This is a genomic window from Nostoc sp. (assembly GCF_036918245.1).
In the GTDB taxonomy this organism is placed as follows: domain Bacteria; phylum Cyanobacteriota; class Cyanobacteriia; order Cyanobacteriales; family Nostocaceae; genus Nostoc.
Genome location: NZ_JBALEF010000054.1, coordinates 115,343 through 200,312, shown reverse-complemented (window position 1 = coordinate 200,312; position 84,970 = coordinate 115,343). Strand labels below are relative to the sequence as shown.

At 43.1% G+C, this 84,970-nt stretch carries 69 protein-coding genes and 2 pseudogenes (1 of these 71 only partly in view); 33 read left to right on the top strand and 38 right to left on the bottom strand.

What is annotated here, in order from left to right; translation table 11 throughout:
• Positions 1 to 736 precede the first annotated feature (736 nt).
• On the bottom strand, positions 737 to 1,603 hold the full coding sequence (locus tag V7L12_RS14940; protein WP_335085204.1) for a calcium-binding protein: 867 nt from the start codon (positions 1,601 to 1,603) through the stop codon (positions 737 to 739).
• A gap of 182 nt (positions 1,604 to 1,785) precedes the next feature.
• Positions 1,786 to 3,045, bottom strand: a complete 1,260-nt coding sequence (locus V7L12_RS14935) for a glycosyltransferase family 4 protein (RefSeq protein WP_335085192.1) — start codon at positions 3,043 to 3,045, stop codon at positions 1,786 to 1,788.
• A 151-nt stretch (positions 3,046 to 3,196) separates the two neighbouring features.
• Here V7L12_RS14935 and V7L12_RS14930 point away from each other — a divergent pair.
• Together V7L12_RS14930 and V7L12_RS14925 are read left to right on the top strand one after the other, a co-directional pair.
• Positions 3,197 to 3,935, top strand: a pseudogene (locus tag V7L12_RS14930) (DUF429 domain-containing protein).
• Positions 3,936 to 4,044: 109 nt separating this feature from the next.
• The gene (locus tag V7L12_RS14925) at positions 4,045 to 4,512 is read left to right on the top strand and encodes a DUF29 domain-containing protein (RefSeq protein WP_335085190.1); all 468 of its coding nucleotides are present in this window, start codon (positions 4,045 to 4,047) and stop codon (positions 4,510 to 4,512) included.
• Positions 4,513 to 4,575: 63 nt separating this feature from the next.
• On the opposite strand, the gene glgP is transcribed toward V7L12_RS14925, so the two are convergent.
• Both glgP and V7L12_RS14915 read right to left on the bottom strand, forming a co-directional pair.
• On the bottom strand, positions 4,576 to 7,146 hold the full coding sequence (glgP, locus tag V7L12_RS14920) for an alpha-glucan family phosphorylase (RefSeq protein WP_335085188.1): 2,571 nt from the start codon (positions 7,144 to 7,146) through the stop codon (positions 4,576 to 4,578).
• A 656-nt stretch (positions 7,147 to 7,802) separates the two neighbouring features.
• On the bottom strand, positions 7,803 to 8,126 hold the full coding sequence (locus V7L12_RS14915; RefSeq protein WP_334825340.1) for a hypothetical protein: 324 nt from the start codon (positions 8,124 to 8,126) through the stop codon (positions 7,803 to 7,805).
• Positions 8,127 to 8,738: 612 nt separating this feature from the next.
• Between V7L12_RS14915 and V7L12_RS14910 the strand changes: the two genes are divergently transcribed.
• The 4 genes from V7L12_RS14910 (at position 8,739) to V7L12_RS14895 (ending at position 13,976) form a co-directional block, all read left to right on the top strand.
• Complete coding sequence (locus V7L12_RS14910) at positions 8,739 to 8,876, top strand: hypothetical protein (RefSeq protein ID WP_174707946.1); 138 nt, start codon at positions 8,739 to 8,741, stop codon at positions 8,874 to 8,876.
• A 663-nt stretch (positions 8,877 to 9,539) separates the two neighbouring features.
• Complete coding sequence (locus V7L12_RS14905; RefSeq protein WP_335085187.1) at positions 9,540 to 10,241, top strand: acyltransferase; 702 nt, start codon at positions 9,540 to 9,542, stop codon at positions 10,239 to 10,241.
• A 511-nt stretch (positions 10,242 to 10,752) separates the two neighbouring features.
• Positions 10,753 to 10,869 (top strand): photosystem II reaction center protein I, encoded by a 117-nt coding sequence (locus V7L12_RS14900; RefSeq protein WP_041566417.1) that lies wholly within the window; start codon positions 10,753 to 10,755, stop codon positions 10,867 to 10,869.
• A gap of 197 nt (positions 10,870 to 11,066) precedes the next feature.
• Positions 11,067 to 13,976, top strand: coding sequence for a DUF3769 domain-containing protein (locus tag V7L12_RS14895; RefSeq protein ID WP_335085185.1), 2,910 nt, complete (start codon positions 11,067 to 11,069; stop codon positions 13,974 to 13,976).
• Position 13,977: 1 nt separating this feature from the next.
• On the opposite strand, the gene V7L12_RS14890 is transcribed toward V7L12_RS14895, so the two are convergent.
• From V7L12_RS14890 to murJ, 3 genes are all read right to left on the bottom strand, one after another.
• Entirely contained in the window at positions 13,978 to 14,262 is a 285-nt protein-coding gene (locus V7L12_RS14890; protein ID WP_335085184.1) for a hypothetical protein, read from the bottom strand.
• Positions 14,263 to 14,472: 210 nt separating this feature from the next.
• Positions 14,473 to 14,985: an outer membrane beta-barrel protein gene (locus V7L12_RS14885; protein WP_334825330.1), complete on the bottom strand. Its 513-nt coding sequence runs from the start codon at positions 14,983 to 14,985 to the stop codon at positions 14,473 to 14,475.
• 153 nt (positions 14,986 to 15,138) lie between these two features.
• Positions 15,139 to 16,743, bottom strand: coding sequence for a murein biosynthesis integral membrane protein MurJ (murJ, locus tag V7L12_RS14880; RefSeq protein WP_335085183.1), 1,605 nt, complete (start codon positions 16,741 to 16,743; stop codon positions 15,139 to 15,141).
• A gap of 454 nt (positions 16,744 to 17,197) precedes the next feature.
• On the opposite strand from murJ, the gene V7L12_RS14875 reads away from it, so the two are divergent.
• Entirely contained in the window at positions 17,198 to 20,215 is a 3,018-nt protein-coding gene (locus V7L12_RS14875; RefSeq protein ID WP_335085181.1) for a GAF domain-containing sensor histidine kinase, read from the top strand.
• A gap of 233 nt (positions 20,216 to 20,448) precedes the next feature.
• Here V7L12_RS14875 and V7L12_RS14870 read toward each other — a convergent pair whose 3' ends face one another.
• The 4 genes from V7L12_RS14870 to V7L12_RS14855 all read right to left on the bottom strand — a co-directional run bounded on the left by V7L12_RS14870 (position 20,449) and on the right by V7L12_RS14855 (position 23,589).
• Positions 20,449 to 20,673 carry a hypothetical protein gene (locus V7L12_RS14870; RefSeq protein WP_335085179.1) on the bottom strand — a complete coding sequence of 75 codons (225 nt, stop codon included), beginning with the start codon at positions 20,671 to 20,673 and terminating at the stop codon, positions 20,449 to 20,451.
• Between the two features lie 344 nt (positions 20,674 to 21,017).
• Positions 21,018 to 21,389, bottom strand: a complete 372-nt coding sequence (locus V7L12_RS14865; protein WP_335085175.1) for a hypothetical protein — start codon at positions 21,387 to 21,389, stop codon at positions 21,018 to 21,020.
• Between the two features lie 46 nt (positions 21,390 to 21,435).
• Entirely contained in the window at positions 21,436 to 21,942 is a 507-nt protein-coding gene (locus tag V7L12_RS14860; protein ID WP_335085174.1) for a pentapeptide repeat-containing protein, read from the bottom strand.
• A gap of 126 nt (positions 21,943 to 22,068) precedes the next feature.
• A complete protein-coding gene (locus V7L12_RS14855; RefSeq protein WP_335085172.1) occupies positions 22,069 to 23,589 on the bottom strand; it encodes an LCP family protein in 1,521 nt (506 codons plus the stop codon).
• A gap of 115 nt (positions 23,590 to 23,704) precedes the next feature.
• Between V7L12_RS14855 and V7L12_RS14850 the strand changes: the two genes are divergently transcribed.
• The 3 genes from V7L12_RS14850 to V7L12_RS14840 all read left to right on the top strand — a co-directional run bounded on the left by V7L12_RS14850 (position 23,705) and on the right by V7L12_RS14840 (position 26,822).
• Positions 23,705 to 24,769 (top strand): mannose-1-phosphate guanylyltransferase, encoded by a 1,065-nt coding sequence (locus V7L12_RS14850; RefSeq protein WP_335085170.1) that lies wholly within the window; start codon positions 23,705 to 23,707, stop codon positions 24,767 to 24,769.
• 78 nt (positions 24,770 to 24,847) lie between these two features.
• On the top strand, positions 24,848 to 25,144 hold the full coding sequence (gene yidD / locus V7L12_RS14845; RefSeq protein WP_334825314.1) for a membrane protein insertion efficiency factor YidD: 297 nt from the start codon (positions 24,848 to 24,850) through the stop codon (positions 25,142 to 25,144).
• A gap of 31 nt (positions 25,145 to 25,175) precedes the next feature.
• Positions 25,176 to 26,822 carry an ABC1 kinase family protein gene (locus V7L12_RS14840; RefSeq protein ID WP_335085168.1) on the top strand — a complete coding sequence of 549 codons (1,647 nt, stop codon included), beginning with the start codon at positions 25,176 to 25,178 and terminating at the stop codon, positions 26,820 to 26,822.
• 146 nt (positions 26,823 to 26,968) lie between these two features.
• Here the strand turns inward: V7L12_RS14840 and V7L12_RS14835 are convergent, their stop codons facing one another.
• Together V7L12_RS14835 and V7L12_RS14830 are read right to left on the bottom strand one after the other, a co-directional pair.
• Complete coding sequence (locus V7L12_RS14835; protein WP_335085201.1) at positions 26,969 to 32,836, bottom strand: PAS domain S-box protein; 5,868 nt, start codon at positions 32,834 to 32,836, stop codon at positions 26,969 to 26,971.
• A gap of 602 nt (positions 32,837 to 33,438) precedes the next feature.
• Positions 33,439 to 33,798 carry a Rieske (2Fe-2S) protein gene (locus V7L12_RS14830; protein WP_335085166.1) on the bottom strand — a complete coding sequence of 120 codons (360 nt, stop codon included), beginning with the start codon at positions 33,796 to 33,798 and terminating at the stop codon, positions 33,439 to 33,441.
• Between the two features lie 259 nt (positions 33,799 to 34,057).
• Here V7L12_RS14830 and V7L12_RS14825 point away from each other — a divergent pair, with 259 nt between their 5' ends.
• The 4 genes from V7L12_RS14825 to V7L12_RS14810 all read left to right on the top strand — a co-directional run bounded on the left by V7L12_RS14825 (position 34,058) and on the right by V7L12_RS14810 (position 39,971).
• Positions 34,058 to 35,902 carry a vWA domain-containing protein gene (locus tag V7L12_RS14825; RefSeq protein ID WP_335085164.1) on the top strand — a complete coding sequence of 615 codons (1,845 nt, stop codon included), beginning with the start codon at positions 34,058 to 34,060 and terminating at the stop codon, positions 35,900 to 35,902.
• A 211-nt stretch (positions 35,903 to 36,113) separates the two neighbouring features.
• Positions 36,114 to 37,157, top strand: a complete 1,044-nt coding sequence (gap, locus tag V7L12_RS14820; RefSeq protein ID WP_335085162.1) for a type I glyceraldehyde-3-phosphate dehydrogenase — start codon at positions 36,114 to 36,116, stop codon at positions 37,155 to 37,157.
• Positions 37,158 to 37,385: 228 nt separating this feature from the next.
• A complete protein-coding gene (gene pyk / locus V7L12_RS14815; protein ID WP_335085199.1) occupies positions 37,386 to 38,816 on the top strand; it encodes a pyruvate kinase in 1,431 nt (476 codons plus the stop codon).
• A 150-nt stretch (positions 38,817 to 38,966) separates the two neighbouring features.
• Complete coding sequence (locus tag V7L12_RS14810; RefSeq protein ID WP_335085160.1) at positions 38,967 to 39,971, top strand: transaldolase; 1,005 nt, start codon at positions 38,967 to 38,969, stop codon at positions 39,969 to 39,971.
• Between the two features lie 204 nt (positions 39,972 to 40,175).
• Here the strand turns inward: V7L12_RS14810 and psbN are convergent, their stop codons facing one another.
• Positions 40,176 to 40,307 (bottom strand): photosystem II reaction center protein PsbN, encoded by a 132-nt coding sequence (gene psbN, locus V7L12_RS14805; RefSeq protein WP_292866665.1) that lies wholly within the window; start codon positions 40,305 to 40,307, stop codon positions 40,176 to 40,178.
• Positions 40,308 to 40,392: 85 nt separating this feature from the next.
• Between psbN and psbH the strand changes: the two genes are divergently transcribed.
• The 7 genes from psbH (at position 40,393) to pth (ending at position 44,201) form a co-directional block, all read left to right on the top strand.
• Complete coding sequence (gene psbH, locus V7L12_RS14800) at positions 40,393 to 40,596, top strand: photosystem II reaction center phosphoprotein PsbH (protein ID WP_094348882.1); 204 nt, start codon at positions 40,393 to 40,395, stop codon at positions 40,594 to 40,596.
• A 387-nt stretch (positions 40,597 to 40,983) separates the two neighbouring features.
• Positions 40,984 to 41,337: a hypothetical protein gene (locus V7L12_RS14795; protein ID WP_335085158.1), complete on the top strand. Its 354-nt coding sequence runs from the start codon at positions 40,984 to 40,986 to the stop codon at positions 41,335 to 41,337.
• Entirely contained in the window at positions 41,319 to 41,660 is a 342-nt protein-coding gene (locus tag V7L12_RS14790; RefSeq protein ID WP_335085156.1) for a hypothetical protein, read from the top strand. Before V7L12_RS14795 ends, V7L12_RS14790 begins: the two co-directional genes overlap by 19 nt.
• A 6-nt stretch (positions 41,661 to 41,666) precedes the next feature.
• The gene (locus tag V7L12_RS14785; RefSeq protein WP_335085155.1) at positions 41,667 to 42,116 is read left to right on the top strand and encodes a hypothetical protein; all 450 of its coding nucleotides are present in this window, start codon (positions 41,667 to 41,669) and stop codon (positions 42,114 to 42,116) included.
• 10 nt (positions 42,117 to 42,126) lie between these two features.
• Positions 42,127 to 42,852 (top strand): formylglycine-generating enzyme family protein, encoded by a 726-nt coding sequence (locus tag V7L12_RS14780; RefSeq protein ID WP_335085153.1) that lies wholly within the window; start codon positions 42,127 to 42,129, stop codon positions 42,850 to 42,852.
• A 404-nt stretch (positions 42,853 to 43,256) separates the two neighbouring features.
• Positions 43,257 to 43,529, top strand: coding sequence for a TatA/E family twin arginine-targeting protein translocase (locus V7L12_RS14775; RefSeq protein WP_335074705.1), 273 nt, complete (start codon positions 43,257 to 43,259; stop codon positions 43,527 to 43,529).
• 30 nt (positions 43,530 to 43,559) lie between these two features.
• Positions 43,560 to 44,201: an aminoacyl-tRNA hydrolase gene (pth, locus tag V7L12_RS14770; RefSeq protein WP_335085151.1), complete on the top strand. Its 642-nt coding sequence runs from the start codon at positions 43,560 to 43,562 to the stop codon at positions 44,199 to 44,201.
• 270 nt (positions 44,202 to 44,471) lie between these two features.
• Here the strand turns inward: pth and rpsU are convergent, their stop codons facing one another.
• Together rpsU and V7L12_RS14760 are read right to left on the bottom strand one after the other, a co-directional pair.
• Positions 44,472 to 44,651: a 30S ribosomal protein S21 gene (gene rpsU, locus V7L12_RS14765; protein ID WP_069073049.1), complete on the bottom strand. Its 180-nt coding sequence runs from the start codon at positions 44,649 to 44,651 to the stop codon at positions 44,472 to 44,474.
• Positions 44,652 to 44,943: 292 nt separating this feature from the next.
• Complete coding sequence (locus V7L12_RS14760) at positions 44,944 to 45,288, bottom strand: hypothetical protein (protein WP_335085149.1); 345 nt, start codon at positions 45,286 to 45,288, stop codon at positions 44,944 to 44,946.
• A 171-nt stretch (positions 45,289 to 45,459) separates the two neighbouring features.
• Between V7L12_RS14760 and V7L12_RS14755 the strand changes: the two genes are divergently transcribed.
• Positions 45,460 to 45,594: a hypothetical protein gene (locus V7L12_RS14755; RefSeq protein WP_335085148.1), complete on the top strand. Its 135-nt coding sequence runs from the start codon at positions 45,460 to 45,462 to the stop codon at positions 45,592 to 45,594.
• 71 nt (positions 45,595 to 45,665) lie between these two features.
• Positions 45,666 to 46,508, top strand: a complete 843-nt coding sequence (locus V7L12_RS14750) for an SPFH domain-containing protein (protein WP_335085146.1) — start codon at positions 45,666 to 45,668, stop codon at positions 46,506 to 46,508.
• Here the strand turns inward: V7L12_RS14750 and folP are convergent.
• The 3 genes from folP to V7L12_RS14735 form a co-directional block, all read right to left on the bottom strand.
• On the bottom strand, positions 46,505 to 47,365 hold the full coding sequence (gene folP / locus V7L12_RS14745) for a dihydropteroate synthase (protein ID WP_335085144.1): 861 nt from the start codon (positions 47,363 to 47,365) through the stop codon (positions 46,505 to 46,507). The genes V7L12_RS14750 and folP overlap by 4 nt on opposite strands.
• Positions 47,366 to 47,417: 52 nt before the next feature.
• Complete coding sequence (tpiA, locus tag V7L12_RS14740; protein WP_335085197.1) at positions 47,418 to 48,149, bottom strand: triose-phosphate isomerase; 732 nt, start codon at positions 48,147 to 48,149, stop codon at positions 47,418 to 47,420.
• A gap of 69 nt (positions 48,150 to 48,218) precedes the next feature.
• A complete protein-coding gene (locus V7L12_RS14735; RefSeq protein ID WP_335085142.1) occupies positions 48,219 to 48,566 on the bottom strand; it encodes a hypothetical protein in 348 nt (115 codons plus the stop codon).
• Positions 48,567 to 48,681: 115 nt separating this feature from the next.
• On the opposite strand from V7L12_RS14735, the gene V7L12_RS14730 reads away from it, so the two are divergent.
• Complete coding sequence (locus V7L12_RS14730; protein WP_335085140.1) at positions 48,682 to 50,163, top strand: GTP-binding protein; 1,482 nt, start codon at positions 48,682 to 48,684, stop codon at positions 50,161 to 50,163.
• A gap of 74 nt (positions 50,164 to 50,237) precedes the next feature.
• On the opposite strand, the pseudogene V7L12_RS14725 reads toward V7L12_RS14730, so the two are convergent.
• From V7L12_RS14725 to hisF, 3 genes and pseudogenes are all read right to left on the bottom strand, one after another.
• Positions 50,238 to 50,333, bottom strand: a pseudogene (locus V7L12_RS14725) (IS5/IS1182 family transposase); the annotation flags it as partial.
• A 151-nt stretch (positions 50,334 to 50,484) separates the two neighbouring features.
• Positions 50,485 to 50,676 carry a hypothetical protein gene (locus V7L12_RS14720; protein WP_334825280.1) on the bottom strand — a complete coding sequence of 64 codons (192 nt, stop codon included), beginning with the start codon at positions 50,674 to 50,676 and terminating at the stop codon, positions 50,485 to 50,487.
• Positions 50,677 to 50,775: 99 nt separating this feature from the next.
• Complete coding sequence (gene hisF / locus V7L12_RS14715; RefSeq protein ID WP_334825278.1) at positions 50,776 to 51,549, bottom strand: imidazole glycerol phosphate synthase subunit HisF; 774 nt, start codon at positions 51,547 to 51,549, stop codon at positions 50,776 to 50,778.
• Positions 51,550 to 51,953: 404 nt separating this feature from the next.
• Between hisF and ruvB the strand changes: the two genes are divergently transcribed.
• The 4 genes from ruvB (at position 51,954) to V7L12_RS14695 (ending at position 56,266) form a co-directional block, all read left to right on the top strand.
• Positions 51,954 to 53,054: a Holliday junction branch migration DNA helicase RuvB gene (gene ruvB / locus V7L12_RS14710; RefSeq protein WP_104905485.1), complete on the top strand. Its 1,101-nt coding sequence runs from the start codon at positions 51,954 to 51,956 to the stop codon at positions 53,052 to 53,054.
• 129 nt (positions 53,055 to 53,183) lie between these two features.
• Positions 53,184 to 53,987 carry a tetratricopeptide repeat protein gene (locus V7L12_RS14705; RefSeq protein WP_335085138.1) on the top strand — a complete coding sequence of 268 codons (804 nt, stop codon included), beginning with the start codon at positions 53,184 to 53,186 and terminating at the stop codon, positions 53,985 to 53,987.
• Between the two features lie 11 nt (positions 53,988 to 53,998).
• Entirely contained in the window at positions 53,999 to 55,285 is a 1,287-nt protein-coding gene (locus tag V7L12_RS14700; RefSeq protein WP_335085137.1) for a glycosyltransferase, read from the top strand.
• Positions 55,286 to 55,423: 138 nt separating this feature from the next.
• On the top strand, positions 55,424 to 56,266 hold the full coding sequence (locus tag V7L12_RS14695) for an FkbM family methyltransferase (protein ID WP_335085135.1): 843 nt from the start codon (positions 55,424 to 55,426) through the stop codon (positions 56,264 to 56,266).
• 6 nt (positions 56,267 to 56,272) lie between these two features.
• Here the strand turns inward: V7L12_RS14695 and V7L12_RS14690 are convergent, their stop codons facing one another.
• The 3 genes from V7L12_RS14690 to V7L12_RS14680 all read right to left on the bottom strand — a co-directional run bounded on the left by V7L12_RS14690 (position 56,273) and on the right by V7L12_RS14680 (position 59,039).
• Positions 56,273 to 57,667: a cytochrome P450 gene (locus tag V7L12_RS14690; RefSeq protein ID WP_335085132.1), complete on the bottom strand. Its 1,395-nt coding sequence runs from the start codon at positions 57,665 to 57,667 to the stop codon at positions 56,273 to 56,275.
• A gap of 74 nt (positions 57,668 to 57,741) precedes the next feature.
• Positions 57,742 to 58,557, bottom strand: coding sequence for a TIGR01548 family HAD-type hydrolase (locus tag V7L12_RS14685; protein ID WP_335085131.1), 816 nt, complete (start codon positions 58,555 to 58,557; stop codon positions 57,742 to 57,744).
• A 77-nt stretch (positions 58,558 to 58,634) separates the two neighbouring features.
• Positions 58,635 to 59,039, bottom strand: a complete 405-nt coding sequence (locus V7L12_RS14680; protein ID WP_335085129.1) for a hypothetical protein — start codon at positions 59,037 to 59,039, stop codon at positions 58,635 to 58,637.
• A gap of 159 nt (positions 59,040 to 59,198) precedes the next feature.
• Here V7L12_RS14680 and V7L12_RS14675 point away from each other — a divergent pair, with 159 nt between their 5' ends.
• Positions 59,199 to 59,498 (top strand): 30S ribosomal protein PSRP-3, encoded by a 300-nt coding sequence (locus V7L12_RS14675; RefSeq protein ID WP_094333099.1) that lies wholly within the window; start codon positions 59,199 to 59,201, stop codon positions 59,496 to 59,498.
• Between the two features lie 10 nt (positions 59,499 to 59,508).
• Here the strand turns inward: V7L12_RS14675 and V7L12_RS14670 are convergent, their stop codons facing one another.
• Positions 59,509 to 61,299, bottom strand: coding sequence for a serine/threonine-protein kinase (locus V7L12_RS14670; protein ID WP_335085126.1), 1,791 nt, complete (start codon positions 61,297 to 61,299; stop codon positions 59,509 to 59,511).
• A gap of 101 nt (positions 61,300 to 61,400) precedes the next feature.
• On the opposite strand from V7L12_RS14670, the gene V7L12_RS14665 reads away from it, so the two are divergent.
• Entirely contained in the window at positions 61,401 to 62,096 is a 696-nt protein-coding gene (locus V7L12_RS14665; protein ID WP_335085124.1) for a hypothetical protein, read from the top strand.
• Between the two features lie 253 nt (positions 62,097 to 62,349).
• Here V7L12_RS14665 and V7L12_RS14660 read toward each other — a convergent pair whose 3' ends face one another.
• From V7L12_RS14660 to V7L12_RS14640, 5 genes are all read right to left on the bottom strand, one after another.
• On the bottom strand, positions 62,350 to 64,455 hold the full coding sequence (locus V7L12_RS14660) for an SPFH domain-containing protein (protein WP_335085122.1): 2,106 nt from the start codon (positions 64,453 to 64,455) through the stop codon (positions 62,350 to 62,352).
• Positions 64,456 to 64,716: 261 nt separating this feature from the next.
• Complete coding sequence (gene atpC, locus V7L12_RS14655; RefSeq protein ID WP_335085120.1) at positions 64,717 to 65,130, bottom strand: ATP synthase F1 subunit epsilon; 414 nt, start codon at positions 65,128 to 65,130, stop codon at positions 64,717 to 64,719.
• A gap of 150 nt (positions 65,131 to 65,280) precedes the next feature.
• The gene (gene atpD, locus V7L12_RS14650) at positions 65,281 to 66,729 is read right to left on the bottom strand and encodes a F0F1 ATP synthase subunit beta (protein WP_334825254.1); all 1,449 of its coding nucleotides are present in this window, start codon (positions 66,727 to 66,729) and stop codon (positions 65,281 to 65,283) included.
• A gap of 407 nt (positions 66,730 to 67,136) precedes the next feature.
• The gene (locus V7L12_RS14645; protein ID WP_335085118.1) at positions 67,137 to 67,403 is read right to left on the bottom strand and encodes a PEP-CTERM sorting domain-containing protein; all 267 of its coding nucleotides are present in this window, start codon (positions 67,401 to 67,403) and stop codon (positions 67,137 to 67,139) included.
• 115 nt (positions 67,404 to 67,518) lie between these two features.
• Positions 67,519 to 67,818 carry a hypothetical protein gene (locus tag V7L12_RS14640; protein ID WP_335085116.1) on the bottom strand — a complete coding sequence of 100 codons (300 nt, stop codon included), beginning with the start codon at positions 67,816 to 67,818 and terminating at the stop codon, positions 67,519 to 67,521.
• Between the two features lie 388 nt (positions 67,819 to 68,206).
• Here V7L12_RS14640 and V7L12_RS14635 point away from each other — a divergent pair, with 388 nt between their 5' ends.
• On the top strand, positions 68,207 to 69,031 hold the full coding sequence (locus tag V7L12_RS14635) for a SirB1 family protein (RefSeq protein ID WP_335085114.1): 825 nt from the start codon (positions 68,207 to 68,209) through the stop codon (positions 69,029 to 69,031).
• A gap of 48 nt (positions 69,032 to 69,079) precedes the next feature.
• On the opposite strand, the gene V7L12_RS14630 is transcribed toward V7L12_RS14635, so the two are convergent.
• Positions 69,080 to 69,526, bottom strand: coding sequence for an SRPBCC family protein (locus V7L12_RS14630; RefSeq protein WP_335085112.1), 447 nt, complete (start codon positions 69,524 to 69,526; stop codon positions 69,080 to 69,082).
• Between the two features lie 306 nt (positions 69,527 to 69,832).
• On the opposite strand from V7L12_RS14630, the gene V7L12_RS14625 reads away from it, so the two are divergent.
• Together V7L12_RS14625 and V7L12_RS14620 are read left to right on the top strand one after the other, a co-directional pair.
• A complete protein-coding gene (locus V7L12_RS14625) occupies positions 69,833 to 71,509 on the top strand; it encodes a mechanosensitive ion channel (protein ID WP_335085110.1) in 1,677 nt (558 codons plus the stop codon).
• Positions 71,510 to 72,255: 746 nt separating this feature from the next.
• Positions 72,256 to 73,287 carry an HNH endonuclease gene (locus tag V7L12_RS14620; protein ID WP_335085108.1) on the top strand — a complete coding sequence of 344 codons (1,032 nt, stop codon included), beginning with the start codon at positions 72,256 to 72,258 and terminating at the stop codon, positions 73,285 to 73,287.
• A 269-nt stretch (positions 73,288 to 73,556) separates the two neighbouring features.
• On the opposite strand, the gene V7L12_RS14615 is transcribed toward V7L12_RS14620, so the two are convergent.
• The 6 genes from V7L12_RS14615 to V7L12_RS14590 all read right to left on the bottom strand — a co-directional run.
• A complete protein-coding gene (locus V7L12_RS14615) occupies positions 73,557 to 74,858 on the bottom strand; it encodes a hybrid sensor histidine kinase/response regulator (protein ID WP_335085107.1) in 1,302 nt (433 codons plus the stop codon).
• Positions 74,855 to 77,617 (bottom strand): CHASE2 domain-containing protein, encoded by a 2,763-nt coding sequence (locus tag V7L12_RS14610; RefSeq protein WP_335085105.1) that lies wholly within the window; start codon positions 77,615 to 77,617, stop codon positions 74,855 to 74,857. The genes V7L12_RS14615 and V7L12_RS14610 overlap by 4 nt, the downstream gene beginning before the upstream one ends.
• Before the next feature lie 146 nt (positions 77,618 to 77,763).
• Positions 77,764 to 78,750, bottom strand: a complete 987-nt coding sequence (locus V7L12_RS14605; RefSeq protein ID WP_335085103.1) for a DUF928 domain-containing protein — start codon at positions 78,748 to 78,750, stop codon at positions 77,764 to 77,766.
• A gap of 192 nt (positions 78,751 to 78,942) precedes the next feature.
• Positions 78,943 to 81,501: a CHAT domain-containing protein gene (locus V7L12_RS14600; protein ID WP_335085101.1), complete on the bottom strand. Its 2,559-nt coding sequence runs from the start codon at positions 81,499 to 81,501 to the stop codon at positions 78,943 to 78,945.
• Positions 81,502 to 81,578: 77 nt separating this feature from the next.
• Positions 81,579 to 84,023 (bottom strand): two-partner secretion domain-containing protein, encoded by a 2,445-nt coding sequence (locus V7L12_RS14595; RefSeq protein WP_442947888.1) that lies wholly within the window; start codon positions 84,021 to 84,023, stop codon positions 81,579 to 81,581.
• An 86-nt stretch (positions 84,024 to 84,109) separates the two neighbouring features.
• Positions 84,110 to 84,970: the end of an S-layer family protein gene (locus V7L12_RS14590; RefSeq protein WP_335085099.1), read on the bottom strand. It continues 1,611 nt past the right edge of the window; only the last 861 of its 2,472 coding nucleotides appear in the window; its start codon lies beyond the right edge, outside the window; its stop codon occupies positions 84,110 to 84,112.

Genomic DNA, 84,970 nt, shown 5'->3' with positions numbered 1-84,970 from the left:
TGGTTAGTGCCACTGCCAAACTCAATCTCTGCTTCATCAGGCTAATGATTAAGAGGCTTGCAGCACCTTCTTAGATGTCAAATGGGTTCTATATGCAGTCCACCAAGCATATCTTTACTAGTTTAGTTTTTTCGCACCGACTTACTTAACCCTCTTTCATCACTCTCTCCAGAGAGATTCTGAAAACCTTGTGGGGAATGTCATCTATCTAAATATATATTTGAATAAGTTTAACTGATAGAATATATTTTTTAGATAGTAATTTACTATAAATAGGCTATTGCTAAAGCTATTTGTTCTTGATATTGTAATCAATAGTAAATCAAAATTAGTTGCAATAATCTAAATATTTCTTTTATTTATCCAAATATAAGTCACTATTTTTTTCTTGTCATAGTGATAGCGAGAGCATCTGTGTATCAGGGTTGCATCTAAACTGATCACAAATAAATGCTGAACTAATTAAAAGTCAACAAAAAAATCAATGCTTTGGAAATATTACCTGTTACTCTTAATCATGTTTTAGCCTTGGAAAGTTTACTCCTTATCATAAACATCCATTTGAGCGCTTATTGATTGCTCAGAGTAATATTGAATATGCTATTTTAGTCACTTACGATCTTAATGATTACCAAGTATCAAGTTAAGCTAGCTTGGTAATTGGTTTGACAAAAAATACTCTAGCCGTTTGCAATTGATTTAACGATAATCATTCAGCCAAACTCTTAAATTCGATTTACCTATCTGCCAAACCCACCTGTCCTCCAATTAGCCCCAAAAATCCAGTTCCAAAGTGTTGAATCTCCAAAAAGCTTGCTTGCTCCGGCGAGGTTTTGTAAATTTTTAATGTCTTCATAATTCCTAATGTGGCAGCACTTTCTAGAGGCCCAACAAAACTAATATCTCGGTCAAAAAAATAGGTTTGATTAGCCCATTTAGCCATCTGATTTGCATTTAAAAAGTAGCAGCCTGCGTGAGGATTGAGGGCACGACAAAAGGTAATTGGTGTATTCATAATTGTACCCTTAAGTTCCTGTTGTTCCTGCACATTTTGAAAAGGAGCAGTTACTCGTAAAGCCAAATCCCCATCAATATAAGCTTTGTGAACCAAAGCTTTGGGAGAGACTTCATAACGATTTGGCTGAAGCAAATTTAAATCACCCGCTTGTTGGGTAAACCAGTTTAATTTTATAAAAAACCAAGGGTCATGAATAATTAAGTCATCTTCAAGAAAGCAGTAATAATCATACTGACCGAGACAACTTTGCAAAACAGCTTGACACTCAAACCCCAAAAGCAGAGGCTCTGCATTGCTAGAATGATGCCTATATAAATGGGATGGTAAGGGAAGCTGATTCAGGAGATGATTATCTTTAGTTGTACAAATAACAATATCTAGTTCGTGAGACTGCGGCTGATTAGCAGGAAAAGCTAGTCGTTGAGCAATGTTGATAATACTTTGAGATTTGCCAAATAATTGGTGTAAAGCGGTAATACTTTTAGTTAACGCCTCCAAGCGGGGTTGCGGGTCTTTGCGTTGGGAAGCATGACGACCCTCATTGCTAGCTTTGAAAAAATGAGCAATGGTAAAAATAATTCGCATTTTCAATATCGCTTCTGTATTTATTTGTAATTTGTCATTTGTCATTGATCAATAACTAATGATTAATATACTTCTTGTAAAAGTCTTTATTTTCAGGCTTTTATTTGCACATTTGCTTAAGGCAAAAAATATTTATGCAAGTGACTAATAACCAATGACCAATGACTAATGACTAATGTTATCTAATTTCTGCCAAATCCTTTAGAACTTGGACGCTTTTTCAAACTATCAGAATTTTTCCCAGCGAACATCCACTGCAAATGCTGTGGTAACAGTTTCGCCAAATCATAACGCTTCAGAATTGTCTCTCGCGCATTCGCACGAATTGCTTTCATCTCTTGAGGATGATTCAGCGCCTCTTCAACCCGATTAGCAATATTCTGAGGAGAAAAGAAATCTACTAGCAGTCCATTCACCCCATCCTGTACAACCTCCAAGACAGGCGAAGTCTTAGAAGCTATTAGTAAACATCCTGCTGCCATTACTTCTAACATTGACCAGGATAATACAAAAGGACGGGTTAAATAAACATGGGCAGAAGAAGCTTGCAAAACCTGAAGGTACTCATTGTAAGGAAGCCTATCTGTAAAATGCAGCCTCGATAAATCCAAAGATAATTTTTCTAACATTAATTGTTTATAAGTCTGACCATCGGGGAGATTTTTACCATAAGCAACTCGATTTTCTCCCACAACTACCACATGGCACTTAGGTCGTCGCTGCTGAATTAGCGCTACAGTTTCCATAAACTGCGGAAAACCTCTATAAGGTTCCATTCCTCGTCCTACATAAGTTACCAACTCTTCCACATGAGAAAGATCCAGATTTATTCTTGGTAAAACTAACTTTGCGCCTAGTTTGGGAACAAAATAATTGGTATCAACACCATCATGAATTACAGTGAGCTTGCTATGATATTCTTTGGGAAACTGCTGACGCTGCCAATTAGTTGGAGAAAGACCGCGATCGCAGCTATATAAATCAGTTAAAATCGGTGCATTTTTCACGCGGATGCGGCATTCATCATCAGCGTTCAGTGGATCGTTGGGATCGAAATCTGCATCGGAACCGTGAGCATGGTAAAACCACTCGAAATAACACAATAATTCTGCTTTGGGGAAAACATCTTTCATAAATAAAGTTGGCCCCCAACCAGAATGACCATAAACTATATCTGGAAAGAAACCCTCAGCTTTTAATTTTTCTGCCACGCGATAGACAGCCTGTGCTGTGAGAACAGCATTTTCCAGGTTACGAACGTAGTGGTGAGTTTGAGGTGCCGCTTCACGAGAAGGAGTATAAATAGCTTTAAAAACGCCAGGTATTTCCCCTTCCCGACGATTTGTCCCAAAGACGACTTGGCAATTAGGATCTTTACCTAAAACTGTCGCTAGGTTGCGAAATTGTGAGGGAAAATTGGGATGTAAAAATAAAATTCTCATTGGAATAATCTTGATTAACTTATTGCCAGATAAAATAAATTAAGACAAGCTGCTTAAGATTATAAGATTATTTATCACAACTTTTAGCAAGTAAATTTAGATAAATGGTTGCCCGAAAATGCGAAAATAATCGCAAATTCGTGTTATAACGATGAAATTTATTGGCATTGATTTAGGCTGGCGATCGCAACCAAGTGGGTTGTGCTGTTTAGAATGGATAGATGGACAACTACAATTACTCGATCTAGACCGCAAAGATGCCATTGCAGACATCCTCATTTGGATCGCTCAAAGCGTATAAGCAGACGAACCAGCCATTATTGCCGTAGATGCACCTACCCTTATACCCTAACGCTAACGGGAGTCGTCTCCCCGACAAACTCAGCCACAAATACTTTGGTAAATATCATGCGGGATGCTACCCAGCTAATCAAAACCTACCCTTCGCAGAGCGCACCATCAATTTTGGTTTAGAATTGGAATCACGCGGTTTTGCACACGCCCCCACCATTGAACCCCAAAAACTCAGCAGATATCAAATAGAAGTCTTTCCCCACCCAGCAATTGTTAACCTATTTAACTTAGAACGCATCCTCAAATACAAAAAAGGACGCCTCAATCAGCGCCGCCTAGAACTAATTAAACTCCAAAATTATCTTCTCGATATCCTCCCCTGTTTCTCTCCTCCTCTGCGCCTCTCTTGCCTCTGCGGTTTGTTTACTTCCGAAATCCCCACCACAGGCGCAGCCCTCAAAGTAACCGAAGATAAACTAGATAGCTTAATTTGCGCTTATGTTGCTGCTTATTGGTGGTATTGGGGAGAAGAACGTAATTTGGTATTAGGCGATGGCACCACTGGCTACATTGTCATCCCTCAAAGAATGTTATAAGGAAAAGAAATAGGTTTTAGCGTTAGGACTGCTACAGTTGACGAGTCATTTAGCTAAAATCAGGTTTCATCTCTTTGTAATCTCGTAAGATTGAAATCGAGGATGTTTTATGCAAGGAGTTAATTCTAACTTGAGTTTAAAAGAGCTTTATGAAATTGACGATCATCTTTGGTTAGAGGAAACAATCAAACTATTGAAAGGTAACCATTTAGAAGAATTAGATTTAGAAAATTTAATTGAGGAGCTAGAAAATTTGGGTCGTAGAGACAAAGCCAAGGTTGCTAGTTTATTAGAACAAATTATTAGACATCTTTTATTGCTGCAATATTGGACAGAAGAAACTCAATATAATTCTGGACACTGGAAAGCAGAAATTAGAAGTTTCAGGAATCAATTAAAACGTAACTTGACAAGGAATTTATATCAATACTTAGAAAATGAATTAATATCAATTTATGATGATGCTTTAGGATATGTAATTGAGAAAACTGAGGGCAAACTAGATAACTTACCGAAATATTGTACTTATACCTTAGAACAGCTACTAGATATTAATTATCTACCTGAAAATGTTTAATATAAAAGGCGTTGCTAAACTTAAATCAGCAACGCCTCGTTTTGAGTATTCAATAACTACTGACTACTCTGATTCTGCCCAAGCAATTAACCTTGGTTCATAAGGATTAGCCAGATTTTTATTTTTTGGCAATACACGCAAAGACAAACCTTGTAAACCAGAAGCGGTATAGGTGATATTACCCGTGTAAGTACTCAATTGCTGTGCATCTTCCCCTTGGTAATCCATCACCACTGGCACAGCGTTGACAATCTCACCATTAGCATCGATCGCACCTTGATATAACTCCACCTGCACATCATCATTGGTCAAAGTTGCTAAGTCAACCTTGGCTTTGACAGCAACGGTTTGATTAACCTCAATGTCTGAAACTGCCGATACGTCAATATCTTTGATTTTGATGTTGAACCAGTGTTCGCCCAGTTTTTCCTTCCAAGCGGCTAGTTCTTTGGCTGGGGCATAGTTATCAACAGTCAGGGTATGATAGCGATCGCTAGCTGGGAAATAAGCCCTTTGTGCATATTCTCCTACCATCCGCGCTGTATTAAAGAAGGGACAATTCAACCGAATTGCATCCTTCATTTTGGCAACCCACGGACGCGGCAAACCATCAGTATCCCGATGTTCATAAAATAACGGTACAACTTCCTTCTCTAACAACTCGTAGAGAGCATTTGCTTCTACTTCATCTTGGTAGTTAGGATCGTCGTAATTCTCTCCATGTCCAATCGCCCAGCCTGTGCGGACGTAATCAGCTTCATCCCACCAGCCATCTAGCACACTTAAATTCGGCAATCCATTCATTGCCGCTTTCATCCCACTAGTACCAGAGGCTTCCCGTGGACGACGCGGTGTATTTAACCAGATATCGCAACCCGCAACCATTAACCGGGAGATGTGAATGTCGTAATTCGGAACAAACACTACCTGTTTTTCTAAATGTTGTTCGCGGATAAAGTGATTGATCTCGCGGATCAGTTCTTTACCAGGGATATCCTTGGGATGTGCCTTACCAGCAATCACGAATTGCACTTTCCGGTCTTTGTTAGCCAGCAGAAGCCGCTTAATGCGATCCAAATCGCGCATCCAGAGGGTAGCGCGTTTGTAGGTGGCAAAGCGACGGGCAAAGCCAATGGTGAAAGCGTAAGGATCTAAAACTTCTTGGGCTTGGATAATCTCGGAAGCGGAAGCGCCGCGATCGGTCAAATGCTTAACTAAATGCTCCCGTACATACAAAATCATATCTAAGCGACAGCGTTCGTGATTGCGCCACAATTCTTCATCGGGTATGGCATCCATCCGCTCCCACAATGGGCTATCTGGTGGTGCTGATGACCAATTTGGACCCAGGTAGCGATCGTACAATTCTTGAGTCGATTTGGCCACACAACTCCGAGCATGGACACCGTTAGTAATTGCGGCGATCGGCACTTCTTCCACTGGCACATTCTTCCACAAGCCTTGGAACATTTGCCGCGACACCACACCATGCAGTTGTGCGACACCATTAGAAAATGTTGCCATTTTCAGCGCCAGCACCGCCATACTGAAAGGCCCAGATAAATCGCCTGTATTTTCACGCCCCAGTCCTAAAAATTGCTCTTTGGGCAACCCAAATATCTCTGCATAATATCCCAGGTAGTGCAACATTTTTTCGGGAGCGAACAAGTCAATCCCTGCTGGTACTGGTGTGTGGGTGGTAAAGATATTGCTCGAAGCCACCACTTGTTTAGCTTGGGCATAATTCAGTCCCTCTTCCTGAATCAGCAAGCGGATGCGTTCTAGGGCGGAGAAGGCAGCATGACCTTCATTCATGTGGTAGGCGGTAACTTTCAGCCCCAAAGCTTTGAGCATTTGCACACCACCGATCCCCAGCATAATTTCCTGGTGGATACGCATATCGATGTCGCCACCGTACAGCTGATCTGTGATGTCGTGGTCGTAAGTGTTGTTCGGTTCAATATTGGTGTCCAGCAGATACAGAGGTACTGTTCCTACCTGTACGCGCCAAACTCTGGCATACACCTTGCGTCCTGGATAATCTACCGCAATCTGCAGTTCAGAACCATCGGCATTGCGTTCTAGATGCAAGGGCATATTATAGAAATCGTTGAGCAGGTAACGTTCTTGCTGCCAGCCATCAGCATTGAGATACTGGGCAAAGTAGCCTTGCTGATACAGCAAACCTACACCGACAAGCGGTAGCCCCAAGTCACTGGCAGATTTGAGGTGATCCCCCGCCAGAACACCCAAGCCTCCAGAATAGACGGGCAAACAATCTACAAGTCCAAATTCCGCCGAAAAATAGGCGTAGCATTCTTTGGGTTTCTGCTCCCGTTGTTTCTGATACCAGGTGCGCTCTTGCAAATAATCGTCTAACTGACGGTCAGCTCGATCCATTTGCGCTAAAAAGCCTTCATCTTCGACAACTTCCAGAAGCCGCGATTGAGAGATTGTACCCAACATTAACACTGGGTTATGATGACTAGACTCCCACAGGTCAGAGTCTAAGCGACGGAATAAATCTTTAGTATCAACGTTCCAATCCCAGTGCAAGTTATATGCCAGCCGCCGTAGTGGTTCGAGTCGCGGCGGTAGTGAAGGGGATACGTTAAATGTGCGAATTGGCTGCATAGGTTGGCAAAACTCCAAGTTTAGCTATGGTTATTGTTTACTCTCTTTACCAATGTTGCCAATTCTTTATACAGTAGTTTGTGAAAAAGCGATGACTTTGTTAAGCATTGAGAATCATTTTTAACCTCGTTGCTAAAGTTTACACCAAGGTGTTTCTAATTCTATGCCTGACTCTGAGCCATGTACTTGGTATATTAAAATTTAATCATTGACTGGTATGTATCACTTAAAAAAAATTTAGTTTATAATAAATAATTTATATTTATTTTAGTATTGCTTCCGGGGATCAATTCGAGATTCTTGGCTGAGGGTGAAAATTCCCCATAGCTGTGTCCAGTAAAGTTAAATTTTTTAATTATTTTTTAATAAAATTGCGCTGTCAAAGAAGGCAATCCCGAAGAAACGAGTTTTAAAAGCCTTGCATGAAAATCTTCTAAAGACTAGGATTTTTACTCAACACTGGCTCAACGCCCCGCTATCCATGTACAGCACTTTCAAGTCACGAGGCAGAAGGGGAACCCCATAAATAATTGGATGAAAGCCCTACCAAGCAGTTAATCAAGAAAAGCGATGCCTGCGGCGGGCTACGCCTACGCTAACTACTTGGTATGAAATATTTACACTAAATCAGGAAAATAACTTATAAAGGTGTTATTTTATGCACCTAGTGAAGGCTGATCTTTAGTATTTTTTGTCATTGTCAGAGCTACAGCTGCTGCATAAGCGAGTTCCGCTGCCATTTGATAAGCAAGTTTGATACTTGATGAAGTGTCCTTGACTTTAGGAGAGGGGGAAGCTTTTTTTCGGCGCGACTTTTGTTTGACATCACCTGCTGCAATAGCTCGCTGTAAAATGATCCAGGCATCTAAGTCTTCTGAATCATAATTACTTTGAAGTTGCGATCGCAGTTGATCTTCGGCTACAACACTCAGATAGCCGATAGTTAGAGCTTCTTGTACAATTTCTTTAATTAAAGCCATAATTTGAACCAAGTGTGTGAGTTAAAACCGATACCTCAATTTGGGAAATTAGATGTTTGTTGGTAGATTTATCCTCGAAACTAAGCTACGTTTTAGATTTCTTTAAATAAAATTTATAACGACTAGTACCAAGCACACATCACCCTCTTGGCTCACCCGAATGGGTGATTTAGAATATTTTAGATAATAAGTATGTGGACAAAAGGAATATTTTGAGCTAATTTGGCTTTTTAACGAAGAGAGTGTCACAAGTATAGTAGATATCATCCTAAGTTTAACACCCAATCATAAAATTACTTTTCCCAGCAACGATATAAATATAGACAAAAATGCCAATAACTGCTGACAGCATTTTTTTTATCTCCCTCCTCAAGGGATTTTATCTAAGTGTATAAAAATATTTACAAGTAGCGTAAGCTTTGCCCGCCGTAGGCATCGCTCTAGTAAAAAAGTTAACTTATTTCCACCATTCTCATCAACAATAAACCTGGAAATAAACTTATTTTATGAGAGTGTTCCACTAAAAATAAAATGTGTTATCGTTAAAAACAATTGTTATTAAAAACCATTCATGTAATTACAAACGTGAATTGGTTAGCCTGTAAATCATCCGTGTGCAACATGATTGGAGCAGCATACTCTAGAAATTCGTTGCAAGAAAGCCGTCATAGCAGTCGGGGAAGCGCTTACTTGTTTGCACCGATGGTTAACTTCAATGTGATGGCTGATGTGGGAGATAATCCACCCTAATTGGATTTTATTTGGGCAAAAATACCCAGAACAATCCAACAATAATTACATTGTTATGCTAGGCAAAAATTTTATCTAAACTTTGAATATAGTCTAGTTAAATGTATTTTTTGTTGCCAAATAGCTTGTGAAACTGAATTGTTTTAAAAGACTAAAACCGCTTGAGAGGATATAGCCTCAAGACAAACAACACTATCCCTATTTGCTTTAGGAGTGCTGTTAGCGGTAGCAAGCTTTTCAAATTTGCCAGAGAACCAAAACAGTAGTCTATCTAAACCAGTAAATTTTCCATCAGACAATTTAAGAGTCTGAGTTTTGACCCAGCAATGCACTGAAACTGTTTTGTTAATTTATTTTGTGAAAAAGAAGCCAAAGTTTTACGTGCATATAGTACAAAAGCTGATAGCGACTTAACACAAATGTGCATATTACTTGAGTAATTCTACACACCTAGCCTCAAGAATTGCTTGCATAGTCAAAGCCAGACTCTGGTTTTTCAAATGTTGGAAAACCATCTAAAAATCTTGGGGAATTTTGGTGATATTGCTACTTTAGCTCATGTATTAATACACACATAGGCTATTGGTATTGGCAGAAGATTAGGATACAGCCAAAACAACTTTAAACACTGTCAACAACAATTGATTAAAGAGATATGTAGCTATGCAGAACGAGCAATATTTTTCCAAATTGCAGCGCGTGCAAGAACTTTTAGTAACTACAGTTTTAGGAGATATCCCGACACTTCTTCTCGGTCCAAAGTTGCGTAATTTAGGATATCGTAGTATTTTTGCCCAGATAGACAGTCCAGTGTATATTCAAAATGGTGTTGAATTTAACGGTACTTCTTGTATTGAGATCGGCGCAGGAGTCTATATTTTCAAGGGTGTGCGGATGGATGCGAGAGGACACAAAAATAATAGAATTCATCTAGGAGATAGAGTTGCGATTGAGCGTAACGTTGATATTGGGTCTTTGGCAGATACGTATATACATATTGATGAAGACACCTTCATTGCTCCCAACGTGTGTATTGAGGGGCCAGGAGACATTAAAATTGGTAAACACTGCATGATTGCTGCCCATTCAGGGATATATGCCAATAATCATAATTTTGCCGATCCGATGGATCTGATTAAATACCAAGGTGTTACTCGCAAGGGAATTGAAATTGAGGATAATTGTTGGCTAGGACATGGAGTAACAGTATTAGATGGCGTTACTATCGGCAAAGGTAGTGTTATTGGTGCGGGAGCAGTTGTTAATAGAGATATTCCTGCTTTTTCCGTTGCTGTCGGCATACCTGCACGAGTAATCAAAAACCGAATTGGCAAAGATATAGCAAAGCTTCAAGTTGAAAAATAGGGTATTGGACATTGGGCATTGGGCATTGGGCATTGGGCAGAGGGGAAAAACTTAGTGCAACTTCTCCTCTGCTCCCCCGGTTACTGAGCGCAGTCGTTGGCGCAGCCTCTCCAAGAGTTGTATGCTCCCTTGCTTCTTCATCTCCTACTCCTGATTCCCGACTCAGCACTGGCTCAACGCCCCGCTATTCATGTACAGCACTCAGCACTGCTGAAAGGTATGGGGAATAGTAACTATCCCCTGTAACCTGTTGCCTTTTTTGGGAAACCTTTGCCATCAGTCAACGTCACAAGGGTAAACGTCTCTGAGTTACTTTCTTAAGGGCATCTACAAGTCAGACACCTGACATCTTGTACATTATCAATAACCGTAGGGTAGACATTGCTAGTCCTGAGTCCCCAAAGTCCTCTAAAAAAGGGACAAGATTTGGGTAATATAAAGTAGCTATCTTTTCTGCATTGCAGATACTGAAAGAAAAGCTTTCTTTGTTTTACCCGTTGGAGATATTTCTATGCTGACTTTAAAAATCGCTGTTTATATTGTTGTTGCCTTCTTCGTAACTATCTTCATCTTCGGATTTTTGTCGAACGATCCAGCTCGTAACCCCGGCCGTCGGGACTTAGAGTAAAAGGGCGATAAATCATCCGCGACTTTGGAAGGCGGAAAATACTAAACGCCACGGAAACTTACTAAGCGAAAATTTAGTAAGTTTCTTTCTCCAAGTAGCTTGCTGTAGGTAGCAGAAGGCAACAGTCGGAAGGCAAAATGTATGTTTAATCCTTCCCTTTGTCATTTGGCTGTTTGTTAGCCCGATTTTGCTCACTTATGCTTCATCCAGTTCTGCCACCTAATCCGCCTCCTATCGTTGAATCTTTACAACCTGTAAATCCCGCCTCATCTGCTAGTCATACAAAGTTTCTTTCAGGTGTAGATACTGGAATATACGAAAAGACAGACAAATCCAAGCAGCCCAAGAATTTGGCTCAGTTGGCAATTTCGGGTAATACCAAAAGCGATCCTTTATTGTCAACTCCGATCAGCTCAACTCAAGATGACTTGGTAGTTGCTGAAACTTCTTCTGTAACTCATTCACCAGAAACGTTTCCACCAGAAAGTTCCCTACTCCCAGGTTCTGCAACTGCTGGGCTTTTGGGGCAGCCGCTGATTGTTGGTTATCCCACGCAGGAGGTTACAACCTCTAATCGCCAAATAAAAGAAGACACAAAGACAAGTCCGAGCGTCGAACCCCGCCACTCGGAACTTATCTTGATGTCGGCGCTGCGTAAACGGGAGATGCAAAGAGAAGCCGCTGCGTTGCAAAGAAAAGTCGGAGCGGAGGCTTCAGACCAAAACGCAAAAGATGAACCTTCTCAAAAACTCAGTCAGCGATGTCTGACGACAAGCCGCTTTGCGTCTACGCTAAATCCAAATTCTAATGGTGGAGAAAAACCAACCTTTTTAGACTCTTCTAGCTTTAGCTATAGAGTTTCTCCAAGTCCCCTTGTCGCCCAATCTCCGCGCCCTCTTCAAATTGCCCCAACTGCCACAAACAGCAACAAGTTAGGCAAATCCAAAGCAGAAATTTTAGCTGAGAAGTTAATCCAGCAAAAACAGCAACGTGATATTACTGCACAACAGTCTCTAAAAAAAGACAATATCTCTGTATCTGCTGCCGATTTAGCACCGAGTTCTCAATCAGTACAAAATTTCATCACATTCAAGTCTCGTAAGCCCACAAACCAACTCTCAGCACCCATCACTGTAGAATTTAAGTCCCAAGTCCAGCAACAAAGCCAAGTACCAACGCCTACACCACAGGTAAATACCACTCAGCCACAAGCTCAACCATCTGGTACAACTGCGCCAGCTACCACACTGCCAGCCGGACAAAGAATTGTAGAAGTCACTTCAGATCGGCAAGAGTATGATGAGAAACAGCGAATTATTACAGCTGTAGGTAATGTAATTGTGCGATTTGATGGGGCTGTGGTGGATGCCGATCGCTTACAAGTCAATTTGGACAACTTGATCGCTGCGGGGTTCGGCAACGTCACCTTAACACGGGGCGATCAGATACTGCGTGGACAACGCTTTACCTATAACTTCGTTCAAGATCGTGGGGAACTGGAAAATGGTAGAGGAGAAATTTACGTACCCTCAGCACAAACAGATTTTGCTTTTTCACCCACGGCTGTAAGTGCTGGTGGAGTTTCAAAACGTCCGCCCAGCGATCGCATTAGAGCCAATCAACCCGTTTCCGGTGTGAGTAGCCCTGGAGGAATTGATGTCACATTTGGTGGTCAGGCAGATGCTAGCAACATCCCGCCACCGAAAACAGGGGGTGTAGTCAATCGGCTCAGGTTTGAAGCTGAACAAATTGACTTTTATCCGCAAGGCTGGCAAGCAAGCAATGTCCGCATCACCAACGATCCTTTTTCGCCCCCTGAATTAGAATTACGCGCAGATAAAGTAACTTTGACGCGAGAATCACCCTTGGTAGACCGCATCAGGACACAGCGACAGCGTTTGGTATTGGATCAAACAGTCTCCTTACCAATTCCGCTGAATGAGCGTACTATTGACCGCCGAGAGCGGGACGTTACACCTGCAATAGTCTCCCCTGGCTACGATGGAGAAGATCGGGGTGGTTTGTATATTGAGCGTGGCTTTCCAGTAATCGATACAGAGCAGACACGCTGGACGATCACGCCCCAGTTATTATTACAGAGAGGTGTGCAAGAAGGCACGGGTGACTTAGGCGCACTGTTTGGTCTGAAGACCAAGATAAATTCTGTTTTAAGTCCACGGTCGATAATTCAGGGAACTGGGGAGTTAACTAGTTTTAACTTGAACAATCTGGAAGACAATTTGCGGGTAAATTTAGGATTGCGCCAGACATTAGGGACTTCCCTTCCCCACACATTGAATGTGCAATATAACTACCGCGATCGTCTCTACAACGGTACTCTGGGTTTTCAAACTGTCCAGAGCAGTTTTGGCGGTATTATTACCTCTCCGGTGATTCCTTTAGGAAAAAGTGGCATCAACCTCAATTACCAGGCAAGTGCCCAGTATATTGATGCCAACACCGATCGCCCAGACTTGCTAGAGCCAGTGCGGGAAAACGATCGCATTTCACTTGGTCGTTTACAAGCCAGTGCTACCCTCAGTAAAGGGCTGTTGCTGTGGCAGGGAAAACCATTACCACCCACTGCCACTGAGGGATTACGATACACTGCTACCCCTGTAGTTCCTTACTTGCAAGCAATCGCTAGCCTTACAGGCACTACCAGTTATTACAGCAATGGTGATAACCAAAGCACCCTAATTGGTACAATTGGCTTACAAGGGCAAATTGGTCATTTTTCCCGGCCTTTTTTCGACTATACGGCCTTTAATATCAGTTACTCTCAAGGCTTTAATAACGGATTATCACCCTTTTTGTTCGACCGCTCCGTTGATAACACAGTATTGACTGCTGGAATATCACAGCAAATCTACGGCCCTTTTCGCTTAGGTTTTCAAACATCTGTTAACTTGGATACTGGTAGAGAAACTAGCACCGATTACATTTTGGAATATAGCCGTCGCACCTATGGCATCACCTTACGTTACAATCCAGTGCTGGAGTTAGGCGGCTTCAGCATCCGAATTAGTGATTTTAATTGGGGTGGCGGCACCGATCCATTTTCGGAAGTTAAGCCAGTAGTGAACGGCGTGCAACAGGATAATTAGTTTAAGGACTGGGGACAACTCGACAGGCGATCGCACAATTGGTTGATGCCCCACCAGGTATTCTCAAGCTGGCATAGTCGCCGCTTAGTTGAACGCATGATGGTGGTTGATGTAGGGTTACACAGCATCTGTGAACTGCTACTTGGTACTCTCGCCATTGCTTACGGATTGCGATACTGTCGGCATCATTACCTAAGTCGGAAAATCTTAGCCCCGCTCGCATCAGCCAAGATTCCACGTCAGTTGTTTCACCAACTATTTCTGGAATGGAATTAATCTTTTTCATGAGTAATATCTTATACGTATATTCGCTATTGCTAATTTCACTTTAAAAGAAAGTATCAATACTAGCCAATATCATTTTTTATCAAAATCATCAAAAAAAATGATTCATACCTGAATATGAATACTCAGGTATGAAAGAGTGAATTACTATTACGGCTGGTAAACATCATTGCTTTAGCTTCCGAATAAGCCGTTTTCTAGCTTGTAATTACTAGAAGCGATAGCCTAATCCGGCTTGGAAGCTGACGGCATCAGCATCACTATTTCTGTAAGCGTCAATACCCCATTTAGTATCACCGTAGGCAATGACATTTTTGCTAACTTCTGATTCAATACCAAGGGTGACTACAGGTGAATTCCGATTGCCCAATGGGGTTTTTTGACCTTCGTCAGTTACAAAGGAATAACCACCACCGAAGTAAACGTTAGTATTTTTGGCGATAGGTGCATCATAAGTTACTATGGGCATAATTGCAGCAGCATCACCACCATACAGCACAGAACCCCGCAGTGAAACAGGGGCATTGGGTACGGCGTATCGTCCTTGAATATTACCACCAATTTGTGCTTCATCGTTTCCTTGTCCGCCACTGGTTGCACCAACAGCAACACCAGCACCGATGTAGTTACCGTTAGTACCTGCTGTTTGAGCAGATGCAATGCCGGCTGAGAGGACAATAGAAGCAACAGCAAGGAAAGACGCAGCTAATTTTGTAAGTTTCATAGAATTATTCTCACTAGAGTTAGGTAAAATCAATGTTCTCTAGTACTAGAATCTCTTTTTTTACAAAATGTAACCTCGCACACCTGGTTCACCCAAGTGGCTGAATTATTTCTCACCCACCTGGGTGTAACAACTGAAAAATTCAAATAACAGTTATTTCTTCAAAAAGCGCTGACGTAGACGAGATATAAAAATATTCACCTCTGGTATTTTCAGGCATGAAGCGATCGCCGCAAACACCGCAATCCCTACAAAGCCAGATACACACAACTGCAACACCAGAATCAGTAAACCCGTTTTACCTAACAAGTGCTGAGAACCAATCAATGTCCCATAGCTTGCTACCCCAGCAACTACGCTACCAGCAGCCAAACCTAGAATCGGCAAACTCCACTCGCGCCAAGGTAAACCATTGAGTTTGCGATCGAGCAACCATAACAGCATTAACATTGAGCTACAATTTACACCCACCGTTGCTAATACCAAACCGGGAGCGCCAAAAGGTTTAACGAAAAACCAATCTAATAAGATGTTGAGCAAGATGTTAAAAATACTGATGCGAAAAGGGGTCTGTCCATCGCCCAAAGCATAGAATACCCGCACCAAAACATCACGCCCCAAATAGACAAACATCCCAATTCCATAAGCCACTAGCAAAGATGAAACTAGCTGTGTGGCTTCTGGCTTGAAAGCCCCGCGCTCATATACTACCTGCACAATGGGTACAGATAGCGCCACCATCAGCGCCCCTAGCGGTAGCATGGTAAAAGCAGTGAGTAGGAGTCCTTGGCGAATCCGTAACTTTAAGTCCTGCCAATTTTCGGGGCCAGCAAGTTTGGCAAATATCGGTAATAGAGGCAGCAAAATAATATTAGAAATAATCCCCAAGGGAGTTTGGACTAATAGATTGGCATAGTTAAATCCTGCCGCCGCACCAGGGATAGGACTAGCAAAATAAAGGTCAGTAGCAACATTAATTGGCATCATTCCAGAGGAAACTGTTGCCGGAGTCATAATTTTGATCACTTCTTGAACGCCTGGAGATTTAAAATCAAACCGCAGGCGTAATGTGCCCAATCCTAACCGCCACTGGACAATTAGCTGCACTACCCACTGGAGAATCGCTCCTGCCAAGGTTCCCCAAGCTAATACCATTCCCCCGATTAAAGCGTACTCCGGCTTAATAATATTCTTGCCCAGTTGCATCGCCAAGATAGCAAGACCGCCAACAACGGTAATACTAGATAATAAAGGGCTAATGGAGAGTAACCAATATTGATTGGCTGTATTGAGAGTACCGAAGCCAATGCCAATTAAACCGGCAAATAAAGCCATCGGGGCCATAATGCGGAGTTGTTGAATGGCGATCGCTCTGGTTGTTTCTTCCAAACCATGACCGACTAAATCAACGATCGCATCCGCAAATAGAACTTGAGCCACTGTCACCAGCAACAGCACTCCACCTACCAGCGTTGTCACGGTTTCCACTAGGGGAGCCGCTTCTTCTCGCCGACGCTTGGCTAAAACGCTGACGAGCGCACTGTGTAATGGCCCATTTACCCCACCGAGTAAGATCAATAGAAAGCCTGGGATAATATAGGCATAACTATAGGCAGTGGCAGCAGCACCAACACCAAATGCGGCAGCGATCGCTTGCTGCCGCACTAAACCGAAGACTTTACTAATTAATGTGGCTGCGGCAACAATGCCAGCAATTCCAGCGAAAGAACGAGAGGGTTTTTGATCTTGTTGTGTCACGAATAATACCCGACAACTCTTGCAGAGTGCATACTTTAAAACATTTAACCTGAAATTCCGCAGTCTGTCAGGTAAATTTTGACAAATTAGTGATTTGAAATGCTTACGCCAAGGGCAAGGCGATCCCTACGGCGGGCTACGCCTACCCCCAGAATTAAATTCCTGAGATTGCTATGATACAGCGAACGCGATTCAAAAGGGGTCAAATCGCTTTTCTGATTTGTCCCTGCAACACTAACTTAATCATTTCCTTTGTTGTGTACAAGCCAAAAATTATTTTTTAACTCATTACGAGGATAGATCGAGAAAGGGGAACTATAACAATAACCATCTTCTGGGAAATAGTTGAACACTGTAAAAATTTGATTTGCAGTTTGTCATACTTTTGACACCTTTTAACCCTATGAAGTTTGGTATGAGGAACCTTTGTATAAAAACTACATAATCCAGAGCAATGGAAGCCAATTCAAATTTTACGGAAAATCAACTTCTCTTGTCCAGCGCTCAACTTCAAGAGCAACTAGAGCAACAAAAGGCTTTGGCGAGTGTAATTGTCCGAATTCGGGAGTCTCTTGACTTAGAAACAATTTTTCAAACGACTGTTACACAAGTGCGTCAGTTGCTAAATACTGACCGAGTAGCAGTTTTCCAGTTCGACCGTGAACAAAACTGGGAGGGAGAATTTGTTTCTGAAGATGTTGCGATTGGCTGGGACTCAGCAATGGCAGTAAAAGTTTACGACCATTGCTTTGGAGAACAATTTGCTGCCAGTCATCAACAAGGTCGAGTGCAAGCAGTAGCAGATATTTACAAGGCGGGACTGAGTGATTGCCATGTGGCAATTTTGAGTAAATTTCAGGTACAGGCCAACCTCGTTGTCCCTCTATCGCGCCAGAAGGAACTGTGGGGATTGCTTTGCATTCATCAGTGCAGTGAGGCTCGTGACTGGAAAGAATCGGAAATTGAGTTTATTCGTCAAATTGCTGATCATCTTGTCGTTGCGATCCAACAAGCAAAGCATCTCCATGAAGTCCAATTGCAAGCTGCAAAATTGGCTCAAGCAGTTCAGCGCGACCAAGTAATAGCTAAAATTGTCGATGAAATTCGCTCACCCCTTGATATTGAAACTATCTTTAAAACCACAACTCAAGAAATACGCAAGCTGTTGCAAGCTGACCGAGTTGCCATCTTTAGCTTCAATCCCGATTGGAGTGGTAACTTTGTTGCTGAATCATTTGCAGAAGGCTGCACTCCTTTAGTTAGCGTTCAGCCTGCGATCGCTGATACTTATTTACAACAGACGCAAGGCGGACGTTACGTTAATAACCAGACATTTACAGCCAATGACATTTACCAAGCCGGATTAACAAACTGCCATGTAACTCTGTTGGAACAATTTCAGGCAAAAGCCTTTGCTACTGCCCCTATTCTCCAAGGAGATCAACTTTGGGGAATCATCGCTGCCTACCAAAATGTCTCACCCAGAGAGTGGCAATCTTATGAAGTCGAATCACTGAGCAAAATCGGTACACAAATTGGTGTAGCAGTGCGACACCATAAGTTGCTGGCATACGCTCAGTACCAAGCAGAGCAACAAAAGACATTAACTAGTGTGATTACTCGAATTCGGGAGTCCCTAGATTTAGATACAATCTTCCAGACTACTGTCACCGAGGCCCGGCAAATGCTGCAAGCAGACCGAGTGGCAGTCTTTCGTTTTGACCCGCAAAAAGATTGGGAAGGAGAATTTATTTCTGAGGATTTTGTACCTGAGTGTAACTCGATAATGGCAGAAAAAGTTTATGATTATTGCTTCGGTGAAGACTTTGCACACCTTTACGCCCAAGGTCGAGTAAATGCGATCGCTGACATTTATCAAGGAAAGTTCCCCAGTTGCTACGTCCAAATCCTAGAAAAATTTCAAGTGCGGGCAAATATGGTCGCACCTCTATTGAAAAAAGGTGAACTTTGGGGATTGTTGTGTATTCACCAATGCACCGCTCCTCGTTATTGGCAACCCTCTGAAATTGAATTTACCAGTCAAATAGCCGAACAATTGGGAGTCGCATTAAAACAGGATTCTTATTTAAAGCAAGTTCAAATGCAGGTTGTCCAGTTAGCAGAAGCTACTGAACGCGAAAAAGCAATGGAACGGCAAGAACTGCTGGCTGCAACCATTGATAAAATCCGCCAGTCACTCGATATTAAAACTATTTTTAGAACCACTACTCACGCTGTACGAGAGTTACTTGAAGTCGAGCGAGTTGCAATTTACCGCTTCAACCCAGATTGGAGCGGTAAATTTGTAGCAGATTCCTTTAAAGATGGTTGGAAACCTGTTGTACAAGACCAACCAATGATTATAGAAACTTTTGAGGACACCGACGACGATAACGAACTTCCACGTAACGAAACCTTTGTTCCGATTCGGGAAGGTGAAAAATTATGGGGATTATTAGTTGCTTATCAAAATTCGCAACCGCGTTATTGGAAAGAGGAAGAAATTAATTTACTGGCTCAAGTTGGGGTGCAATTAGGAATTGCGATTCAGCAAGCAGAATTACTCGAGCAAACTAAACGTCAAACCTTAGAACTTACTCAAACCTTGCAAGAATTAAAACAAACTCAAACCAGGTTAATTCAGGGTGAAAAAATGGCTGGATTAGGACAACTACTCGCTGGAGTTGCCCATGAAATCAACAATCCTATCAGTTTTATTTTTGGCAATCTTATCCATTTAAGTGAATATACTCAAGAACTGCTAAAAGTAGTGAAACTTTACCGTCAAAGCTCCTCAATATTGCCAACTATCCAAGAGCAAATCGACAAGAGTGATTTGGACTTTCTCATCGAAGATTTACCCAAAACCCTTGAGTCAATGAAAGTAGGAACAGAGCGGATTTGTGATATTGTGCTATCACTGCGAAATTTCTCTCGTACAGATGAGGCTGAATTGAAGCCAGTAGATATTCATGAAGGCTTGGATAGTACTTTGCTAATTTTAGGGCATCGCCTTAAAAACAATAATGAACGCCCAGCTATTGAGATTGTTAAACAATATGATAATTTACCTTTGCTCGAATGCTATCCCGCGCAATTAAATCAAGTGTTTATGAATCTTTTGAGTAATAGTATTGATGCATTAGAGGAAAAGTTTGACACTATACAGCAAAGATATTTAAAATTATTACAAACGTGTCCGAAAATACCCTTGACTATCTGGATTAGTACCCAAGCCGTTCATGACCAGATTGTAATTAGAATAGCTGATAATGGTCTTGGGATTCCAGAAGAGGCGCGATCGCATATATTTGATCCCTTCTTCACTACCAAAGCACCAGGTAAAGGTACGGGGTTAGGATTGTCTATTAGCCATCAAATAGTAGTTGAGAAACATCATGGTCAAATGAAATGTTCGTCTAAACCAGGAGAAGGAACAGAGTTTTTAATTGAAATTCCCAGCAGTAATTAGAGGCTACTGATTTTTGACAATTCTCAGTCAATCTTAAATAGGGGAGCCAGGATAAGTAGAGGTTTCCTCCGCTCCCCCAAGGCATCATAACTACCATTGCGTTACGCCATTAGACTAATGCACCAACGCTTGAATCAATATAATAATTTATTTTATTTATAGTTTGGGACGTTTTTTGGGATGCGATCGCAGAGTTGATGTTGAGAAAGTGGCAGAATTAGTATAAACAGCTACTAATTTGAAGCGAGAAAACTTTTGATCGTCTTAACTATTTCTTGTTTCTCTTCAAACCCAGAACTATAGCCCCCAGAATCATAGGAACCAATCAAAAGTACGCTTTCACCAGATTCTAAAATTAAGGTAACTCGAGGATCTGTGATATGTTCGCCAGAATTAAAGCTTTTAACTTTAATATCAACAATTTCATTCAACGAATACACCAAAACTACTTTTCCCAATTTTCCAAACCATTTATAGCGGCTGATATTTAAGCTATTTGACTCTTTATCAAAATTAAAGTCGATAAATGAACCTGACGCTATAATTAATAAACCTAATAATAAACAAAATATGATTATGCCAATTGCAGCGTAGCCGACTAAAGTATCATCTTGCTTAACTACTAAACTTTTTTTAAAGGTTGTACTAAGAAATTCTTAATTTTTAATATGATAAACTCCGCTTCTTCGGAAAAATAATCACTGTAAGTAGTTCGTCTAAACAGAATACTTTCTGTTTTAGTTAATAACTGAACTTGATATTTATATATTATTTTTCCCTCTTTATCAGTTGTAGTTTGTTTTTATAAACGACTTCCAATTAATCCAGAAATTTGTTTTTGGCTTTTTTGATAACCAAAAAAATCAAATTCTATCAGTTGACATATAATTTTTGATGACTTTTGCTGAATATTTGAAGTATCTATATTTTGTAAAACACGCTTACAATCAAGTTGTGTGACAGGTAGAAACATAAAAATAGCATATAAATAAATTATACCTATTTGTCCAATAAAGAACCCAATAAATCTAAGTAACTTCGGTTTAACAATAAACTTAAGCTTATTTTGTGTTTGCTCATAAAGTTGTATATTTTTATCTCTGACCAAATCCCAAATTAAAATCAAATCGATAGCTAATAATACATAGTTTAATAAAGAATTTGTATTTTCCATTTTTTCGCAAAAATGTCTCTGTTTTTATGCTCAACGCGGAGATTCTTTACCTACAACCCAAACTATCTCGCGTTGACATACCCGTAACTGGATTTACGCCATCGGCTCGTTCACACAGCAGCGACACTTGATAGCGGTCAATTAAAGCATCGGTAAAATCAGCACCAGTGACATCAGCATCGTAAAAGCGGCTGCGTGTTAAAGTTGCTTCAGTAAAGATAGCATTTTTCAGGTTAGCACCATCCATAGTGGCGCGATCAACTAAAGCGCCGCTCAAGTTCGCATCTTCCAAATTTGCCTTTAATAAAACTCCTTTAGTCAGAATTGCGTTGGTTAAATTCGCTCCTTGAAAATTCGTCCCCCGCATTTCTGCCGCGACAAAAGTTACACCTGCTAAATCAGCATGAGAAAAGTCACGATTTTCTAAATTTATATTGTTGTAATTAATTGTGTTTAATTGAGCAAAAGCCGGTTTGAGATTAAGTATTATCCACCCAAAGGCTAGTAGTAAAATCACAATCAAACCTAAAAAGCGCAGTAAAATCTTTTTCATAACTTTATTATTTGTCAGTAGTCCTTTGTCATTAGTCCTCTCTTACAAAGTTCTGAGCGGAGGAAACCTCCGCTCAGACTTTGCGCTTTGTCATTTAAGCAATAACTAATGACTAATGACTCTTGCCTATTTCCAATCTTTCCCAATGCGGATTGTCAGATCGGATTCTAAATCACCAATGGCAGACACCTCAATTTGACCCAAGCCTAAGACTTTTTGCAAATCAACCCCAACTCGTCGGTTGCCTTTTTGGACAATAATCTGAGTTTGACGTTGGGTATCTGGCCAATCAGGCACTTTGTAAATATTATTAAAGCCTTTCTGTTTGAGATAAGCAATAACTTTTTCAGTTAGCTGAGGTTGATTTGAAGCATTTTGAATAGCAATTTTGAGGTTAGGAACTTGACGCATATCTGGCTTTAGACCAGGTACATTTACCCCAACATAATCATTCAACAGGCTCTGTTGTCCAGTCATATTCAGCCAATAGCTATCAGGGTCTTTGCTAAAGCGGCTAAAGGTACCAGGCAACACAGTCATTTGGAAATTATCCCGATCTAGGTTGAGTCCGAAATTGACCAACGCCATCATTTCTTCCATCTTCAGGTTGGTATCAAAATATTTTCGCATTAGGCGAGTTAATTGAGGCAACCTGGGTAAGACGGTAGGACTATTTAAGCGTTGCAGCAGAGCTGCTGTTAGTGCTTGCTGACGCTGCACTCTCGGCAAATCTCCCAAACCTGGTTCGCGGAATCGGGCAAACTGTTCTGCTTGTTCGCCATTAAGGGTTTGCCAGCCACTGACTAAATTAATCGACAGCCGACTGCTGGAGTCTTTATATGTCATTGATTGAGGAACAAAGACTTCTACACCGCCTAACTGATCGACTAACTGCCGTAAGCCGCTGGTAGAAATACGGATGTAACGATCGATGGGGGCGTTATTTAAGGTACGGCTAACTACCCGTGCTGCCAAGACTGGGCCACCTTTGGCATTGGCATCAGATACCTTAGTTAATCCCTTTTCTCCCTTTTCGGGGATGGCGATCATCGTATCTCTGGGAATGGAAAGCACCCGTACAGATTTTTCACTAGGGTTAAGTCGTACCAGTAGCATGGAGTCGCTTTTGCCTGCAAAGCTTTCTGGTGAGCCATCAACAGTACCGCTGACTGGTTCAATCCCCATGATTAAAATATTCATCGGACGTGAAAGCTTGTACTGGGAGAGTTTGCCCCATAACTCCCCTGGTAATGGGATTTTTACTTCGTCTTTAGCAGTAGTTCCTAAATCTTCATCTGTTCGATCTAGATTGCTCCATAAAGGAGTCCACAGCGCTAACGTTGACACCAGCAGCCCAGATAAGATGATGCCAATGACAACCGTCATAAACCATAACAGCCATCGAGGCATGGTTAAGCCCAGTCTCTCTGAAAGCTGATTGGGAATCGCGCCCACAGATTCGACGACGCTACGGTGGTTCGGATTCGCTGGCTGGTTTAGTTCAACCTCCTCCTCTGAGTCGGCTACTGGTGCTGGCGTTACTTGATTTTCTGTCCGTTGAAGTTGCGACGATCGCACGTCACTTTCAAACTCTACTACTTGTTGAGACGTAACCGGATTTTCCGACCATTCGACTTGTTTTATCACAATTATCTCCCCACTCAACCACTCCCTAAAAGTATGTTAATCCAAGCTACAAATATTGCCAGTGGAAAAGCTCACTGTAAACTTGTAATGTTCTTCGGTAGGCGTGTATGACAACATGAATACTTTATTGTTCCCCGTAATCCTAGCTGGTGGTAAAGGTGAACGTTTTTGGCCCCTGAGCCGCAAAGACCGACCCAAGCAATTTTTAAGTCTTGATGGTAGCTCTAGAAGTCTATTACAAGCAACCGCCGATCGATTGATTGAACTCGGTGGCGGTTGGGATTCCTTGTGGGTTATCACTTCTAGTCAGATAGCTGAAGGCGTAAGACAACAACTACCCGATTTACCAGTTGAAAACTTGCTGATTGAATCGGAAGGAAGAGACACTGCCGCAGCCGTTGCTTGGACAAGTTTAGAAATCAAACAGCGCTATGGAGAAGACGCTGTGATTGGCTTTTTCCCTGCTGACCACTGGATTGCTGACCAAGAGGCGTTTGCACACACATTAAATGCAGCTACGCAACTGGCAACAAGCACAGCAGCGATCGTTACACTGGGGATCAAGCCGACTTTTCCATCAACCGGTTACGGCTACATTGAGCAAGGTGAAAAAATAGGTAGCTTTAATGAGTTGCCAGCTTATCACGTGAACCGTTTTACTGAAAAGCCCGACCGGGAAACGGCAGAGACTTTTTTATCTACGGGACGCTTTAGCTGGAATAGTGGAATGTTCGTTTTTCGGGCAGGGGTTGTTCTCAAGGAACTATATACCCATGCTCCAGAAATTATCGAACCTTTAGAACAACATGGTCCTGATATCTATCCCCAGTTGCCTAAGAAGAGTATAGACTATGCGTTAATGGAAAAGACCACTCTAGCATACGTTTTGCCAGTTGATTTTGGTTGGGATGATTTAGGAGATTGGAATGCAATCGAACGTTTACTGAAAACGGAAGATACTCCCAATGTGGAACTCGCTACTCACGTAGGTTTAGATACGCAAGGGGCAATTATTTACGCCTCAAATCCAGAGGATGTAGTTGTTACTATTGGTTTAGAGGATGTGGTGATTGTGCGCGATCGCAATATCACCCTCGTTGTCAAAAAAGAACGTACCCAGGAAATCAAGCAGATCCTTAAAATTCTCCAAAGCGATTCCCGATTTACCGACCTGCTATAAAAGTTAGAACCCTTGGCAGAGGCGAAAAAGTCTATTTTCCCATTATAACTTGACTGTCTGTTATTTTATCTGACAGTTATGGACATTATTAGCTTTGAGCCTCTGGCCAAGACAATGGCAATCGATTCTATTACTGCCTATCAAAAATATATTTCTCCGTCCAAAGGTTTTTCTTGTTCCCATCGCTTATTACACGGTGGGGATTCCTGCTCAAACTACGTCAAACGGATGCTGAGTGAACAGAAGCTCCACCAAGCCGTACAATCATCCATAAAAAGATTTCAAGAATGTGCGGCAGCTAGCAACACTTTAACAAGCATCAAAACTAGAGCCGATTTCCGTTGTATTGTCATCCCCTGCTGTTTACCTCTTTAACTCCTCTGCCTCTTTGCAGTTTTTTACAAAAATGTTCCTCACCCAAACTGTTCCCCGTCAACGAGAAATCCTGGAAGTCTTCCTTCGCAATGGCTGGGACTATATGCGAAGGTTACTTACGGGTGGCAAAGCTGATGAACCTCAACTTCCAACACCTGCGGTTTTAAAAAATATCCTGGTAGACTTGGGGCCAGTTTACGTCAAACTTGGCCAGCTACTCTCTACCCGCCCCGACTTACTGAGCGCCTCCTATATTGAGGAATTGTCAACTCTACAAGACGAAGTACCGCCAGTTCCTTGGTCAGAGATAGAAATAATCCTCCGTAAAGAATTAAAACTTTCACTAGCAGAAACCTTCAGCACAGTTAACCCGATCCCAGTCGCAGCCGGATCGATTGCCCAGACACATCGAGCTACACTAGCAGACGGTCGAGAAGTCGCTTTGAAAGTGCAACGTCCGGGAATTGATATTACTATTGCCCAAGATATTGCTTTAATTCAAGGTATTGCCGATTTAGTGGCGCGGACTGAGTTTGGGCAAACCTACGAAATCAAATCTACCGCCGAAGAATTTACCAAAGCCTTAGAAGCCGAGTTAGATTTTACACGGGAAGCGGGTTTTACAGACCAACTGCGACGCAATTTATCTAAAAGTCGCTGGTACGATCCCACACAAATAGTGGTTGCGGAAATTAACTGGGAATTGACCACACCAAAATTACTGGTAATGGAATGGCTCGATGGGATACCGTTCCTAGCGGCGGATTTGGATAATGACCCCAACGTTAAAGATCCTGCCGAAAAGCGTAAAGAAATAACTACTTTGTTATTTCGGGTATTTTTCCAGCAACTATATATTGATGGCTTTTTTCACGCCGATCCCCATCCAGGAAACTTGTTTTATCTCAAAGATGGTCGTGTTGCCCTCTTAGATTGTGGCATGGTGGGAAGACTCGATCCGCGTACACAGCAGATATTAACGGAAATGTTGCTAGCGATCGTTGATTTAGATGCTCAAAGGTGCGCTCAGTTAACTTTGCAGCTATCAGATTCTGCTCAACCAGTAATTTTGTCGCGGTTAGAAAATGATTACGATCGCATGTTACGTAAGTATCATAATGTCAGCCTCACGCAAATAAACTTCAGTCAGATAATTTATGAAGTTTTACAAGTTGCCCGCAACAATAAAATTAAGTTGCCTAGTAATATGGGTTTGTATGCCAAAACCCTAGCGAATTTAGAAGGGGTAGCGCGGACATTCAACCCAGAACTTAATTTTTTTGATGAAGTCAAACCATTAATTACAGACTTGTTTCGTCGGCAGCTAGTAGGGGATAATCCAGTGCGATCACTATTACGGACCGCCTTGGATATTAAAAGTCTGTCTCTCCAATCTCCCCGCCAAATCGAACTCTTATTAGACCGAGTTACCTCAGAAACCTTACAGTGGAATCTCTCGCTGCGGGGATTAGATGGTGTGCGGCGCACTATGGACGATGCCGCTAACCGACTATCTTTTAGTATTTTAGTGGGTTCGTTGATTATGGGTGCGGCAATTATTTCCACCAGAGCGCAGACAACTCAGCTATCTTTTTTAAGTACTATCCTGTTTGCAGTCGCTAGTTTATTGGGTTTGTGGTTAATTATTAGTACATTGCGATCGGGACGTTTACGGTAAAACCATTTTAAATTTTGAATTTTAAATTTTGGATTTTAAATTGAAGCAAAAAGCGTTCGACTGAGCGCTCACGCCAAAGTCTAAAATCTAAAATTTAATGAATTCTGCTTTATCGATTTACATTGCTGCTTTTGCTCAAACTGTTATTAACTAGATAATACTCCTGCAATACTCGTCAATTCCATAATTTTCTCAAACTGAAAATCATGAGCTAAATTCTTGATAAAATTTTGCAGTACAGCATTTTCTGAAGGGATTTGCTCAATCAATTCTAAAATCAGGTCATCACTACATTGAGCTGCGGCAGTGTATACCTGTTTTACCCATTCAGGCGACATTTCAGATAATAGAGTCACTAAATCCGTGAGCGTCAATATTGATTTTGGTCTTTGTTGTTTTAGGTTTGTTAGCTGATAGCTTTCTTCTTGATAAATATATTGAACTCCCAAATATTCGCTCAACTTTTCTAGTAATTCTTCTTCGCGGAAAGGCTTGTTAATATAATCATCACAACCAGCTTTGATTATTGCCTCTCGTTGTTCCTCAAAAGCATTAGCAGTTAAGGCAATAATAATGGTCTTCCAATTGGGGATTTGGGATTCGGTATTTTGGGTTGAGGTTTCTTCTCTAGTTTTAATAACTTTTGTGGCTTCGTAGCCGTCCATAATTGGCATCCGCATATCCATTAAGATTAGATGTGGTTGCCATGTCTGCCAAAGTGCGATCGCTTCGATGCCATTTATTGCTTCCTGGACTGCAAAACCGATGGATGTCAGAATTTTCATTAGCACTAAACGGCTGTCTGTGGAGTCATCAACCACTAAAATACGGTATTCACTTTGAGCAGGCGCTAAACTAATAACTTGGGGTCTAGTTTGTTTAATCTGGATTTCGCTGGCTGCGGCTAGACCAATTTGAATATCAAAAGCAAATTTACTTCCCTCGCCAATAGTGCTGGTGACGCTAATATCTCCTCCCATTAGTTGCACATATTTGCGGCTAATTGCTAAACCTAGTCCTGTTCCCTGTTGCGATTTTCTTCCGGTTTCAGTTTGCCCAAAAGCTTCAAATAGCAAGTCAATTTCTTGTGGGGCAATACCGCGACCAGTATCTTGTATCTCGAAGGTTAGGGATTGGGCATTGGGGAGCCAGTGCGTTGCGGAGGTTCCCGACGCTCGATTACTCGCTAACGCTACGCTATCCGTTGTTCGCGCAGCGTCTCCGACAGGAGAAGCAACTGGCGTCATTGGGCATTGGGGAGCCAGTGCGTTGCGGAGGTTCCCTCCGTTGAAGCAACTGGCGTCATTGGGCATTGGAAGTTGGGGATTAATTATTCTCCTCTGCTCCTCTGCTCCTCTGCTCCCCAGCTCCTCTGCTCCCCAGTCCCTAGTCCCCATCCCCACTCGCAGCGTCACCCTTCCAGTATCGGTAAATTTGATTGCATTTCCCAAGAGGTTAAGCAAGACTTGACGCAGTTTACTTTCGTCAACTTGGATGTACTGGGGAAGGTGAGATGTATATTCAAAGAACAATTCCAATCCTTTGGAGGTGGCGCGGAAGCGCAACATCTCTTCGAGGTTTTCCAAGAGGCGAATTAAGTCAAAACTGTTGAGATTTAAGGTTATTCTGCCAGCTTCGATTTTAGACATTTCCAAAATATCGTTGATTAAATTCAGGAGATGTTCGCCAGCACGATTGATAATTGCTAGATTTTGCTGATGTTCAGTTGATAAATCATGATCGTGGCTCATGACTTGGGTAAAACCAAGGATGGCGTTGAGTGGGGTACGCAGTTCGTGACTCATGTTGGCAAGGAATTCGCTTTTGGCACGGTTAGCAGCATCAGCAACGATCACAGCTTCTTGCAATGCTTGTGACTGCCTTTGAGTTTGCGCTAGCAATTGTGCCTGCTGTAAAGCAACACCCAACTGATTGCCAATTTGAACTACGATGTTGATTTCTCCTGGTTTCCATTGGCGGGGATCGGAATTTTGATAACTCGCTAGTAATCCCCAAAGCTGACTACCATGTAAAATCGGAACAATAATGTAGGCTTTAGCCTGAAAGCGCTCTAAGAGGTTGATATAAGCAGGATGAAACTCAGCGTTGTAAATGTCTGGGACACAGATGAAACTTGCACCTGGGGTTACTTGCAGATCGGGATATTCCACCTGGTTATCCCCGCTATCTAAAATTTTCGCTAGGCAACGCCCATCTTGTAAAACACCTTCTGTGAGATGAGGGTCATTGTTGTGTTCTTCTATGAGAGAAATCCAATCGTTACCCACTGATTCAGAAACAAATTCCCCATTCCAGTCGGGATTGAAACGATAGACAACAACCCGATCGCAGTTGAGTACTTGGCGTAATTCTTCGGTTGTAGCCGCAAATATCGTCTCTAAATCCAGTGTTTGGCGCATTCTTTGAATCACTTGAGCGATCGCTCTTTCTCGCTCTGCACTCTCACGCAAGGCTTCTTCTGCCAATTTTCTCTCGGTAATATCTGTAATTGTACCGATGTAGCCTTTAAGTTCTCCATTATCTCTAAATTCTGGCAAAGCCTGACAAATTACCCAGACGACTGTACTATCATCATGCAAGAAACGATGTTCGTATTTATAGGTTGACTTAGCAGCTGTTGCTTGATTCCATGCCAACAATAGCTGTTCGCGGTCGTCTGGATGTACGGCATTTGCCCAACCTGTTCCCAGAGAATCTTCTAAACTACATCCAGTAATTTCACTCCAGCGTTGATTAAAATATAAAACATTGCCATCTACATCAGTATGAAATATACAAGCTGGTGAGGCTTCTGCTAGTAGTTGATATCGTTGCTGACCTGACTGCAAAGCTAGTTCTGCCAATTTGCGATCGTTAATGTCTGCCCAATAACCAACGCATTCTATAGGGTAGTCAGCTTCGTCACGAATTAACCTCATCTTTTCGTAGAACCAGTGATAAGTTCCGTCAGCGTGTAACCAGCGGTATTCATAGGAAATGTACTCTTGCTCAACAAGGCGGGAAAATTTTTCCGAGATGAGTTCAATATCTTGTGGGTGGACGTGATGGAGCCAGAAACTGGAATGATCGATAAATTCCTGCGCTTCGTAGCCCACCATTTCTTTAACGTTTTCACTGATAAAAGTAGTGCTAAAATCCTCTGATGTTTTGCTGCTATAAATGACTACAGGGCTAGAGGTGAGCAGATATTGTAGGCGTTCGTTGGCTAAACGTATTTCTTGTTCGACGCGTTTGCGTTCGCGCAACGCTGCTTGCAGTTCGCTAATTTCTACTAAAACTGTGCCGACACCAGAGGGGCGATCGTCTTCACCAACAATCGGAAAATAAGAAGCTAAGAAGTGGCGGATAATATCTGGTTGTTTAATTGATGCGCCGCTTAATTCTTGATTGAGAATGGGTTGACCAGTTATCAGAACCTGTTGATAAATTGGTTGCATTAAAGGGGCGATGTGGGGTAAGACTTCATGGATGGTCTTGCCAATATGATCTTGCTGGGGTAATCCATTAATCTCCGCTAGCAGTTGGTTGATCTGCACAAATCGCAGCTGGTTATCTACAATATTCATGCCGACGGGAGCACTGCTAAAAAAGGCATTGAGACGAGCTTCTCTGAGTGCTAGTTCTTGTTCTAGGGTTTTGCGCTCAATCAACCCACCCAATTGAGCAGCAACAGCACTGACTAGCAAGAGCAAACGCCGATCTACCAATACTGAGCTACGTTTAAAAAATACTAAAACAGCTAATACTTGGTTCCCAGCCAGTATGGGAACACCAAAACCAGCTTTTAATCCCACCTTTGCTGCTTGTAGCGATCGCAAGAAAACTGGTTGTGTAACTTTAGAAACATCTTCTATCCATTCTGGTTCTTGGTTTTGCCAAACTCTTCCTGGTAATCCTACTCCCAGAGCAAATTTCACAGTTTGGCTCTGGTGGCAGAATTCTTCTAAACTGCTCTCCTCACCGTACCAGCCCAGACTGTGTTCTAAAACAGTCCTATCTTCATTAGGTATCCATGCTTCACCAAAATTCCAGCCAATGGTGTGACAAATTAAGCGCAAGACCACTGTTAAGGCGCTGTTGACATCACTGGCGCGAGTAATAGCTTGGGTTGTCAACAGTAACAAACGGCTTTCATTTTCTGCCTGCTTGCGTTCAGTAATATCTTTTGCGGTTCCCAGTACGTACCATTGCCCATCAATCTCAATCATTTCTGCACTCAACAGTGTTGTCCTGATTTCTCCTGCAAAAGTGCAGACATCAATCTCATAGTTGCGGATGGCTTTTGCTTGTTGCAGGATGTGGGTGAAAAAATTATATTCTTCTGGATTCACCCAAATATTTAATTCTTCATCGGTGCGATCGATCACTTGAGAGCGAGAATAACCAAAAAACCGACAAAAGCTGTCGTTTACTTCGATGTAGCGTTTGTTGGGAACAGTAATTAAGGCAATTGGGTCGGGAGATGACCGAAAAGCTGATGCTAACTTTTTTTCAGAAGCGCGTCGCGCTGCTTCTGCGCGTTGGCGTTCTTTTGCCTGCAATACCAAGGATACTAAATTGCCCAGAGAGCGAGCGAAATTTTGGTCTTCTAGCGTCCAATGATGAGTAACTCCCACTGCCTCCAGACATAAAACTCCTACGGTCTTTCCCTCCAGCCTAATGGGTGTATCGAGTATAGAGGTGATGTTTAATCTTGAGTAAGACGCAGAAAATTCTTTAGTTCTGGGATCGGTATGAGCATCATCTGCGGCGATTGGTTGGTCTTGCTGCAAAGCTGCAAAATAAACTGGATAGTCTCCCACTGATAAGAAAAGTCCTTCGCTATGTTGATTGTAACTGCCCTCAAATAGATCAAAACACTGGATTTTTATGCCTGTTTCGTCATACAGCCAGACACTAGCTCGTTCCATGCCAATATTTTTGACAGCTGTTTCTGTGATTTTACTCAAAGCTGCTTTCAAATCACCCTGATAAAGCGTTTGATTTTGTGCCAATTGTGTTAGCACGAGGTTATGATTGCGGAGCTTAATCGCGCTTTCTTGGAGTAATTTTTCTACTCCTCGACGCTGCGTAATATTACTCGCAGTGCCTGTCATGCCTATAACCTGACCCTCTTCGTTGCGTAATGCGATCGCATTCAACATTAGATAAAGTAAGGTACCGTCTTTAGCTACACAGGTAGTTTCATGCTGGAAGATAGACTTTCCCTGAAGAACACGCTCAAAGGCTACTTTATCTTGAGCAACTTGTGTAGGTGAGATGAAATCAATTAAGGCACGCCCGATCATTTCTTGGGGTTCGTAGCCATAAATCTGCTTGACTGCGGGATTGACAAAGGTAATTAGTCCATCAATGTCCACCGACCAGATCATGTCCTGGGATGTCTCCACGAGGAGCCGATACTGACTTTCACTCTTCTTGAGGGCGGCTTCGACTACAAGGCGTTCGCTTTGATAAACTTCTCTACAAAAGGCTTTGCTAATGCTAACGGGAATTTCTTTAAAAATATCTTCTATTTGTCTGTTGCGAATATTTAACTCAACTGTAATCCGTTGACGCTCTTTAATCTCCTGTTGCAGTTGGGATTTTTTTTCTTTTAACTGTTTTTTCAGTCTTTGGAGAGTGAGTTGATTTTGGACGCGTAATAAAACTTCTTTAGTTTGGAATGGTTGAGTAATATAGTCAATATCGACTAAATTTAAGACGTTTATTTTTTCAAAAAAATCATCGAAAATTCCGAAAAGAATTATCGAAATCTCTTGAGTTTGATCGTTAGCTTTCAAATATTGACATACTTCATAAGCATCCCTCTCTATAATTAGAACATTTAGCAAAAGCAAATCTGGGGGAGAAGCGAGTGCTGTATTGATTGCCAATTGCCCAGAAATGACACTTTCTACCTGATAACCTTGGTGTTGAAGGATGTCTGATAAAAAATGTAAATTCTCTAAGTTGTCATCAACTAATAAAATTTTGATTTTTTGAGCATCCATATCAGTTACTAAGTTAATTTTCAATCAGGAAGAATTTCTTGAATAAAACTGAACATGAAATCAGAAAGCAAAACTCTGTCACTAGATTGTAAATAAAATCATCGTCGCTTACAACCATACTTCAGTGCCGGCTGTATATAAAAGTTGCAGATAAAGCAGGATAACTGTTTATATTATGTCCGCTTGATTACTTAATTAAATCCGAAAAATCCCAAACAGCCAAAGCTACGGTGTACACAAGTACTAAAAACCTAGCTTGATGAGGCTTGACTCGTTCCCAGTATCCGCCTGGCAATGGCAACACACAACCCAACATAACATCACAGCAAAGTGTTCAAACTACTTGAGAAGACGTTCTATTTTCTCATTCAATGATTCCTATATCTTTGAAATAGGTAAATTTTGATAGAAACCCCAGCCAACGAGTTTAGCTGGGGTTTTTTTTTTACTTAAGTAAGTAGGCGAGAATAAATCAAAGTAGATTAAGTAATGTAAAAAATCTTGAGATAAGTTCGTAGTGGGGACTTCAGTCCTCACTACAAACCTTGAATTATTTACGTCGCTCTACTTAGAACTATTTCAGTAAATTCAGGGAGAGGGTGCTATTCCTCTTGCACATCAACCCAGATACTGCCTTCTTCAACACGAATCGGAAAGACTGGCAGTGCCTTTGGTTGTGAAACTAACGAGAGTACCTTACTTACACCAGGTGGCCAAGAACACCAATCTTTTACCTCACCAGTCCGCAGGTCAAAAGCACTGTGATGGAAGGAACAAACAATTGCTCCATTCTCAGTTATTTTCCCACTTTTCAACGGTAATTTTAAGTGAGGACAAGTGTTATCTACAGCATAAAGCTGACTTTCGTGATTCAAAAGCAAAATTTTCCGGTTGCCAACTTTCACCACTTCTCGCGCACCTGGGGAAAGTGCATCGACTGCAAGAACTTTAGTCCAACTCATTAGGTTCTCCTCTCCTAATATATCTGCTTTCAGTTTCCCGCAATAGTGACCAGTGCGATCGCCTTTCAATACTGGAGAGTCGAGAATGTCTACGACGGGCTTTGTCTAAGCTGACAAGAAGTTATAACTATAAAATATTACATTAGGTACAATTTTTATACTGAATAAACTTATTTCTGGGTAAACTAAATAAAGCACTTACTGTCTATGCCTTACATGGCTTGTAGCTGATAACAGACAATTCTCAGAGATATAAAAAATGATTAAGACAAGTTACGAATTTGACCAGTCTATCCTCGCAGCAGGATCTTCATTAAAGACTAATATTCTGCTACGTTTTCGTGCTGACATAGCTAAATCTCCTCGACGTAACCTTAACCTTTCGCTTGTAATTGATCGTTCCGGCTCTATGGCAGGCGCTCCCTTGCATCACGCACTCAAAGCGGCTGAGTCTGTGGTAGATCAACTTGAGCCTGATGACATTCTCTCGGTAGTTGTTTACGACGATGAAGTGGACAGTGTTGTGCCACCCCAGTCTGTGACTAACAAAGCCGCACTGAAAAATTCCATCCGCAAGGTGAGAGCAGGCGGTATTACCAACTTATCGGGGGGATGGCTCAAAGGCTGCGAACACGTGAAAACGCGACTTGATCCGCAAAAAATCAACCGTGTTCTCCTGCTTACCGATGGTCACGCCAATATGGGCATTCAAGACCCCAAAATACTGACGGCGACATCAGGGCAAAAAGCTGAAGAAGGCATTATCACAACTACGTTAGGTTTTGCTCAGGGTTTCAATGAAGACCTGCTGATTGGGATGGCAAGGGCAGCCACGGGCAACTTCTACTTCATTCAGAGCATCGATGAAGCAACCGAAGTGTTTAGTATTGAGCTAGATAGTCTAAGAGCAGTAGTGGGACAGAACCTCAAGGTGACACTTGAATTGGCAGATGGTGTCAGCCTGGTTGATACCTTAAGTCTGGCTAAAGTTAGCCAGAATGACGCCAGTCAAGCTGTCATCACCTTGGGAGAGCTTTACGAGGGTGAGGACAAACTTCTCGGTTTGAGTCTGGGGATATCAAACGCTCGAGTTGGTGAGTTACCTGTGATGAAACTGCATTACAGCGCTGATGTTGTGCAAAATGACCTGATTCAAAGCGTGTCAGGTACAGTCGATGTCGTCACCAAAGTTGGCACTGTTGAGGAAGCAGCTTTTGCTGCTACGAGCCATATTATTCTTGAGCTGAGTCGCCTGACGATCGCTAAGGCCAAAGAGACTGGACTTAATCTCGCTGAACATGGCAAGCATCAGGAAGCTGAACAAACTCTGCGGGCGCTTGTGAAAGATTTGCGAGATAAAGGGTTGAACGAGAATTTTGAAATTGCTGAAGAGATCGATCAGCTTGAGTATTTCGCAGGTCGGATCGCCCAAAAAGCTCTAGGTAATGCCGGACGTAAAGAGATGCGGGATCAGACTTACCAGACGATGACGCGCAATCGCAATGATTTGGTGGGGCGCGGTGTCACTGCTGGCGATGAAGTGTACGCCATGCCGATTGTGAATGAAGTCGGTTCAGGTGTTGAATTGTATTGCGTTCGTGAAGGGGGTAAACTGCGGGTCAAGGTCATGTCCGAAGGCTACGATTCAACCAAGAACATCCAGTTTCCCCGGGCTATTCGTGCCGAGGGCGCACGCTATGTTGTTGAAGGACTGGAACTCTCAAGCGAACGCACTTTCTATCGGGTACGTGGTAATATCACCCGTTTTGCTCAACCCGGTGAAACAGATATCTTTGTTGCCCCTAGACAATCGCATCCAACTAACACAGGTAAAGCTTCCAAAGGCCCTGCCAGTGCTGCCGATCTTTCCACAACTGACAGTGTAGGAGACAGCATTTTAGTTCAGTGTGTCAAAGATGGCAGCAAGCTACGTGCTAGGGTGGTTTCCGACGGATATGAACCGGATTGGAACATGCGTTTTCCGCGCTCGGTTCGCGAGGAAGGAATACTTTACGTGGTTGATGAAGTCAAAACCGCACCAGATGGCAAATCTTATATTGCCTGTGGTGAAATTAAGCGATTTGTTCAACCCACTACTAATTGAATTGGGGACTGGGGAGCAGGGGAGCAGAGGAGAATAATTAATGCCCAATGCCCAATGCCCCATGCCCAATGCCCCAATCCTTAAAAGATGCCAAGTAAATATGCCTTAGCTGACTGAGACTGTCAGGATCAAAGAGTAAAGAGTAAAAGGCAATCTATTTTGACTTTTAACTTTCTCCTTTTGTTCAACTTCCACAACGGGAGGTTTAATCTTGACTAAATTGAAAGTTGGTATCAATGGCTTCGGTCGAATCGGGCGACTTGTACTTCGCGCTGGCATCGATAATCCCAACATTGAGTTTGTGGGCATTAACGACCTAGTACCACCAGATAATCTCGCTTATCTATTAAAGTACGACTCAACCCACGGTCAATTAAAGCACAAGGTTGAAGCCAAGGAAGACGGCATCCTGATTGACGGACATTTCATTCCTTGTGTGTCAGTTAGGAATCCAGCAGAGTTACCTTGGGGAAAATTAGGTGCAGATTATGTCGTGGAAGCTACCGGACTCTTCACTGACTACGAAGGAGCTGCAAACCACCTGAAGGCAGGTGCAAAGAGAGTGGTAATTTCCGCTCCCACCAAAGATCCAGATAGAGTTACTACCCTGTTAATGGGTGTCAATCATCACCTATTTGAACCTGGCAAGGATATCATTGTCTCCAATGCTAGCTGCACTACAAACTGTCTAGCTCCCATAGCTAAGGTCATTAATGACAACTTTGGGTTAACTGAAGGGTTAATGACCACAGTCCATGCTATGACTGCCACTCAGCCAACTGTAGACGGCCCCAGCAAGAAAGACTGGCGGGGTGGTCGAGGTGCATCCCAAAATATTATTCCCTCCTCCACAGGCGCAGCTAAAGCCGTAGCACTGGTTTTACCAGAATTGAAGGGCAGGTTAACTGGGATGGCATTACGAGTTCCGACTCCCGATGTCTCTGTAGTTGATTTAACTTTCAAAACAGCCAAAGCCACCAGTTATAAGGAAATCTGTGCTGCTATGAAGGAGGCTGCCGCAGGTTCGCTAACGGGTATCTTGGGCTACACAAATGAAGAAGTAGTTTCCACAGATTTTCAAGGTGATACTCATTCCAGCATCTTCGACGCAGGTGCTGGGATTGAGTTAAATCCCAACTTCTTCAAGGTAATTGCCTGGTATGACAACGAGTGGGGCTACTCAAATCGTGTGATTGACCTGATGTTGTCTATGTCACAGAAGGAAAAACTCGCCCCGACAGGGGCTGTGGTTTGATTAGTCATTAGTCATTAGTCATTAGTCATTAGTCATTAGCTTTTGACTGCTGACTCTTGACTAGAGACTTTTGGGATTTGGGTCAAATGGTAAATACTCCGAAAACAAAACGTAATCTAGTATTTTTATTTAGCAAACCAGTGATATGAAGCACGTGTGAGTTTGGATGTTTCGTGCGATCGCTCAAAGCATCCAAATTTGCAGGTTACTCCTCAACCCCCAATCCCTATGCGTCGAACCAAAATCATTTGTACTGTTGGACCGGCTACATCTGCACCTGAAAGGCTGCAAGGCTTAGTAGAAGCTGGAATGAACGTGGCACGGCTGAATTTCTCCCACGGAGCTTATGAATTCCACGCCCAAACGGCTCACTATCTCAGGCAGATTAGTACTGAGCAGCAAAAGCCGATCGCAATTATGCAAGATTTGTGTGGCCCGAAGATTCGCTTGGGAACTTTGCCACCGGAAGGGTTAAATCTGGAAGCTGGTAGTGAAGTTACCTTTGTTTTGCAAGAAAAGGGTGAGAGTATTGACGAACTACCTCTACCATTGCCGACTTTGTTTGCAATGGTGCGACCAGGCGAACCGATTTTAATTAATGATGGTCGCGTCAAATTAATTGTCACCGATCGCGATGCCGATCGCATTCGGGCACTAGTAAAAATTGGCGGGTTAATTTCTACGCACAAGGGAGTAAACCTACCCCAAACTCCTTTACCCGTCAGTTCAATCACCGAAAAAGACTTGCTGGATCTGCGCTTTGGGATTCAGTTGGGTGTAGACTGGGTGGCGGTGTCCTTTGTGCGATCGCCACAAGACTTAGAACCCGCCAAGCGAATGATTGAAGCTGCTGGTGCTTCCATCCGCTTAATTGCCAAAATCGAAAGAGCAGAGGCAGTAGAAAACTTTGACTCCATTTTGAAAGTTGCCGACGCGATTATGATTGCCCGTGGCGATTTAGGGGTGGAAGTGCCAATTCACGAAGTCCCCCTAATTCAAAAAGATATTATTCGCCGTTGCAATCGTGCTGGCAAGCCGGTGATTACAGCCACCCAAATGCTAGAGTCGATGATTAGCGCCCCTGACCCCACCCGTGCCGAAGCAACCGATGTTGCCAACTCCATCTTAGATGGTACGGATGCGGTAATGCTTTCTGGTGAAACAGCTGTCGGACAATATCCCATTGCCGCCGTTCAGATGATGCACAACATCGCCGTGCGGACAGAACAGGCTCTAGATGAGGGTAGCAGACATGCTTGGTGTCATGAAGCAGGCAGTCTCAGCGTTACCGAATCAGTGGCAGAATCAGTGTGTCGCATCGCTTATGAAACAGGCTCACGAGCAATTCTTTGTAACACTTCATCAGGAAGTACGGCAAGAATGGTATCTAAATATCGGCCTACTTCTCCCATTATTGCCCTCACCTCTGACATCACCGCTTATCGCCAACTAGCGCTTTCTTGGGGTGTGGAAGCTTTGCTGATCCCACCAGTCCACAATGCCGAAGAGATGTTTACCAATGTGGTGAACACAGTTGTAGACATGGGTCTTGCGAATAAGGGCGATAAGGTGGTAATTACCTCTGGGGTTCCAATTGGTAAATCGGGAACAACTAGTTTAATCAAAGTGCATTCCATTGGACAGCCAATTTCGGCATAACCCACCTAGAATAGGGCTGTGGCTGTGAATAGTAAGCAAAGTTGGGCAATGATTCCGAAAAATTGCCAGAATCAGAATTGAAGGAATAGTCAAGAGTTTAAACAACTGGGGAATTAAGTAAATCCTGTAACATTCATCACGGAGTATTTTATGTCCAAGAGTTTACTAGAACAATTGCGGAAAATGACTGTCGTGGTTGCGGATACGGGGGATATCCAGGCAATTGAAAAGTTCAAACCTCAAGATGCCACCACCAATCCTTCTCTGATTACTGCTGCGGCGCAGATGCCAGAATATCAGGAAGTTGTCGATCAAACTTTACTCCAAGCAAAGAAAGATGCTGGAGCCAAAGCTACCCAAACACAGATAGTTTCTCTAGCTTTTGACCGTTTGGCAGTTGCTTTTGGATTAAAGATTTTGCAAATCATTCCCGGTCGCGTGTCTACAGAAGTGGATGCTCGCTTGTCCTACGATACTGAAGCTACCCTGACTAAGGCACGGGAATTAATTGCCCAGTATAAAGCTGCCGGGATTGGCCGCGATCGCGTTTTAATTAAAATTGCCAGCACCTGGGAAGGCATTCGGGCAGCAGAAATCCTGCAAAAAGAAGGTATTCACTGTAACCTTACCTTGTTGTTTGGTCTTCACCAAGCGATCGCCTGTGCAGATGCTGGTGTTACCCTAATTTCTCCCTTCGTCGGTCGGATTCTCGACTGGCACAAAAAAGATACTGGACGAGATAGCTACCCAGCAGCCGAAGATCCAGGAGTTTTGTCTGTCACCAAAATCTACAACTACTACAAGAAATTCGGCTATAAAACCGAAGTTATGGGAGCTAGTTTCCGTAACGTTGGTGAAATTACTGAACTTGCCGGTAGTGATTTATTGACAATTTCCCCGTCACTTTTGGGTGAATTACAGGCAACCATTGGAGAACTGCCACGCAAACTTGACCCTGCCAAGGTAGCAAACTTGGAAATTGAAAAGATATCCATTGACAAAGCTACCTATGACAAGATGCACGCCGCTGACCGCATGGCGACTGACAAACTAGACGAGGGCATCAAAGGTTTCACCAAGGCATTAGAAGACCTTGAAAAACTTTTGGCAGTCCGACTAGCTCGCCTTGAAGCAGAGGTAGTAGCAAGCCATTAGGGACTTGCAATTAAAAAACATCTAAAGTAGTGTGCGTTACGGCTCAAGCCGTAACGCACTTCAAATATCATGTCCGAGTAATTAGTTATGATTCCCAACCGCTCATGGAGGAAACCCCGATGAACAACAGCAATGCTTGTCTACGTAGGCGTAGCCCGTCGTAGACATCGCAGCAAAAATTTATGCGGATATGATATGACTCTTTTAATCTTCGTGGTCATCGAACGGATCGTTCAATTCCTTGCTAGGAGGGCCAAAGGAGGTATAAATCGAAACTCCAGTGATGGCAATCACCACGGCAGCTACAGAAATGCTAAGAACTATTGCGGGTTCCATAATTGAGAGATAGATGATGAGTGCTATTCTTATAGAATATTACAGAAGATTAAAAAAAGCTTTGGCAAGTAATCTTAGGTGAACTATGGCACAAAGGACTAGGTTGGGAGATATCCTGAAACCACTGAACTCTGAGTATGGGAAAGTGGCTCCAGGTTGGGGTACTACCCCTGTGATGGCTGTTTTTATGGCGCTATTTTTCGTGTTTCTGCTGATTATTCTGCAACTTTACAATAAATCACTGTTGGTTCAGGATGTATTTGTCGATTGGCGCAGTTTAGGACGCTAACTGATAATACAGCGAGCGAGTTTGGATAACAACTTAAGTTACACCCGGTTTTTCCGGGTTTTTTTGTGAGTTGCGATTTGCTACTAGACTAACTATATATGTGAGCAGGTGTAGGTTGGGTTGAGGAACGAAACCCAACATTATCAAAAGTTTGTTGGGTTTAACTTCCCTATGAGACGCTGTTTGCGTTCGTTCAACCCAACCTATATTTATTTTTTTCTCCCCAGAGTGACACAAGCGGGGTAGAAGCAAAACATCTGCCAAAAGAAAAAATGTCGTACTACAATATCACTAAGTATTACTTAGTCAAACAGGATTAAAAGTTAATCTAGCTTTTAAATACGAACTGCAAATATTGATCAAAAAATAAAACTTTTAGAGGTGTAAATGAGCGAAATTCCTCTCTGTAGCATAGTGATTTCATCCCAATTGCCCCCAGATGAAATAGAGTCTTTAGAAACATTGCTGGGGATGAGTTCAATCAAGGTGCAAAAGTCACCAAGTCGGATAGTAGGTGCAGATGACATAGTTTTTGTGGCTACAGTAGTTGGAGGGATAGCAGCAACAGCCAATTTGATAGAGTACAGTATCAAAGTCGCTAAGGCGATCAATAATTGGCGGCGAAAATTGCGAGAAAAAGGGATAGAACCACAAGGCAAGTTAGAACACCCAGTTCGCCCCTCGCTTGACTTAAGTACCGCCACTGATGAAGAAATAGAAGAATGGCTGTCTCAAAAGTAGCTGAAAAAGTTCCCTTTAGTCCAGGGTTAGAAAAAGTTACTAAACAAGATAATTCGTTCAGTAATCAAATTCTAATCTTGTTTTCAGCCCCTCTACTGACTGAAGACTTATCGCCAGTAGAGAATTTATATCTGCAGGAAGAAATTGATGCCATTGCTTTAGTGTTAGAGGATATATCTTTCCCTATAGCAGTGGAAATAGTGGTTAAAGTAGCCACCTCACAGACTCTACAAGATGTGTTGTCTCATCGTGTCAAACCACTGATTATTCATTTTATTGGTCATGGAATGAGAGATAGAGATAGTACAGCGTTGGTGTTATAAGATGAAGTGGGAATTACTCGTTCTTTTAGTGAAGAAGAACTGGCGATCGCCTTATCAAATCAAAACCAGCCACCTTGTCAATTAGCATTATTTAATGCCTGTCATTCTGAAAAGTTAGCTCAAGCTTTTATAAAAACAGGAGTGTATCATGTAATTGCGGTTAACGCTGAAGATAAAATTCTAGATGTTGCAGCCCGATGTTTTTCTCGACGACTTTATCAGGCATTATTCAATCAGGATTCAGTTACGAATAGTTTTTTATTGAGTCGTAATGCAGTTAAACTTGATGATAAATTAATAAAACTGTTTAACTCTCAAACTTTTCAGCAAGGAGTTAATTTCGATGAAGCCTTCAAATTTCGATTGCTACCCCAAACTGACCATAATCAATCGCTGATTATAGAACCAGCCGATTCTCACCAGGTTATCTATCCCCAGTGGTGTTGCCATCCCTAGTGGTACATTCATGATGGGTTCACCCGAAGGTGAAGGATATGGCTTTGAAAAACCTCAATATGAAGTAAAGGTTCAACCCTTTTTTATGGGCAAGTACCCAGTCACTCAAGCACAATGGCAAGCAGTCACATCTCTCCCCCAAGTCAACCGCGAACTGAAACCAGACCCATCCGATTTTAAAGGAGAAAATCGACCAGTTGAGGGAGTATCTTGGTTTGAAGCGGTGGAATTTTGCGATCGCCTCTCCCAATACACAGGCAAAAGCTACCGTCTTCCTAGTGAAGCGGAATGGGAATATGCCTGTAGAGCCGGAACAACAACACCATTTCATTTTGGCGAAACAATCACATCAAAGTTAGCCAACTTCAATGCTAACTATACTTACGGTGCTGGTGTGAAAGGAACATATCGAGAGCAAACAACAGAAGTGGGCAGTTTTGAAGTACCTAACGCCTTTGGGTTATACGATATGCACGGCCAGGTATGCGAATGGTGTCTTGATGATTGGCACAATAACTATGAAGGAGCGCCAATAGATGGCAGTACGTGGTTTAATGATAATAATAACTTTTCTCAAAAAAAAGGAAACGCCGTGTTGCGGGGCGGTTGCTGGTTCAACCTTCCTGGGACCTGCCGTTCCGCGTCCCGCGGCATCAACTATAGGGCGGGGCACGACGGCATCAACCACGATGTTGGTTTTCGTGTTGTCTGCGGGGTTGGGAGGATTCTTCAGTAGCCCTTTATACTTTTCCTCTTTTGGCCTCTGCTCTTGTTCTTTTTTCCTTTTTTGTTGCCTTATCGCAACTCGAATTTTTTGGCACAAATATTAAGATTTTTTAATTTCAATGAAAGAATTATCAGTTATTCAAAAGACTTATGTAGGTGTTACAACCGAACAGTTACTCAACTCTACAGAAGAAATATATTAAGGCAAAGGTAAAATTTTTGGCGGTACGTTGCACTGCGCGATAACGCACCTACATTTAAATTTCTTAAGATAGCTGGAAATATTAGTGCCGACTTACTTAAGGCATCACTCGCTCGTGGGGAGATCATCGCTTTCTATATAAGCGATTATTGAGTAGACTACATAAATATGTGAGTCTATATAGTGGTTCTATAGTTTACAGGAGACAAAAAATGAATATATTTGGTATCGGTCTGCCGGAAATGGCTGTAATTATGGTAGTAGCATTGTTAATCTTTGGCCCAAAGAAGCTGCCAGAAATTGGTCGGAGTGTGGGGAAAACAATTCGTAGTTTTCAAGAAGCTTCCAAGGAGTTTCAAAACGAGTTTCAAAAAGAAGCAGAACAGTTAGAAGAAACTGTAAAGACTACTGCTGAATTGGAACCTAAGCAAATCCACCCTGCTAAATCTGAGCAGGATACCGCTAGTTCTTCCCAACCTAGCTAGGATGCTGCATATCAATTGACTGTAGGCAAAATGACAGAAGCTGTTACGCAACCAGGTTTGGTAATTCCACAACTAATTGTCGGGTTAGGGAATCCAGAAGCTAAGTACGACCAAACACGCCATAATATCGGTTTTGCAGCTTTAGAAACTCTCTCCCGTTCTTGGCGCATTTCCTTAACAGAAAACCGCAAATTTCAAGGTGAGTATGGCGAGGGTATCGCCCCAGGTGGAGGTAAGATTCGCTTGCTAAAGCCGTTAACTTATATGAATCGCTCAGGACAAGCAATACAAGCGGTGACAAGTTGGTATAAATTGCCGCCTGAGTCAGTGTTGGTGATTTATGACGATATGGATTTGCCCTTGGGAAAAACTCGTTTGCGTTTATCTGGTTCGGCTGGGGGACATAACGGCATGAAAAGTGCGATCGCACATCTTAGTAGCCAAAACTTTCCCCGTTTGCGAATCGGTATTGGTAAACCCAAAGATGCAGCTAATAACGATGATTCCGGTGCTATCTCCCATGTGCTGGGGCGATTTTCCGCTGCCGAAAATCAGCAGATGTCTCTTGTACTTCAGTTCGTAGTTGAGTGTATTGAACTGAGTCTCAAACAGGGAGTAGAAAAGGCGATGAATGTTTGTAATAGCCGCACCGTTAATAATTCTGAGTCTTAGGGCTGGATAAATACTGTCCTATCAGCTTATTAAAGAAAGCTAACCGATGTTTAAAGGCGCTTATTTTGGTTGCTGGGCAGCGATTTTAGCTTGCTCCATCTAACCAAGATAAAGCCTCTAACGCGCTCTACGTATAGGAAAAGTAACTCATTTACACCCTAATTAGCGGTGCGGCAGACTTTGCTTAATGTTTGTATGAATAATGGCGCTTTTACTATTGCCTGTTTTCGGTCATAACCTCAAGCAACGCCAGTATCACACCAAATAGGTTTATTTAAAACGTCTTGTGCGTCTAGCTGCCACTGCCTTACGTTTGCGTTTTTCTATCGGTGTTTCAAAGTGCCGATGATATTTCACATCAGCTAATATCCCAGCTTTGGAAACCTGGCGTTTAAACCGACGCAAAGCTGAGTCTATTCCTTCGTTCTCTCCTAGAACCACCTGGGTCACTCTTCCCTTTTCCTCATCATCAATAGTTTCCATTCTAATATTACCCTCAACCTTAGTAAAACCCCTCTGAGTTAAAGTCATGATTAAGAGGCTATTCGTCCGGTTGAGGCGGGTTATGTGTGCTTCTCTCTCGTAAAATCGTTACTTAATTAAAAGTTAATCTAAGTGCCCTAATGCACTCTCAGAAGCAATAGAGAAGATGGGGAAATTATAATACTAAATTTTTCTGGCTGTACTCTGAACTGGGGAATAATGTAATCTTAGTTACTAAGATACATGATGAAAACAGATTTTAAAAGTTGATTCTGCCCTCATTTAGTAATTTATATCCAGATGCTAATGCGGTAAAAGCAATTATGAAATTCCATAAGCTAGTTGGCTTTAGAATAACTCCACCGCTTAAGAAAACTAGTACTATGCCAATGCCTAGAAAAATCCATCCCAAGTTACCAGTTTCTCTTTTAAAAAAGACTAATGCAAATATACCTATCATCGTTGCCAAAACTGAAGCTGTAGCAGGGAAGCTACGGTAAAAATATGAATAGTAACCGCTAACAAATATGATGTTTTGACCAAAAAAGTATAATCCTGTGAAAAGTAGAATTAAACCTATAAGTTTGATTAACAATCTGCCCATAATATTGCGATATTTTTAATGGCTGAAGCCAATTTTTATCCGATTATAGTGGTGTTTTTAAAATCATGCAAAAATTTACCTTTCAATAATTTGTTTTACATAAATGTACTTAAAAAATCCAAGCTGTCTGAAAATGCCAGTACAAGTGATGTTGATTACATCAAGTAGTCCTTGCCAGCGTTTTATCAAGGTGCTTTAATAGCGATCGCATTCTGCAAAACAGTCTCACTTACAACTTATGTACAAAACTTGCAGCGACTCGACATCGCTGCTGGTGTTGATAAAATTACAGACTCAAAACATTAGACTCAAAGATATGACAAGCTAGTAGCATATCTTTGACACTAAAATCTCCCCAAAGCTGAATAGGAGCATACATGGAGCCAATTATTGCTATAGTTTTAGCCCTTATAGGTTATGCCTTAGGTTCTGCAAAACTGATTAATCAAGGAAATGAAGCCTTAGTCGAACGCTTGGGGCGGTATCATCGGAAACTTAAGCCTGGGCTGAACTTTATTGTTCCCTTGGTAGATCAGATTGTGATGGAAGATACTACACGAGAGCAGTTTTTAGACATCAAACCTCAAAATGTGATCACCCAAGATAATATTTATGTGGAAGTGGACGCTATTGTATACTGGCGGATTAGAGATATCGAGAGAAGCTTTTACGCGATTGAGGATCTGCAAGGGGCATTGACACAGATCACCACAACCACGCTGCGAGAAATCATTGCTCAAAATACCCTAGAGCAGACCAACGTCTCTAGAACGGAGATGGACTCAGCTATCTTAGACCAGTTGAATAGTGTAACGGCAGATTGGGGAGTTGATATACTCCGGTTAGATATTCAGAGAATTACTCTACCTGAGAGTGTGCGAAAGTCTAGGGAAGAGGAACAAGCCGCCGTCATCAAAAAACGGGCATTGATTACTGAAGCAGAAGGGGAAAAGGAAGCTGCGATTAAGAAAGCAGAAGGAACTATGGCTTCAGTGCAAATCATTTCTCAAGCTCTACGTTCCAATCCTGACAGTAGGGACATTCTGCGGTATCTTGTAGCTCAAGATTACGTAGATGCCAGCCAAAAACTTGGTGAGAGCAGTAATGCCAAAATTGTCTTTGTAGACCCAGCTAACTCAAGTGAAATGTTTCAGGAGTTGATAGCCGAGTCAGGAAATCAAGAAGGTAACGGCAAAAAATTCGAAAACGGTAATCCTTAAGAGTCATGCTGTATAGCTTGTCTCAATAGGGCATCAGCTACCAGTGAAACATCGCGCATTTCTTGAACATCGTGAACTCGGAGGATATCAGCGCCATTAAAAATAGCAGCACAACAAGCTGCTGCCGTTCCCCAAACTCGTGCTTTGGGATCTGGTTGATTTAAAATGCGACCAATGAAACTTTTACGAGATGCTCCTACCAAGATAGGACAGTTGAGTGGTGTGAGCGATCGCAAGCCGCGAAAAATTTCTAAATTTTGCTCATAGTTTTTAGCAAAACCAATACCAGGATCGATAATAATTTTATCCCGGTCAATGCCCGCAGTAGTTGCTGCCTGAATTTGCCGAGCCAAAAAACTATAAATCTCACCGAGCAAATCTTGATAATCAGTCTGTTGTTGCATTGTCTGTGGTGTTCCCCGGATGTGCATTAAAATCATCGGCACACCTAACTCTGCGACTGTTGCCAACATTTCTGAGTCAAAAGTGCCGCCAGAAATATCATTAATAATATCCGCTCCAGCTGCTACAGATGCCTGGGCTACAGCAGCACGGGTTGTATCTACAGAAATCGGGACTGAAATTTCTGGTCTTAGCACCCGTAATACTGATAGTACCCGGTCAAGTTCCTCCGCCAGAGTTATTTGCTTTGCCCCTGGTCGAGTTGATTGACCGCCCACATCGATAATGTCAACACCAGCAGCCACCAGTGCTTGCGCCTGAACTAAAGCGGTAGAGGAGGTGTTAAACTCACCCCCATCACTAAAGCTATCAGGCGTTACATTTAAAATGCCCATCAAATAAGTCTGCTGTCCCCAATCGAAACAGCGTCCTCGAATTATCAAGTTCCTTGGCATAAATCTACATTAGGCATTCCCATGCTCTGCATGGGAACGAGAAAAAAGCACATCACACTGATTGAAAATTCACAATCCGAGCGAAACTCTCAGGTTCTAGACTTGCTCCTCCTACTAAAACACCATCAATTTCTGGTTGAGCCATAATTTCATCAATATTATTTGGCTTGACTGAGCCGCCATATTGAATTGATACATTCGGATTACTCAACTTGCTCCGAATTAAGCCAATTATCCGATTCGCCTCCGTTACTTCACAGGTATCACCAGTACCGATCGCCCAAATAGGTTCGTAGGCAATCACCAAATTTTCCTGATCAATATCTACCAAGCCTTTGTCGAGTTGGAGAGTAATCACTGATTCCGTCTCTGCTGCATCTCGTTGTTGTTTAGTTTCGCCAACACATAAAATTGGGGTCAAACCAAACCTTTGAGCAGCTCGGACGCGCAGATTAACGGTTGCATCCGTTTCGCCAAAGTATTGCCTTCGTTCACTATGACCGACAATCACAAAGCGCACACCAATTTCTGTAAGCATTGGGCCAGAAATCTCGCCTGTATAGGCTGCATATTCTTCCCAATGAACATTTTGTGCCCCCAGGTGGATGAGGCTACCGTGCAAACTCTGGGACAAAAGGCTTAAATCAGTGAACGGAGGGCACAATATGACTTCTCGCCCTTCGGGGCTTTCGTCTAAGTGGGGCAGAAATCCTTGTAAAAATTCCTGGGTCTCTGCCTGGGTTTTGAACATTTTCCAGTTGCCGGCAATAACGATTTTCCGCACAGGTAATTTAGTCAAGATCCTAACGAGTTATTTAGATGCATTTTTCAGTTTATGACTTTTTGTTAGCCATTAGTCCACTAGTTGGGCACTTGTACTGAGCGTAGCCGAAGTATTGGGAATAGGGGATGAGTCTTTAATACTCGCTGACAAGTCTTTGATACTCGTGAATGAGTCTTTAATACTCGCTGACAAGTCTTTGATACTCGTGAATGAGTCTTTAATACTCGCCGACGAGTCTTTGAACTCCGTTAATGAGCCTTTAATACTCGCCGACGAGTCTTTAAACTCCGTTAATGAGTCTTTAATACTCGCCGACGAGTCTTTAAACTCCGTTAATGAGTCTTTAATACTCGCCGACGAGTCTTTGATACTCGCCGACGAGTCTTTGAACTCCGTTAATGAGTCTTTGACTTCCACTCATTGTGTCCCACTGCTCCCCCTGCTCCCTTATCTCCACAAACCCCTGTTAAAAATAACTACGATAAGAGACAGGGCTAATTTAAAAATCCCAAATTTCAAATCTCAAATTGATATGACTTCGATATTGCCCGTGCCTGAACCTGATCAAAGCGATTCTGCCAACACTGATGCAAATTCTCTCAGCTGGGAGGAAGAACTGGATAGTGCTATTTTCAGTTTTGAAGATATTCAGACGGAACTGAACTATAAACAAGCACAAACGGCACTGCGAAACTTGGTAGCCAATCTCGACCTCACCCCCCAAGAGAAAACCGGATTAGAGACGGAAATTGCTGAGTTGGAAACCATGCTGGGAAAGTTAGACCGCATGGTAGTGCAGATTGCGACTTTTGGCATGGTGGGACGTGGTAAGTCTTCTCTACTCAATTCTTTGGTTGGGCAAACGGTATTTGAAACTGGGCCGCTGCACGGTGTCACCCGTACTGCACAAACAGTTAATTGGAGTATTAGCGAGGAGATGATTGGGGAAACTGAACGTGCTTTGCGAGTTACTCTCCCTGGTGTAGGTCAATCCCAAGTGGAATTAATTGATACTCCTGGGTTAGATGAAGTAGATGGTGCAACCCGTGCCGCCTTAGCTGAACAGATTGCCAAACAAGCGGATTTGATTCTGTTTGTGATCTCTGGCGATATGACAAAGCTGGAATACACCGCCCTTTCTCAGTTGCGGGAAGCAGGTAAACCGATCATTCTGGTGTTTAACAAAGTAGACCAGTATCCAGAAGCAGACCGGATGGCAATTTATCACAAAATCCGGGATGAAAGGGTGCGGGAATTACTCACACCTCTAGAAATTGTCATGGCGGCGGCATCGCCATTGGTGAAGACGGCGATTCGTCGCCCTGATGGTACGAGGGGCATACAGTTACGTACAGGGAATGCCCAAGTTGAGGAACTGAAGCTGAAAATCTTGGAGATTCTGCATCGTGAGGGTAAAGCTTTGGTTGCCCTCAATACCATGCTTTATGCCGATATCGTAAATGAGCAGTTGATAGAACGAAAACTGATGATTCGGGAGGTGAATGCCAATCAGTTGATTTGGAAGGCTGTGATGACTAAGGCATTAGCGATCGCACTCAATCCTATAACTGTGGTAGATATTCTGAGTAGTGTGGTAATTGATATTGCTCTGATTTTGGGTTTATCTAAACTCTATGGCTTCTCCATGACAGAAGCTGGGGCTGTACAATTGCTACAAAAAATCGCCCTGAGTATGGGTGGCATCGGTGCTAGTGAATTGTTAGCAAATTTAGGCTTAAGTGGATTAAAAACTTTACTTGGAATCTCTGCAACAGCTACGGGTGGCATTGCGCTAGGCCCTTATATATCGGTGGCAATTACCCAAGCAGGAGTAGCTGGTGTTTCTTCTTACGGTATTGGACAAGTTACCAAAGTTTATTTAGCCAATGGCGCAACTTGGGGGCCTGATGGGCCAAAAGCAGTGATTAATCGGATTTTGACAAACTTGGATGAGACTTCAATTCTTAACCGGATTAAAGATGAATTACTCCACAAAGTAAAACTCAAAAAGTGATGATGCATAAATAAGGTTTAGTTAGCCATATTTATCCTTAGAGCTGATTCGTCAAGAAAAGCTTAAGGTGCCATTCACTTTACCATCAGACGAATCAATGAGCCATAAATTATTGCTTCACTTAGCTCTGTGTATAATTCATAATCCTTACTCAAACGCCGAAATCGATTACTAAATCTAATTTGTGAATGTACAGGTGCGCTACCAACTGCACTATAACCCCTTGAAATAAATTATATAATTACCGATTAATTATTATTACTTTGTCAAGCTTTTTCTGGAAATTAAATTTTAAATATCTCCTCTCGCACTCAGGACTCTCTAGGATACTTTCAACAAATAGGTCATACAATGCCCCATCAAAAAGTAAACTACTAACATGGCAGCGGCAGCAAGAGCAACCAAGGTACCAGCTAACATTAGAGAAAATTCTTTACTCTCGTAGGCTTTTTCCATTAAGTGCAGCGACCACGCTACCAGGGCTACATCAAAAAGTAAAATAGGAAGCAACATATTTTTTAATATTTATTAATACTTGTAAAATAATATTAACACCCTTTTCAGGAAGTGTGTCTAACCTTAGATGGATGTCATTAAATGGAAAATGGTAGATCAATAGAATGTTCTGACTGGCACGTTGCGATCGCGCAAGTAACTTTTAATTTCTGCTACGCTTAATTGTCCGTAATGTAATAGTGACGCGAGTAATGCAGCTTCAGCTTTGCCTTCAGTTAGGGCAGTGTAAATATGTTCACAATTACCTGCACCACCAGAAGCAATAACTGGAATTTCTACAGCATCGGCAATTGCCCTTGTGATCTCAATGTCATACCCGGCTTGGGTTCCATCAGCATCCATACTTGTGACTAGCAGTTCTCCGGCCCCCCGTTTTTCAACTTCCTGTGCCCACAATAGAGCATCTAAGCCTGTATTTTCTCTGCCACCCCGCACATACACATCCCAACCTGGATTCTCCGGGTTATTTCTGCGTCTGGCATCAATAGCAACAACTATGCACTGATTACCAAAGCGATCGCTTGCCCGATTAATCAAGTCTGGTTCCCGCACTGCCGCAGAATTAATACTAACCTTATCTGCGCCCGCTCGTAACAAAGCTTTAACATTTTCTAAGGATTGAATGCCACCACCTACAGTCAATGGAATAAAGACCTGTTCAGCAGTCCGGTAGACTACATCTAAAATTGTAGCTCGGTCTTCATGAGTAGCTGTAATATCCAGAAATACTAACTCATCAGCACCGGCTTCGTTGTAAACCTTGGCCAGCTCTACCGGATCGCCTGCATCTTGGAGATTAACAAAGTTAACTCCTTTTACAACCCGTCCCGCCTTCACATCTAAGCACGGTAAGATTCTTTTAGATAACATAATAACTTTTGTACTTCTGGGTAATTGACCGGAATTTAAATTTTAAATTGGCGCGGGTATTCTCAAACGAAAATTTTCATGGGTATTGGGCATGGGGCATTGGGCACTTGTACTGAGCGAAGTCGAAGTATTGGGCATGGGGCATCGGGCATGGAGCACTTGTACTGAGCGTACCCCTCCGGGGAAGCAAGCTACGCGTAGCGTCTCAAAGAGAAGCCGAAGTATTGGGCATTGCTTTCTCCTCTTGCCTCCCCCCACTCCTAATTACGAATTACGTTAGCGCAGCGGTAGCGAGTCCGCGTTCGCTTTTAGCGTCTCGTAGAGAGCGTCATTACGTAGCTTGCTTCTCGCCTTTGGCGAGTATTACAAATTATTCTGTTCCCTTAAAAGTAGATAGCTGAATTATGGCGATAATCTCATCGAAAAAACAGCCTCCAGAACCCAACGGAGAACCAAAGCAGCGTCGAGAGTCGGCGAAAGCACCATCCACAGAAAATATTTTAAAGCCTGAAGCTGCTATTGATGAGCAAGAACAGCAAGAAGAAGGTATTCGACCACACCGATTTGCTGATTACATTGGGCAAAAAGATTTAAAGGATGTGCTAGATATTGCCATTAAAGCAGCTAAGTCTCGTGGTGAGGTACTGGACCACTTGCTGCTGTATGGGCCGCCGGGATTGGGCAAAACCACAATGGCAATGATTTTAGCATCGGAAATGGGGGTAAATTACAAAATTACTAGTGCGCCAGCCCTAGAACGTCCACGAGATATTGTTGGGCTATTGGTAAACCTCAAGCCAGGGGATATCTTATTCGTGGATGAAATTCATCGCCTCTCGCGGATGACGGAGGAAATTCTCTATCCAGCAATGGAAGATTATCGCTTAGATATTACCATTGGTAAGGGTTCCAGCGCTCGCATCAGAAGTTTGCCGCTGTCAAAGTTTACCCTAGTAGGGGCTACAACCCGTGTTGGTGCTTTAACCTCACCACTGCGCGATCGCTTTGGTTTGATTCAAAAACTCCGATTTTACGAAGTTGACGAACTGACTAAAATTGTACTGCGAACCGCTCAATTACTCAAAACCCCCGTTACAGAAGATGGTGCCACAGAAATTGCCCGTCGTTCACGCGGAACGCCACGTATTGCTAATAGGTTACTGAAACGAGTACGTGATTATGCGGAAGTAAAAATATCTGGAGAGATTAATGAAAACATTGCATCCGAGGCATTGCAACTATTCCAAGTAGATCCTTGCGGTTTAGATTGGACAGATCGTCAGATGCTGAGTGTGATAATTGAACAATTTAACGGCGGGCCGGTGGGGTTAGAAACAATGGCAGCTGCGACGGGTGAAGATACTCAAACAATTGAAGAGGTGTATGAACCTTACCTCATGCAGATTGGATATTTAACTCGGACTCATCGCGGCAGGATGGCGACAAAGGCAGCATATAAGCATTTGGGATTCACGCCGCCTAATGAACAGTTGTCATTATTGTAAATTATGGGCATGGGGCATTGGGCATGGAGCATTGATACTCGTTAAAGAGTCTTTGAACTCCATTAAAGAGGCTTTGAACTCCATTCCTCTGCCCCATGCCCCATCTTCAAGATAAACAGGTAAACCTAGATGATTAAGTTAATTAGTATTTTTCTCAGTCTGTTAATTGTGTTTGGCTGGGGTACTCCAGTCATGGCACAATCTCAGCCGCCCATTACTCAAGAACAGTTAAAACAAGGTGATGAGTGGGCAAATCAAGCGTTTATAGCGACGAATCAAGGTGACTTTGCTACGGCTGAAACTTACTGGACAAAGATTATTGAGCAATTTCCTACGAATGCGGGGGCGTGGAGTAACCGGGGAAATTCGCGGGTAAGCCAGAATAAATTGCAAGACGCGTTGGCAGATTATAACAAAGCCATAGAACTAGCGCCAAATGTCACCGATCCATATTTGAATCGGGGCGCAGCGTTGGAAGGGATGGGAAAATGGGATTCGGCGATCGCAGATTATAATCATGTCTTAGAACTCGATCCTAACGATGCGATGGCGTATAACAATCGCGGTAATGCCACAGCAGGATTAGGAAAATGGGATGATGCGATCGCAGACTACAAAAAATCTAATGAGATAGCCCCGAATTTTGCCTTCGCCCGTGCTAACTATGCCCTCGCCCTTTATGAAACTGGTCAAAAAGAGCAAGCAATCCGTGAAATGCGAAATATTGTCCGTAAATATCCCAAGTTTGCTGATGTGCGTGCTGCCCTCACAGCTGCATATTGGGTAAATGGAGAACAAGGTGAAGCCGAAAGTAACTGGGTAGCAGCTTACGGGCTAGATAGCCGTTATAAGGACATTAACTGGGTAACAAATATCCGCCGTTGGCCGCCCAGTATGGTATCAGCTTTAGATAAATTCTTGAAAATCAAATAGAGGCATTTATCATGACTCATTTTGGTATCATCTGTCCCGGTGCAACAACTGGCCCCCTCAACACTATGCTTCCCTTGGGGCAGGAACTTCAACGGCGTGGGCATCGCGTCACCCTCTTGGCAACACTCGATTCTCAACCTAAAGCACTGGCAGCAGGAATAGAATTCCAATCAATTGGTGAAAAAGATTTTCTCCCTGGCTCAACAGCAAAATCCTTTACCAAGTTAGGTCAACTGCGTGGATTTGCTGCGTTTCGATACACTGTTGAACTGCTAAAGCATATTTCATCTGTGACACTCCAAGAGGCTCCAGCATTACTTAAAGCAGCAGGCGTAGAAGCATTGCTAGTAAACCAAAGTTCAGTAGAGGGAGGGACAATTGCAGAGTTTCTCGAAATTCCTTTCATCACTGTGTGCAGCGCTGTGGTGCTGAATCAAGAACCTAGCATTCCTCCTTTTTTCACAACTTGGAAGTATAGCCCAGCTGGGTGGGCACGCTTACGCAACCAAATGGGTTACACGTTACTTAATAGCGTCGCCAAACCACTTAAAAATTTGATCAATGAATATCGTCGAGAGTGGAAATTACCCGTGTATTCTAATCTTAAAGATAGTAACTCTCAACTGGCTCAAATAAGTAATGCACCTGCTGAGTTTGAATTTCCCAGGGAAGAATTAGCTTTTTGGTTCCATTTCACGGGAAGCTACCATACTTCAGCCAGTCGAGCACCTGTCTCTTTCCCCTATGAAAAATTGACGGGGAAACCGTTAATTTACGCTTCGATGGGAACATTACAAAATCGTCTGATTTGGGTTTTTCAGACTATTGCTTCAGCTTGTGAAGATTTGGATGCTCAGTTAGTGATTTCTCTGGGAGGTTCTGCTAAACCAGAATCATTGCCAGACTTGGCAGGAAATCCTTTAGTAGTTGAGTATGCACCTCAATTAGAAGTGCTAGAAAAAGCCACCCTCATGATTACTCATGCGGGAATGAATACAACAATGGAATGTGTGAAAAAAGGAGTGCCAATGGTGGCAATTCCAGTTGCTAATGACCAACCAGGAGTAGCAGCGCGTATCGCTTGGACAGGGGCAGGTGAGCTTGTCACCCTCAATAAACTGAATGTTCCCAGATTAAAAAATGCTATCAGGCGGGTGTTGACAGAAGAATCTTATAAACAGAATGCCCTCAGATTACAAGCAGCTACTCACGCTGCTGGGGGGGTAAGTCGAGCCGCCGATATTATTGAGCAGGCTGTTTCTACGCGCAAGCCTGTCTTGGCTCAAACACAACAGTAATAAAATATTATGCATATATAGCAATCTGATTTGATTCCTGAATCCCTCGTAGAGACAAAGAACTGTTAACAGGGAAGAAGAAATAAAAATGTACTGAGTTTTTTTTCAAAAATCAAATAGGAGTCTTATATTTTTTTTATGCCAACTTTAATCCCAGAGAATACGCTTCCTAATGGCATGAAAATATTTTGCATCCGCAAAGAGGAAGTACCGATTATTTATGGGCAAATCCAGGAGTATTTCCGATATGGAATTGAGTTACACGAAGGTGACACCGTATTTGATGTGGGTGCAAATATTGGTTTATTCACATTATGGGTATTTCATCTGTGTAAAACAAATGTGAATGTTTATTCATTCGAGCCTATTCCTGCCATTTTTGATGTTCTACAAGCTAATGCCCAACGCTTTGAACCAGAAAAAATTAAAGTATTTCCCTGTGGACTTTCACAGGAATCTAAAACAATGAAGTTTGCTTACTATCCTAACGCTACAGCATTGTCTAGCGCTTATCCTGATGGTTCAAAGCAGCAACGAGATAAGTTTAAGAATGCTATTCTACGCAATAATCTCAAAGATGCACCAAGTCAAGTCCGTTGGCTTCGTTGGTTGCCGTCGTTTTTGCGATCGCTTATTCTCGATAACAAATTGGAGAAAGCTTTTCAAGTAGAACAAGTCACTTGCCAATTGAGAACTGTATCAGAGATTATCCGCGAGTATAATGTTCAGCAAATTGACTTGCTGAAAGTGGATGTGGAGCGAAGTGAGTTAGATGTGCTTTTAGGTATTGAGGAGCAAGATTGGCAGAAGATTAAGCAAGTCGTTGTAGAAGTACACGATTTGGATAATCGAGTTAAAAGAATTACGGAGCTACTTCAAAAATACGGTTTGAGCAAGGTTACAGTGAAGCAAGAACCCTTGAAACAGGGTTCCGACACTTTCAACTTATATGCCTTACGGGAGTCATCTAACGCATTCTAAAACTCTTCAAGTTGAACTAAAGCTAGTCTGGAGAATGGGCTGATTTTGAAGACGCTTCCCCTTCACCACCATCCTCACACCACCTACTGGGCTAAATAGCAAACCCTTACGTACTGGCTGCACTGGTTTGCTATCAGCCAGTTCCATTTGCCAGTGAGACAGCACTGTCACCAACACCAATTTCATCTCAAACAAGGCAAATGCCATTCCAATACAGCGACGGTTCCCGCCACCAAAGGGTAAATACTCAGATGGAGAAAATTGCCGTTCTAGGAAACGCTCTGGCTTAAATTGCTTCGACTCAGGATATAAATCTTCTCGATGATGGGTCAAATAAATAGAGGGAATTAGCAGAGTTCCAGGCTCAAACTTGTATTCCCCAATTTGTAGCGGTGATTTGACCACTCGATTTAGTGCCGATATCGCCACTGGGTAAAGGCGTAGGGTTTCAGAACAGACAGCATTCAAATAAGGCAATCGGAAAATAGCGTTTGGATCTGGTTGTTCACCCAACTTATCTAATTCTTGCAGCAGTTTTTCCCGCACCTGCGGCAGATGATGAATCCAGTACAGCGCCCATGATAAGGAAGTTGCAGTAGTTTCGTGACCCGCCACTAATAGGGTCATCAGTTCATCACGTAATTCCAAGTCTGTCATCGGCTCTCCCGCTTCATCACGAGCAGCCATCATTAAAGATAGAATATCAGTCCGAGATGGATCGGGTTGTGCTTTGCGTTCTTGAATCTGGGCGTAAATGAGTTGATCAATTTGCTGCCGTAAACGCAAGTATTTCCCCCAAGGACTCCACGCACCTAAATCCTGTCGCATTGATGGAAAAAGAAGCAGAACTGTTCTTAAGATAGGGATTTTGGGATTTAGGATTGCAATCAGGAATTCATTGAGTTTCTCGTAACGTGGCCCATCTTCTAGACCAAATACAGCCTTTAAAATTACTTGGAAAGAGATTGCTTGCATTGATGGCAGAACTGCAAAGGATTCTCCAACCTGCCACTGATTAGTCACTTGCTCAGTAATGTCGCGGATTAAATCACCATAAGCTAGCATTCGTTCCCCATGTAAGGGCGGTGTCAATAGCTTTCTTTGTCGCTGATGAGGCTTTCCGTCTAGCGCTAGTAGTGATTGCCGTCCTAATAAAGGCGAGCTAATCCCTGCTGACTCGCCAGAGTCCAACTGTTTTGGATCTGTAGTAAAAATTTGCTGAATCGCCTGAGGATTGCTAACGAAAACTTGAGGAGGAGAATTTTGTCCGAGCTGAAGGGTGAAGATATCACCATAACGTTTAGCACAGTCTTCTATGTATTCTAAGGGATTAGTAAGCCACTGATACGTCTGTACCCAAGGATGAGTTTGAGGGCCTTTAGGCAGTTTAAGTGCAGACATTTTGATTAATCTCCTAATGATTAAAGCAAGATTGTTATTAGCCAGTCATTCATGCACCCCTAGCTTGATTAAGTTTAGATCACAGATTGGGCAGATGAACTTATCAATTCTTGAATCTGCCTTGGGGTTAATTCTTGCACATTACGCAAAACTACTGCTGCTCCTGCTGCTATTAGTGTCTCACTGTATGCATCACTACGGGCTGCTGTCTCCTGTACATGGGGCGGTAAAACCCCTACACCAATCCAAGGGCGAGAAGAATCTAGACTTCGTGCTTTCTCGACGGTATACATATCTGCTACCGTATCTCCCACATACACGATCGCTGATTTTTGCTCAATTCCATTTTCTAATTCACGAACTGTAGCAAAAAGTCCAGTGGGGTCAGGTTTACCTGGCGCATCTTCCATCGCAATCAACACTGTAGATTCTAAGCCCAGACGCTTTTCCAAAATGTAGTTAGCTGAACCACGAGTCGCACCGCTAAAAAATCCCCAAGCAATCCCGGCTTGGGTAAGTTGTTCTAAATAGCTAAATTGTAATAATAAGGGTTCATTACAGATATACCCAGTAAAATTATTTGGGTCTGAGCCACGATAACGCGATTGAAAAAAAGCAACGATCGCATTGTAATCTAGTTGCAGTTGTTCGCGGGTCTGTTTTTGGGTTTCAAAGTAGCGGTAAATTAATTCCTGCGATGCTTCCCAATCGTTATTCCACACGCCTTCAGACTTGAGTTGGTCAATATCCAGTGGGGTTGGACGATATGCTTGGGTAGTAAAATATTCTACGGTATCTGCGATCGCCCGGCGATAGGAACCGCTAACATCGCGCACAACGCCATCAATATCGAAAACAACAATCGCTTTTGCAGAAGTTTGTTCAGTCATGGGTAGGGAGGAAAAGAGTTTTATATTTGATTCTAGTCATCTGGCTTTATGTATTCATCCTTTCATAAATAAGCGAGTCAATCTACTGGATGCGTCGCATTCCCAGTTGTCCATACCACTGTAGCGGCGGCTAATCTCTCTAGTTGCCCATTGCGCTCAAATTCTACAGTTCCCGGATGAACTGCTTTGACTTCAGATTCTAGCAATACCTCGACAGAGGCAGTTCGCTGTTGGAGCGCCGACTGTGCAGTTTCACGGAGGCGATCGCTTGCGGACTCTTTGAGAATTTCAAAACCACGTTGCAAAATTACAATCCGAATGTCCTGTGGCTTCCCGCCTAAAGGGATGTACCAAGTTGGCAGTAAATCCGCTAGCGTTGCCGCCATTTCCACCCCAGATGAACCTGGCTGGCGATCGCATAGTTCAACCCACCTCGAAGAATTGGAAAATGCACAATCAGACGAAATCGCTAGTCCTGACACATTCAAGCAAAACGAAACTAACTGCTGATTTTCCTTTTAAGCATAAAACCTTGTGGTAGACCATTCTCAACCACTGTTTGGTCATTTGATAGGGTATTGCGTTAAAATAAGCGATCGCTATCCTAGTTAAGTAATGCCCGGAAATTCCCGGAGGTGTGATTGACCAAGTTTATTTTGAAAATTCTGTGGTTAGACGAGAACGTTGCTCTAGCAGTCGATCAAGTTGTAGGCAAAGGCACCAGTCCTTTGACTAAGTACTTTTTTTGGCCCAGAAATGACGCCTGGGAAGAGTTAAAAAAGGAATTAGAGTCCAAACATTGGATTACTGACCTGGATCGTGTTGAGTTGCTTAACAAAGCGACAGAAGTGATTAACTACTGGCAAGAGGAAGGTAGAAACCGTCCAATGGCAGAAGCTCAGTTGAAATTTCCAGAAGTTGCCTTTACAGGTAGCGCTTGATATTACAAAATTAGCTATTGTCCTGTTCTACAAGCTGCCACAGTTTGATAGTCTTGTCCCGGCTGCCGCTTGCAATTAATTGTGTAACTTTGCTCACAGCAACAGCAGATACTGAGTCTACATGACCAGAGAGAGTAGCAATCTCTTCTGCTGTGCTTACCCTCCAAAGTTTAACTGTTTTGTCGCAACTTGCGCTTAGGAGCGTTTCGCTATCGGCAGTAAAAGCCACAGCCACCACAGACCAAGAATGGCCTAAAAGTGTGCAAATTAGCTGACCAGTGTTTACCTCCCACAACTTAATAGTGTTATCATCACTACCCGTCGCCAAAATTTTCCCATCGGGACTAAAAGCGACTGTCAAAACCGCCCATGCATGACCCGAAAGGGTGCCTAACAAGCTATAGCATGGGCGGTTTTGAAGTTCTCTCTGGAAACCTTCTAATGCAGTTAGCTGCCACAAGCGAATTGTTCTGTCATAACTAGCGCTGGCTAAAAGCTGTCCTTGGGGACTAAATGCTACTGAATTTACCTGTAATTGGTGTCCAGTTATGGTACAAATTTCTGTGCCAGTATTTACATCCCAAAGTTTGACTCTTTTATCCCAGCTACCACTAGCGAGAATCTGCCCATCTGGACTGAAAGCAACTGATTTTACTGCGTGTGAGTGTCCCAACAGGGTGCAGATTTCCTTTAATGTCTCAACCTCCCACAATTTGATAGTTTTATCGCCGCTAGCAGTTGCCAAAATTTTCCCATCAGGACTGAAGGTAACTGATTTTACAGCTTGGGAATGTCCTGATAAGCTAGCTAGGACTTTTTGGGTATTTAAATCCCACAACTTGATGTTTTTGTCATCACTACCACTGACTAAAGTGTGACCGTCAGGACTAATGGCAAGGGCATTCACCCTACTCAATGTTCCAGAATGCTCAGTTAGGGTATGCAAGCATCGCCAAGGAGGAGTTGGTAATTTAAAATTTTGAGTTTTAGATTCGATACCCATTGCTTGCATAACTTCATCAGCCAATTGAAAACGACGGTTAACAGAATTTTGCAGTAGCTTGTCGAGGATTTGCGCCAAGCGTAGACTCTTTGAGTCTTGTCGCCAGACATCGCTTACGTTAGTAGTAAGATATTGTTGCCAAACCCAGCAATCATTTGCAATATCAAATAAATCAAAGGGAGAAATCTGCGTAAGTAAATAAATACAAGTTACACCCAAGCTATATAAATCACTAGCAAAAATGGCTTTTCCCTTCGTCTGCTCTGGTGCAGCGTATTCTGGACTGCCGATACTGGTTTCAGATGTTAGCCGATCGATTTCTGTGACGATTTTCGCAGTGGAAAAATCGACTATGACGAAATCCCCCTTCTTGGTAATTGGGGATCTACGGATGATATTTTGGGGTTTAATATCGCGGTGAATGATGTTGCGATCGCTAATAAACTGCAAAACTGGCAATAAATCTTCTAAAAGTTGCCAAATCTGAGTTTCATTAAAAGCGCCTTCTTCTTCAACCACCTGAGCTAAATTAGTGCCTGCAATAAACTCCTGCACTAAATAAAAATGCCCGTTATGCTGAAAATAATTTAATAAAGCGGAAATTTGCGGATGCTTTCCTAATTCCTCTAGCTTTTGCGCCTTCTGCTGAAAATTTTTAAATGTTTCGTCTTCCAGCGATAATTCTTGAACGACGCAAGGAACTGGCGGAAACTGACCTTCATCTACAGCGAGGAAAGTTTTGCAGAATCCCCCTTTACCAATCTGCTTGAGTAAACGATAACGTTCTTGTAAAAGCAAAATTTCTTTGCCTACACAGCATCCACAATAAAATATAGCTGTTTTTAGTTACTCAGAACTCGGAACTTCAGTTTCATATCATGTCCGGTTGAAAACTTATCATGTTGAACTTACTTATTATCAAGATGCAGAAATTTTTAGGTCTAACCATTTGCTTATCTGCTATTATCTCATTTGTGCCTACAGTAGCCTTTAGCCTTCCGCTCTCAGGAAACCAGACATTAAACAATTTGGCTGAAAAAGCTAAGTTAGAGGTTTCTAAGACTACAGGAATCTTGGCTGACCACCTCAGTGTAGCTAACAAAGTAACTCTAGCTGATACTGGAATCACGCGGTTTAAGCTAATAGATCCCCAAGGCAATATCTATGGTGTATCCCTTGATGCTGCTGGCAATCAAATTAGTCAGGAAGTGTTAGACCAGGCTATTCAAGCAATCAACAATAAGGGCTTCGTTGGCAAATTGGAAACCGAATTAGCCAATCGCATTAGTCAAGGAAGCAATAGCCCTATCAGGGTCGTTTTTCATTTAAAAGGAAAAACAGTTCAGCCTGATCGAGGATCGAACCGCACTGAGCATCAAAATCACTTGAATACTCTTAAATCTCACTATGAGGCAATTCAGCAACCTCTTGTAAACCAACTTAAGGAAAGTAACCAGCGGGTCATTTATCAATCTCTTTATACACCAATTGTGGTGGCGGAAGTCACCCCTTTGTTAATCCAAACGATAGCTGCTCGTTCTGATGTAGAGCGAATCTATCTTGAGCGACGGGGAATTCCAAGGCAAAACGATTGAATTTTAGTTTGGGAGAAGAGGCTGAACGTGTCTCTTTGTAACTATTTCCTCCCCTGCCTCCCCTGCTTATCCAAACCGTATTGGGGCGCACATATCTCATTGGTGTCAACTTACAGCAGTTTTCATGTATTTGAACCACATCTGTTGTAGGGGCGCAAGGCCTTGCGCCCCTACCGTGTGGTCTATTTACCTGAAAATAGCTGTAATTTGACACCAATGCACATATCTACGCCCCTACCAGATGTTGCTAATATTACTTATCCCCCGGAAAATTCACAACTATAGGTGGAAGACCGTTTTCTGGGGTTGGTTGTGTTTGGGTAACTACTGGTTGTGGATGCAAAGGTGTTGGTGTCAATTCACCCTTACCAGTTTGATTCCATAAAATCATCGATAGTAGCCCATCCACTAAGCCATTATTGCTGCCGTTACTGCCAACTAAGACATCTGGAATCAAGCGGACATTGCGATCGCCGATAATCTGCATCAGTTGCATTGCTGTATAACCTTGTGGCCCCAAAGCTTCCACACCAGCGCGGTAGGTTTCAGCTTTGGCATTACCTGTGGCCCGAATACCTTCAGCCTCAGCAATTGTCCGGAGTTTTGTCCCTTCAGCTTCACCGTTCGCCTCTTTGATTTGGGCTTGGGCTTTTAGGTCAGCAATATGCACACTCTGCTCCGATTTCACCATTTCTTGCTGGATATTAGCCAGTGCCGTTTCCCGGACAAGTTGCTGCCGTTGCGTTTGCGCCATCTGCTGGACTTCATAAGTCTTGCGTTCTTCTTCAGCAATTTTCCGATCTGTTTGTGTCTGCATTAACGACGCTGGTGGCTGAATATCACCAATGAGGGTGTCGATCGCTTGTACGTCATAAGCCCGTAATGCTGTTTTAATATACTCAGCAGCCTCAGCTTGCCGTTCACTCCGAGCAGTCAGAAAGTCTAGTACAGTATAGTCTTGGGCTGAGTTGCGGAAATAATTCCCGATAGTCGGTTCTAATACATGGTCTACCAGATTTTGCATTGCACCAACGCGAGAAATTACCTTCGGGGCATCTAAAGCACCCACATGGATAATTTGTGCTACTTCCAAATCAAAGGCAAACCCATCACGCGATCGCACTGTCAAGGAAGCTAGTTGAGCATCATAGCTGTGGCGTTCGGTACGGTCTGACCAATTTAATACAATGTTAGTCGTAGGCACCAGTTCCATCTTCATAATCCGGGAATTAATTGGGTGCTTGCCAGGATACAGCGGTTCGATCCATACGCCCTTATGTCCAGGATTAACCAAGTTACCGTGGGTGAAAGCTGCACCGCTGACATCTTGATGTGCCTTGCCAACGAAAGAAATCACCACACCTACATACCCAATGGGAATTTCCGTCATTGGCACTTCCTCAACCTGGACAAACCAAGGATTCAAGTTCCAAGAACCAGAAAGCAAGGTTTGTTCTTGTAAACCTCGCCGCCCACCTCCATTAATAAATTTCTGACCATTTTGGAAGTTGTCGTGTCCGTCAATTATCGCGCCTGCAAGTTCACCTGCGGAAATTGGCACGCCATCTAAAGTAGTGACGATGCCAACTTTGTCAGATGCCAGACTATACACCCGCAACTGTTCTGGAGTCATGCCATGAGCGCTGGCATTTGATGCCATGATGACTTTAAACAAGGCGGTGTTAATCCGGTATGTACCAGCCGTAAGAAAACCCATTTGCCGCCCTTTTTCGCCACCTTCCGTGAGGAATTTTCGAGCATCTTGGAAGTTGTCACAACCCACGATTTTACCCAAAATCCGCTCTGGTGGGTTGGATGCTCCATCTGCCGCTACAATCAAAGCGATTTCCCCTTGGGGAACGACAATTACCGGTTCTTTCTTTACAGAATACTGCCAAGGCCAATAGCCCCAGTGCCAACCAGGAGCTAAAGTATCTGCCTGTAAGCCAGCTTCGCCGTTGAGAGCAATCAGACTGCCGGCGGGGAGTCCACGCCCGGAAAGGGTAAATTTCCTCACCACAATGCCGACTTCACGTTCGCCAATAACCACCAGTCCGCCAAAGAACAGGGGGACGAATATAACTAAACCGCCAACAAGTAGAATCGGAACCAGCACAACTGGATCAAGTCCAGCAGCTTGATATTGAGTCCTGCTCGTTTGTAACTGGGTAATATTTGGTGTGGTCTGATTTAGCTGAACAGTCGCTGAAGTAATTTCTTTTGCAGTAGTTGTTTTGACAGAAGTAGCATTGGCAGAGTAAACACTACCAGCAATTGCTAACGTTGTTACCACAGATGCTGCAAAACGAGCTACCTTATTTTGTTTACACGTACCAAGCAAAGATGAAATGCTTTTCATAATTTGTGCCCATTTGGGCAACTAATTAGTTAAGTTAACACTTCATCAAAGCTTGGCTAGATTTCTTAAACTTGGCGTAATTTTTTAAAATTTAATAAACAAGGAGTCAGAATTCAGAATACTCCATCCCTTTACGGATAGACTTTTAGCACCCGTACAGAATTCATACTGAATTCTGACTTCTGACTGCTGAGTTCTTCTGAATAAATATTTTGTAGGTTGGACATTGCCCAACCTACAAAGTTGAAATAGAAAGTTAAATTAGACCGAACCGCCAGCAGCTTGAAACCGAGCGCGGGCCCGTTTGAAGGCTTGGGTTGCCTGAATTTGGGCTTGGCGATCGTCTCCTGCTACTTGATTCAGACGCGCTTCTGCTTGGTTGTAAGCAGCACGGGCTTCATCAAGATTGATTTTGTCGCCACGTTCAGCGCCGTTAACCAGAATTGTCACTTCATTTTCTTCGACTTCGGCAAAACCACCCAAAAGAGCGATCGCTTCCCAATTCTGATTTTTTGCGCCACGAACTCGCATGACACCAGTATCTAGAGCAGTCAAAAGTGGTGCGTGTCCAGTTAAGATACCTAGTTGACCAGTAGTGCTAGGCAAAACGACTTCTTCAGCTGGAGCATCCCAGACTGTCTTATCTGGGGAAATTACACGAACGGTTAATGTCATTTGTCTTTTGTCCTTTGTCTGTTGTCTGTTGTTTTTTGTCCTTTGTCTTTTGTCCTTTGTCATTTGTAATTGCCATTAGTCATTAGCACTTGAACTAATGACTAATGACCAATGACCAGTGACCAATGACCAATGACTAATGACTAATGACTAACCTTTCATTTTTTCAGCTTTGGCGATCGCTTCGTTAATATCGCCAACCAAGTAGAAAGCCTGTTCCGGCAGAGCATCCAACTCACCAGACAGAATCTTTTGGAAGCCTTTGATGGTGTCTTCCAACTTCACGTACTTACCAGGAGAACCGGTGAATACTTCTGCCACAAAGAACGGCTGAGACAAGAAGCGCTCAATTTTCCGCGCCCGCGCCACGATCAGACGGTCTTCTTCAGACAATTCATCCAATCCAAGAATGGCGATAATGTCCTGGAGTTCTTTATAACGTTGCAGAATGGACTGTACGGCACGGGCAGTATTGTAGTGTTCGTCACCGACAATGCTGGGCTGTAGCATGGTGGAAGTTGAACCAAGGGGATCAACAGCTGGATAAATTCCCTTAGATGCCAAACCGCGAGACAGCAATGTTGTTCCGTCTAAGTGGGCGAAGGTAGTAGCAGGTGCGGGGTCGGTAAAGTCGTCTGCAGGTACGTATACTGCTTGAATGGAGGTAATCGAACCCTCTGTGGTCGAGGTAATCCGCTCTTGCAGTTCACCTACGTCGGTTCCCAATGTGGGCTGATATCCTACTGCTGAGGGCATCCGACCCAGTAGCGCTGATACTTCCGAACCTGCTTGTATAAACCGGAAGATGTTATCAACAAACAGCAGCACATCCTGCTTGTTCACATCCCGGAAGTATTCTGCCATTGTCAATCCTGACAGACCAACCCGCATTCTTGCTCCAGGTGGCTCGTTCATCTGACCATACACAAGAGCAATTTTGGAATCATTGAGGCTTTCGTTATTGATAACCCCAGACTCAATCATTTCGTTATAGAGGTCATTGCCTTCACGGGTGCGTTCACCCACGCCAGCAAATACGGATACTCCACCGTGCTGAGTAGCGATGTTGTTAATCAACTCCATCATGATCACGGTCTTACCAACACCAGCACCACCGAACAGACCAATCTTACCGCCGCGTCGATAGGGAGTCAGAAGGTCAACAACTTTAATCCCAGTTTCAAACACCGAAGGTTTGGTTTCCAGGTCGGTGAATTTGGGGGCAGAGCGGTGGATGGGTAAAGTTGCCTCAGCATTTACAGGGCCCCTGTTGTCCACTGGTTCGCCAAGGACGTTGAAAATCCGACCCAAAGTGGCTTTACCAACTGGTACGCTTATAGAAGTGCCTGTATCGGTGACTTCCAAACCACGCACTAAGCCTTCGGTGGAACTCATTGCAACAGTCCGCACCTGGTTGTCGCCCAGCAGTTGCTGTACTTCAACAGTGAGGTTGATTTCTTGTCCAGCTTCGTTGGTGCCTTTGATAATCAAAGCGTTGTAGATTTGTGGCAATTTCCCGCCGGGAAATTTAACGTCTACAACTGGGCCAATGATTTGGGTAATGTAGCCAATGTTTGTTTTTTCTGCGGTTGTGACCATGCTGCGCCTAATGATTGAAGCTATATTTCAGATCCGGTCGGAGAAGACATAAAATTAAGCAATGTCACCTTTCAGATTAGCACTGAACGACCCTACTTTCGCCTTAAATTGATCCTTAAGACTAGTGTCTGAGCAGCCAAGGTAGGCTTACTTGTAAAACTGTTCAAGTCAGTCAAGCAATTTTGGATAATGGAATTGCCGATAGCGTCGCGTTAGCGAGTCTGCGTACTCTTACAGAGAAGCAAGCTACGCGAAGCGTCTCGTAGAGAGCGTCTTTTGGATTGAAAGAGACCATAAAAATACGGGTCATAAACCAAAAAAATCTAAAATTTTTAGTCAAAATAAAAAACTGCTGTGCCTGACATTAACAGGCACAGCAGGTATTCAAAATGAAGGTGAGAAGAAATTTAGGCTTTCACGGCAGCTTTTTGTAGCTGTTTGCGCTTGCAAAGGGAAGTAGCGCTGAAAGCACCGAAGGCTAGGACACCGATTATGGAAGTAGGTTCAGGAACAGAGGTGGTCTTGGTAAATTTCACGTCATCCAGCAGTAGTCCAATATTATCTCCACCAACCCCATCGAAAGCCAATTTGGCGGTTGTTGCTGAGGTGACTGTGATGTTACGAGTAAAGGTTGTAAAGTTCTGGGTCGATGGTAGCGTAATTGTTTCGTTCAACAGGCTATCCAACGATATGACCAGAGAGTTGGAACCGTTATTTCTTTGATCGCCAGCCAGCTTGAAAGTGAGATTGAGGATATCACCTGCATTAAACGCGAATGTTATTTTAGATTCAAATTTGCCAGCCAGAGCTGATGAGCCTATCTGTATCTACGTATAGCCCGTTGCTTGCCAAGAAGTCAAAAACCCCATTATTTCCAATCAGGTCAACTGTTCCGTTTGTAACATTCCAATTGGCAAAACTGTTATAGTTTAACGCCTCATTGCCGCTATTTTCAGTATTAAAATTGTCTTCTAGAAGAACCACGGATGCGGCCTTAGCAGAAGCCGATGTTGCAATTCCAATTGCCGTAAAAGCTGCGTTCGCTATGCTGATTTTGCTTAAATGTTTTAAAACGGTTGATGTAGTCATACAAATCACTTTATTTCTTTGCTCAGTAACTATTAAATAGCTTAGTGGTTAATTTCTTTATTGAGAATAAAATATACGTGTAAATACGTAAATTTAAAATTATGAATTTAATTTAATAGTAGCAAAAACTGAGTTAACATCAGGCTTACATAGATATTTTTAGCAAATACATAGACAAAAGTTTTTAAAGTTGGGATGTTTTTTTTACAGCAGCTTTATACTACTCATGTACCCATAGGGTTTGATTAAAGTCAAAAATCAAAAGCTGCGTAAATTTAGGAACGACTGCCGTCAAGTAGTGTTAATGCAACGCTAAAATAAATGTAGTTACGACAAACTGGTGTAAGTTCACCCGCTTCATCTTCACACCTCCACCGAGCAATAGCTTATGAATTTCTCGTCAGCACGACAATATTTTTACCAGGAGATTCAGCAGTCTGACGAGCACATTGACCTAGCAAAGGCAGCTTTGTATATTGCACTAGAAGAATATCCCAAGCTAGACCCAGAGGAATATCTCAACGCCCTTGATACAATGGCATGGGAGCTTCAAGAACGCCTGCCTGATTCACGTTATCCTTTGCGAATAGTTCAAAGTATTAATCAGTATCTCTACGATGATTTAAAATTTTCTGGTAATAAAATTGACTATTACGACCCGCGCAACAGCTTTTTCAATGATGTAATCGATCGCCGATTGGGGATTCCCATTACCTTAGCGCTGGTTTACCTGGAAGTTGCTCGACGGATTGATTTTCCGATGGTGGGTATAGGGATGCCAGGACATTTCCTGATCCGCCCAGATATTCCCGATATAGAGATTTTTGTGGATACTTTCAATGGCGGTGAAATAATATTTGCCCAAGATTGCGAGGAACGGCTGTCTCAACTTTATCAGCAACCGATGAGGCTACAACCAGAATTTTTAGCTGTAGTTAGTAATCGGCAATTTTTGGCCCGGATGTTGACAAATTTAAAATTTATTTACCTCAAACAGCAAGAGTTAGAAAAAACGCTGGCAGCAGTTGAACGAATTTTGTTGCTGTTTCCTGGTTTAACTTTAGAATTGCGCGATCGCGGTTTGATCTACTATCAACTCGGTTACTACCCCCAAGCCGTAGACGACTTACAAAATTATTTAGCAAAAGTTCCTGATGCCGAGGATGCATCTGTGATTCGGCGGCTACTTACCGAATTGAGTAAAGATGCGTAGGGGGGATGGGGGCAGGGGGCAGGGGGAGAATGACTAATAGACTAATGACTAATTTTGTTGTTCTTCTGCAACTCGTTTGAGGCGACGTAGCTGGGCTTGCATATCTTCTTTTGTCCAAGACGCGGCAAAGGTGTTGAAACCCCAACTAATTAAAGGGTTAGGGATATCGTACTCAAAGCGGTTGAGTAGGAGCGTTCCCTTTTCTGTGGGTTGACATTCCCAGCGATCGCGCCCTTGAAAAAACCCTTGAAATTCCCAGACTACCAAACCCGGTTGTCGTTCTACAACTACGCTATTCAACGTGGGTTTGAGTAGAGGAATTTGAATGATAAAACGACTTTCACTGCCGACATCAGTACTCCAAGCTTCGCCCACAGGTTCGCAACGCAGAACGGGGTTGAGCCAGCGGTGCATAAGAGCTAAATCGCTAATACAGCGCTCCACCACCGTAGCTGTAGCATTAATTTGAATTGATTGTTCCAAAACTTGGGACATTCCACATCTTTGGTGCTGTTGCTGCAATTAGAGTAACGCAAAATTCAGCGGAGTGGGAGATGAGGGAGCAGGGGAGCAGGGGAGGCAGGGGAGGCAGGGGAGCAGAGGAGAATAATTAATCCCCAATGCCCAATGTCCAATACTTTGGCTTCGCTCAGTACAAGTGCCCAATGCCCAATGCCCCATGCCCAATGCCGGTATATTAAATCAAATATGAGTAAATATGTATGTCTTTACTGGTAAATTGATAGGCAAAACACTGACTCAGTGTTTGCAGCGAATACTTAAGCATAATTCCCGAAAACCATGAACACAACTTGGCAAGAAATAACCCAGGTGATGTCTACGACGGGCTACGCCTACGGAGTTAGTTTATCTACGGGGGTGCAGCAATTTTTAGCACAATCATCGCCCAGCCTGCAACCAATACAACCAGCAGTGAATCAAGGAATCGCTGATGTGCAAGGTATTGTTCAACAGTTAATTCTGTTTACGCCTCGTCTTTTAGGGGCGGTAGCAATTTTACTAGTAGGTTGGCTGATTGCAGCGATCGCAGCAGCAGTGACGCGAGGAATCCTTAATCGCACAAATATAGATAACCGCATTGCCGCAGGGATAACGGGTCGTCAAGATGTTCCCCAAGTGGAGAAATTAATCTCCAGCTTAGTTTTTTGGAGCATTATCCTGTTAACGGCGGTAGCTGTTTTACAGACATTGGATCTGGAGATAGCCTCTCGACCCCTGAATAATTTTCTCAATCAACTTATTGGCTTTTTGCCAAAGTTGGTTGGTGCAGGAATCATTTTGGTAGCAGCCTGGTTTTTGGCGACCATTGTGAGGATTATCACTGTGCGCTCATTACAGGCATTTAACCTGGATGAGCGTTTGAATCCAGAACCAGCAGACACAGCACCCAGCCTCAATCAGCTGTCTCTGAGTCAGACGATTGGCAACGCTCTGTATTGGTTTATATTTTTACTGTTTCTCGCTCCAGTTTTGGATACTCTCGGACTACAGCAGGCTCTACAACCAGTACAAGCTTTAATTACAGAAGTTCTGTTAATTCTGCCGAACATTTTAGCGGCGATCTTGATTGCTGTAGTTGGCTGGTTCATCGCTAATGTGGTGCGGCGGATTGTAACAAACTTGCTGGCGACTACTGGTCTTGACCATTTAGGTAGTCGGTTGGGATTATCTTCTACTGCGGGGGTGCAACCTCTATCGAGTATCATCGGCACAATTGTCTATGTTTTGATTTTGATTCCTGTAGCGATCGCAGCGCTGAATGCCTTGCGAATTGATGCGATATCTGTGCCTGCGATCGCAATGCTGCAACAGGTTCTCAACGCCCTCCCTGCCATCTTTACAGCCGTGGCAATTTTGATTGTTGCCTATTTCATCGGGCGGTTTATCGCGGACTTGGTTACAAGTATCCTCACCAATTTAGGGTTTAATAACATTTTCAGCATACTGGGTCTGACAACACCCAGCAGACGAGTTGTAATTTCTACAGAATCAACAACCCCCCCGATTCCAACCCGCACGCCATCGGAAATTGTAGGCATTGTTGCCTTAGTGGGGATCATGCTGTTTGCAACGGTGGCGGCGGTGAATATCTTGAATATTCCAGCCCTGACGGCATTAGTGTCTGGTATTGTGATCGTATTCGGGCGGATTTTGGCAGGATTGATAATATTTGCCATTGGCTTATTCCTGGCAAATCTAGCTTTTAATATCATTACCAGTTCCGGCGATCGCCAAGCCCAGATTTTGGGACAAGTGGCGCGGATTGCCATCATTGGCTTAGTCTCGGCAATGGCACTGCAACAGATTGGAGTTGCCAGTGATATTGTGAATTTAGCCTTTGGACTTTTACTAGGTGCGATCGCAGTTGCTATTGCCCTAGCTTTTGGTCTTGGAGGGCGCGATATTGCCCGCGAGCAAGTTCAAGAATGGTTAAACTCTTTCAAAGGTAGAAACTAAAAGTTGATCGAGGCGCAATTTCATCTGTAAATCTGGGAAAGTGCAGCCCTAAGCATTAATAGTGGAGAAAATCTCTCGGCAATTGTGCTTAAGAAATTAAAAGTTAGAGCTGAGAAACTCGGAGTTTGAGTGTAGAATTTGACGTTTCGAGTTCTAAAGCTCAAGTTTCGAGTTCTAAAGCTCAAGTTCCCAGTTCAAAGGTCGAAGTTCCCAGTTCAAAGGTCGAAGTTTCGAGTTAAAAGGTCGAAGTTCCGAGTTAAAAGGTCGAAGTTCCGAGTTAAAAGGTCGAAGTTCCGAGTTAAAAGGTCGAAGTTCCGAGTTCAGAGGTCGAAGTTTCGGGTTCAGAGTCGCGCAATCGAGTATCCACAATATTTTTGTAATTTGAAAAATTAAATTAATAAATTTCAAAGAGTATTTTTAGTGCCGTTAACTGCGTAGGCGTAGCTCGTCGTAGACATCGCATTGAGGAAAGTTCTATCTCTCAGCAGAGTAGGATCATAGAACAGAGCAACCTCCACAAATTTTTAACTTTGGTAATAATTCTTTTAATCCAAAATCCAAAATTGCTGGTTAAACTAATCGGATAGTTCAGTTTTTGAAACAACGATATACAAACGATATAAATTGATTACTATCTCTTTAATATTTTTGGAAGTAAATTAGTCATTAATGCTGAGGTGGTTCTCATTTTTAGAAAGAGAAACTGGAGCAAATACTCCACAGCATAAATGGAAGGTTACTAAAACATGGATTTTATCAACCAAGCACAGAAGTTTGCAGATACGGTTAGAGATAAAGCTCAAGAAGCAGCCAACAATGTAGTAAACGGGATGGATGAGGTAGTTGATGGAATCAAGAACGCTACTACCGAGATGACTACTTCAAGTGTCCATGCAGTTAATGATTTACAAAGTTTGTCAACCATAGCAGCACAGTCAGCTTTTCAAACTGTTCAAAATGTTAGTAAAACATTTCAACAAACTGCTGTTGGAGTTGCTGCATCTAGCATGGTTATGGCTGATGCTTTGCAAAATTTACCAAAGACAGCTGCCGAATTAGCCCAAGAAATGCCTAAGATTGCAAATAGGCTGAGATATCGTGCTGGTGTTCGGGTGGGAGACTTACCTCGCTCTGATGCAGATGTCATGAAGCTTTTTGAGAAAATTCCTGGCACATCAAAGCTTGGAGCCAAAGAATATACAATTCGTCAATTTCTTAGGGATAAGCATGGTAGCCACATCAATCCACGTTCCCAAGGTGGATCGAATGCTGCTGATAATATCCTTTGGGAAGTAGGTGTTGACAATCTCCGTCGAGGTGCGAAAGTAATGACCATTGGCGAGCAGTTTTATATTCGGGTTTATAATGCGGTAGATTCTATTGTCAGCAATTCTGGAACAATCGCTAGACTTGGCATTACTGCAACAGGAACAGCTATTCTCACCCAGGTTATAGTAACGGCGATTTCCTACTCTTTGGATCTTTATCGAGGCGACATTACTGTTGAAGAGTATCAAAATCTAATTTTTGAAGCAGCAAAAGCAGCAGGTATTGCGACACCAATTGTTTTTTTGCTCTTGGTAGCTGTGTTAGCTTTATTTCCAGAATTTACAGTTATTTTGTCAGCACCAGTCGTTGTTGCAGGCTTCAATGCTTTATTTGGTATTAGTATTGCTACACCCATCATTCAATCGCTAGTTCGTCATGTCGAAGCTGGAGGTTTTGGCATAGAAACTGCTAATGCTTACAAAACTGCGTTTGATGGTTCTGTGCTCTGAAATCAGCTATTGCAAATTGAAATTGCATAATTAGGGTGGGTATCTCGCCTACCCCTTGCCAAATGCAGGCTTTTCAGTCCATCTAACAAGATTGGATTATTGATTTGTTGTAAACTTCTAAATAATTAATAAAATCAGGTGCAACCTTTAGAGCTGATTCGTAAAGAAAATCTAAAGAGAAGTGAATTTGGTTTTACTCAGGTTATAGGCTAAATCGAGTGTAGTTATGTAGAGTTGCGGAATTTCTGATAAAAATAATCTATATTCGGTTACATTGGCAGAGTAATAATAAATTTTGTCCCCTCACCAGGTACTGACAAGCAGTTGACTTGTCCGTTATGTTTGTCAACAATAATTTGGTAGCTGATCGCTAATCCCAGCCCAGTTCCCTTACCCACGGGTTTGGTTGTGAAAGATTGCTCAAAAATTCGAGATTGCACCTCAGTAAGTATACCGGGGCCATTATCTTGGATGCAAATTGTGACGGTTTGTTGTTGGGGATCAACCGATGTGGTAATGGTGATGATGTTCGGGCAAGCAGCAATATCTCGATCGGAATTGTTTTGATGGAGTTCATCAAATGCATCAATGGCATTGGCGATGATATTCATGAACACCTGGTTCAGTTGTCCGGGATAGCAACTGATTGGAGGTAACTCACCGTATTGTGTGACAACCTGGATTTTAGTGCGATCGCTATTGCCTATGAGTCGATGTTTCAACAGCATTAAGGCGCTATCGATTCCTTCGTGAATCTGAAACTCCACCTGAGATGAAATATCTGCGCGAGCAAAAGTTCTCAGAGAGAGGCTGATATCTTTAAGACGGGTAATTCCCTGGTGCATTGATGCCAGTAGTTTCGGCAGATCCTCTGCTAGATACTCCAAGTCGATTTCTTTAACAAGCTTTTCAATTTCTGGGTCTGGCTGCGGTAGCTTCTGCTGTTGGAGGCTTACCAGGCGAAGCAGATTATTTACATATTCTTCAATATAGAATAAATTTCCGCCAACAAAACCAACCGGATTATTAATCTCATGACCAATACCTGCAACCATCTGCCCTAAAGTAGACATTTTCTCACTCTGGATCAGTTGTAGTTGGGTTTGTTGTAACTCCTGTAGAGATTGAGTTAATTCTGCGGTGCGCTCTTGCACGCGTTCTTCTAATCTGCGGGTGAGATGGGAAATTTTCAGGTGTAACTTTAAACGGGCAATAACTTCTTCCTGTTGGAAGGGTTTAGTAATGTAGTCAACTGCACCAATTTCCAGTCCCGCCACCTTGTCTGTAGAATCGGACAGGGCAGTCATGAAAATCACCGGAATATTCTGAGTGATGGGATTGGTTTTCAGCCGGCGACAAGTTTCAAATCCATCAATACCTGGCATCATCACATCCAACAGAATCAGATCGGGACAGGCATATTCTGTTTGTTCGATCGCCGACTCTCCATCTGTAGCCATGAGGGGTTTCCAGCCACATCTCTGAATCGCTTCAGATAGCAGCTTGAGATTGTTTGGATTGTCATCCACCAACAGAATATGTATGGGTTTCGAGATAGGAACAACAATCATGGATGTAACTCCGTTGTGACAAATGATTTGAGTAACTTACGGATTTTTCCGGTTTGGAAATTGGCAGTGAGTTTGCTTAACTCTGCCGCGAAAGGAGCTAGTTGACTGTTTTCCTCAATTAGCTCTTTTAACATTCCCTCGATCGCCGAGATATCTCCCATCATTGCCAAATGATAGAGTTGTTGCAAAACATCTTGGGATGGTAGAACCCATTCACTAGCAGTTATCTGCTGAACTTTCGGAGACGACGAAGATTCGGCATACATCCACTCCACTCCCAACAGCGATCGCAACCTATTGAGTAGTTCGTCGATTTGGAGGGGTTTGGGCAGGAATGCTGTTGCCCCTGCCTCTAAACTCCGTTGGCGATTTTCCTCAAAAACGCTAGCACTAGAGACGATAATCGGAATAGAACAGGTTTGCGGATTTGCTTGCAGGTGAACCATTAGCTCAAAACCATCCATATTGGGCATGGCTAAATCGAGCAGAATCACATCTGGATTGTGTTCTGTTGCCACCTGTAGCCCATGTTTGCCATCGGTCGCTTCTAGGGTTTGACAGCCAATTTCTTGCAGCAGACTGGTCAACATGGAACAGTGGTTGCGATCGTCATCAACGATGAGAATCTGAGGCGCACTACCCCGAATTCCTGTAATTTTCTGGGGAGTTGGGACGATTCCTCTTCTATGCCAGTCATGATCGAGTGGTACTGGTACTGTCAAATCCAGCCAAAACAGACTTCCTTCGCCCAGATGACTCTGCACTTGAATTTGGCTCTCCATCAATGTCGCAATTCTTTGGCTAATCGCCAATCCCAAGCCAGTACCTTCAGATCGTTGCCCTGCTTCACCCACTTGCTCAAACGGCAAAAAGATTTTCTCTAATTGGTGTGGTAACATTCCAATACCAGTATCTTCAATCTGAAAACGAATCTTGGCGATTAGAGATTGGGAAGACTCTTGCCCAGTCTCTAATAACTCTACTTTGAAAATTACGCTACCGTTATCTGTAAATTTGATCGCGTTGCCCAGTAAGTTAATTAACACTTGCCGCAGCCGTTTTTCATCGACTTCAATGGCAAGTGGTAGGCGATCGCTAATTAAGACATTAAATGCAATCCCTTTCTGTTCGGCTCGGATACCACAAATCTCAGTCACACCATGCAATAAATTGGGCAGATGCACACTGGTGACAACTAATTCCAATTTCCTCGCTTCTATCTTCGAGAGATCGAGAATGTCATTGATCAGCATCAAGAGGTGTGAGCCGCATTGGGAGATAATGCTGACTCCTTCCAGGTTTTTAGCTGTCATGTTTGGCGATCCTTCTAGTACTTGGGCAAACCCAAGGATGCCATTGAGAGGTGTGCGTAGTTCGTGGCTCATGTTGGCGAGAAACTCACTCTTAGCCTGATTAGCAGCATCGGCAGCTTGCTTTGCCTCAACTAATTCATGAGTTCGTTCTTCGACTTTTGTCTCTAGGGTTTTGGAATAATCCAATAGTTGACTGTTGGCAATTTCCAGTTGGCGATTGGTTTCTTCTAACTTCCGCTGTTTATAGGCATTAGTTGTTGCAATCACACTACCGATAAACGCTGCTAAGGTAGGTGTTACCGGAATTAAAACACCATACAAAAACATCCCATAACCACCCCATATACAGGCTCCACTGATGCCTACAGTTGCCCAAAGAATTTTGCCACCCGGAACCCGCAGCTTGCTACTGGATAATAACCAACTGCCCGTAGAACCAATGACAGACCACAAAACAATCCAGAGTGATAAATAAATGCCAGAAACACCGTGCAGACTGGCATTTCCTGTTTTTGCTCCTCGTACTAGTTGATGAGCAATATTGGCATGAACAACCACACCTGGAGTCGCTTTTTCAGCAGATATCCAAGAAGAGAAGGGTGTGCTGAAGAAATCATTGGTACTGGAGGCGATTGACCCAATAAATACCATGCGATCGCGCATCAAATCTACTGGAATTTTCCCTGCTAAGACATCGCGCATCGCAACTGTCCGAAATGCGGCATCTGTTCCATGCCAATTCAGTAGAATTTGATAGCCTCCTAAATCGGCATCGGTATAACCTGCTTGTTGATTTTGCAATGGCAGGTAAATTTCCTTACCCAACTGAAACTTTTGTTTTTGGGGGTCAATGCTTTCTAAGCTAATTTTTTCAGCTTCGAGGTACTTCAGGGCTACAAGGGTTGCCAGTCCAGCTTTAATGGTGTTTTTCTCTTTGGCATCTTCAGCTGTTAGGAGGGCGCGACGTACAAAGCGATCGCCATCTAACACTAAATCTGCTAATCCCACCCGATCCTGTTTTTTCAATTCCGGCGGGGGATTAACGCGTTCGCCAGTAATTTTCTCAACTCCGATCAAATTGGGAGTGTTCCGAAAAACTTGAACAAGTTGCTCGTGTCCGCTTCCTTCCGGTAAATCTCGATAGAGATCCAATCCAATCGCTCTAGGCTGCTGCGCCCGGATTTTTTCTAGTAATCGTGCTAGCGCCCAGTCTGGAACTGGCCATTTACGCACGGATTGGATATCGCGCTCATCGATTGTGACAATCACAATCTCATCAGCGATCGCCACAGGCGATCGCTGACGAACCCATTGGTCACGAATTTTCCATTCCGGTAAATTGAAAAGTCCCAACGATTGCCCAACCATAACCGTCAAGGCAACGCTAGGAGTAATAATCAAAACGCTGCGAGTGCGTTGGACAAAAGCCTGGAATCTGCGCCACATATTTGTACTATATAAATGGGGATTGGGGAACTCAGCGTCTCCTTTGAAGATAGGGGGTAATAGGGACTGGATAGAAGAAAGAAGAGGGGGACAAAAAGAATAATTACTCTTAACCTAATGCCCAATGCCCAATTCCCAAACTGCCATTAGTTAGTAGATGCCAATAAGTTCGCTGTTACAATCTCCTTCAAACTGACTGAGGATAGAAGTTCTTCCCATTGTTTGCGGAGAGTTGCATTGTTAGGTTGAGCGGTGTATACCGCTGCAAGTGTTGCCACACAATCATACCAAACACCGTTTTTACCCAAAACAGTAGCCCGCTTCAGAGCATCTTGCTCTTGGATTACTGTTGCCAACTCAGCACTGGGCTGGATACGTTGAACCCAACCATCGACGTAAGGCGTACTTGGACTAAGTTGCCCATCTACTTTGAGTGCTAAGAACCATTGATAATTTTTACCAACGGCTAAAGCGGGTGCATTGACTGGTAATTTGATCGCGATTACCCCAGTTTTACCCGCAACTGAAATGTTCATCTGATGTTGCATATTGCCAGCTTCATCTTTGAGGCTGAACACGGCTTCTTGAGCATTGGAAGCCGGCAGATAGACCAATATTGTGGGACGTTCAGACAGTGTTGTGCCATAGAAGTTTTGGGGCAAGAGGGCGATTAGCGCTGCTGGTTGTGTTGTACTTGTAGTTGCTGGATTCAAGTAGTAAGTACCAACGCGAGAAGCACCCGCACTTGCTTGTTGGGGAGCGCCTTTGCCAACAGCAGGTGTAAAGAGGTTGCCGCGAGAAGCTCCTCCAGTTGCCTGTTGAGGCGTACCTTTGCCGACGGCAGGGGTAAAGAGATTACCACGAGAAGCGCCTCCAGTTGCTTGTCTGGGTGCACCTTTACCGGCAGCAGGTGTAAAGAGGTTGCCACGAGAAGCGCCTCCAGTTGCTTGTCTAGGCACACCTTTACCAGCGCTAGGTGTAAATATACTACCGCGAGAAGCTCCTCCAGTTGCTTGTCTGGGAGAGCCACTATTGGCGGGCGGGGTAAATGTAACAGCATAGGCACTAGTCCATACACTACTAGCGATCAGAGCGATAACGCTCAATGTACTAGCTAGATATTGACGTTTCATGATGTTTTTCCTTATGTCATTGAAATGTGATACAAACAAAATACGTTTTTTCGACTATAGTCAGAAGCTCAGAGAATAAGTCTAGGTAATAGTAAAGTCAGAGAACTTCTACTAGCAGTATAGGCGAGCTTGAGCTAAAACACTGTAAAAAATAGCTAAATCATTTATAAAAAACTCCGTTTTATTACTTAGTTAAATCCAGTTGCCGATCAAAACAAAGCCAGACCAAAAGAACGGTTCGTGGAAATCAGTTTGGCGAATTAGGCTAATTTGTGCTTGTCTTAGTGCTTCGGCTTTAGTAATTTTGGGTTGTCGCAGTTGGTCATAGAAGCGAGTCATTAGCATTGCAGCTGCCCGATCTTTGACGGGCCATAGGGTGGCGATAGTTGAGCGAGCGCCGGATTTCACAGCCAAGCCTGCTAGTCCCAGGACGGCGCGATCGTCTCCTGCTGCTGTATCGCAGGCACTTAGTACCAGCAACTCGATGGCTTTTGATGGATCGCTACCCCGATTTTTCAAGAGTTCAGATAACTCTTTAACATTGACTTCTCCATCCCAAGTGAGCAAGAAGGTATCTTCAAGGCGGGAACTAAACTGTCCGTGGGTTGCTAGGTGGACAATACCTGCACTACTGGATTTCACCTGTTTAGCAAGAGCTTGACTGGTAAATTTCTGGTTCAGCAACACAGAGGACGACACCGCCTTGGAGATTTGTTTCACTTCTGATTCCACAGCAGGTAAAGCACTAAAGCCAGCGCGAGATTGGCTAATGCCACCGACGATCGCACTGATGTGGTTTTGATGAAGCGATCGCATCGCCATTAGTTGCAATCCTGGTGAGAGCGCCACAGCATACTTCTCGATCAGATATTGCTTACCGTCAAAAAGAGATGCTATGGGAATGTTCCGTAATCTACCATCCAAAACAAACACCAATGTTTTAGTATCAACGAATGCTCGATCTGCTTCCTCTGGACGAATCAACCAATCATAAATCTGTTGGGACAATCGATCTCGATCTTTGGAATCCGAGACTGGGTTGAGAGCAACCAAAAAATTGTCCAGAGTCTGCTCTATTTCAGCTTGGGATTTGTGAATGACATACGAACGCAGTGGTTGCCCTGCTTTAGAGAGGATTACTGTTAAACGATCGCTCAGGATGATGGGATAAAGGACGGTTGCAGTGGGATCAACCCGATCGATCTGTTGAGTTCTATCTAAACAGGCTTCCTGAAAAAAGTTATCGAGTTCGGCAATTTGGAGTGCCTCAATCAATTCACGAGCTTGTATTAGTTCTGCTTGACTAGGTTGATTTTCTAGAAGTAAATCAACTAGTTCTCGGTAGACAGGCTCCACACTGGTGCGAAAAGAGAACTGGACATCAGGGTTGATAGCAACTAAATCCCCCCGCAGTGCCTTTAAAGCATTGACTGCTTCTGTATAAGCGGTAATCGCTTTTAAGCGATCGCCTTGTTGTTTATACAACTGTCCTACCTGCCAGGCAGATTGAGCAATGATATCGTTAGCTTGGAGTTGACGGGCAATGTTGAGGGATTTCTGAGTTAACTCCTGTGCTTCAGATAACTGCTGTGTACGACGATAGAGTTTTCCCCACTGATGCAGTGCATAAGCTTCGGCTTGAGCATCCTGGATCTGCTGTGCAGATTTGACTGTGACTGCCATCAGTTGCGCCAAATCTTTGATTGGGAGGATTTGGTCAGGATTTGATTGACGATTCAGGGTGGCAACAAAATTGATCGCTGCGTAGAGGGAGGTATGACTGGGGGGTAGTTCCCGAAGTTGTTGGAGTAGTTGAGGTGCGAGTGGGGTAGCAAACTCAAGTTTGTCGTAATCGAGGAAAAGTTTAAACTGAGCTAAACGCGCTTGTAACCGATCGCCTGGGTTGGTGGCTAAGAGTTGAGCCTGTTCAAGGTAATCCAATGCTGCTTCTGGATCTTGCAAGTCAACGGCAGTTTTTCCCAGGTTTATAAGGATAGAACTCAAGTAGGGTTTGGCTGCAATTTTCTCGGCGATCGCTAAACTTTGTTCTAAAACCTGTTGACTTTTGCCATCGCCAATCATTTGCAGGGCTAGACCAAGCGATCGCAATCCGCTGACTTTGATTTCATTATCCGGCATCCCTTGGAGTTTTTCAGTCAGTACCTCTAACTGTTGTTTAGAACGGCGGTAAAATCCCAAAGTTTGTAAAGCTTGTGCCTGATTGATTTGACTACCCAGGCTTCCCATTTTGTCACCTGCTTGCTCATAAAATTTTTGAGCTTGTTGCCAACTTTCAAGTGCGCTTTCGGCTTTGCCAGTGTGCAATTGCAAATTTGCTTGGGTATTAAGTACTTGTGCCCAAAGAATTGGATCGGCAGAGGGAATAGAGGTTTGCAATAGTTTCAGACTTTGCTCAATAGACTGTTGGGCTGCTTGCCATTGATTAAGTTCCTGTTGTGTCAGTGACAGATAACTTAAACTTAGAGCTTCGTTCAGGCGATCGCCTTGGGTATGATACTGTTGTGCTGCCGTTTGCCAAATCGTCACTGCTTCTGCAAAGCGTCCTGAACGGTAAAGGTTCCGTCCCTGTTCCAGCCAATTGTTAGGTTGAGTAGATGCTGACACATTCAGGGTAGAAGTTGTCGGTACTTGCACAGATGCTTTTGCAGGTGTTATTGTCACTGCCAAACACAAGCTCAAAATACTCAAACTAATATATAGCCAACGACATTTTTTAATTTGGAAAGTCACAGGTAGTTAGTGATGGTTTAAGAGTTTGTTTCGTAAAGTAATTGCAATGCCTACTATGTTTAAATTCCTGGAGCAAATTAACTTCCACCAAGCGCAGCACAAGTTAATTGAGGCTGTATATTTGCGGGAGATGGCGCTGCAACTAACTCAACTTGGCCATTAGCGTTGCGATGCCAGGAAGTGGCTTCGACGATAACCTGTGGTGATGTAGGCGTTTGGGCAGTGACATTACCAGTTTTGCGGTATGCTCTGAGGTCGCGGATATCAGACCAAGTGCGATCGCTCGTTACTTGCTGATTGGGATTTTGCGGCACACCACCCCGTCCTGTTGCCACAAAGCGACTGCCTTGAGTATCCGAACAACCTGTGGCAATTTGCTGAGATGGATCTGTAACATTTGCTGGCAGTTCTACTAAACCGGAATTTGGATCGACGCCGATGGTATTGACTTGAACCGTGCCGCTAACCCCAAATTGGGAACTAGCAGTGATGTCATTCTCTGATGTCAGTTGGGGACGAAACTTCAGTCCGAAAAGCCCTTGTGTGCTGATTTGAATATTACCCCCCCTACCTTTCACCGCATTAGCAATAATGTCGCTGTTTTCTAATCCGGCGATAATAGGTGCATTGATATTGATATTACCTCCATTACCGTTACCGCCTGCTGTAGCACTAATATTGCTGCGATCGCGTATTAGCAACAAATTTCCCACTTGTAAGTCGATGTTGCCACCATTACCAGATTCTGTCTGTGCTTGGATTGAGCCTTGATTTTTTAATTGGATGCGATCGCTTGTGATATTAAGATTGCCAGCATTTCCACTACCTTGGCTGGTAACGCTTACAATACCGCCATCCTTGAGTGTCAAATTTGGTGTGGTAATACTAACACTACCTGCATTTCCCGTCAGTACATCCTGTAAGCCAAATAACTTAAGTAGTTGTGGACTTGAACGGATGACAGATGAACCGAGGCTACTGGAAGTGTTAGGACTGACACCACTAATTGCGATCGCCTCTCTAGCATTAATACTGACATTTCCTCCATTGCCAGTATAAAATACTAATGAACCAACTGCTCCTCCATCTAAGATTTGTAACTTCCCAGTATCTAGGATCAAATCTTTTGTATTTCCGCTCGCAAAGCTACTGATACTAATGTTACTAGAAATTTCAAAAGGGGTTTTCCCCATAACTGTGGTATTTTGATTGCGAATTGTCACTTTACCACTAGAGCCACTGCCATATGTATATGAAGTCAATAAAGCTCCACCAGATATTACCAATCTATCCCCATTAATAGAGATATCACCTGCTGACCCAGTACCGTATGTGCCAGTGAGAATGTTTGTTGCAATGGGCGTCAGGGGTGAGAAGCCGGACATCTCTATTGCTGCCGCTTCAATCTGAATGTTGCCACTGTCAGCTACTCCGTGTGTTGAGTTCTCTATCCCCGAACCCTGTTGGAGTGTTAACCGGGGAGTGATGATACTTATATTCCCACCAGCTCCGGTGCTCAAGGTGTTACTGCGAATCCCACCTCGAATTGTGGTAGCGGATGTTCCGCCAATGATATCGATGGCTTCTGATGCTTGAAAACGAATGTCTCCACCAGGAAGACTTCCATAATTCTGCGCTAAAACTAACGAACCATCGCTCAAGCGAATATTTCGTCCCTGAAGCTGAACTGAACCCGCATTTACCCCACTGACATCTAATAGTGACTTTTGTGCTAGTTGAATGTCACTAAAGCTTTGCCCGTTGCCATACTCCAATTTATATCCCTGAGTGGTTGGCACTAAACTAACTAATCCTGCACCTCCCAGGCTACCTAATTCTATATGCCCTGTTTCGGCACTCAAGGTAGCGCCATTCAGATTCAGATTACCACCCACCAACGCCAAAGTTTTTCCTGCCTGTACTTGCAATCTTGTTGGGCTAGGATTGCGAATCGTAGGAATAATATCGCTCTCGATATCTAAATGCCCTGTACCTTGGACTTGTATCGCTGAAGGATTATGACCTAGTTGCAGTCCAATGGGAACATTGATACTTAATAATGTGTTCGCTTGGGGATTAATGGCGCTAAATTCAGTCCCATCAGCAAATTTGATGCTATTAGCTGTCGTGCTAATAAACGAACCACCGATATTTAATTTGGCATTGCCTCCAAAAATAATCCCATTGGGATTGAGCAAAAATAGATTGGCGCTACCGTTGGCTCTAATTAAACCATCAATATTGGAAACATTGCCCCCAGTCACACGACTAAAAATATTTTGCACATCTGCCGCATTGTTGAAGAATGCAGAACCATTGCTAGGAATAGAGAATTGGCTGAAGCTGTGAAACAGGTTGTTGCCGACACGACTGCCGTTGGTAATGGTGAAGTTATTGCCGCTTTGGGATACTGTGGTATTGAGAGTGCCATCGGAAATTACTTGAGCATTTGCAGAACTACTCCAAATCCCACATATTAACATTCCACTGATGAAACCAAACCTAGCAGAAATTACTTTCACTACCCCGTCTCCATTTTGACCTGTGTGCTTAGGTTTCCCAAAATGGAATTGTTGCTAACTTTATTTGTAGTTAACTTTATTTGTAGTTAACTGTTAGCTGAAGCAGCACAGGTTAATAGTTGCTGCATATAGCTAGGAGATGGAGCTGCTATTAATTCAACTTGGCCATTAGCGTTGCGATGCCAGGAAGTGGCTTCGACGATAACCTCTGGCGATCTAGGCGTTTGGGCAGTGACATTACCAGTTTTGTGGTATGCTCTGAGGTCGCGGATATCTGACCAAGTGCGATCGCTCGTTACTTGCTGATTGGGATTTTGCGGCACACCACCGCGTCCCGTTGCTACAAAGCGACTGCCTTCACTGCCCGCACAGCCTGTAGCAATTTGCTGTGATGGATCAACCACATTCGCTGGCAGTTGTACTAAGCCAGAGTTTGGATCAACGCCGATGTTATTTATTTGAACCGTGCCACTGACCCCAAATTGCGAACTAGCAGTAATGTCATTCTCAGGTGTCAGTTGGGGACGAAACTGGAATCCGAAAATCCCTTGGGTGCTGATTTGGATATTGCCCCCTTGACCTTTGATGGCATTAGCAATAATGTCACTGTTTTCTAATCCGGCGATGATCGGTGCATTGATTGAGATGTTACCACCGTTACCTATGCTCTTGGCTTCAGCAGAAATTTTGCTGTTACCGCGCATGAGCAACAATTCTTTAACGTTGAGAACTAGGTTTCCTCCGTTTCCAGATTGCGTTGCGGCAGTAATTGCTCCCTGATTCCTCAAAGTAACTGAATCAGCGTAAACCTCAAAATTGCCTGCATTGCCTGTGCCATCATTTTTTACCCCCACTTGTGCCTGATCCGAAATGCGTAATTGCGGCGTTATCAGAATTACCCCACCCGCATTACCGCTAGGAATGTCAGGTAGTCCATAAGCGGCGCG

Bases quoted from the DNA above. Each gene is read 5' to 3' on its own strand.
- V7L12_RS14940 (WP_335085204.1), bottom strand. From the start codon at position 1,603: ATGCGAATTATTTTTACCATTGCTCATTTTTTCAAAGCTAGCAATGAG.
- V7L12_RS14935 (WP_335085192.1), bottom strand. From the start codon at position 3,045: ATGAGAATTTTATTTTTACATCCCAATTTTCCCTCACAATTTCGCAAC.
- V7L12_RS14925 (WP_335085190.1), top strand. From the start codon at position 4,045: ATGCAAGGAGTTAATTCTAACTTGAGTTTAAAAGAGCTTTATGAAATT.
- glgP (WP_335085188.1), bottom strand. From the start codon at position 7,146: ATGCAGCCAATTCGCACATTTAACGTATCCCCTTCACTACCGCCGCGA.
- V7L12_RS14915 (WP_334825340.1), bottom strand. From the start codon at position 8,126: ATGGCTTTAATTAAAGAAATTGTACAAGAAGCTCTAACTATCGGCTAT.
- V7L12_RS14905 (WP_335085187.1), top strand. From the start codon at position 9,540: ATGCAGAACGAGCAATATTTTTCCAAATTGCAGCGCGTGCAAGAACTT.
- V7L12_RS14900 (WP_041566417.1), top strand. From the start codon at position 10,753: ATGCTGACTTTAAAAATCGCTGTTTATATTGTTGTTGCCTTCTTCGTA.
- V7L12_RS14895 (WP_335085185.1), top strand. From the start codon at position 11,067: ATGCTTCATCCAGTTCTGCCACCTAATCCGCCTCCTATCGTTGAATCT.
- V7L12_RS14890 (WP_335085184.1), bottom strand. From the start codon at position 14,262: ATGAAAAAGATTAATTCCATTCCAGAAATAGTTGGTGAAACAACTGAC.
- V7L12_RS14885 (WP_334825330.1), bottom strand. From the start codon at position 14,985: ATGAAACTTACAAAATTAGCTGCGTCTTTCCTTGCTGTTGCTTCTATT.
- V7L12_RS14875 (WP_335085181.1), top strand. From the start codon at position 17,198: ATGGAAGCCAATTCAAATTTTACGGAAAATCAACTTCTCTTGTCCAGC.
- V7L12_RS14865 (WP_335085175.1), bottom strand. From the start codon at position 21,389: ATGGAAAATACAAATTCTTTATTAAACTATGTATTATTAGCTATCGAT.
- V7L12_RS14860 (WP_335085174.1), bottom strand. From the start codon at position 21,942: ATGAAAAAGATTTTACTGCGCTTTTTAGGTTTGATTGTGATTTTACTA.
- V7L12_RS14850 (WP_335085170.1), top strand. From the start codon at position 23,705: ATGAATACTTTATTGTTCCCCGTAATCCTAGCTGGTGGTAAAGGTGAA.
- yidD (WP_334825314.1), top strand. From the start codon at position 24,848: ATGGACATTATTAGCTTTGAGCCTCTGGCCAAGACAATGGCAATCGAT.
- V7L12_RS14840 (WP_335085168.1), top strand. From the start codon at position 25,176: ATGTTCCTCACCCAAACTGTTCCCCGTCAACGAGAAATCCTGGAAGTC.
- V7L12_RS14835 (WP_335085201.1), bottom strand. From the start codon at position 32,836: ATGGATGCTCAAAAAATCAAAATTTTATTAGTTGATGACAACTTAGAG.
- V7L12_RS14830 (WP_335085166.1), bottom strand. From the start codon at position 33,798: ATGAGTTGGACTAAAGTTCTTGCAGTCGATGCACTTTCCCCAGGTGCG.
- V7L12_RS14825 (WP_335085164.1), top strand. From the start codon at position 34,058: ATGATTAAGACAAGTTACGAATTTGACCAGTCTATCCTCGCAGCAGGA.
- pyk (WP_335085199.1), top strand. From the start codon at position 37,386: ATGCGTCGAACCAAAATCATTTGTACTGTTGGACCGGCTACATCTGCA.
- V7L12_RS14810 (WP_335085160.1), top strand. From the start codon at position 38,967: ATGTCCAAGAGTTTACTAGAACAATTGCGGAAAATGACTGTCGTGGTT.
- psbN (WP_292866665.1), bottom strand. From the start codon at position 40,307: ATGGAACCCGCAATAGTTCTTAGCATTTCTGTAGCTGCCGTGGTGATT.
- psbH (WP_094348882.1), top strand. From the start codon at position 40,393: ATGGCACAAAGGACTAGGTTGGGAGATATCCTGAAACCACTGAACTCT.
- V7L12_RS14795 (WP_335085158.1), top strand. From the start codon at position 40,984: ATGAGCGAAATTCCTCTCTGTAGCATAGTGATTTCATCCCAATTGCCC.
- V7L12_RS14790 (WP_335085156.1), top strand. From the start codon at position 41,319: ATGGCTGTCTCAAAAGTAGCTGAAAAAGTTCCCTTTAGTCCAGGGTTA.
- V7L12_RS14780 (WP_335085153.1), top strand. From the start codon at position 42,127: ATGATGGGTTCACCCGAAGGTGAAGGATATGGCTTTGAAAAACCTCAA.
- V7L12_RS14775 (WP_335074705.1), top strand. From the start codon at position 43,257: ATGAATATATTTGGTATCGGTCTGCCGGAAATGGCTGTAATTATGGTA.
- pth (WP_335085151.1), top strand. From the start codon at position 43,560: ATGACAGAAGCTGTTACGCAACCAGGTTTGGTAATTCCACAACTAATT.
- V7L12_RS14760 (WP_335085149.1), bottom strand. From the start codon at position 45,288: ATGGGCAGATTGTTAATCAAACTTATAGGTTTAATTCTACTTTTCACA.
- V7L12_RS14750 (WP_335085146.1), top strand. From the start codon at position 45,666: ATGGAGCCAATTATTGCTATAGTTTTAGCCCTTATAGGTTATGCCTTA.
- folP (WP_335085144.1), bottom strand. From the start codon at position 47,365: ATGCCAAGGAACTTGATAATTCGAGGACGCTGTTTCGATTGGGGACAG.
- V7L12_RS14730 (WP_335085140.1), top strand. From the start codon at position 48,682: ATGACTTCGATATTGCCCGTGCCTGAACCTGATCAAAGCGATTCTGCC.
- V7L12_RS14720 (WP_334825280.1), bottom strand. From the start codon at position 50,676: ATGTTGCTTCCTATTTTACTTTTTGATGTAGCCCTGGTAGCGTGGTCG.
- hisF (WP_334825278.1), bottom strand. From the start codon at position 51,549: ATGTTATCTAAAAGAATCTTACCGTGCTTAGATGTGAAGGCGGGACGG.
- ruvB (WP_104905485.1), top strand. From the start codon at position 51,954: ATGGCGATAATCTCATCGAAAAAACAGCCTCCAGAACCCAACGGAGAA.
- V7L12_RS14705 (WP_335085138.1), top strand. From the start codon at position 53,184: ATGATTAAGTTAATTAGTATTTTTCTCAGTCTGTTAATTGTGTTTGGC.
- V7L12_RS14700 (WP_335085137.1), top strand. From the start codon at position 53,999: ATGACTCATTTTGGTATCATCTGTCCCGGTGCAACAACTGGCCCCCTC.
- V7L12_RS14695 (WP_335085135.1), top strand. From the start codon at position 55,424: ATGCCAACTTTAATCCCAGAGAATACGCTTCCTAATGGCATGAAAATA.
- V7L12_RS14690 (WP_335085132.1), bottom strand. From the start codon at position 57,667: ATGTCTGCACTTAAACTGCCTAAAGGCCCTCAAACTCATCCTTGGGTA.
- V7L12_RS14685 (WP_335085131.1), bottom strand. From the start codon at position 58,557: ATGACTGAACAAACTTCTGCAAAAGCGATTGTTGTTTTCGATATTGAT.
- V7L12_RS14665 (WP_335085124.1), top strand. From the start codon at position 61,401: ATGTTGAACTTACTTATTATCAAGATGCAGAAATTTTTAGGTCTAACC.
- V7L12_RS14660 (WP_335085122.1), bottom strand. From the start codon at position 64,455: ATGAAAAGCATTTCATCTTTGCTTGGTACGTGTAAACAAAATAAGGTA.
- atpC (WP_335085120.1), bottom strand. From the start codon at position 65,130: ATGACATTAACCGTTCGTGTAATTTCCCCAGATAAGACAGTCTGGGAT.
- atpD (WP_334825254.1), bottom strand. From the start codon at position 66,729: ATGGTCACAACCGCAGAAAAAACAAACATTGGCTACATTACCCAAATC.
- V7L12_RS14640 (WP_335085116.1), bottom strand. From the start codon at position 67,818: ATGACTACATCAACCGTTTTAAAACATTTAAGCAAAATCAGCATAGCG.
- V7L12_RS14635 (WP_335085114.1), top strand. From the start codon at position 68,207: ATGAATTTCTCGTCAGCACGACAATATTTTTACCAGGAGATTCAGCAG.
- V7L12_RS14630 (WP_335085112.1), bottom strand. From the start codon at position 69,526: ATGTCCCAAGTTTTGGAACAATCAATTCAAATTAATGCTACAGCTACG.
- V7L12_RS14625 (WP_335085110.1), top strand. From the start codon at position 69,833: ATGAACACAACTTGGCAAGAAATAACCCAGGTGATGTCTACGACGGGC.
- V7L12_RS14620 (WP_335085108.1), top strand. From the start codon at position 72,256: ATGGATTTTATCAACCAAGCACAGAAGTTTGCAGATACGGTTAGAGAT.
- V7L12_RS14615 (WP_335085107.1), bottom strand. From the start codon at position 74,858: ATGATTGTTGTTCCTATCTCGAAACCCATACATATTCTGTTGGTGGAT.
- V7L12_RS14610 (WP_335085105.1), bottom strand. From the start codon at position 77,617: ATGTGGCGCAGATTCCAGGCTTTTGTCCAACGCACTCGCAGCGTTTTG.
- V7L12_RS14605 (WP_335085103.1), bottom strand. From the start codon at position 78,750: ATGAAACGTCAATATCTAGCTAGTACATTGAGCGTTATCGCTCTGATC.